Source organism: Streptomyces sp. NPDC039430, assembly GCF_055639435.1.
Map to the genome: position 1 here is coordinate 111301 of NZ_JBVKAK010000006.1, position 83162 is coordinate 194462.

At 71.3% G+C, this 83162-nt stretch carries 59 protein-coding genes and 1 pseudogene (1 of these 60 running past the window's edge); 31 read left to right on the forward strand and 29 right to left on the reverse strand.

Annotation, left to right across the window (positions count from 1 at the left end; translation table 11 throughout):
- Both ACZ7LS_RS17135 and ACZ7LS_RS17140 read left to right on the forward strand, forming a co-directional pair.
- Positions 1-234 carry the final stretch of an ABC transporter permease gene (locus ACZ7LS_RS17135; protein ID WP_382516099.1) on the forward strand. It extends 732 nt beyond the left edge of the window, so only the last 234 of its 966 coding nucleotides appear in the window; the start codon falls outside the window, past its left edge; its stop codon occupies positions 232-234.
- Between the two features lie 47 nt (positions 235-281).
- On the forward strand, positions 282-1262 hold the full coding sequence (locus ACZ7LS_RS17140; RefSeq protein ID WP_382665275.1) for an ABC transporter permease: 981 nt from the start codon (positions 282-284) through the stop codon (positions 1260-1262).
- A 100-nt stretch (positions 1263-1362) separates the two neighbouring features.
- On the opposite strand, the gene glgC is transcribed toward ACZ7LS_RS17140, so the two are convergent.
- The 3 genes from glgC to ACZ7LS_RS17155 form a co-directional block, all read right to left on the reverse strand.
- Complete coding sequence (gene glgC, locus ACZ7LS_RS17145; RefSeq protein WP_382516096.1) at positions 1363-2580, reverse strand: glucose-1-phosphate adenylyltransferase; 1218 nt, start codon at positions 2578-2580, stop codon at positions 1363-1365.
- Positions 2581-2645: 65 nt separating this feature from the next.
- Positions 2646-3818 (reverse strand): glycogen synthase, encoded by a 1173-nt coding sequence (glgA, locus tag ACZ7LS_RS17150; RefSeq protein ID WP_382516094.1) that lies wholly within the window; start codon positions 3816-3818, stop codon positions 2646-2648.
- Between the two features lie 43 nt (positions 3819-3861).
- Positions 3862-4608, reverse strand: coding sequence for a (2Fe-2S)-binding protein (locus tag ACZ7LS_RS17155; RefSeq protein ID WP_385133493.1), 747 nt, complete (start codon positions 4606-4608; stop codon positions 3862-3864).
- A gap of 118 nt (positions 4609-4726) precedes the next feature.
- Between ACZ7LS_RS17155 and ACZ7LS_RS17160 the strand changes: the two genes are divergently transcribed.
- Complete coding sequence (locus ACZ7LS_RS17160; protein ID WP_382872064.1) at positions 4727-5770, forward strand: DMT family transporter; 1044 nt, start codon at positions 4727-4729, stop codon at positions 5768-5770.
- On the opposite strand, the gene ACZ7LS_RS17165 is transcribed toward ACZ7LS_RS17160, so the two are convergent.
- Positions 5651-6985: a peptidoglycan DD-metalloendopeptidase family protein gene (locus tag ACZ7LS_RS17165; RefSeq protein ID WP_385133490.1), complete on the reverse strand. Its 1335-nt coding sequence runs from the start codon at positions 6983-6985 to the stop codon at positions 5651-5653. The two genes, ACZ7LS_RS17160 and ACZ7LS_RS17165, sit on opposite strands and share 120 nt — an antisense overlap.
- Positions 6986-7225: 240 nt before the next feature.
- On the opposite strand from ACZ7LS_RS17165, the gene ACZ7LS_RS17170 reads away from it, so the two are divergent.
- Positions 7226-9793 carry a glycoside hydrolase family 3 C-terminal domain-containing protein gene (locus ACZ7LS_RS17170; protein WP_385133488.1) on the forward strand — a complete coding sequence of 856 codons (2568 nt, stop codon included), beginning with the start codon at positions 7226-7228 and terminating at the stop codon, positions 9791-9793.
- 16 nt (positions 9794-9809) lie between these two features.
- Entirely contained in the window at positions 9810-10949 is a 1140-nt protein-coding gene (locus tag ACZ7LS_RS17175) for a LacI family DNA-binding transcriptional regulator (RefSeq protein WP_382516081.1), read from the forward strand.
- Positions 10950-11001: 52 nt separating this feature from the next.
- Here ACZ7LS_RS17175 and ACZ7LS_RS17180 read toward each other — a convergent pair whose 3' ends face one another.
- A complete protein-coding gene (locus tag ACZ7LS_RS17180) occupies positions 11002-12414 on the reverse strand; it encodes an ROK family transcriptional regulator (protein ID WP_382665176.1) in 1413 nt (470 codons plus the stop codon).
- Between the two features lie 142 nt (positions 12415-12556).
- On the opposite strand from ACZ7LS_RS17180, the gene ACZ7LS_RS17185 reads away from it, so the two are divergent.
- The 4 genes from ACZ7LS_RS17185 to ACZ7LS_RS17200 are packed head-to-tail and all read left to right on the forward strand — an operon-like array spanning position 12557 to position 17126.
- Positions 12557-13867 carry an ABC transporter substrate-binding protein gene (locus ACZ7LS_RS17185; protein ID WP_382516077.1) on the forward strand — a complete coding sequence of 437 codons (1311 nt, stop codon included), beginning with the start codon at positions 12557-12559 and terminating at the stop codon, positions 13865-13867.
- 10 nt (positions 13868-13877) lie between these two features.
- Positions 13878-14891, forward strand: coding sequence for a carbohydrate ABC transporter permease (locus ACZ7LS_RS17190; RefSeq protein WP_382665178.1), 1014 nt, complete (start codon positions 13878-13880; stop codon positions 14889-14891).
- Positions 14884-15750, forward strand: coding sequence for a carbohydrate ABC transporter permease (locus ACZ7LS_RS17195; RefSeq protein ID WP_382516071.1), 867 nt, complete (start codon positions 14884-14886; stop codon positions 15748-15750). The genes ACZ7LS_RS17190 and ACZ7LS_RS17195 overlap by 8 nt, the downstream gene beginning before the upstream one ends.
- Before the next feature lie 20 nt (positions 15751-15770).
- On the forward strand, positions 15771-17126 hold the full coding sequence (locus tag ACZ7LS_RS17200) for a GH1 family beta-glucosidase (RefSeq protein ID WP_385133482.1): 1356 nt from the start codon (positions 15771-15773) through the stop codon (positions 17124-17126).
- A gap of 87 nt (positions 17127-17213) precedes the next feature.
- Here the strand turns inward: ACZ7LS_RS17200 and ACZ7LS_RS17205 are convergent, their stop codons facing one another.
- The 8 genes from ACZ7LS_RS17205 to ACZ7LS_RS17240 all read right to left on the reverse strand — a co-directional run bounded on the left by ACZ7LS_RS17205 (position 17214) and on the right by ACZ7LS_RS17240 (position 26607).
- Positions 17214-18158, reverse strand: a complete 945-nt coding sequence (locus ACZ7LS_RS17205; protein WP_385136162.1) for a PfkB family carbohydrate kinase — start codon at positions 18156-18158, stop codon at positions 17214-17216.
- Positions 18155-19144 carry a zinc-dependent alcohol dehydrogenase family protein gene (locus ACZ7LS_RS17210; RefSeq protein ID WP_382516062.1) on the reverse strand — a complete coding sequence of 330 codons (990 nt, stop codon included), beginning with the start codon at positions 19142-19144 and terminating at the stop codon, positions 18155-18157. Before ACZ7LS_RS17210 ends, ACZ7LS_RS17205 begins: the two co-directional genes overlap by 4 nt.
- Positions 19144-20043, reverse strand: coding sequence for a carbohydrate ABC transporter permease (locus ACZ7LS_RS17215; RefSeq protein WP_382516059.1), 900 nt, complete (start codon positions 20041-20043; stop codon positions 19144-19146). The genes ACZ7LS_RS17210 and ACZ7LS_RS17215 overlap by 1 nt, the downstream gene beginning before the upstream one ends.
- Positions 20040-21023 (reverse strand): carbohydrate ABC transporter permease, encoded by a 984-nt coding sequence (locus tag ACZ7LS_RS17220; RefSeq protein ID WP_385136165.1) that lies wholly within the window; start codon positions 21021-21023, stop codon positions 20040-20042. The genes ACZ7LS_RS17215 and ACZ7LS_RS17220 overlap by 4 nt, the downstream gene beginning before the upstream one ends.
- Positions 21020-22381, reverse strand: a complete 1362-nt coding sequence (locus ACZ7LS_RS17225; RefSeq protein WP_385136168.1) for an ABC transporter substrate-binding protein — start codon at positions 22379-22381, stop codon at positions 21020-21022. The genes ACZ7LS_RS17220 and ACZ7LS_RS17225 overlap by 4 nt, the downstream gene beginning before the upstream one ends.
- Before the next feature lie 117 nt (positions 22382-22498).
- Complete coding sequence (locus tag ACZ7LS_RS17230) at positions 22499-23260, reverse strand: DeoR/GlpR family DNA-binding transcription regulator (RefSeq protein WP_030349305.1); 762 nt, start codon at positions 23258-23260, stop codon at positions 22499-22501.
- A 342-nt stretch (positions 23261-23602) separates the two neighbouring features.
- Positions 23603-25372 (reverse strand): discoidin domain-containing protein, encoded by a 1770-nt coding sequence (locus ACZ7LS_RS17235; protein ID WP_385136172.1) that lies wholly within the window; start codon positions 25370-25372, stop codon positions 23603-23605.
- Positions 25373-25485: 113 nt separating this feature from the next.
- Positions 25486-26607, reverse strand: a complete 1122-nt coding sequence (locus tag ACZ7LS_RS17240; protein ID WP_382665183.1) for a DUF1996 domain-containing protein — start codon at positions 26605-26607, stop codon at positions 25486-25488.
- A gap of 284 nt (positions 26608-26891) precedes the next feature.
- Here ACZ7LS_RS17240 and gndA point away from each other — a divergent pair, with 284 nt between their 5' ends.
- A complete protein-coding gene (gene gndA / locus ACZ7LS_RS17245) occupies positions 26892-28331 on the forward strand; it encodes an NADP-dependent phosphogluconate dehydrogenase (RefSeq protein ID WP_382516044.1) in 1440 nt (479 codons plus the stop codon).
- A gap of 350 nt (positions 28332-28681) precedes the next feature.
- On the opposite strand, the gene ACZ7LS_RS17250 is transcribed toward gndA, so the two are convergent.
- From ACZ7LS_RS17250 to ACZ7LS_RS17260, 3 genes are all read right to left on the reverse strand, one after another.
- Positions 28682-29311 (reverse strand): aspartate/glutamate racemase family protein, encoded by a 630-nt coding sequence (locus ACZ7LS_RS17250; RefSeq protein WP_382516041.1) that lies wholly within the window; start codon positions 29309-29311, stop codon positions 28682-28684.
- A 42-nt stretch (positions 29312-29353) separates the two neighbouring features.
- On the reverse strand, positions 29354-29698 hold the full coding sequence (locus ACZ7LS_RS17255; protein WP_382516038.1) for a GNAT family N-acetyltransferase: 345 nt from the start codon (positions 29696-29698) through the stop codon (positions 29354-29356).
- Between the two features lie 346 nt (positions 29699-30044).
- Positions 30045-30596 (reverse strand): DoxX family protein, encoded by a 552-nt coding sequence (locus ACZ7LS_RS17260; protein WP_382665184.1) that lies wholly within the window; start codon positions 30594-30596, stop codon positions 30045-30047.
- Positions 30597-30833: 237 nt separating this feature from the next.
- Between ACZ7LS_RS17260 and ACZ7LS_RS17265 the strand changes: the two genes are divergently transcribed.
- Both ACZ7LS_RS17265 and ACZ7LS_RS17270 read left to right on the forward strand, forming a co-directional pair.
- The gene (locus ACZ7LS_RS17265) at positions 30834-31844 is read left to right on the forward strand and encodes an SPFH domain-containing protein (protein ID WP_385136177.1); all 1011 of its coding nucleotides are present in this window, start codon (positions 30834-30836) and stop codon (positions 31842-31844) included.
- On the forward strand, positions 31841-32740 hold the full coding sequence (locus ACZ7LS_RS17270; protein ID WP_385136180.1) for an NAD(+)/NADH kinase: 900 nt from the start codon (positions 31841-31843) through the stop codon (positions 32738-32740). Before ACZ7LS_RS17265 ends, ACZ7LS_RS17270 begins: the two co-directional genes overlap by 4 nt.
- 126 nt (positions 32741-32866) lie before the next feature.
- Here ACZ7LS_RS17270 and ACZ7LS_RS17275 read toward each other — a convergent pair whose 3' ends face one another.
- A complete protein-coding gene (locus ACZ7LS_RS17275; protein ID WP_385136183.1) occupies positions 32867-34126 on the reverse strand; it encodes an SGNH/GDSL hydrolase family protein in 1260 nt (419 codons plus the stop codon).
- A gap of 190 nt (positions 34127-34316) precedes the next feature.
- Here ACZ7LS_RS17275 and ACZ7LS_RS17280 point away from each other — a divergent pair, with 190 nt between their 5' ends.
- A complete protein-coding gene (locus tag ACZ7LS_RS17280) occupies positions 34317-34952 on the forward strand; it encodes an endonuclease (protein ID WP_385136186.1) in 636 nt (211 codons plus the stop codon).
- A gap of 148 nt (positions 34953-35100) precedes the next feature.
- Here the strand turns inward: ACZ7LS_RS17280 and ACZ7LS_RS17285 are convergent, their stop codons facing one another.
- The 3 genes from ACZ7LS_RS17285 to ACZ7LS_RS17295 form a co-directional block, all read right to left on the reverse strand.
- Positions 35101-35328, reverse strand: coding sequence for an antitoxin (locus ACZ7LS_RS17285; RefSeq protein ID WP_382516022.1), 228 nt, complete (start codon positions 35326-35328; stop codon positions 35101-35103).
- Between the two features lie 80 nt (positions 35329-35408).
- Positions 35409-36911 carry a glycoside hydrolase family 76 protein gene (locus ACZ7LS_RS17290; RefSeq protein WP_385136189.1) on the reverse strand — a complete coding sequence of 501 codons (1503 nt, stop codon included), beginning with the start codon at positions 36909-36911 and terminating at the stop codon, positions 35409-35411.
- Between the two features lie 198 nt (positions 36912-37109).
- A complete protein-coding gene (locus ACZ7LS_RS17295) occupies positions 37110-39533 on the reverse strand; it encodes an MMPL family transporter (RefSeq protein ID WP_385136192.1) in 2424 nt (807 codons plus the stop codon).
- 350 nt (positions 39534-39883) lie between these two features.
- Between ACZ7LS_RS17295 and ACZ7LS_RS17300 the strand changes: the two genes are divergently transcribed.
- Positions 39884-40402, forward strand: a complete 519-nt coding sequence (locus ACZ7LS_RS17300) for a lytic polysaccharide monooxygenase auxiliary activity family 9 protein (RefSeq protein ID WP_385136195.1) — start codon at positions 39884-39886, stop codon at positions 40400-40402.
- Between the two features lie 139 nt (positions 40403-40541).
- Positions 40542-41276, forward strand: a complete 735-nt coding sequence (locus ACZ7LS_RS17305; protein WP_382516010.1) for a chitinase — start codon at positions 40542-40544, stop codon at positions 41274-41276.
- Positions 41277-41411: 135 nt separating this feature from the next.
- On the opposite strand, the gene yicI is transcribed toward ACZ7LS_RS17305, so the two are convergent.
- Complete coding sequence (gene yicI, locus ACZ7LS_RS17310) at positions 41412-43808, reverse strand: alpha-xylosidase (protein WP_385136198.1); 2397 nt, start codon at positions 43806-43808, stop codon at positions 41412-41414.
- Between the two features lie 282 nt (positions 43809-44090).
- A complete protein-coding gene (locus ACZ7LS_RS17315; protein WP_382665193.1) occupies positions 44091-44459 on the reverse strand; it encodes a winged helix-turn-helix transcriptional regulator in 369 nt (122 codons plus the stop codon).
- Positions 44460-44619: 160 nt separating this feature from the next.
- Between ACZ7LS_RS17315 and ACZ7LS_RS17320 the strand changes: the two genes are divergently transcribed.
- Positions 44620-45399, forward strand: a complete 780-nt coding sequence (locus ACZ7LS_RS17320) for an SDR family oxidoreductase (protein ID WP_382516002.1) — start codon at positions 44620-44622, stop codon at positions 45397-45399.
- A 36-nt stretch (positions 45400-45435) separates the two neighbouring features.
- Here ACZ7LS_RS17320 and ACZ7LS_RS17325 read toward each other — a convergent pair whose 3' ends face one another.
- Positions 45436-46518: a LacI family DNA-binding transcriptional regulator gene (locus tag ACZ7LS_RS17325; RefSeq protein ID WP_382516000.1), complete on the reverse strand. Its 1083-nt coding sequence runs from the start codon at positions 46516-46518 to the stop codon at positions 45436-45438.
- 223 nt (positions 46519-46741) lie between these two features.
- On the opposite strand from ACZ7LS_RS17325, the gene pgm reads away from it, so the two are divergent.
- Positions 46742-48382, forward strand: a complete 1641-nt coding sequence (gene pgm / locus ACZ7LS_RS17330) for a phosphoglucomutase (alpha-D-glucose-1,6-bisphosphate-dependent) (RefSeq protein WP_385136202.1) — start codon at positions 46742-46744, stop codon at positions 48380-48382.
- A 163-nt stretch (positions 48383-48545) separates the two neighbouring features.
- Here pgm and ACZ7LS_RS17335 read toward each other — a convergent pair whose 3' ends face one another.
- On the reverse strand, positions 48546-50954 hold the full coding sequence (locus tag ACZ7LS_RS17335; RefSeq protein ID WP_382515994.1) for a SpoIIE family protein phosphatase: 2409 nt from the start codon (positions 50952-50954) through the stop codon (positions 48546-48548).
- 161 nt (positions 50955-51115) lie between these two features.
- Complete coding sequence (locus ACZ7LS_RS17340) at positions 51116-51784, reverse strand: TetR/AcrR family transcriptional regulator (RefSeq protein WP_385136205.1); 669 nt, start codon at positions 51782-51784, stop codon at positions 51116-51118.
- 145 nt (positions 51785-51929) lie between these two features.
- Between ACZ7LS_RS17340 and ACZ7LS_RS17345 the strand changes: the two genes are divergently transcribed.
- The 3 genes from ACZ7LS_RS17345 to ACZ7LS_RS17355 all read left to right on the forward strand — a co-directional run bounded on the left by ACZ7LS_RS17345 (position 51930) and on the right by ACZ7LS_RS17355 (position 55955).
- Positions 51930-53393 carry a DHA2 family efflux MFS transporter permease subunit gene (locus ACZ7LS_RS17345; protein WP_385136208.1) on the forward strand — a complete coding sequence of 488 codons (1464 nt, stop codon included), beginning with the start codon at positions 51930-51932 and terminating at the stop codon, positions 53391-53393.
- 152 nt (positions 53394-53545) lie between these two features.
- Positions 53546-54823, forward strand: coding sequence for an ATP-binding protein (locus tag ACZ7LS_RS17350; protein ID WP_385136225.1), 1278 nt, complete (start codon positions 53546-53548; stop codon positions 54821-54823).
- Between the two features lie 193 nt (positions 54824-55016).
- The gene (locus ACZ7LS_RS17355) at positions 55017-55955 is read left to right on the forward strand and encodes a LysR family transcriptional regulator (protein WP_382515986.1); all 939 of its coding nucleotides are present in this window, start codon (positions 55017-55019) and stop codon (positions 55953-55955) included.
- Positions 55956-56160: 205 nt separating this feature from the next.
- Here the strand turns inward: ACZ7LS_RS17355 and ACZ7LS_RS17360 are convergent, their stop codons facing one another.
- A complete protein-coding gene (locus tag ACZ7LS_RS17360) occupies positions 56161-57753 on the reverse strand; it encodes a FadD7 family fatty acid--CoA ligase (protein ID WP_382665197.1) in 1593 nt (530 codons plus the stop codon).
- Positions 57754-58030: 277 nt separating this feature from the next.
- Between ACZ7LS_RS17360 and oxc the strand changes: the two genes are divergently transcribed.
- Together oxc and frc are read left to right on the forward strand one after the other, a co-directional pair.
- A complete protein-coding gene (oxc, locus tag ACZ7LS_RS17365; RefSeq protein WP_382515981.1) occupies positions 58031-59782 on the forward strand; it encodes an oxalyl-CoA decarboxylase in 1752 nt (583 codons plus the stop codon).
- A 72-nt stretch (positions 59783-59854) separates the two neighbouring features.
- The gene (gene frc / locus ACZ7LS_RS17370) at positions 59855-61111 is read left to right on the forward strand and encodes a formyl-CoA transferase (protein ID WP_382515979.1); all 1257 of its coding nucleotides are present in this window, start codon (positions 59855-59857) and stop codon (positions 61109-61111) included.
- Between the two features lie 131 nt (positions 61112-61242).
- Here frc and ACZ7LS_RS17375 read toward each other — a convergent pair whose 3' ends face one another.
- Together ACZ7LS_RS17375 and ACZ7LS_RS17380 are read right to left on the reverse strand one after the other, a co-directional pair.
- Positions 61243-63063 carry a glycoside hydrolase family 99 protein gene (locus ACZ7LS_RS17375; protein WP_385136213.1) on the reverse strand — a complete coding sequence of 607 codons (1821 nt, stop codon included), beginning with the start codon at positions 63061-63063 and terminating at the stop codon, positions 61243-61245.
- 96 nt (positions 63064-63159) lie between these two features.
- Complete coding sequence (locus ACZ7LS_RS17380; protein ID WP_385136216.1) at positions 63160-65424, reverse strand: ROK family protein; 2265 nt, start codon at positions 65422-65424, stop codon at positions 63160-63162.
- Between the two features lie 278 nt (positions 65425-65702).
- On the opposite strand from ACZ7LS_RS17380, the gene ACZ7LS_RS17385 reads away from it, so the two are divergent.
- The 4 genes and pseudogenes from ACZ7LS_RS17385 to ACZ7LS_RS17400 all read left to right on the forward strand — a co-directional run.
- Positions 65703-66608: an ABC transporter permease gene (locus tag ACZ7LS_RS17385; protein WP_382515970.1), complete on the forward strand. Its 906-nt coding sequence runs from the start codon at positions 65703-65705 to the stop codon at positions 66606-66608.
- Positions 66605-67585 carry a carbohydrate ABC transporter permease gene (locus ACZ7LS_RS17390; protein ID WP_385136219.1) on the forward strand — a complete coding sequence of 327 codons (981 nt, stop codon included), beginning with the start codon at positions 66605-66607 and terminating at the stop codon, positions 67583-67585. Before ACZ7LS_RS17385 ends, ACZ7LS_RS17390 begins: the two co-directional genes overlap by 4 nt.
- 55 nt (positions 67586-67640) lie before the next feature.
- Positions 67641-69257 (forward strand): extracellular solute-binding protein, encoded by a 1617-nt coding sequence (locus tag ACZ7LS_RS17395; RefSeq protein WP_382515964.1) that lies wholly within the window; start codon positions 67641-67643, stop codon positions 69255-69257.
- Positions 69257-70285: pseudogene (locus ACZ7LS_RS17400) on the forward strand (DUF2264 domain-containing protein); the annotation flags it as partial. The gene ACZ7LS_RS17395 and the pseudogene ACZ7LS_RS17400, both read left to right, overlap by 1 nt.
- Here the strand turns inward: ACZ7LS_RS17400 and ACZ7LS_RS17405 are convergent.
- Complete coding sequence (locus tag ACZ7LS_RS17405) at positions 70243-71283, reverse strand: IgG-binding virulence factor TspB family protein (RefSeq protein WP_385136228.1); 1041 nt, start codon at positions 71281-71283, stop codon at positions 70243-70245. The pseudogene ACZ7LS_RS17400 and the gene ACZ7LS_RS17405 sit on opposite strands and share 43 nt — an antisense overlap.
- A 110-nt stretch (positions 71284-71393) precedes the next feature.
- Between ACZ7LS_RS17405 and ACZ7LS_RS17410 the strand changes: the two genes are divergently transcribed.
- The 5 genes from ACZ7LS_RS17410 (at position 71394) to ACZ7LS_RS17430 (ending at position 82997) form a co-directional block, all read left to right on the forward strand.
- Positions 71394-74555, forward strand: a complete 3162-nt coding sequence (locus tag ACZ7LS_RS17410) for an alpha-mannosidase (protein WP_385136222.1) — start codon at positions 71394-71396, stop codon at positions 74553-74555.
- Between the two features lie 148 nt (positions 74556-74703).
- Entirely contained in the window at positions 74704-77634 is a 2931-nt protein-coding gene (locus ACZ7LS_RS17415; protein ID WP_385137409.1) for a glycoside hydrolase family 2 TIM barrel-domain containing protein, read from the forward strand.
- A 70-nt stretch (positions 77635-77704) separates the two neighbouring features.
- Positions 77705-78739: an alpha/beta hydrolase gene (locus tag ACZ7LS_RS17420; protein ID WP_385137407.1), complete on the forward strand. Its 1035-nt coding sequence runs from the start codon at positions 77705-77707 to the stop codon at positions 78737-78739.
- Between the two features lie 141 nt (positions 78740-78880).
- Positions 78881-80002, forward strand: coding sequence for a DNA alkylation repair protein (locus tag ACZ7LS_RS17425; protein WP_385137405.1), 1122 nt, complete (start codon positions 78881-78883; stop codon positions 80000-80002).
- Between the two features lie 139 nt (positions 80003-80141).
- Positions 80142-82997, forward strand: coding sequence for a glycosyl hydrolase family 95 catalytic domain-containing protein (locus ACZ7LS_RS17430; RefSeq protein WP_385137403.1), 2856 nt, complete (start codon positions 80142-80144; stop codon positions 82995-82997).
- The last annotated feature ends 165 nt before the right edge of the window (positions 82998-83162 follow it).

An 83162-nucleotide genomic window follows, 5' to 3' on the forward strand; every position in this document is an offset into this window, starting at 1 on the left:
ACGTCGCTCGGCACGCTGATGGAGCTGTCCGCGATCACCGCGGTGGTGGTGGGCGGTACGCCGCTGAGCGGGGGCCGGATCAGGATCGGCGGCACGGTGGCGGGCGCCGTACTGATCCAGTTGCTGACCGCCACGCTCATCAAGCACGATCTGCCGCCGTCCTGGACGCAGATCGCCCAGGCCGTGGTGATCGTGCTCGCGGTCTACGCGGCACGGGAACGGGGGAAGCGGTGACCACTGTGCGGACCGGGACCGGACCCAGGGAGCGGGGACTCCCTCCACTGGAGGAGGAACCGCTCGGCGCGAGCCGGGCCGAACGGCTCAGCGCGCTCGCCCAGCAGCACGGCGCGCTCGTCACCCTCGTCCTGGTGGCCGTCGCCGCCTCGATCGGCTTCGACACCTTCCTGACGGGCGACAACCTGGAGAACATGGCGGTCTCCTCGGCCTTCCTCGCCGTCGTCGCCCTCGGCATGACCTTCGTCATCATCACCGGCGGGATCGATCTCTCGGTGGGCTCACTGTTCGCGCTCGGCGGGGTGCTCGCCGCGTGGGGCTCGCAGTACGGCACGGCGGTCGCGCTGCTTCTGCCGCTCGCGGTGTGCGGACTGATCGGACTGGTCAACGGGTTGCTGATCGCACGGGCCCGGCTCGCGCCGTTCATCGTGACCCTGGCGGCGATGCTGCTGGCGCGCGGTGTCCTGCTGTCGGTCACCGACGAGGGCTCGAAGACCTATCTGGTGGACGAGCACTCCTTCTTCGCCCGCCTCGGCCAGGACAAGCTGCTCGGGATCGGCCTGCCGGTATGGATCACCGCGGCACTCTTCGTGCTGGGCGCGATCGCACTGCGCCGGAGCCGCTTCGGACAGTATGTGTACGCGGTGGGCGGCAACGAGGACGCGGCGGCGCTTATGGGCGCGCCGGTGGCCCGTACGAAGATCGCCGTCTACGCCCTCTCCGGTCTCTGCGCGGGCCTGGCCGGCGCGCTCAACGCGGCCTGGCTGGTGTCGGGCGTGACCATTCTCGGTGCGGGAATGGAGCTGGAGGCGATCTCCGCCGTCGTCATCGGCGGCACGCTGCTGACCGGCGGCTTCGGCTTCATCAGCGGTTCGCTCGTCGGCGTACTGCTGCTGAAGGTCATCCAGAACGTGATCAACCAGATCGGCTCGCTCGACTCCGCGTACCAGCAGGTGGTCAGCGGGGCGTTCCTCGCGGTGGTGGTGATCGCGCAGACCTGGCTGGGCCGCAGACGCCGGATGCTGTGACGCGACCGGCGAGCGGGAAGGAGGCGCGTCCGGTCTCCGCTCACCGGGGCGCGGGCGCGTCCGGCCTCCTCCCGCGGGGCCACGGGACGGGCGGCGGGCGTCAGGCGACCGTCTGCCCCTTGCCCAGCGCGATGATCCCGTTCCTGGAGACCGTGTACAGCTCCCGGTCGCGGTCCGGGTTGACGCCGATCGTCGCGCCGGGTGGTACGTCCACGTTCTTGTCGAGGATCGCGCCGCGCACCACCGCCCCACGCCCCACCCGTACGTTGTGGTGCAGCACGGACCCCTGCACCACCGCGCCCTCCGCCACCACCACGCCCGGGGAGAGCACGGAGCGGGTGACCTGGCCCCGGATGACGCAGCCGGGGCCGACGACGGACTCGCTCGCGATGCCGCCCGACACGAAGCGCGCGGGCGGGAGCTGGCCGGAGTGCGTGTAGATGGGCCAGCGGCGGTTGTCGAGGTCGAAGGCGGGGTGCTGCGAGATCAGGTCCATGTGCGCGTCGTAGTACGAGTCGAGCGTGCCCACGTCCCGCCAGTAGCCGTGCTCGCGCGGTGATTCGCCCGGTACGTGGTTGCCCTGGAAGTCATAGACCTGCGCCATGCCCCGCTCGGTGAGCATGGGCAGGATAGAACCGCCCATGTCGTGTACGGAGTTCTCGTCCTCGGCGTCCCGGTGCAGCGCGTCGACCAGGACCTTCGTGGTGAAGAGGTAGTTGCCCATCGAGGCGAACACCCGCTCCGGGTCGCCCGGCAGGCCGGGCGGGTCGGCCGGCTTCTCCAGGAAGCCCCGCACCTGCGTGCCGTCCGCCGCGGGCGTGATGACGCCGAAGGACGCGGCCTCGGCGCGCGGCACCCTGATGCCGGCGACGGTGACGCCCGCGCCGTTCTCGATGTGCTGCCCGAGCATCTGCCGCGGGTCCATCCGGTACACATGGTCGGCGCCGAACACCGCTATGTAGTCCGGCTGTTCGTCGTGGACGAGGTTGAGGGACTGGAGGATCGCGTCGGCGCTGCCCAGATACCAGCGCGGTCCGAGCCGCTGCTGGGCGGGGACCGGGGTCACATAGTTGCCGAGGAGGCTGGACATCCGCCAGGTGGTGCTGACATGGCGGTCCAGGGAGTGCGACTTGTACTGCGTGAGCACGCAGATGCGCAGGATGTCGGCGTTCACGAGATTCGAGAGGACGAAGTCGACGAGGCGGTACGTACCGCCGAAGGTCACCGCGGGTTTGGCCCGGTCGGCGGTGAGCGGCAGCAGGCGCTTGCCCTCACCGCCCGCCAGTACGATCCCGAGCACCGAAGGTCCACCGCGCATGGCCGCTCCCTTTGTCCGGACCTGCTGGGTATCTGTATCTGTGCCTGTTCCCCACGTGGCCGTGGTTACCGCGACGTGAGCAGTTCCTCGTACACCGCGTACGTACGGCGGGCCACCTGGTCCCAGCCGAACTCCCGTACCGCGCGCCGCCGGCCCGCGGCTCCCATCCGGGCCGCCGACTCCGGATCGTCGAGCACGCGGTTGAGCGCTTCGGTGAGCCCCGACTCGAAGGCTTCCGGATGGCGTTCGTCGTACGGCACGAGCAGGCCCGTACCCCCGTCGTCCACGACCTCGGGGATTCCGCCGACCGCCGAGGCGACCACGGCCGTCCCGCACGCCATCGCCTCCAGATTGACGATCCCGAGCGGCTCGTACACCGAGGGACAGGCGAACACCGCCGCGTGGGTGAGGAGTTGGATCACCTCGGGGCGCGGCAGCATCTCGGGGATCCAGTGCACACCGTCGCGTGTCCGGCCCAGCTCCTCGACCAGCTCACGGAACTCCGCGCCGATCTCGGGGGTGTCCGGGGCGCCCGCGCACAGCACGAGCTGGGCGCCGGGGTCCAGGGCGCGGGCGGCGCGCAGCAGATGCGGGACGCCCTTCTGGCGGGTGATACGGCCGACGAAGAGCACGAAGGGGCGGTCCGGGTCGATGCCGATCCGGTCCAGTACGGCGGTCCCCGGGTCCGGGCGGTAGAGGCGGGTGTCGATGCCGTTGTGGACGACCCGCACCCTGTCCGGGTCGAGCGAGGGATAGCAGGCGAGGATGTCGTCACGCATGCCCCGGGAGACGGCGATGACGGCGTCCGCGCCCTCGACGGCCGTGCGCTCGGCCCAGCTGGAGAGGGCGTAACCGCCACCGAGCTGCTCGGCCTTCCAGGGGCGCAGCGGCTCCAGGGAGTGCGCGGTCATCACATGCGGGATGCCGTACAGCAGCTTGGCGACATGGCCGGCGAGATTGGCGTACCAGGTGTGGGAGTGGACCAGTTCGCGGCCCTCCAGGGCGGCGGCCATCGCCAGGTCCACCGAGAAGGTGCGCAGCGCGTCATTGGCTCCGTCGAGTCCCGCGGCGGCCCGGTGGCGTACCACCCCGGCCGCGCCTTCCGTGCCGTCGCCGCCCCAGCAGTGCACCTCCAGCTCGGTCAGGGAGCGCAGCTCGCGTGCCAGGAACTCCACATGGACGCCGGCACCGCCGTAGACATCCGGCGGATACTCGCGGGTGAGCAGTCCGAGTCTCACGCCATCCCCCCGTCCTCGCCCGGCGATCGCAGCCCTGTCATGGTCACCCGGAAACCGCCGGCGCGGAAGACCGCCGGGGCGGCCGGTCGAAGACGCAGTCCCCGCACAGCCCGCCCGACGGGCACCGGTAGTGAAGGCAGCAGCTGCGCCGGCGGAACGATCCGGCCACCGGACCGCCCGTGGCGCGCAGGTCGGGGTGGGCGAACAGCTCCGCGGCCAGCGTCCCGGCCCGTGCCGCCGCCTCCGGCCTGCCGTTCCCCTCCGCCCAGACGGTCAGTTCCCGTACGGCTCCGGCCAGCGCGGAGCCCGCGTTGCCCCACAGCAGCCGGGGCGAGATCCGGCCGTCACGCCGCAGTGCCTCGGCGAGCGGGACGAGATGGCCGTACTGCACCACCTCGCGCACGGCCTCGGCGGTGCCGGGCAGCGCGCGCGGACCGGTCAGCAGGAGGTCGTCCGGAGAGGTCCGGTCCGGGTCCCAGTGGAGGCGGCGCGGGTCCAGATCGGGGACCGCGTCCGCGAGTACGGCGCAGCCGAGCGCGATCGACCAGAGCCGGGCGGCGAGGCCGAGCTGCGCCACGGAGGCGCCGATCCTGCGCTCGGGGGCGCGCAGCCGGGCGGTGACCTTGTCGACGCGGGCGGTGAGCGGGGCGGTGTCGCCCTCGTACACCCGGGCCAGTGGCACCTGGCCGGCGGTGGGTGTTCCCGTGCGCAGGGCGAAGAATCCGCCGACGGCGGCGACCCGCGCCAGGGCCGCCGGCCCTGTCAGGTCCGTACCGTCCGCCCGGTCCATATCCCGCCATCCCCTCCGTAGGACTACATCCCGCCCCACTGTGTACTACGAGAGCAGTACGCCGAAATGACCTCTCCAGGACGACGCCGAGACCACGCCGACAGGAGATCGTTGGCGCATGAGTGCACTCGCGCTGTCCGTGCTGCTGTCGCTGGTCTCGGCGGTCGCCTACGCCGCCGGGGCGATTCTCCAGGAACGCGTCGCGACGGACACCCCCGACCGGCCGTACGCCCCCCTGCACCACGGGGTCTGGTGGGCCGCGATGGCGCTGAACGGCCTGGGCGCGGTGCTGCATGTGGTCGCGCTGGCGTACGGGCCGCTCAGTCTGGTCCAGCCGCTCGGTGCGCTCACGATCGTCTTCGCGCTGCCCATGGCGGCGCTCCTCGTCGGGCGCAGGGCCGGGCACACCGCCTGGCGGGGCGCGGTCATGGCGTCCGTGGGGCTGGCCGGACTGCTGGCGCTGACGGACGGCACCGACTCGCGGTCGCTGGACGGTGTGGAACGGCTGGTGCTGGCGGCCGCGACCTTCGGAGCCGTGGGGCTGCTCTTCCTGGTCGCGCAGTCGGTGGGCCGCCCGGTCGTACGGAGCATGCTGCTGGCGGGCGCGGCCGGTGCCGCGTTCGGCATCGGGTCGGTCTTCACCAAGACCGTCGCCGTGGACTGGACCTCGGACGCACCGACCGTACAGGCGCCGAGCCTGGTGGTGATCGCGGTCCTCGCGGTCTGCGGAACGCTGCTCTCGCAGGCCGCCTACCGGGGCGCCGGGCTGACCGCGCCGCTGGCCACGGTGACCGTCGTCAATCCGGTGGTGGCGGCGGCCGTGGGACTCACGCTGTTCGGGGAGCAGTTCAGGTACGGCGTGCTCGGTACGGTCCTGGCGCTCGGCTCCGGTGTGGTCGCGGCGGGCGGGCTGATCCTGCTCACCACGGAGCGGCTCGCCGCACAGACGCGGGAGGCACGGCGGCACGCGGGGCGGGGCGAGGGGGCGTCGGCGGCCCGGCCGCCGTCATGGGACCGGAGGCCGGACGACACCGACGCCCTGTCAGATCCTGACGCCGAGCGCCCGCAGGTAGGCGAGGGGGTCGATGTCGGAGCCGTACCCCGGCCCCGTACGCATCTCGAAGTGGAGATGCGGTCCGGTGCTGTTACCGGTGGACCCTGACCGCGCGATCCGCTGGCCGCTGCCGACCTGCTGGCCCTCGCGCACATTGAGCGCGGAAAGATGCGCGTACTGGCTGTACTTGCCGTCTCCGTGCCGGATGACGACCTGATAGCCGTACGAACCCTCCCAGCCCGCCGAAACCACACGCCCGGCGGCGACGGCCTTCACCGAGGTGCCGGTGGGGACCGGGAAGTCGACTCCCGTGTGATAGCCGCTGGCCCAGGAGCCGGACTGGCGGTACGGGGTGCCGGTGGAGGCGGAGACCGGGGCCGTGGCGCCGGCCGTCCTGGGCTTCTCGGCGCGGACGGGCGTCTTGGCCTGCTCGCGCTTCTCCGTCTCCTTCGGCTTCTCCGCCTGCTTCCGCTTCTCGGTCTGCTGGGGCTTCTCGGCCTGCTGGGGCTTCTGCGCCTCCTGCTTCGCCGGGGCGGCGGGCCTGGGCTGGGCGACGGGCTTCGCCGACTGCTTCGGCTTCTCGGCCGGGGCGGGCTTCGCCTCGGGCTGTGCCGGGGCGCTGCCCTTCGGCGGCGCCTGGACATGCAGGACGAGCTTCTGGCCCGGGAAGATCAGATCGGGGTCGCTGCCGATGAGCCGGCGGTTCTCCTCGTACAGCCGCTGCCAGCCGCCCTTGACCGACTCGTCGACGGCGATCTCGGAGAGCGAGTCGCCACGGGCGACGGTGTAGCCCTCGCGCTGCGTCGGCACGGAGGTGGGCGACGCCTTCTCACGCGCGACGGGCGCGCTCTGCGCGCGAATCGGGCCGCTGGTCTTCTGGGTCGCCGTGCGGGGCGCGTTCGAGGCGTCGCGGGCCCGGTCGGGAGAGATGTCCGGCGCGTCGCCGCCCCGGGTCAGTCCCGCGCGGACCGAGCAGGCGGGCCAGGCGCCGGGGCCCTGCCCCTTGAGCACCTTCTCCGCGACGGCGATCTGCTGGTCCTTGGTCGCGAGGTCGGCGCGCGGGGCGTAGCTCCCGCCGCCGTACGCCTCCCAGGTCGACTGGGTGAACTGGAGCCCGCCGTAATAGCCGTTATCGGTGTTGATCTGCCAGTTGTTGGTCGACTCGCAGGCCGCGACCTTCTCCCAGACATCGACCGAGGCCGCGTGCGCCGTGCCCACCGCGATGAACGGCAGCGCCATCCCCGCGCCGCCGGCCGTGACAGTCAGGGACGCGCGGTTGATACGGCTCGGCTGGTATCGGCGGTGCCGACCGGTTGCGGCCATGGCTGGGCTCCCCCACTGGCTGTAGGACACGTCACAAGCGGCCAACTTAGAGGCTCGGCACAGACCATGACAAGGCCTCGACTACACCCCGGCCGTCCCTGAGCACCCAGCGTGCCACCCCGGACCCGGCCGCGTCTCAAGGAGCCGCGTATTGGCGGCCGTTGACAGGGCCGCCGGAGTCCGGGGAATCTGTGCGAGGGGAGCAGGAGAGCGCTCTCCCGTCGTACGGAGGGGGCAGGCATGGGCGGGACGGGCACGGGCGGGGCCGGCGGGGACGACGGCGGCGGGAACGGAGCCGGTACGGACAGGGCGGGCCTGACCGACGAGGAGATCGGCCATCTGCTGGAGAAGCTGGATCTCGGTCAGAAGGTGCGTCTGCTGACAGGCGCGAGCACCTGGCGCACCCACGCCGAACCGGCCATCGGGCTGCGGGCGCTCACCTTCTCCGACGGGCCCGCGGGGGTACGGGGAGACGCCTGGGACGAACGGGACACCTCGCTCGTCCTGCCCTCCCCCACCGCGCTCGCCGCAGCCTGGGACGACGGACTGGTCGCGGAGCTGGGCGGCCTGCTCGCCGCCGAGGCCCGGCGCAAGGGCGTGGACGTCCTGCTGGCGCCCACCCTCAATCTGCACCGGTCACCGCTGGGCGGACGGCACTTCGAGTGCTTCTCCGAGGACCCGCTGCTGACGGGGCGCACCGGCGCCGCGCTCATCCGCGGCGTCCAGGCCGGCGGAGTCGCGGCCACCGCCAAGCACTTCGTCGCCAACGACGCGGAGACCGACCGGCTCACCGTGGATGTGCGCGTGGACGAACAGACGCTGCGCGAGGTCTATCTCGCTCCCTTCGAGGCCGCCGTGGAGGCCGGTGTCCGGGCGGTGATGTCCGCGTACAACCAGGTCAATGGCGTCACGATGGCGGCGGCGCCGCTGCTGGAGCGACCGCTCAAGAGCGAGTGGGGCTTCGCCGGGCCGGTGGTCTCCGACTGGGGCGCGGTGCGCTCCCTGCTCGACACGGCCCGCGCCGCGCAGGACCTGGCGATGCCCGGCCCCGACGGTCCGTGGGCCGACGGGCTGCGCGCCGCCGTGGAGCGGGGGCTCGTTCCCGGGGAACGGATCGACGACAAGGTGCGGCGGCTGCTGCGGCTGGCCGACCGGGTGGGCGCCCTGGGGCCGCGGCCCGCGAAGCCCCCGTCCGTCGCGCCGGGGGCTCCTTCGCGTGCGCTGCTGCGCCGGGCGGTCGCCGCGGGCGCCGTCCTGCTGCGCAACGAAGGGGAGTTGCTGCCCCTGGACCCCGCGCGGCTGCGCTCCGTCGCGGTCATCGGGGCACATGCCGCCGCGGTACGGATCCAGGGCGGCGGCAGCGCCGAGGTGTTCCCCGCCTCACTGGTCTCCCCGCTGGACGGTATCCGCGCGGCTCTGGACGCGACCGCCGAGGTGGCGTACGCCCCCGGCCTTCCCCCGGGCGCGCTGCCCCGGCCGCTGGACCCCGTACGGGCCGACGGGCTGTCCACCCGCGATCCGGCCAGTGGTGAACCGGGCGTGCTGGTACGGCTGCTGGACGCGGACGGTGCCGAACTCCACGCGGAGCACCGGCTGTCGGGACGGATCGTGGAACCGGCCAGGGTGGCGGGCGCGGAGACCGTCGAGATCCGGGCCCTGATCCGGCCCCGTCAGGGCGGCGATTGGACGCTCGCGGTCGGCGGCTGGGGACCGCTGTCCCTCTCCGTCGCGGGCCGGACCCTGCTGTCCGGCGCCTTCCCGCCGGACTCGGACGATCCGACCCGGGTCCATGTCGCCCCGCCGTACCGGTCCGTGCGTACCGCGCTGGCCGCCGGCGAGGAGGTGGAGGTGGTCGTGGAGCGCGGACTCGCGCCCGGTACCGGTGTGGCGACGATCCTGGCCGCCGCCCCGCCGCCGGGCGACGCCGCGACGGCGCTCGCCACGGCCGTCGCCTCGGCCCGGGACGCGGACGTCGCCGTGGTCGTCGTGGGTACCACCGAGGAGAGCGAGTCGGAGGGCCGCGACCGTGACACACTCGCGCTGCCGGACGGCCAGGACGAGTTGGTACGGGCCGTCGTCCGCGCCAATCCCCGTACGGTCGTGATCCTGAACGCGGGCGGCCCCGTGGCGCTCCCCTGGCGCGCGGAGGTGCCCGCGCTGCTGCTCGCCTGGTTCCCGGGGCAGGAGGCCGGGGACGGGCTGGCCGACGTACTGTTCGGCCGCGCCGAGCCGGGGGGCCGGCTGCCCACCACCTGGGCGGCGGCCGAGGAGGACGTGCCCGTCCTGCGCACCCGCCCGGAAGGGGGCCGGCTCCCCTACACCGAGGGCCCGTACATCGGCTACCGCGCCTGGCTGCGCTCGGGGACCTCTCCCGCCCACTGGTTCGGCCACGGCCTGGGCTACACCGAGTGGACGTACGGGGCGATGGAGGCACCGGACGAGGTGATCGCGGGCGAGCCCTTCGACGTACGGGTACGGCTGCGCAACACGGGCCGCGGGCGGGGCCGCGAGGTGGTCCAGCTCTATCTGGCCGGGCCCCCGTCCGCAGGGGAGCCGGGGGTTCGGCGGCTCGCCGGCTACGCGGCGGTCGTCGCGGACCCGGGCGAGGACGTCGTCGCGGTGGTACGGGTGGCGGGCCGGGCGACGGAGCGCTGGTCGGCGGAGCGTCACCGCCGGGAGCCCGTACCGGGCGAACTGCTGCTGAGCGGCGGCCGGTCGGCCGGAGACCTGCCGCTCAGCACGGTGATCACGGCGTCCGCGCCGCCGGAGCGCACGGCGGGGACGGCCACGGAGAGCGCTCTCCGCTGATGCTATAAATGGGGGCATGACGGAAGACCCGAGACCGGCCGGTTCACCCACGCTGGAGGATGTGGCGCGAGCGGCCGGCGTCTCCCGCGCCACGGTCTCACGGGTCGTCAACGGAGTCCGCAATGTCGACCCGGTGATACAGGAGTCGGTACGGCAGGCGGTGGCCGCGACCGGCTACACCCCCAACCGCGCGGCCCGTTCGCTGGTCACCCGTCGTACGGACGCGATCGCCCTGGTGGTCTCGGGCGCGGGAGACGATCCGTCTCCGCGGGACGAGGCCACCGGCCCGTACCGCGCCGGACCGGCGGGCGCCGCGGGCGGCGCGCGGCACGGCGACGAGCCCGATGGCGGGGCCGGATCCTCCTTCACCGCCCAGGTCTTCGCCGACCCGTTCTTCGGCCGGGTGGTGACGGGGATCGTCAGCTACCTGCGCCCGCGCGGGATGTATCCGGTCCTGATGTTCGCCGAGACCTCGCGCGCCCGCGACGAGGTCGTCTCGTATCTCCGTCAGGGCAGCGCCGACGGCGCCCTCGTCGTGTCGACGCATGCCGACGATCCGCTGCCGGCCCTGATCACGGACGCCGGGCTGCCCGCCGTTCTGTACGCGCGCCCCTCCCGGCCCACCCGCATCAGCTATGTCGATCTCGCCCACCAGGACGGCGCGCGACTGGCCGCCGAACATCTGCTGGCGCGCGGCTGCCGCCGGATCGCCACGATCACCGGTCCGCTGGACGTGCCCGCCGGGCAGGACAGGCTGGCGGGTTTCCGCGACACGATGGCGCGCGCGGGGCAGCCGTACGTCCCCCTGGCCGAGGGCCGGTTCACCCAGGAGAGCGGTGAGGCGGCCATGGCCCGGCTGCTGGCCGAACACCCCGATCTGGACGGGGTGTTCGCGGCGAACGACCTGATGGCGGTGGGTGCCTGCCATGTCCTGCGGGAGCACGGCAGGCGGGTGCCCGAGGACGTGGCGGTGATCGGGTTCGACGACAGCAGCGCGGCCGTCGCGTGCAGGCCGCCGCTGACCACCGTCAGGCAGCCGGTGGAGGAGATGACGGCGGAGATGGCCCGGCTGCTGCTCGACCGGCTGGCCGGGCCGGACCGTGCGGTGACGTCGGTGATCTTCGAACCGTCGCTGGTGGTACGCGGATCGGCCTGAGGTTCCGCGTACAGCCCCCGCCGGACCCGGTTCCGGATCGGGGCCGCACCCGTCAGGGAAGCTCCCCCGGTGTGGCGGACGTCGCGGAGGAAGCGGGCGACGAGGAAGAAGCGGGCGCGGAAGCGGGCACCGGGGCGGACGGCGCCGGGGCGCGCCGCCAGCGCTGTTGTGCCGCCACCCCGCCCGGCTCCGCCGGCCCCGCCTGACCGGGAACGCTCGGGCGGCTCCCGCCCCGTGCGAGGAACGCGGCGAGCGGCAGCGTGGCCGCGCCGACCGTGACCGCGTCAGGACCCAGTTCGCCCAGCTCGATCGTGGTGCGCGCCGCCGCGTGGCCGAGCGCGTACTGCTCCGCGTGGCGCCGGATCGCGGGCAGCAGGCGCGGCCCGATGAGCAGCCCGGCCCAGCCGCCGAGCAGGATCCGCTCGGGCAGGAACAGATTGATCAGATCGCCGACGGCCGCGCCCAGGCATTCGGCGGTGTCGTCCAGGAGCGAGACGGCCAGCGGGTCGGGCGGGGGGCCTCCGGGCCCGGGGAAGGCCGCGACCAGCAGGGCGGCGAGCGCGGTCTCGTCGTCCGCGTCCTCGGGGAGCGAGCCGCCCGCCTCGTACCAGCGTTCGCGCAGCGCCTCCGCTCCGGCGTACGCCTCCAGACAGCCGATGGAGCCGCAGCGGCAGCGGCGGCCGCGCATCCGCACGGTGGTGTGGCCCCATTCGAGGGCGCTGCCCCGGCCGCTCTCCTCGATCAGGGCGCCGCCGTGGATGACGCTCGCGCCGATGCCGGAGCCGATGAGCGCGATGGCGGCGGTGCCCGCTCCCCGGCCGCCGCCGAACCACATCTCGGCCTGGCCGAGGGTCTTGGCGCCGTTGTCGATGAACAGCGGCACTTCGGAGGGCACGTCGAGGACGGCGCGGAGCAGCTTCTCGAAGGGCACCGCGTGCCAGCCGATGGTGGGGCCGTGGACCGTGGCTCCGGCCGGCCCGCCGCGCTCGATGATGCCGGGGACTCCGATGCCGATACCGAGGAGCCGTTCCGGGTCGGCCCCGGCGTCGCGCAGCACATCGGCGACACCGATACGGATGTGGTTCACGATGCGTTCGACGTCGTAGCCGTGCCGGGCGGGGCCCAGCAGCCGGTCGGTGCGGGCGAGTTCGGTGAGCGACAGATCGAACAGCTCGACGCGGACCCTGGTCTCCCCCAGGTCGATGCCGATGAGCAGGCCGCCGCCGGGGGCGACCCGCAGCAGGGTCCGGGGACGGCCGCCGTCGGAATCGACGACGCCGGCTTCTTCCAGGAGGCCCTCGGCGGCCAGTTCCGCAACGACGTTGCTGATGGAACCTGAACTCAGTCCGGTGGCGGGTCCGAGCTCCTGGCGGCTCAGCGGACCGTCGAAATACAACCGTTGCACAACCCGGGCACGGTTCCCCCGGCGCAGGTCACGCACCGTCCGTCTGTTGCGTTCTGCCATGTTGCTCCTTCCGTGGACGCAACATACCCCGGTCACAGGCCTTGACGCGACCTTCTCTCACCTCTTAAATCACGTCATAAATTAAGTCATGGAGGCCGTTCGACTCTCGAACGCAGCCATCCCCGGAAAGGGGCCACCTCTCATGCGCAAAGTCAGAGCCGCAGCAGCCATCGCCCTCGCCAGTACCCTCACCGCCGTCGCCGGTTGCGGCGGAGGCTCCTCGTCCGACGGCGGCAGCAACGAGTCACCGAAGACCCTCACCTACTGGGCGTCCAACCAGGGGCCCAGCATCGAGGCGGACAAGAAGATACTCACCCCCGAACTGAAGAAGTTCGAGAAGGAAACCGGGATCAAGGTCAAGCTGGAAGTGGTCCCCTGGGCCGACCTGCTCAACCGGATCCTCGCCGCCACCACCTCGGGACAGGGCCCCGACGTGCTGAACATCGGCAACACCTGGTCGGCCTCGCTCCAGGCCACCGGCGCGCTGCTGCCCTGGGACCAGAAGAACTTCGACGCGATCGGCGGCCGGGACCGGTTCGTCGACTCGGCGGTCGCCTCGGCCGGCGCGGAGGGCCAGGACCCCTCCGCCGTGCCGCTGTACTCGCTGGCGTACGCGCTCTACTACAACAAGAAGATGTTCGCCGACGCCGGGATCTCGCAGCCCCCGGCCACCTGGGACCAGTTGATCGCCGACGGCAAGAAGATCTCCAAGGACGGCAAGTGGGCGCTCGGCGCCGAGGGCTCCAACCTCTCGAACAACATCCACCAGGTCTTCGCCCTCGGTAAGCAGCACGGAGCCGACTTCTTCGACAAGGACGGCAAGGCGACGTTCACCTCCGACGGCGCCGTCGCCGCCGTGAAGCAGTACGTCGACTTCATGGCCAAGGACAAGATCATCGCTCCGGGCAACGCGGAGTACGCCCAGAACCAGTCCCTCCAGGACTTCGCCAAGGGCAAGACGGCCATGGTCCTGTGGCAGGCCGCGGCCTCGACCTTCGCCTCCCAGGGCATGAAGCCCGAGGACTGGGGCGTGGCGCCCGTTCCCGTCGCCTCCGGCGCCCCCGGCACCGGCCAGAACATCAACTCCATGGTCGCCGGCATCAACATCGCGGTGTTCAACAACACCAAGAACATCGACGGCGCAAAGAAGTTCGTGAAGTTCATGACGAGCGACGCCGAGCAGACGCTGCTGAACAAGACCTACGGCTCGGTCCCGCCCGTCAAGGCCGCGCAGCAGGACCCGGCGTTCTCCGCCTCTGACGTGAAGGTCCTGCGCGACACGCTGGCCACCAGCGCCGCGCCGCTCCCCCAGGTCGCGAACGAGTCGCAGTTCGAGACGACCGTCGGTACGGCCGTCAAGGGGCTGTTCGCCGACGCCGCGGCGGGCAAGCCGGTGACCACCGAATCCGTCAAGGCCGCCCTGACCAAGGCCCAGCAGCAGATGACGCAGTGAGGCTCTCCCCATGACCGCCACCGTGACACCCAGCAGTGGGCACAAGGCGGGCGATACGGAGAAGACGGACGGTGGGGGTGTGCGCGGACGACGTCGTCTTCCGCGCATCCCCGACCGGATCCGTCAGGGCGGTCTGCCCTACCTCCTGCTGCTGCCCGCCGTCGTGCTCGAACTGCTCATCCACATCATCCCGATGGTGATCGGGATCTGGGTGAGCTTCCGGCAGCTCACCCAGTTCTTCATCCGGAACTGGGGCAACTCCCCCTTCGCCGGTCTCGACAACTACAAGATCGCCATCGATTTCGACGCCCCGATCGGTCAGGCGCTGCTCCACTCCTTCCTGGTGACCTGCGCCTTCACCGTGCTCTCGGTCGGGCTGTCCTGGCTGTTCGGTGTGACGGCGGCGATCATGCTCCAGGAGAACTTCCGCGGCCGGAGCATTCTGCGGACGATCTTCCTCGTCCCGTACGCCCTGCCCGTGTACGCGGCGGTGATCACCTGGGCGTTCATGTTCCAGCACGACAACGGCATCATCAATCACATCCTGCACGACCAGCTCGGCCTCACCGACAAGCCGTCGTTCTGGCTGATCGGCAACAACAGCTTCATCGCGCTGGTCGTCGTCTCGCTCTGGAAGTCCTGGCCCTTCGCGTTCCTGATGCTGATGGCCGCTCTCCAGAACATCCCGCGTGATCTCTACGAGGCCGCCTCCATCGACGGAGCGGGCATCTGGCAGCAGATCCGCAAGATCACGCTGCCGTCGCTGCGCCCGGTCAACCAGGTGCTGGTGCTGGTGCTGTTCCTGTGGACGTTCAACGACTTCAACACGCCGTATGTGCTGTTCGGCAAGTCGGCGCCGGAAGCGGCGGATCTGATCTCGATCCATATCTACCAGTCGTCGTTCGTCACCTGGAACTTCGGTTCCGGCTCCGCGATGTCCGTCCTGCTGCTGCTCTTCCTGCTGCTGGTCACGGCGGTCTATCTGTTCGTCACCTCCCGGGGAAGGAGGGGCTCGGATGCCTAGCTCCCGGCCCAGGTCTCCCATCGCACCGCCGCGGTCGTTCATCTGGACACGCCGTGTCGTGCTGACGGTGCTGGCGGCCTTCGCGCTGCTGCCCGTCTATGTGATGGTCAGCAGCTCGCTCAAGCCGCTCCAGGACGTCGCCGGCAAGTTCCAGTGGTTCCCGACGAACCTGACGATCCGCCCGTACTTCGACATCTGGAAGACCGTCCCGCTCGCCAAGTACTTCGTGAACTCGCTGATCGTGGCGGGCTCGGCGACCGTGCTGTCCGTGGTGATCGCGGTGTTCGCCGCGTACGCGGTGAGCCGCTACCGCTTCCGCGGCAAGCGTGTCTTCACCGTCACGGTGCTCTCCACCCAGATGTTCCCCGGCATCCTCTTCCTGCTCCCGCTGTTCCTGATCTTCGTCAACATCGGGAACAGCACGGGTGTCGAGCTCTACGGCTCGCGCGGCGGTCTGATCCTCACCTATCTCACGTTCTCGCTGCCGTTCTCGATCTGGATGCTGATCGGCTACTTCGACTCCATCCCGAGGGAACTGGACGAGGCCGCCATGGTGGACGGCTGCGGACCGATCCGCGCCCTGTTCCGGGTGGTGGTGCCCGCCGCGGTCCCCGGGATCGTCGCCGTCGCGGTCTACGCGTTCATGACGGCGTGGGGCGAAGTCCTCTTCGCCTCCGTCATGACCAACGACACCACCAGGACGCTCGCCGTCGGTCTCCAGGGCTACGCCACCCAGAACGACGTCTACTGGAACCAGATCATGGCGGCTTCGCTGGTCGTCAGCGTGCCGGTGGTCGTCGGGTTCCTTCTTCTCCAGCGCTACCTCGTCGCCGGCCTGACCGCGGGCGCCGTGAAGTGACCCCTCCAGAAAGGCAGTCCGTGAACGACCTCAACGCCCTTCCCCACGATTTCACCTGGGGCGTCGCCACCGCCGCGTACCAGATCGAGGGAGCCGTGGCCGAGGACGGCCGTGCCCCCTCCATCTGGGACACGTTCTCGCACACCCCGGGCACGATCGACAACGACGACAACGGCGATGTGGCCTGTGACCACTACCACCGGGTCCCCGAGGACATCGGGCTGATGAAGCGGCTCGGCGTGGACGCGTACCGCTTCTCGCTCGCCTGGCCGCGGATCGTCCCCGGCGGCGACGGACCGGTGAACAGGGCCGGCCTGGACTTCTACGACCGGCTGGTGGACGGCCTGCTGGAGGCCGGCATCACGCCGTTCGCCACGCTCTACCACTGGGATCTGCCGCAGGCGCTCCAGGACCGGGGCGGCTGGCCGGTACGGGACACCGCCGAGCACTTCGCACGGTACGCGTCCGTCGTCGCCGAGCGGCTGGGCGACCGGGTCAAGGACTGGGCGACCCTCAACGAGCCGCTGTGCTCGTCCTGGATCGGGCATCTCGAAGGCACGATGGCGCCGGGGATCACCGATCTCACCGCGGCCGTACGCACCTCGTTCCATCTCCACCTCGGACACGGCCTGGCGGTGCAGGCGCTCCGCGCGGCGTCCTCGGACGCCCGGGTCGGTATCGTCAACAACCTCAGCCCCATCGAGCCTGCCAGCGACAGCGAGGCCGACCGCGCGGCGGCGGTACGGGCCGACGGCCACACCAACCGCTGGTGGCTCGACCCGATCCACGGCCGCGGCTATCCGCAGGACATGCTGGAGCTGTACGGCGTGGAGCTGCCCGCGCGCCCCGGCGATCTGGAGACCATCGCGGCGCCGCTGGACTGGCTGGGGCTGAACTACTACTTCCGCCAGATCGTGCGGGACGACCCGACCGGGGCCGCCCCGTTCGCCAAGCAGGTCGACGTACCGGACGCGCGCCACACCCATATGGGCTGGGAGGTGCACGCCGACGGTCTGGAGCAGCTGCTGCTGCGGCTCACCGAGGAGTACGGCGCGCGCCGTGTCTATGTCACCGAGAACGGCGCGGCGTTCCCCGACACCGTCGCGGCGGACGGCACGGTCGACGACCCCGAGCGGGCCCGGTATCTGGAGGAGCATCTGGCCGCCTGCGCGCGGGCGGTGGCGAAGGGCGCCCCGCTCGCCGGGTACTTCGCCTGGTCGCTGATGGACAACTTCGAGTGGGCGTACGGCTACGACAAGCGGTTCGGTCTGGTCCATGTGGACTACGAGACGCAGCGGCGCACCATCAAGGGCAGCGGCCACCGCTACGCGGACATCATCCGCGCGGCGAACGCCCGGGGCCGCGAGGCCGCCTGACCCCGGACACCCAGCGGCGAAGGCCGGAGCCGCCACCCCTTACCGACGGGGTGGCGGCTCCGGCCGTTACGGACGTACCCGGAGAGGTCAGCCGAGGTCGTCGTCGGGCAGCGAGGGTTCCGTACCGGTCTGGGCGCAGACCGAGGCCGCCACCCGGGACGCGAGGACGAGCATCTCCTCCACCCGTTCGCGCGGCAGCCCGGCCACCCCGCCCTCGCGGTGGGCGCCGCCGGCGCTCAGCCAGGTGAGGACGCCCGCCATGAAAGCGTCGCCGGCGCCGATGGTGTTGACCACCTCGACGGGCACCGCGGGCACGGAGACCGGTTCCGCGGAGCCCGCGTAGGCCGTGCTGCCCCGGGCGCCGCGGGTGAGGATCACGAGCCGGCCCTCCCCCGCCAGCCGCCGGCAGGTCTCGTCGGGGTCGGTGTCCGGCCACAGGCGCGCGAGATCCTCGTCGCTCGCCTTGACGACATGCGCCAGCGCGCACAGCTCACGCAGCCGCCGTACGCTCAGCTCCGGGTCGATGGTCCGGTCCTCGCGCACATTGGGGTCGACCACCAGCAGGGACCGTTCGGCGCCCGCGCGCGCGGTGGCCGCGACCGCCCCGGCCGCCGGTTCGACGACCGCCGCGACCCCGCCCACGTACACCGCGGCGAACCGGTCCACCACCGCGGAGTGGTCGGGCAGCCGGAAGGTCGCGGTGTCCTGGAGATGGAAGTGGTAGCTCGTGCCGTCCGGGCCCGGGTCGGCGACCGCGAGCGTCGTGGGCAGCTCCGAGCGCGCGCACAGGCCCAGTTCCGTACCGGCCGAGACGAGCCGCCGTTCGATCATCCGGGCGAAGCCGTCGCCGCCGAGGGCGCCGGCGAACCAGCTGGGCGTGCCGAGCCTGGCCAGCCCCGCGGCGACATTGGCGGGCGCGCCGCCGGGCTGGGCCCGGTTGAGCTCCGGCTCGTCGGGGACCGGTACGAGGTCGATCAGCGCCTCACCCATCACCAGGACGGCGCCGGAGCCGGCCTCAGGCCCCTCACTCACGGCTGGACCACGATCTTGCGGCCCTGGCCCGCCTTGAACCGGTCGATCGCCTGCGGGTACTGCTCCAGCGGCAGCCGGTCGCTGATGAAGACCGCGGGGTCGAGGACACCGGTGGCGAAGAGCGCGGCGGCCCGCTCGTAGCTGTGCAGCACCGCCATGGAGCCGGTGATCGTGATCTCCTTGTTGTAGATGCGGTACGGCTCGATGACCGCGGTCGTCGCGTAGTCGGCGACGCCGAACTGGAGGAACGTACCGCCCTTGGCGACCCGGCCCAGGCCGTCCTGGATGGCGCCCGCGCTGCCGGTGGCGTCGATCACGACATCCCAGCCGTCCGGCCGGTCGAACTCCTCCGCCGAGGCGCCGGTGCGCGAGCAGCCGAGCTTGCCTGCGGTCGCCAGCCGCTCCGGGTTGATGTCCAGGACATCGACCCCGGCGGCGCCGGTGCGCTTGGCCAGCTCCAGCATCATCAGGCCCATGGTGCCGGACCCGTAGATCAGCACATCGGCGCCGAGGGTGGAGCGGAGCACGTCATAGCCGCGGACCGCGCAGGACAGCGGCTCGATCAGCGCCGCGTCCTTCACATCGATGTGGTCGGGCAGCTTGACGCAGTTGGCCACCGGCGCGACGGCGAACTCGGCCGCCCCACCGGGCTTGCTGACGCCGATCGCGTTCCACCGGTCGCACAGATTGCCCCGGCCGGAGCGGCAGTACCGGCATTCGTTGCAGTACAGCGACGGGTCGACAGCGACCTTGTCACCCACGGACAGTTCGGTGACCTCGGAGCCGATCTCCACGATCTCCCCGGCGAACTCATGGCCGGGCACGATGGGCAGGGTGGGCGCGAACTCACCCTGGAGAATGTGCAGATCGGTACCGCAGATCCCGCACGCGGCGACGGCGACAACCACATCCCGGGGGCCGGGGGTGGGGTCGGGAACCGTCGTGACGGAGACCTTGCCGACGGCTTCGACGATCGCTGCCCTCATTACTTAACAGCTCCAAGAGAAAGGCCCTGGACCAACTTGTCCTGGGCGGCGAAACCTGCGGCGAGAACCGGCAGGGACACAACGACGGACGCGGCGCACAGCTGGGCGAGGAAGAGCCCCTGGCTGGTGACGAAGCCCGTCAGGAATACGGGTGCGGTCTGAGCCGTCACACCGGTGAGCACTCTGGCGAAGAGCAGCTCGTTCCAGCTGAAGATGAAGCAGATCAGCGAGGTCGCCGCGATACCGGGCGCGGCCACCGGCGCCACCACCCGCATCAGCACCGTGGGCAGCCGGGCGCCGTCCACCTGTGCGGCCTCGATGATGGAGACCGGCACATCCGCGAGGAAGGACTGCATCATCCACACCGCGATCGGCAGATTCATCGAGGTGTAGAGGATGACGAGCAGCCAGATGTTGTCCAGCATGCCGACGTTCTTGGCGAAGAGGTACACCGGCAGCAGTCCGGCGACGACGGGCAGCATCTTCGTGGAGAGGAAGAAGAACATGACGTCCGTCCACTTCTCCACCCGCTTGATGGAGAGCGCGTACGCCGCCGGAAGCGCGAGCACCAGCACGAACAGCGTGGAGAACAGCGACGCCGTCAGGGAGTTGATCAGCGGCGGCCAGGGGCTGGCGCCGCCTCCCTCGCCGAAGAACACCCGGTAGCTGTCGAGTGTGAGCGGCGCGCCGATGGACGGCGGGTTGGTCGCCGCGTCCGTCTCCGAGTGGAAGGAGGTCAGCAGCATCCACAGCGCCGGCAGACAGAAGGCGATGCCGACGATCCAGGCCAGCAGCCCGAGTCCGGCGGAGCGCCGCCTGGCCCGCCGGGCGGCGGGGGCGTACTTGTCGACGCGGGGTCGGGACGCCGCGGTGGCGTTCGGTACGGAGAGTGTGCTCATGCCCGGTTCGCCTCCTCACTGAAGAGGGACGAGACGACGCGCAGGGCGAAGGTCGCGATCACGATGGTGCCGATCACGACGACGACTCCGGCGGCCGAGGCCAGTCCGTACTCGTGAGCCTGGTAGAAGGTCTGGTAGATGGTGTACGGGAGGTTCGCGGTGCCGAGCCCGCCCGAGGTGAGCGTGAACACGGCGTCGAAGTTCTGCACGATGTAGATCGACCCGAGCAGGACGCCCAGTTCCAGATAGCGGCGCAGATGCGGCACCGTCAGGAAGCGGAACATCTGCCAGCCGGTCGCGCCGTCCAGCTTCGCGGCCTCCATGATCTCGGTGGGCCTGCTCTGCAGTCCGGCGAGCAGGATGAGCATCATGAACGGCGTCCACTGCCAGATCAGGGATGCCTCGACCGCCAGCAGCGGCATGTCGGAGATCCAGTCGGGCTGGGCGGGGTCGGCGACTCCGAAGAGTCCGGTGAACCACGCCCACCCGCCGTTCAGCAGGCCGTACTCGGGGTTGTAGAGCACGTGCTTCCACAGCAGCGCGGCCGACACGGGCACCAGCAGGAACGGCGTGATGAGCAGCGTACGGACGAAGCCGCGTCCGATGAACTTACGGTCGAGCAGCAGGGCCAGCAGCAGTCCGAGGACCACACTGACGATCACCACGGTCGCGGTGAGCAGCACGGTGGTGAAGACCGACTCGCGCAGACTGGCGTCGGTGAAGACGGAACCGTAGTTGGAGAGCCCGGCGAAGCTGCGGTCGTCGGGGGCGAGCGAGTTCCAGTCGAAGAGTGAGATCACCAGCGTCGCCACGAACGGCAACTGGGTGACCGCGATCAGGAAGATCAGGGCGGGCAGCAACGGGGCACGGGTGGCCCAGGCGCGGGCCCGGCCCGAGGCCCCCCGGCCGGCGCGCCCGGGCGCCGAGGGGCGCTTGGCACCGGCCGGGGAGAGTGGGGGGGTGCTGACGGAGGTACTCACTTCTGGTCCTTGCCTACCTTCTCGGCGAGCGCCTGCGAGTTCTTGAGCGCCTCGGCGACCGACTTCTTGCCGGCGATGGCCGCGCTGATCTCCTGCGAGACCTTGGTGCCGAGGTCCGTGAACTCGGGGATGTCGACGAACTGGATGCCGACCGTCGGACGCGGCTGGGTGCCCGGGTCACGCGGGTTGGCGTTGGCGATGGCCTGCTTGGTGACATCGGCGAAGGCCGCCGCCTCCTTCAGGTAGTCCGGGTTGGCGTACGTGGAGGCGCGCTTGCCGGCGGGCACGTTGGACCAGCCGATCTTCTCGCCGACGAGGTTCTCGTACTCCTTGCTGGACGCCCAGGAGATGAACTTCCACGCGTTCTCGGTCTTGGTGGACGCCTTCTGCATGCCCCAGGCCCAGGTGTACAGCCAGCCGGAGCTCTCCGTCTTGTCGACCGGCGCGGGTACGTAGCCGATCTTGCCCTTGACGGGGGATCCCTTGGCCTCCAGCGAGCCGGCGCCGGCGGTGGCGTCGTACCACATGGCCGACTTGCCCTGCGTCATGTTGTTCAGGCACTCGGCGTAGCCGGCCTGGGGCGCGCCCGCCTCACCGTGCTTGCGCACCAGGTCGACATAGAACTGGGTGGCCTTGGTGAACTCCGGGGAGGTGAGCTGCGCCTCCCAGTCCTTGGTGAACCAGGTGCCGCCCATGGTGTTGACGACGGTGGTGAGCGGGGCGATGACCTCGCCCCAGCCGGGCAGCCCGCGCAGACAGATGCCCTTCATGCCCGCCTCCGCGCCGTCCGCCTTGGCGGCGAGGTCGGCGACCTGCTGCCAGGTGGGCTTCGCGGGCATCGTCAGGTTCTTCGCCTCGAAGACGTCCTTGCGGTACATCAGGAAGGACGACTCGCCGTAGAAGGGCTGGCCGTAGAGCTTGCCGTCCTCCGCGGTGAGGGACTCCTGGAGGGGCTTGAGGATGTCGCCCTGGTCGAACGCCTTGTCCTTGGCGGTGTACTCGTCGAGCGAGTGCAGCCAGCCGTTCTTCGCGAAGAACGGCACCTCGAAGTTGCTGATGGTGGCGACGTCGTACTGGCCGGCCTGGTTGGAGAAGTCCTGGGTGATCTTGTCGCGGACGTCGTTCTCCGGGAGCACCGTGAAGTTGACCTTGATCCCGGTGTCCTTGGTGAAGTTGTCCGCGGTGAGCTTCTGCAACTCGACCATCTGCGGGTTGTTCACCATGAGCACGTTGAGGGTGTCACCCCCGCCGGACGAAGAGGCGCCGCCCGCGCCGCTGCACCCCGCGAGAAGGGCCACCAGGGCCGCGCTCGCACCCACACGCACGCGGAGGTCGCGTCGTCGTTGCTGGAGGGGCATGAGATTTCTCCTGATCATCGTTATGAGAGGGGTTTCGGGACGGCTCTGCCCCGCCTCCGGACCGGGGAACGGACCGATGGAAGAGGGCGGAATGAAGAGGGGGTGATGCCTGCTGGTTCAGACGCGGATGACCTGCGGGCCCAGCAGTGAGTAGCGCTGCGCCTCGGCCGACGGCAGACCCGCGTCCGTCACGATCGACTCGAAGTCGCCGACCTCCGCGAAGCGGCAGAAGCTGACGGCGCCGAACTTGGTGTGGATCCCCGCGAAGACCCGGCGGCGGGCGCTGCGCATCGCCTGGGCCTTCACCTCGCTGACGGCCGGATCGGGGGTGGTGAGGCCGTACTCGCGGGAGATGCCGTTCGCTCCGACGTACGCCAGGTCGATGACGAAGTCGGAGAGCATTCTGGTGGTCCAGTGATCGACCGTGGCCATGGTGGAGCCGCGTACCCGCCCGCCGAGCAGCAGTACGGCGATCTTCTCGGCCTCGGCGAGCGCGGTCGCCACGGCGAGGGAGGCGGTGACGACGGTCAGCTGCCGGTCCCGCGGCAGCGCCTCGGCGACGAGCTGAGGGGTGAAACCCTCGTCGACGAAGACCGTTTCCGCGTCTCCCAGGAGATCCGCGGCGGCCGCCGCGATCCGTGACTTCTGGGGTACGAGCCGGGTGGTCCGTACCGCGAGAGTCGTTTCGAAGCCGGCGCTCTCCACCGGGTAGGCCCCGCCGTGGGTACGCCGTACCAGTCCATGACCTTCCAGGGCGTGCAGATCACGCCGGACGGTCTCCTTCGCCACCCGGAGTTTCGTGGCCAGTGCGCTGACTTCCACTGACCCGTCACGCCGGGCGATCTCAAGAATTTCTCTTCGTCGTTCGTCGGTGTCCACGGTGACACACTTCCCTGCTTTGCTGCGGCTCAGCACCCGTTCGGGCTCATGGGTCGTTTGTACAAGCAAGGGACCCGCTGCGACCAGCTTCTTCGCTGCACCGACTGTGTCCGTTCATGCCCGTTTCGTCAAGAAGCTTTGCGCTGGTCATCACGGGTAGCAAGGTCGGTGTTGCACGGATCACTGCCCGAATGAGGCTCCGCCCGTGCCCGATCGCTGCCCGACGCGGTCGATTTTTTACCCGCGAGCGGCGCCCGTATACGCAAAACCGCCCGCTAAACATTTCGCGGCGGGCCACGGGAGTCCCGTGGCCCGCCGCGAGGTTCCGCGAGGTCGGCGTCGTCAGCCGAACACCCCGAACTCATAGAGCGAGTAGCCCCAAGGGGTGCCCCGTACGGTCGAGTTGACCCGCACATAGCGGGCGTTCCCGGCGACGTCGTGGTCATCGATCCCGCCGTCGCCGTCCGTGACGGTCCTCAGCGTGGCCCAGTCCTGACCGTTGTCGGAGGTCTGGAGGGTGTAGCCCTTGGCGTACGCGGCTTCCCAGGCCAGCTGGACGTGCCGGAACGCCGTTGTGCGCCCGAGGTCGACCTGGATCCACTGCGGGTCGCTCCAGTCGCTGGCCCAGCGGGTGTCGAACGAGCCGTCGACGGCGTTGCCCGCGGGGCAGGGGCAGCCGGTGCCGCCCGGCTGGGACGAGGAGGCCGTGGCCGGCCTGCCCTGGGCGAGATTGGTCCCGTCGACCGGCGGCGGCACCACCTTGAAGGACTTCGTCTCGATACCGACATTGCCCTTGCCGTCGGACACCTTGACATAGACCTTCCACACCCCGAGCCGGCCGGGCGCGGTCACCTTGAAGGTGCCGTTGCCCGCGTCGGTGAACCGGGTGTCCGTCAACTGGCCCGAGTTGTCGAGGTACTTGCTGCCCAGCAGCAGCTGGTACGTGAGCGGGTCGCCGTCCGGGTCCGAGACCGACGTCCGTACGGTGAACTCCCGGCCGGCCGGGACCGAGGCGGCGCCGTCGACCGCCATCGAGGAGATCACCGGCGGGGTGTTGTCGGCGGAGGTGCTGCCCCCGTAGGCCCGCTTCACCGCGTAGTACGAGAGCCGCTTCTGGCCCGCGGGGAGCAGATTGAACCAGACGCCGCCGAAGTCGTACTCGGTACCGTAGTGGAAGAGCGTCGCGCCGAGCGCCACGCCCTGATGACCGGTGATACAGCCCCACGCCTTGGTGTAGCCGCCGGCCTTGGCGGTGTCGGCGGGCTCGTCGGGCACACCGTTGGCGTCGTCGGGGACTTCCCACTCACCGGCGGGACCGCCCTCGGTGACGATATAGGGCTTGGTGTAACCGCCGTCCTCCCAGGTCTTGCGGATGTTGCAGACATCGCCGTAGGAGTTCACCGCGTACAGATCGAGGTCGGGCGCGTTGCGCTGGTAGTACGGCCAGGCGCCGGTCCAGGCGTCCGTCGAGGTCACGGGGTGATTGGGGTCGACCGCGTGGATCTTCTTCGCGATCTCGTTGACGAAAGAGGTGTAGGCGTCGCGCTGCCGCTCCAGCGCGGTACCGCCGTAGCAGTTCTGGAGTCCGAGGACGGACTCGTTGCCGACGTTCCACATCAGGACGCCGGGGTGGTCCTTGTAGGTCTCCACCCACCGGGGGAACTCCGCGAGCATGTTGTTCTTGTAGGTGGTGTCCGTCAGGTAGTCGACACAGCCGCCGCTGCCGGGACCGCCGCCGGGCTGAAGCCAGAAGCCGGCGATGACCTTGACTCCATTGGCCGCCGCCGTGTCGAGCAGCGGTTTGCTGGTGGCGTCGGTGCCCCAGGTGCGTACAGTGTTGGCGCCCATCGATTTCACGTCGGGCATGTACCGCGCGGCGTCGGCCACCGCGGGACCCCAGGTCAGGCCCTTGACCTGATAGGGCGCTCCGTCGACGGTCAGCTGCCAGGAGCCCTGTGATCCGGTGACCTTGACGACGCTGCCCGCGGCGTGCGCGGCGGGGGCGGGGAGGGCCACCGCGCAGGCGGCGAAGAGCGCGGCGACGGCGAGCGGGGCGAACCGGCGGGCTCGGCCGGCCGGCCTGTGTACGGCGTGTACGGCGGGTGGGTGCATGAGGTGGTGTCTCCTCGGGATGTGGGGGGCGGGTGCGGGTGCGGCGTGGGAACGGACGCGGGAGAGCGCTCTCCCCAGTGGGTGCGCGGCACCCACCGGGGAGAGCGCACCGGTCAGGGCAGTTCGTAGTCCGCGTCGAGCGCGGCCCCCGCCTCGGGATGGGTCTGGTCGTAGCCGCGGGCGTCACACTGGAGTCCGCCCACGACGCAGTGCTGGACCAGCGCGTTCAGCGTCGCGTCGTCCCACGCGTTGAAGAAGTCGTAGTGGAACGAGTGCCCCGTACCACTGGCCAGCCTGACCTGCGACATATCGCCGTTGACGGGCCAGGCCATCTTGAACTCGACCATCGGCAGAGCCACCGGATGCGAGGCGGGGCAGACGTCCTGGTTGGCGCCCTGCGCGACCGGATAGGCCATATGGCTCTGGTGGTTCGGGGTGTCCAGATACTTTCCGTCCCAGCAACTCGGGGCCTGGAAGCGGAGGTTGAGCTGAACGTCCCGGGCCGTCGGGCAGGACGCCGGGATCTCGGTGTTGTTGTACTGCTCCCCGCACTCCCAGCCCTCCACCCAGCCCGGGTGGTTGCGGAATTCCGCGGCCGACTGCGTCGGGCTGCCGACGACGAAGCGCAGCCCCTTGGGGAACGGCCGCACCGTGCGGTAGTCGGTGACGCCCGACTTGTAGTAGATGGTCTGCGGACCGACCGGCCGGACCGCCGTGTCCCCCTTGAACAGGGTCGGCATCCAGTACGCGGATTTGTCGCCCGGCGCCTTGCACGCCGTGCCGCCGCCGCTCAGCGAGGCCGTGGTGCTGTTCGCGTCGGTCGTGGTGTTGCCCATGAACGTGTGGTCGTGCGACTTGCCGGGCTGGCCGGGGTACACGATCGGGTCATCCGGCCTGGTGTGCGTGACCGAGCAGTTCGCCTGGAACTCGTGGAAGTAGCGGTGCGGGGGGATCTGGGTGGACGGCTCCACGCCGGTCACGGGCGGGTTCGCCGGTATGTAGCCGTCCCCGTCGGGATCATCGCCCGACGGTACGGGGGCGGCGGGGGCCATCTTGTGCCCGGCGTGGGCGGCCGTCGCCGCCTGTCCCGCCGCGGCCGGCCGGTCGGCCGCGCGCGGGGTGGTGCCGGCGTTGGCGGTGTCCGGAATCGCGGACAACCCGAAAGCCACCAGAGCCAGTGCGGTGGCGACGAGTAACGCGGACATCAGGGCGGTGGTGCGGAGTCTGTCGGCCATGCGGACCTCCATGCCGCTTGGAATCACTGCGGGAGAGCGCTCTCCAAGGCCGTGTCAGTGTTACGCCGCCGCTGAATGGGTGTCAATACTCCGCGAACGATCCCGGGAGCGGCCCTTGTTGCCGCTCACGCACCGGACACGGCACGATGCGACAAGCCCGGAATGCGGAAGCACCCGGGCGGCTTGACGATTGGTGAACGACCGTCTGCGGCGGTGCGTATCCCTCCCCGGCGGGACGTACTGGCGCGGCACGGCACATCCGACGGATATCCAGGAGCGCACGCATGAGTGGTACTGCCCAGATCGGCGTCACGGGGCTCGCGGTGATGGGCCGCAACCTCGCCCGTAACTTCGCCCGCAACGGCTTCACCGTCGCCGTGCACAACCGCACCGCGTCGAAGACACGGGCCCTGGTGGACGAGTTCGGTGACGAGGGCACCTTCGTCGCCGCCGAGTCCGCGGCGGACTTCGTCGCGGCGCTGGAGCGGCCGAGGCGTCTGGTCATCATGGTGAAGGCCGGCGAACCGACGGACGCCGTGATCGAGGAGTTCGCCCCGCTGCTGGAGGAGGGCGACGTCATCATCGACGGCGGCAACGCCCACTTCGCGGACACCCGGCGCCGGGAGCGGGAACTGCGCGAACGCGGCATCCACTTCGTGGGTGTGGGCATCTCGGGCGGTGAGGAGGGCGCGCTGCACGGGCCGAGCATCATGCCGGGCGGATCCGCCGAGTCGTACGCGTCGCTCGGCCCGCTGCTGGAGCGGATCGCCGCGAAGGCCCCCGACGGCGCGCCGTGCGTGGCCCATATCGGCCCCGACGGCGCGGGCCACTTCGTGAAGATGGTGCACAACGGCATCGAGTACGCCGATATGCAGCTGATCGCCGAGGCGTACCACCTGCTGCGGTCCGTGGCCGGCTACTCCCCCGCGAAGATCGCGGAGACCTTCCGGTCGTGGAACACCGGCCGGCTCGACTCGTATCTGATCGAGATCACGGCGGAGGTGCTCGCCCACACGGACGAGGCGACCGGCAAGCCGTTCGTGGACATCGTGACCGACCAGGCCGAGCAGAAGGGCACCGGCCGCTGGACGGTGCAGATCGCCCTCGACCTGGGCGTTCCGGTGTCCGGCATCGCCGAGGCGGTCTTCGCCCGCTCGCTGTCGGGACACGCCGCGCTGCGCGAGGCGTCCCGCACGCTGCCCGGCCCGACGACGGCTCCGCTCGGCGAGGCCGACGCGGCGCGCTTCGCGGACCAGGTCGAGCAGGCGCTGTACGCGTCGAAGATCGTGTCGTACACCCAGGGCTTCCACCAGATCCAGGCGGGCAGCGAGGAGTACGGCTGGGACATCGACCTTGGTTCGGTGGCCGCGATCTGGCGGGCGGGCTGCATCATCCGCGCCGCGTTCCTCGACCGGATCCGCGCGGCGTTCGACACGCAGCCGGACCTGCCGAGCCTGCTGTCCGACAAGCAGTTCGCCGAGGAGATCGGCGCGGCGCAGGACGACTGGCGCGCGGTGGTCGCCGCGGCCGTGCACCAGGGTGTGCCGACGCCGGGGTTCGCGGCGGCGCTCTCGTACTACGACGCGCTGCGCGCCGAGCGGCTGCCCGCCGCGCTCACGCAGGGGCAGCGCGACTTCTTCGGCGCGCACACCTACCGGCGCACGGACCGCGAGGGCTCGTTCCACACGCTCTGGGGCGGCGACCGCTCCGAGGTCAGGGCCTAGGTCCAGGGCGGGGGATTGCTCTTCCGCGAACCCAGTGGCCCTGGTGAGGGCTCCGGCTCCGGTACGGGGTCGGGGCCCGGCGGGTGCGGTACGGGGTCGGGCTCGGGGATGGGCGCGGGGCTCGGCGGCGAGGGGACGGGCTCCGGTGCCGGGCCGGGCCCCGGCACCGGCCCCGGTGGGCCCGGCGGCGGGGTGGGCGCCGGCGGTACGGGATCGGGGAAGGGGCTGGTCATGCCGGACCTCCAGAAGTGCGGGCGTCGTGCGTTCCCAATGTCTCCCGGAGCGCGTGCCCACGCTCGCCGGATCCACGCGTACCCCGGCGCATCCGATCGCAGTTGCCCGCGCCCGGGTCAGATGGCGACGGCGGCGGCAGCGGCGGCGTTGAGCCCCGGACGCGGGCTGGAGAACACCGGGATGCCACTCGCGGCGCGCTCGGCGGCGTCGGCCATCGACGCCTGGGCGAGCACGATCACATCCGCTTCGGTGACGGCGTCGACGGCGGCGGCCACCGCGTTCAGATAGCCGTCGCGGTCACCGGCCTCGAAGCGCTCCCACGCGCCTTCGACCAGTACCGTACGGATCTCGATGCGCCGCTCCCCCGCTTCCTGCCGGATCAGCGCCGCCGTCGCGTCCAGGGTGCTGTCCAGCGCGGCGACCACCACGACCCGGTCGGCCGCCGCGGCGGCCACGGCCATCGGCCGGTCGACCCGCAGGACGGGCACGCCGACGGCCGGGGCGGCCCGCTCGGCGACCTCACCGATGGTCGAGCAGGTGCACAGCGCGGCGGTCGCCCCCTCGGCGACGGCGCCGGCGAGCACCGACGCGACTTCGGCGGCGACGGCTTCCGGGCCCTCGGCCCTGGCCCGGCTGAGCAGGGACTCGTCCACGAGATGACGCAGGACGAGCCCTGGGTGGTCGGCGTCCCGCAGGGCGTCGAAGACCGGGATGTGAACCGGTGAAGTGTGCAGCAGCGCCAGCATGATCGCGATGCTAGACGGCCTTCGGCCCCGTGTCGCGCGCGCCTACCAGCGCCGCGGCGAGGCTTCCAGCTGCTCCCGCGCGGCACTGACCGTCCCGGCCGGGGCCTCGGGCGCCTCGTCGGGATGGCGCTGCGCCCATCTGGCCGCGTACGAGCACAGCGGTACGACGGGCACGCCCTCGCGGGCCGCCATCGCGTAGAACTCCCGCACCAGCGTCCCCGCGATGCCCTTGCCCTCGTGCCCCTCCTCCACGACGGTGTGCACCGCGACCAGCCCGGCGGGTGGGCCGGCCAGCGGGAAGTAGGCGATGACGCCGACCGCCTCGCCGTCCTCGTACGCCTCGAAGCGGCCCCCCGGCCGGTTGTCGCGGATGTTGAGATCTGCCATGGCGTGGTTCAGCCTCCCTGGTCGGACCGACGAGGGGGAGGACGACGGACGGGCGCCGGCGCGGTGGTCCGCGGGGCGCGCGATCCCCGGTGCGCGCGCACGCGGACATCCCCCCGGCCGGGCTCCATCAACCGAGTGTCGGAGCGCCGCGCGCACCGCTCGTCCGCCCCACCTCACAAAGCCCCACCAGCCTACGCTCAGACGGTCGCCACCAGCAGCTCGTCCCCGTTCGTCGTCCGCGGACCGTCCGTCCTGCCCGCGAAGCACCGCTGGTTGAGCGTGGCCGCCGATACGTGCCGGACGCCGGTGAATCCGGCGGCGCGGGCCAGTGCCAGGCCATGCCGCGTCAGCCCTCCGCCGGGGCGGCGTCCGCGCTGCCGGCCCGCTGATCGGCCGCCAGTGCCGCGGCGCGCCTTTTGATGATCACGATCGCCGCCGCCGCGCTGGTCGCGAAGGCGACCGGGATCATCCAGGGCCGGTCGAGAGCGTGGCAGGTGACGCGGTCGAGAGAGTAGCGGCCCGCGCCCATGAGACCGATGGAGGCCGCGGTCCAGCCGAGGACGGCCGGGTATTCGAAGCCGCCCGACTGGGCGAAGAATCCGTTGGGGGCGTGCACCGATGTGGCTCCGGCCATGCCGCCCGCCGCCGCGGCCCCGGCCGCCGGGGCGGCCAGACCGAGTGCCAGCAGCGCGCCGCCGCCGGCCTCGGCGAGCCCGGAGGCGATCGCGCAGGGTCTGCCCGGCCGGAAGCCCATCGCCTCGAACGCCTGGGCCGTCGCCTCGATCCCGTCTCCGCCGAACCAGCCGAACAGTTTCTGGGTGCCGTGCGCGGCGAGCACCGCGCCGGTGCCCAGTCGCAGGGCGAGCAGGCCGAGATCGCTTCGGCTGTGGCAGGTCATGGCGGGCTCCATGGGGTGGGGGCGGGCGGTTCGCGACGGTACGACTCCACTCTCCGCGGCACGGCGGACCAGGGTGCGGCGTTGATGGGCCGTATGGGGACCTGGCCCAGCCGGGGGGCGGACCTGGCCCGGCCGAGGGCCTGTCCCACCCCTCCGCTCTCGTCACCTTGACGATAAACGGTCGACTCGATACCGTCTCGATATCGTCTTGCTGACGAAAAAGAGGGGGTACCTTCCATGGCCGACATCACCCGGCGCCTCGGATGGCGTCATCTGCGCTCCGCCCCGACCGCCCACGTACGCCACCACCGGCGCGGCCGGCTCGTCCACGACGGTCCCGGACTGAGCTTCTGGTGTCGGGCGTTGACCGCCGCGCTCTCCGAAGTACCCGTGGACGACCGCGAGTTGGCCATGGCCTTTCACGCGCGTACCGCCGATTTCCAGGACGTCACCGTGCAGTCCACCGTGACGTACCGGATCAGCGAACCGGCCACCGCCGCCGCCCGGCTGGACTTCTCCATCGATCCGGACACCGGCGCCTGGCGCGGCGCTCCGCTGGAGCAGCTCGCCACCCTGCTGACCGAGACCGCGCAGCAGCACGCCCTCGATGTGCTGGCCCGCACACCGCTGTCGGCGGCGCTGGCGGACGGCGTCGCGGCCGTACGGGAGCGGATCTCCGAGGGGCTCGCGGCGGAGCCCAGGCTGCCCGCGACCGGTATCGAGGTGGTGGCCGTACGGGTCGTCGCGATCCGGCCCGAGCCGGAGGTGGAGCGCGCGCTGCGCACCCCCGCACGCGAGCAGATCCAGCAGGAGGCGGACCGGGCCACCTATGAGCGCCGGGCCGTGGCCGTGGAGCGCGAGCGGGCCATCGCCGAGAACGAACTCGCCAGCCGGATCGAACTGGCCCGCAGAGAAGAGCGGTTGGTCGAGCAGCACGGCACCAACGCCCGCCGCGAGGCGGAGGAGAGCGCGGCGGCCGACGCCGTACGCGCGGAGGCCGAGGCGCTGCGCACCGTACGGCTCGCGAAGGCCGGGGCCGAGGCGGCGCGGGAGACCGGTGAGGCGCGGGCCCGGGCCCAGTCCGCCTGGCTCAGGGTGCACGCGGAGACGGACGCCGCCACGCTGCACGCGCTGGCCGCCACCCGGCTCGCCGAGAACCTGCCGCACATCGAGAGCGTCACCCTCTCCCCCGACGTGCTCACCGGGCTGCTGGCCAGGCTGGGCCGGCCGGGCGAGGAGCGGGAATGAGTCTGGCGCCACGCGCCGTGCTGGTGTACCGCACCAGCGAGTACGAGGAGCTGCTCAGCCGGCACGGCACCCATGGCCAGGCCGCCTTCGTCCTCTCCTCGCGCGGCCGGTCGGTCGAGGAGGTGGCGGACCGGCATCACCGGGCGCGGCGGGCGCTCGCCGAGGTGGCGGCCGCGGTGCCGCTGCGATGGCGGCAGGCGCGGGTGGAGCGCGCGGACCTGGACCGGTTCCTCTTCGCTCCCGAGGACGTGGTGGTCGTGGTGGGCCAGGACGGGCTGGTCGCCAACGCGGCCAAGTATCTGGCGGGCCAGCCGGTGGTGGGGATCGACCCGGACCCCGGCCGGGGCCTCGGTGTGCTGGTGCGCCATCGCGCGGCCGATGCCCCGGGGCTGCTGCGCGCGGCGGAGGCCGGCGGGGGCACCATCGACGAGCTGACCATGGTGGAAGCGGTCGCCGACGACACCCAACGGCTGCTCGCGCTCAACGAGATCTATCTTGGCCGGCCGGACCACCAGACCGCGCGTTACCGTCTGGGACCGGACGACGAGAGCGCCCCCGCCGAGGCCCAGGCGTCGTCCGGGGTGCTGGTGGGCACCGGCACGGGCGCCACCGGCTGGCTGCGGTCCGTACGGCGGGAACGCGGCAGCGCACTGCCGGTTCCGGGCCCCGCCGATCCCCAACTGGTCTGGTACGTAAGGGAGGCGTGGCCCTCCCCCACCACCGGCACCGCGCTGGTGGAAGGGGTGCTCGACCGGGCGGAACGGCTCAGGCTCACCGTCGAGTCCGACCGGCTCGTGGCCTTCGGCGACGGTATGGAGAGCGACGCCCTGGAGCTGACATGGGGTCAGACGGTGCGGCTCGGCAGATCGGCCACGGCGCTGCGGCTGCTCGGCTGAACCACTCTGATGACGACCCGTCACATCTCTTGCGATGTCGGGACTTTGAGCCTCCACGCCCTCGTACCGGCCCGGGGGCAGAGGCCGTTACGCGCCTCCGCCCCCTCGTACCGCGACAGCCGTGTCCTATCGGCCGCAGCGCAGACCGCGCACGTCGACGGCGTCGCTCATGACCTTCATCCCCGCGTCGTTCGGGTGCAGATGGTCCCCGCTGTCGTACGCGGGCAGGATCTTCGACGGGGCCGCCGGGTCCTTGACCGCGGCGTCGAAGTCCGCGACGCCGTCGAACGCGCCGCTCTCCCGGATGAAGGTGTTGACCGCCTGGCGGACCGCTTCGCCGCCCGCGTTCCACTCGCCCCAGCCCTGGTAGGGCATGACGGTCGCGCCCACCACGCAGGCACCGGCCGCGTGGGTTCGGGCGATGATCTCCCGGTATCCGGCGATGACTTGGGCGGCCGTGGGCGCCGGGTTCGCCTTGATGTCGTTGACGCCTTCGAGCAGGATGACCGTGCGCAGCCCGCTCTGTGACAATACGTCCCGGTCGAGCCGCTTCAGCGCGCTCTCGCCCGCGCCGTCGGAGAGGACCTTGTTGCCCGAGATCCCCTCGTTGGCCACGCCCTTGAGGGAGGTGCGGCGATCGCTCTGGAGCCGGCCCGCGAGGAAGTCGGGCCAGCGGCGGTTGGCGTCGGAGGTGGAGATGGCGCCGTCCGTGATCGAGTCGCCGAGCGCGACGACGGCCCCGGTGCCCCTCGGGGCGTCGACCACGACCGCGTCGAGGTAGTAGCGGAAGCCCGTCTGCTGGGTGAAGGCCGAGGCGGTGTCCTCGGCAGCGTGGTCACCGCCGGGGGCGATGTAGGAGGTCTGGAGCCCCATCCGGTGGCCGGTGGCGGTTCCGGCCGCGCTCCGCACGTACACGCTGATGGCCAGATCGGACTGCGGCCGTACCGCGCCGGGCAGCGGGTCGCTGTATACGGAACCGCCCGGCGGGACGGTTACCGAGGCGGCGCCGCGGAAGGACAGCGCGCGGTTGCTGCCGGGCACCAGAGCCGCGCCCGAGGCCCGTACCCCCACGTAGGCGCGCCCGAAGGTCACCGGCTGCTCGCCGAAGGCGTTCGACAGCCGGATCCGCAGCGCGCTGCCGCCCGCGCTGGTGTGGACGACGACCCGGTGGGTGCGCGCGGGTACGGCGGCGTCGAGCCGGTCCGCGCTCGCCGCCCAGGTGACGACGGGGGTGGTGGCGGCGGAGGCGGCTGCCGGTGCGGCGGCGGAGACGGCGGGGGCGGGAAGGGCGGAGGACGCGGTCGGGACCGCGAGGACCGAACAGAGAGCGAGAACGGCAACGGCGACCGAGCGCCGGACGCGTCGGGGTAACTGCGGTCTGTTCATTACGGGGTGATCCCTCTCGTAGCGGAAGTCGTGCCCATGTCATTCATGGCACGGACGGAAAGCGCTTCCGGTTCGATCCTCCGGCGCATGCGTCCGATACCTGACCGCGTCACAATGGAAACGGCCACTGAACGACGCCGTGGGCACGGTCGCACCGCCCCGGCGTCCCGCCGGACGGAGGAGGTGCGTCGTGCCGACAGCCAGCACCCGTGAGGCCGTACGGGACCTGCTCGACACCCATGGCCGGACCTACGCCGACGAGGCGGGCATCCATCTGCGGAACACCCCGCAGCCGCTGTACCAATTGCTCGTGCTCTCCTGTCTGCTGAGCGCGCGGATCCGCAGTGGGACCGCCGTCGCGGCCTCCCGCGCGCTCTCGCACGCCGGGCTGCGCGACGCGCGCCGGATGGCGCACGCCACCTGGCAGCAGCGGGTGGACGCGCTGGGCGAGGGGGGCTACCGCCGCTACGACGAGCGCACCGCGACACAGCTCGGCGTGGGCGCCGAGATGCTGCTCGAAGGGTACGGAGGGGATCTGCGCCGGCTCCGCGAGGCCGCGGGCGGCGACATCGCCACCCTGCGGTCGCTGCTCCGGCAGGTCCCCGGCCTCGGCCCCGTCGGTGTGGACATCTTCCTGCGCGAGGTCCAGGGCGTCTGGCCCGAGGTCGCCCCGTACCTGGACGCGAAGGCCCTCCAGGGAGCGCACAGGCGCGGACTGCCGGACGAACCCAAGGCACTGGCGCGACTGGCCGGTGACACCGATCCGGCCCTCTTCGCGGCGGCGATGGTACGGGCCGCGCTGGAGCGGAAGCAGCAGCGGGGCTGAGCCGCAGGACCCGCGGAAGCGCGTCCTGGCCGGGCAGGTCCGGGGACATCACACCACTGACCGACGGTGTGCGGGACCGTCGGTCAGTGGTGTGAGCGTCAGTGGTGTGATCCGCGCCTGTCTGTCGACCCCGCCGGCGGCCCGACCGTCACCCGTGCGGGGGCCTGTCGTCCCTCGGGGGCTGCGTGCCCAGCTGCTCATCGAGCTTCCTCTGGGCGATGTCGACCTGATCCCTGTACTTGTCGCCGGTCTTCCGGTCGAACGCGTCGCCCGCCTTCTCCACCCCTTGGTGCGCCTGGTCCTCATGGCCCTTCAAGAGGCTCTTCAGCTTGTCGAGCATCGACATGTTCGGCTCCTCGCTCGGAACGGTGGTCACGTCCACCATCACCGCTGCCGGGCGATCCCGCATCCGCAGCGGCCGGCCGCGGACCGCCTCGGAGCCTCGTCCGCCGCGCCTCAGGGAGCGGCGTTGAGCAGGTCGAGCGCGCTGTGCTGGCGGGCGCCGTCAGCCCGGTCGAGCGGACCGCTCCATCGCAGCCCGTACTGGTCGAGCGGAGTACGGTCCCGGGCGTACGCGGTGTCGGCCTGCTTCCTCAGATACGCCGTGTAGGGATGGTCGGCGAGCGTGGCGTTGAGCTTGCCGAGCCCGCGCACATGAGCCCCCTTGAAGGAGGGCCCGTCCGCCCCGCAGTCCCCGCCCTCGCAGGGATCGCGCAGGATGCCGTCCGCGGTGTGCAGGGACGGGGTGGCCGTCGCCGCGTCGGCCAGCTGCCGTGCGGTGGTGAGGAGTTGGCCGTCCTGGGTGGCGCGGTGCAGCTCGGTGAGCGCGCCCAGCAGCACGCCCTGGTTGTACGACCAGACGGTGCCGTTGTTGTTGCGGCAGGTACCGAGATCGATCCCGTCGTTCATCAGCCGCGAGCCGTTGATCATCCCGGTCCCCTGGAACCATGACCAGCCGGCGCGGGCCCGGCCCAGATAGGCCGTGTCGCCCGGGATCCGGTTGTGGAGCGCCGCGTTGAGCTGGATGTAGAGGGAGTTGGCGATGGCGTTCTTGTAGGTCCTGGCCGTACTCCACCACACACCGCCTCCGCAGGTGCCGTCCCAGTACGCGGCCATGTGGTCGGCGTCCGCGCGTGCGGTGTTCAGATAGCGGCTGTCGCCGGTCAGGTCGTACGCGGCGACCCAGGCCAGCCCCCACCATCCGGTGTCGTCGATGTAGTCGTTGCGGAACTGGCCGTCCGCCGCGCCCAGCTGACGTTCGTAGGTGTTGGCGATGGCGTACCGGTAGCTGGGCATGCCGGTGACCCGGATGTTGTCGATGACGGCCGTGAGCGCGTTGGCGGAGTTCCACCAGCCGGTGGTGTCGAACAGACCGGTGCCGTTGTTGTAGAACTGCATCTGCGCGGTGGCCGCGGCCGTACGCCGGTCGTACGCGTTCCAGGTCGTACGCGCCCATGGCGTGCACGCGATCTCCGTGCGGTCGCCGGCCTTGCCGCAGGCGCGCAGGGCGCCGACGCCACGGTTGTTCCAGTCGTCCACGTTGTACATCAGGGTGCGCCAGCCGCGCTGCCCGGTGGGCACGGCGGTGGCACCGAGGCGGCTGCCGGAGCCCCAGGTGCGCCCGCCGTCGAAGGACCGGTCGAGCCAGACCTCGTCACCCGGGCCGCCGTTGCCGATCGAGGCCCAGCCCATCGCGTCGTGGTCGTCGAAGTGCAGGGCGATGGCCCGCGAGAAGAGTGTGGTGGTGACGGGCGTACGGTCCTCCGGCGCGAGCGCGGGGTCGCGGGCGTCGCAGAACGCGTTGCAGATGACGGCCGAGGGAGCGAGGGGAGCGGCAGGGGCCGGCGTGGCCGCGGGGGCGGCGGGAACGACCGCGGCGGCGGCCGGCGTGGCCGCGACGGCTTGGGGCGCCGCCACCACGAGCGTGCTCACCACGAGCGCGGTGACGGTCGGGGCCATCAGCTGACGTATCCGGTGACACATTCGGGCTGACAACGTTGTCCACATGGGCCACTCCGTGGTCGGCGACGCGGGCGAGGGCAGACGGGGCAGAGCGTTCCCGGAACGTACGACCGTGACGCGCTCACGTCAATGAGCCAGGCGGGTCAATGAGCCCGGCGGGTAGTTGAGCCAGGCGGGCCGATGAGCGCGCGCGGGTCAATGCGGCGGGCCCTGGACTCCGGCCCCCGGACGCCCGCCGGACACACTCCGGCGGTACGGCGTCGCCTCCTCGCCCTCCCTGTCCAGCCGGGGCAGGATCCGGTCCAGCCACCGGGGCAGCCACCAGGCGCTGCTGCCGAGCAGCGTCATCACCGCGGGCACGAGCAGCAGCCGGACGATCGTGGCGTCGATGAGGACGCTCACCGCCAGACCGAGCCCCAGCATCTTCACGACGATGTTGTCGCTCAGGATGAACGCGGCGAAGACGCTGACCATGATGAGCGCGGCGCAGCTGATCACCCGCGCCGTGATCTCCAGACCGAGCGCCACACTTCCCCTGCTCTCATGGGTACGCAGCCATGACTCCTGGACGCGCGCGAGCAGGAACACCTCGTAGTCCATGCTCAGCCCGAAGACGATGGCGAACATCATCATCGGCACATAGCTCTCGATCGGCACCGTCCCCGAGATGCCCAACGAGGGCCCGCCCCAGCCCCATTGGAAGACGGCGACCACCACACCGTACGACGCGGCGATCGACAGGAGATTGAGCACGGCGGCCTTGAGAGCCACCAGCAGGCCGCGGAACACGATCAGGATGATGAGGAACGCCAGGGCGACGACGACGCCGATGATGAGCGGGAGCCGGGCGGTGATGAGATCGAGGAAGTCCTCCATGGCCGCGGTCGTGCCCGTCACATACGTCGTGGCGCCGGTGCCCGACACGGCCCCCGGCAAGACGTCGCTCTTGAGGTGGTGGAAGAGCGTGGTGGTCCCGGCCGACTGCGGCGAGCCGCTGGGGATGGCCGTGGCTGTCAGCAACTGACCGTCGGCGCTGGGCTGGAGAGGGGTGATACTGGCCGCGTCCGGGACATCGGTGAGTGCCTTGCCGAGCCGGGACGCCAGCGCGGGGCGCTCGGCCGCCGGCACCGCGCTCTGGTCGACGACGAGGATGAACGGCCCGTTGGCGCCCGGTCCGAAGCCCGCCGTGATCAGGTCGTAGGCGCGCCGGTCGGTGAAGCCGGTGGGGTCGGCGCCGTCGTCGATGTGTCCGAGGCGGATGGAGAACAGCGGGATCGCGAGCACGCCCACCGCCACCAGTCCGGCGAGCAGGAACCACCAGGGGCGGCGTTCCACCCGCCGCGCGTACCGGTGCCAGCCGTCGTGCGCCTCCCCGCCGGCCGGCTCCGAGCGTCCCGCGCTCTTCGTCCGTCCCTCGTGCTCCCCGCGCTCCCCGCGCCCCCCGCCCTCCTCGTGCTTCACGCGTTCCTCGTGGTCCCCGCGCTCCTCGTGCTTCACGCCGTCCGGGGCCGGTGCCGGTTCGCCCTCCGCGACCGGCCGGCGGACCCAGTAGCGGTCGATTCGGCGCCCGGCGAGTCCGAGGAGGGCGGGCACCAGCGTGATGGCGCCGACGACGGCCGTGACGACGGTGACGGCTGCGGCGACGCCCAGCTTTCCGATGAAGCTGACCTGCGACACATACAGCCCGGCGAGAGCGACGATGACGGTGCAGCCCGAGACGATGACGGCACGGCCGCTGGTGGAGACCGCCCGGCCGGCCGCCGCCACCGGGTCGGCCCCGTCCATGAGCCGCTGCCGGTGACGGGTGATCAGAAACAGCGCGTAGTCGATCCCGACGCCCAGACCGATCATGGTGGCCAGGGTCGGCGAGACGCTCGCGAAGGTGGTGGCCGCGGCGATCAGGCCCAGGCAGCTCACCCCGACGATGACCCCGACCAGCGCGGTGACCAGCGGAATCGCGGCGGCGAGGATACTGCCGAAGCCGATCAGCAGGACGATCACCGCCACCGCGAATCCGATGGCCTCGCTGGTCAGATCGGCGGGGACGGGCCGGGCCAGTTCACCGAGCAGCCCCCCGTACTCGACCTGCACACCGGCGGCACGGAGCGGCTCGACCGCCGCGTCGACCCCGCGGAGGTACGCGCTCCCGAACGAGGTGGGGTTGGCGTTGAACTGGATGCCGATGTAGCCGGTCCTGCCGTCGGGAGCCAGCGCCCCGGCGGGCGGCGCGGCGGGCCCCGAGGACAGCGGGCTCGTGACGGACAGGACGTGCGGGAGCGTCCTGAGCGAGCCGACCGCCTGGTCGATCGGGCTCCGGACACCGCTCAGCGGGCGCCGCGCGTCGTACAGCACCACCTGGGCGCCGATGCCGCCCGCCCCCGGGACATGCCGGCCGAGCACCCGCGCGCCGTCGTCCGACTGCGTACCGGGAAGCGAGAAGTTGTCGGAGTAGGTGCCGCCGAACGCGCTGTTGAGTCCGTACAGCCCGCCGAGCGCGATGAGCCAGAGCGCGATGACGGTGATGAAGTGCCGGGCGCACCACTCCCCCAGCCGCCGTAGCCGGCCGGCTCTGATCCGTCGTCCGGGGTCCTTCACTTCCGTACCGCTCTGCGAAGTCATGCGTCCCCCCAGAGGGCGTGAACATCGGCGAAACCTGGCAAATGCAGGCATTTTATACGTCTCGTCAGAAATATCACCGTTCTTGGCTTTTGCCCGGCGCGCCCCGCCTCCCAGCCGCCTCAACTGACCTTTCTCGCAACCCTCTTGACGGGGGCACGTCGACCTGTATGGTCTAGTCCAAGTGGTCGAGACCTTTCCGGATGCAACGTCAATCGCACCGTGTCCGCGGACGGAATCCACCACCGCCCTTCGCGCCTCTTGGCCCCACACTCGAGAGGCCGGCCCGCCGTTTCCGGATTCCCCCACGAACCCGGTGGCCGTGCGGGAAGACCTGAAGTGAAGGAGACCCCATGCACACGAAAAGGAAACTGGCCGCCGTACTCGGAGCCGTCGTCGCTCCGGTTCTCGCCGTGAGCCTTCCCGCGAGTTCCGCGAGCGCCCATGGATATATCTCCACGCCGCCGAGCCGGCAGGCGCAGTGCGCCGCGGGAACCGTCAGCTGCGGTGACATCAAGTATGAGCCGCAGAGCGTGGAAGGGCCCAAGGGGCTCACCAGTTGCAGCGGCGGGAACTCGCGGTTCTCCGATCTCGACGACGACTCCAAGGGCTGGACCGTCACTCCCGTCGGCAACAGCACGTCGTTCCAGTGGAAGCTGACCGCGCGTCATTCCACCAGCACCTGGCAGTACTTCGCGAGCGGGCAGAAGATAGCCGAGTTCAACGACAATGGCGCGCAGCCCGGCGCGACCGTGACGCATCAGGTGAACTTCGGCGGCCTGTCCGGGAAGCAGAAGGTACTGGCGGTCTGGAATGTCGCCGACACCACGAACGCCTTCTACGCCTGCATCGATGTGAACGTCGGCGGCTGAGCGAAGCTCCCCGTACCCCGGGCGAGCCCCTGACACCCCACTCGGGGCTCGCCCGTGTCCGCCGACCGTCCCACCACCCCCCACCACATACGCATGGGCCGCCACGCGTTCGGCGGCCGGATCAGAGAGTGAGTCACTCATGCGTCAGCGCCTCATCGGGCTGCTCACCGCGACGGCCGCGGCCGCCGCGCTCTCCCTGCTCTCCCTCGCGCCCTCCTCCGTGGCGCAGCCGGCCCAGACCCAGCGGGCGGCGGCCGATTTCGTCGTCAGCGAGGGCCAGTTCAACCAGATGTTCCCGAACCGGAATCCGTTCTACACGTACAGCGGTCTGACCGCCGCGCTGAGCGCCTATCCGGGCTTCGCCGGTACGGGAAGCGACACCGTGCGGAAGCAGGAAGCCGCGGCGTTCCTGGCGAATGTCAGCCACGAGACCGGTGGCCTGGTCCATATCGTGGAGCAGAACACCGCGAATTATCCGCACTATTGCGACGCGTCGCAGCCCTATGGCTGCCCGGCCGGAAACGACAAGTACTACGGGCGCGGACCGATTCAGCTCAGCTGGAACTTCAACTACAAGGCCGCGGGTGACGCGCTCGGCATCGATCTGCTGAACAACCCGGATCTCGTACAGAACGACTCGGCCGTGGCGTGGAAGACCGGGCTCTGGTACTGGAACACCCAGAGCGGTCCCGGAACCATGACGCCGCACAACGCGATGGTGAATGGCGCCGGATTCGGCGAGACCATTCGCAGCATCAACGGCAGTATCGAATGCAATGGCGGAAACCCCGGCCAGGTGCAGAGCCGTATCAACAACTACACGAGCTTCACTCAGATTCTCGGAGTGGGCACAGGCGGCAATCTCAGTTGCTGACGCAGACACGGACAGGCCCCGCTGAACGTACCGGGCGGGGCCCGTCGGGGGCGGTGTCGCCGGCTCATGGCCGGTGGCACCGCCCCGCGTCGCGCCGGCCGCGCCCGGTTCCCGGCGCGCGGCCCGCCCCGGGACTCACCCGGGCTGGTACCGGACCGCCAGCCGGCGGGTGCCCGCCGGGCAGTGATGGCGCGCGCCGAGCGGATCGGGGACCGCGTCGCCGGAGGCGGCGGCCCCCACGAGCAGTACGTTCCAGGGCAGCTCGCTCTCCGTCTCGACGACGACCTCGGCGCCGGAGCGCCGGACGGTGAAGACCGCCGCGTCGCCGGAGCCGTCTTGGGTGGGGACGGCGGTGACGGTCTCCGACGTACCGCCCACCAGACCCGGTCCGCCCACCACAGGGCGAGGTCCGTCCGCCACACCTGGTCCGCTCCCCGCGCCCGGTCCGTCCATCGCCGCGTACACGCACAGCGTCACGCCGTCCGCCCACGCGTACTCCGGCCCCTCGTCCACCGCGCCCAACGGAATCACCGCGCCGGGCCTCGCCAGCAGCGGCAGGGTGTCGAAGCCATGCGTCTCGCGCCGCCAGCCGGGGCCCGTCACCCGCGCGCCGGTGAGGACGTGGGTCCATGTGCCCGCCGGTACGTAGTACTCGACCGTGCCGTCCTCGGTGAAGACCGGTGCCACGAGCAGATCGTCGCCGAGCATGTACTGCCGGTCCAGCGCGCGGCAGGCGGGGTCGTCGGGGAATTCCAGCAGCATGGCGCGCATCACCGGCGTACCGGTGTCCCTGGCCTGGACCGCGGCACGGTACAGGTAGGGCATCAGCCGGTGCTTGAGCCGGGTGAAGGCGCGGGTGACGGCGACGGCCTCCTCGCCGTAGTCCCACGGCACCCGGTACGACTTGCTGCCGTGCAGCCGGCTGTGCGAGGACAGCAGTCCGAACTGCACCCAGCGCTTGAAGAGCGCGGGCGTCGGGGTGCCCTCGAACCCGCCGATGTCATGGCTCCAGAAGCCGAAGCCGGACAGCCCCAGCGACAGTCCCCCGCGCAGCGACTCGGCCATCGCCTCGAAGGTCGACTCGCAGTCGCCGCCCCAGTGCACCGGCAGCCGCTGTCCGCCCGCGGTCGCGGAGCGCGCGAAGACGACGGCCTCGCCCTCGCCGCGCTCTTCGCGCAGCAGCCCGAAGACGGTCTCGTTGTACAGCTGTGTGTAGTAGTTGTGCATACGCTCCGGATCCGCGCCGTCGTACCACACCACATCGGTGGGGACGCGTTCGCCGAAGTCGGTCTTGAAGCAGTCCACCCCCTGGCCGAGCAGGAGCCGCAGCTTCCCCGCGTACCAGTCGCGGGCGGCCGGACTCGTGAAGTCGGCCAGCGCCATGCCGGGCTGCCAGTTGTCCCACTGCCAGACGGAGCCGTCGGGCCTCTTCAGCAGATGGTTCCCGGCCATCCCCTCCGCGAACAGCGGGGACTTCTGGGCGATATAGGGATTGATCCAGACGCAGACGCGCAGTCCGCGTTCCTTGAGGCGGGCGAGCATCCCCTCGGGATCGGGGAAGACCTCCGGGTCCCAGACGAAGTCGCTCCACTGGTACTCGCGCATCCAGAAGCAGTCGAAGTGGAAGACGCTGAGCGGGATCCCGGAGTCGGCCATCCCCCGGACGAAGCGGTGCACCGTCGCCTCGTCGTACGAGGTGGTGAAGGAGGTGGACAGCCACAGGCCGAACGACCAGGCCGGGGGCAGCGCGGGACGGCCGGTGAGCGCGGTGTAGCGGGCGAGGACGTCCCGGGGAGCCGGGCCGTGGACGACGAAGAACTCCAGGGTCTGGTCCTCGACGCTGAACTGGACCTGTCCGACGGCCTCCGAGCCCAGCTCGTACGACACCCGGCCGGGGTGGTTGACGAAGACGCCGTAGCCGCGGTCGCTGAGATGGAACGGGACGTTCTTGTACGCCTGCTCGCTGCTGGTGCCGCCGTCCGCCTGCCACATGTCGGCGCTCTGGCCGTTCCTGGTGAACGGGGTGAACCGCTCACCGAGCCCGTACACGCCCTCGCCGACGCCCAGCGACAGCTGCGCGAGCATGAAGTGCCGGTCCTCGGCGTCGGTCGCGAAACCGGTGCCGCGTCGGCCGATCGAGGTCAGGACCTCCCCGCCGGCGGTGAACTTTAGCTGCCAGGGCGCGGCGGTGTCGGTCCGCAGGGAGAGTTCACCGGAGACGAGCTCGATCGCCGAGCCCTCTCTGACGACCTTGGCCGGCGGGCCGTCCTGCCCGGACGCGAGCGCGAACTCCGGGCGCCGTCCGCCCCCTCCGCCGTGGTGGGTGCAGCGGACGCCGATCACACCCTCCGCGGGGGACCAGCACTCGACGGTCAGGAGCGGGCCGTTGAGTGTGTCGCCGCGGTGGGTGACCCGGGTGACGGGCGCGTAGAGCGTGAACCGGTCGTCGGCGACCACGGCGTCGGCCACGGAGACCGCGTAGTGGGCGGTGACACCGGCGCGCAGCTGCCAGTGACCGTCGGTGAACTTCATCAGTGATCCTGCTCCTGCTCTTGCTCTTGGGTCCGGGCGGCGGGCTCTTGGGTCCGGGCGGCGGGAGGTGCGGCGGGGGCGAGGTGTGCGGCGGAGGTGGGCCGCGTCGCGCGGTCGAATCGATTCGATGGTCCGATGCGGCGATGCTAGGCGCTCGCCGAAAAGGCGACAAGGGCGCCGCCGGCCGCGCGACCGCTGAGGTGACGCCCCGTCAACTACGGGACCGTGCGGCCGGCCGCGCCCTGTCTGCCGTGTTTCACCGGGGTCCGGCCCCGGTGCCGTTCAGCCGTCCAGTCCCTCGCGGGTGGACGCGCGCGCGGGGGTCGCGTGGCGCTCACCCCATACGCGCAGTTCGGTGAGGACGGGGAAGAGGTCCCGGCCGACGCCGGTGAGCAGGTACTCGTCCCGCGGCGGGCGGTCGCAGTACCGGCGGCGTTCGATGATCCCCACCTCCTCAAGCCCGCGCAGCCGCAGTGCGAGGGTCTCCCGCGGGGCGCCGGTATTGGCCTGGATCTCCTTGAACCTGTGGACGCCGAAAGCCAGCTCCCGGACAACGAGCAGGCTCCAGCGCTCCCCGACGACTCTGAGCGCGTCGGCGATGGGACAGTCGCGCGGCGCCACCGGCTTCGTCGATTCGAATTTCTGACTCACTCTGGTACTGTAACGCGTGACAGTAGATTCGAAAATCGAACTAACGTGGCGGGGGGTGTCCGCGGCAGCGGCTCTCGTCACCCCGCACTCCACGGAAGCCGGGCGATCGGCCGCGCCGGGCGCCACCGCTTCCGCCGCGCCACCCAGACAGGAGACCGACATGACGTCCGTTCTCATCACCGGCGCCTCCAGGGGCATCGGCCGGGCCATCGCGACCGAGCTCGCCGCGCGCGGCCACAGGGTCGTCGCCACTGCCCGCCGGCCGGAAGACCTCGACGATCTCCCCGTCGACCGGCGTCTGCGCCTCGACGTCACCGATCAGAAGAGTGTCGACGAGGCCCTCCGTGACTCCGGGGAGATCGACGTGCTCGTCAGCAACGCCGGCGCGACGATCCGCGCGCCCCTGGAGAACGTGCCCGTCTCCGAGGTGGAAGCCCTCTTCCAGCTCAACACCTTCGGCCCCCTGCGGCTGGTGCAGGGCGTGCTGCCCGCCATGCGCGAACGAGGCGCGGGCCGGCTGGTCTTCGTCTCCAGCGTCCAGGGCCGGCTCGTCGTGCCGATCATCGGGCCCTACGCCGCCAGTAAGTGGGCGCTGGAGGCGTTCGCCGAGACGCTGGCCGTCGAGGCGGGCCACTTCGGCGTCAAGGTGAGCATCCTCCAGCCGGGCTCCGTCTCCTCCGGCGGGGCCGGGCGCGCCAAGTCCTTCTTCGGGGAGAACGACCCCTACACGCCTCTGTTCGAACAGTTCGGCCCTCTGCGCGGCACGTCCGTCTTCGAGACCATCACCCCCGAGGAAGTGGCCGCCGCGGTCGCCGACACGATCGAACAGCCCGATCCCCCGCTGCGCGTACCGGTGGGAGCCCCCGCCAGGACCGCCCTGGAGGCCCGCAAGGCGGCACCGGAGGACGCTCCGTTCGTGCCGGTCACGCTGGACTGGTAGCCGTATCGCCGACCCGCGTCCCGGACGCTCAGCGGGCTACTGGTCCCGATGCCTGGGCGAGCCGAGGGGGTCCGTGCCCGGCAGCAGGACCGGACGTATCAGCAGCTGGCCCACGGACGCGGCGAGCAGCCGCGTACTGGCCTCCGCGCCCCGTTCGGTGGCCTCGCGCAACGCCGTCGCGGCGGCCACGGCGAGCCGGGTGACCTCGGTGGCGAGCGTCTCGACGGGCAGCTCGATCCGGGGCAGCCGGTGGCTCGACGGATCGCCGGGCAGGGTGCCGATCAGCACGACGGTGAGGTCCTCGGGCACCCGGAGACCGGCCGCGTTCATGGACGTCAGGATGTGGTGGTGCGCCGAGGGATGCTGCACGATCAGCGCGGTCGGCCGCTTCCCTGCTCCCCGGTCCGCGCGGTCCCCGAGCAGCGCGCCGAGCCGATGGGCCAGTCTGCCCGGGTCGTTGAGCGAATGGACGACCGTGACGGCGGCGCCGGTGGTACGCGCGCCCCGGCGGGCGCCCGCGATCCCTCGTAGCGCGTAACTGCGCCGGGCCCTGACCTCCGGTTCGCCGGGCGCCAGGTACACCAGCTCGCGGTGGCCCGCCGCGGCCAGCTCACCCACCGCGAGGGCCGCCGCCTCCTCCCAGTCCAGATCGGTCCACGGGAGGGCGTCCTCGTCGGCGGGCCGCCCGATGAGCGCCGCGGGGAAGGCCAGTTCCCGTACGACGTCGATCCGCGCGTCCTCCATGTCGACGGCCATCAGCACCGCGGCGTCTGCGAGACCGCTGAGCGCCACCCTGCGCAGCCCGCCGGCCTTGTCCTGGGACGTGCTCAACAGGAGGTCGTAGCCGAGTGCGTTGGCGGCGTCGCTGACGTCGATGGCGAACCGGCCGTCCACGGAGTCCTGGAGCCCTGCCGCGCGGGGCAGCGCCAGGGCCAGCACCTGCGTACGGCTGCTGCGCAGCGTCCGCGCGCTGGCCCGGGGGTGGTAGCCGAGGGCGTCCACGGCCTCCCGCACCCGCCGGCGCGTCTCCTCGGAGATGCTGCGGGAGCCGTTGAAGACATACGAGACGGTGCTCGGCGCGACCCCGGCCCGGCGGGCGACGTCCCTGATGGTAGCCATCCTCGACCCCTTCGACGGTGTGGGTACGACGCCGGAGAGGATCCGGGGAACGTGCGGCGGCCGCCGTTCGCCATCGTATCGAACAGCCCTGTGGCGCCCGGGAACTCGGGTCGTCCCGGCCGCACCGGGCGGGCGTGCGGCGGGGCGTCCGTCTGGCATGGCGGCCACCCGGGAAGATGAACCTACGAGCGGATCGTCACAACCCAGATGGAGGAGTGCGCAGATGGCACACGAACGAGCGGGACAGCAGGCGCGGCCGGAGGATCTGATCGATGTCGCCCGGCTGGTCACCGCGTACTACGCGCTGCGTCCCGACCCGCGGGAACCGGGCCAGCGCGTGGCGTTCGGGACCTCCGGGCACCGCGGGTCGTCGCTGGCCACCGCGTTCAACGAGGACCACATCGCGGCGACCAGCCAGGCGATCTGTGAGTACCGGGCCCGGCAGGACACCGACGGGCCGCTCTTCCTCGGCGCCGACACCCACGCGCTCTCCGAGCCGGCCCGGGTGACCGCCGTCGAGGTGTTCGCCGCGAACGACGTGACCGTGCTGATCGACTCCGCCGACGGCTACACCCCCACGCCCGCCGTGTCGCACGCCATCCTCACCCATAACCGCGGCCGTTCCTCCGGTCCGGCGGACGGTGTGGTCGTCACGCCGTCCCACAACCCGCCCGCCGACGGCGGGTTCAAGTACAACCCGCCCAACGGCGGCCCGGCCGGCTCCGACGCGACCAACTGGATCCAGGACCGGGCCAACGAGATCATCGCGGGCGGTCTGAAGGACGTACGGCGACTGCCCTATGCGCGCGCGCTGGCCGCGCCCACCACCGGGCGCTACGACTTCCTCGGCACGTATGTGGCGGATCTGCCGGCCGTGCTCGATCTGGACGCGGTGCGTGCCGCGGGCGTACGCATCGGCGCGGACCCGCTGGGCGGCGCGTCGGTGGCGTACTGGGGCCGGATCGCCGAGGAGCACCGGCTCGATCTGACCGTGGTCAATCCGCTGACCGACCCCACCTGGCGGTTCATGACGCTGGACTGGGACGGCAGGATCCGGATGGACTGCTCGTCGCCGTACGCCATGGCCTCGCTGATCGACCGGCGCGACGCGTACCAGATCGCCACCGGCAATGACGCCGACTCCGACCGGCACGGCATCGTCACCCCGGACGCCGGGCTGATGAACCCCAATCACTATCTCGCCGCCGCCATCGCCTATCTCTACGCGCACCGTGAGCGGTGGCCCGCGGGGGCGGGCATCGGCAAGACGCTCGTCTCGTCCGGGATGATCGACCGGGTCGCCGCGGACCTCGGCCGTCAGCTGGTCGAAGTGCCCGTCGGTTTCAAGTGGTTCGTGGACGGGCTGATCGGCGGCTCGCTCGGCTTCGGCGGCGAGGAGTCGGCCGGGGCGTCCTTCCTGCGCCGCGACGGCTCGGTGTGGACCACCGACAAGGACGGCATCATCCTGGCCCTCCTGGCCTCCGAGATCCTCGCGGTCACCGGCAGGACGCCCTCCGAGCACTACGCGACGCTGACCGGCCGCTTCGGCGAGCCCGCCTACGCCCGTATCGACGCCCCGGCCACCCCGGCGGAGAAGGCGGTCCTGGCCCGGCTCTCGCCCGAGCAGGTCACGGCCGACACCCTCGCCGGGGAGCGGGTCACGGCGGTGCTCACCGAGGCGCCCGGCAATGGCGCGCCCATCGGCGGCATCAAGGTGACGACGGAGAACGCCTGGTTCGCCGCGCGCCCCTCGGGCACCGAGGACGTCTACAAGATCTACGCCGAGTCCTTCCAGGGGCCCGACCACCTCGGCCGGGTGCAGGAGGAGGCCAGGAGCGTCGTCTCGGCGGCGCTGGAAGGCTGACGCCGGCGGACCGGGAGCCGGTACGGACGCCGCGTCCGCCGTACGGGGACGGACGGCACGTCCCCGATGCGCGGACCGGTACGCGCCGCACGCGTGCGGTACGTCCGGTACGGGGCGGGTCCGTGCCGGTTCCCGGGCGGGCGCGCTCCGGCTCCGCCGCCGGTCACCCCGTGGGAAGCGCCATTTCCGCCCAGATGGCCTTGCCGCTCGGAATCTGGCGGGTGCCCCAGCGGTCGGTGAGCTGGGCGACCAGCAGCAGGCCGCGGCCGCCCTCGTCGTAGACCCGGGCCCGGCGCAGATGCGGCGCCGTGGTGCTGGTGTCGGAGACCTCGCAGGTGAGCGCGCGGTCACGGATCAGCCGCAGCTGGACCGGGCCCGCGCCGTGCAGGATGGCGTTGGTGAACAGCTCGCTGACCACCAGCTCGGTGGTGAAGCTCAGCTCTTCCAGCCCCCAGGCGACGAGTTGGCTGATCGCGTGGTCGCGGGCGTCGGCGACCAGCGCGGGCTCCGCGGGCAGGTTCCAGGTGACCACCTGGCTGGCGTCGAGGACGTGGGTGCGGGCGACGAGCAGGGCCACATCGTCCACGGGGCGCGGCGAGAGCAGCGTACGGAGCACGGTGTCGCAGGTGGTCTCCAGCGAGGGCGAGGGATGGGTCAGGATCTCGCACAGCCCGTTGACGCCGGCGGTGATGTCATGCGTGCGGTCCTCGATCAGACCGTCGGTGTACAGGACGAGCGTGCTGCCCTCCGGGATCTCGAACCCGGCCGATTCGAAAGGCAGATCGCCCAGGCCCAGGGGTGGGCCGCTGGGCAGTTCGAGCAGGCTGACCGTGCCGTCGGGGGTGGCCAGGGCGGGCGGCGGATGGCCGGCCCTGGCGGCGCAGAGGCGGCGGGAGACCGGGTCGTACACCGCGTACAGACAGCTGGCGCCGATGTCCGCGTCGGTGACCGGATCACTGCTCTCCGAGGCGAGCCGGCCCACCACGTCGTCGAGATGGGTGAGGAGTTCGTCCGGGGGCAGATCGATGTCCGCGAGGGTACGGACGGCCGTGCGCAGCCGTCCCATGGTGGCGGAGGCGTGGATGCCGTGTCCGACGACATCGCCGACGACGAGTGCCACCCGGGAGCCGGAGAGCGGGATGACGTCGAACCAGTCGCCGCCCACGCCGTACTGGGAGTCGGCGGGCAGATAGCGGGTGGCGACCTCGACGGCCGACTGCGGGGACAGCCCGCGCGGCAGCAGGCTGCGCTGAAGGGTCTCGGCGGTGCCGCGCTCGCGGGTGTAGCGGCGGGCGTTGTCGATACTGACGGCGGCGCGGCCCACCAGCTGCTGGGCGAGGGTCAGATCGTCCTCGGCGAAGGTCGTCGCGCGCAGCCGGCGGGAGAAGAGGGCCACGCCCAGGGTGCTTCCACGGGCGACCAGCGGCGCCGCGACCAGCGAGTGGACGCGGAGGTCGGGCAGCCCGTCCCGCGCGCGCTCGGCCATCCAGGCGCGGTAGTCGGGGTCCCACGGGCCGGTGAGCACGGCCCGGCCGGTGGCCAGGCAGCGGGCGGGCGGCGACGCCTCCGGGTAGCGCGCGGCCTCTCCGACACGGAGTGCGGCCTCCGGAGCCTCCCGTCCGTGGGCGGACTCGTGCGCGACCCTGCGCATCGGGACCACGCCGGAGAGGGGGCCGGGGGCGGGCTCGTCCCCGCGCAGCACCGAGTCGAGCAGATCGACGCTGATGAAGTCCGCGAACCGGGGCACGGGCGTACTGGCAAGCTCCTCCGCGGTGCGCGTCACGTCCAGGGTGGTGCCGATCCGCATGCCGGCCTCGTTCAGCAGGGCGAGGCCCTCGCGGGCCCAGTACTCCTCGCTGATCTCGAATCCGGTGAGCACGACGGCGGTCACATGGCCGTCCCGGTCCTTGAGCGGGGCGAGGGAGAGCGCCCAGGCGCGATCACGTTTGTCGATCGACGCCCGGTGGAACGTCCGGGCGTCCACCGGCTCGCCCGTGCGCAGCACCGTCCGCAGCGCCCGCACGACCTCGGCGTTGGTATGGCTCTCGGGCAGGAAGCCGGTCCCCCGCGCCCGCATGTCGTCCTCCGTGCGGCCGATGACCCGGCACAGTTCCTCGTTGGCGTGCAGCAGCCGCAGGTCCGTGCCGTAGATCGCGATCGGCACCCCGGACTCGGTGAACGCCTGCCGCATCAGGGCCTCTTCGTGACCGGGGTCCGGTGACGCCACGGCGGCGGCCAGCAGCCAGCGGGTGCTCTCCTCGCCGGTGCGCAGCGGGAACGCGAGCAGCTGCACCTCGCGTCGGCCGCCGTCCCGGTGGCGCGCCGTCACCCTGCCGCTCCACGGCTCCCCGCCGGCCAGCGCCCGGCGGGCGGAGTCGGGCGGATCGGCCGAGAGCAGCGCCCCGGCCGCGTGGCCCACGGTTTCGGCGGCCCGGAAACCAAGCAGCGCCTCGGCGCCGGGGCTCCACCGCGCGATCACACCCTTCGCGTCGACCGCAGCCGTGGCCCACCCCCCGCCCATCGGGGACGCGTCCCATGCTTCCCCGGAGACCACGCCGCGCGCGTCATCCATATGCCCACTCTCCCCGTCGGGCCGCTGCCCTTCAGGTGCTCGGACGACCGGGGCCCTCCGCGGACCGTGAAACAAGATGACGACTTCGCCCAGACAGGCCCCTTTGGTCGATATTTACCCCATGTGGCCCGTCAGAACACCGCGCGCTGTCTCCGAAGGGACTACGGAGCGTCCACGGCGCGGGGAGCGTAGGCGCGCAGGAACGTATCGACCGCGGCCCGCGCCACGGTGCGCAGCTCGGCGTCGGACACCTCGCGGGTGCCCAGCCGCGTGCGCAGCTCCAGCGGGCCCGTGAGCAGCGCGAGGAACTGTTCGGCCGCCAGGTCGGGGTCGCCGGTGCCCAGCCGCCCGGAGAGCGCGAAACGCGCCAGGCGGTCGGCGAGCGCGTCGTGGAGGCGCTGTGCGCCCTCGCGCTGGACGGTCTCCAACAGGTCGGGGAACCGGGCCGCTTCGGCGTTCAGCAGCCGGCGCAGCGCCCGGGACTCCGGGTCGCAGTGGTTCTTCAGGATGCGGTGACCGGTTTCCTCCAGCAGCGGGCGCATATCCCCGTCGGGCTCCCGCAGCCGGTCGAGCGCGGCGAGCCCCGCGCCGCTCGTACGGCCGACGGCGGCCAGCATCGCCTCGCGGAACAGCGTCTCCTTGTCCCCGAAGTGGTTGTAGATGGTCGGCTTGGCCACGCCCGCCTCGGCGGCGATCTCCCGTACGCAGGACTGTCCGTACCCCTCGCGGGCGAACGTCCTGAACGCGGCTTCGAGGATGGCCTGCCGCTTGTCGACGCGCCCGCGCGGCGCCTCACGCCCGCCCGCGTCCGAGGTCCTGACTCCGTTCACCCCGTCATCGTACCGGGTCGCAGCAGTACATGAACCGATCGGTTCAATCTTCTGGTCTGGCTGGTTGCCACTGGACTGGGCAGGTCGTTATGTTGAACCGCATGGTTCAAAAATATTGGCTATTCACTCTCAATGGAGCGGGAAAGTGACGTCTCACGTCGAAGATGACCGTCCCGACCGCCTCGATCCCGGACTGTTACGGCTCATCGGGGTGACTCTGCTGGGCGGGATCATGGGGATCCTCGACAGCACGATGGTCACGGTCGCGGCCGATACCCTCGCCGGCGAGTTCAACACCTCGCTGAGCGCCGTCAGTTGGGCGACGACCGGCTATCTGCTCGCGCTCACGGTCACCATCCCCGTCACGAGCTGGGCGGTCGGCCGGTTCGGCGTCAGAAGGCTCTGGCTGTTCGGACTGGCGCTGTTCCTCGTCGGCTCGCTCGCCTCCGCGCTCGCCTGGAACGTGGGGAGTCTGGTCGCCTTCCGGGTCGTCCAGGGGGTCGGCGCCGGTGTCGTCGACCCGCTGGTCCTGGTGATCCTGGCGCGAGCGGCGGGCCCCGGCCGGGCGGGGCGCGTGATGGGCATGATGGGCGTGGTCCTGTCGCTCGGGCCGGTGCTCGGTCCCGTACTGGGCGGGGTCGTGCTCGAATCCATGGACTGGCGCTCGATGTTCTTCATCAACCTGCCCATCGGGATCCTGGCGGTCGCGCTCGCCCTGCGGGTGATCCCGGCCGGACCGCCCGTCGCGCGCGGGTCCGGGCCTCGGCTCGACATCGTCGGCGCCCTGCTGATGGCTCCCGGGTTCGCGGCGGTCCTGTTCGCCCTCACGGAGGCGGGCGAGCGCGCCCGGTTCACGGCTCCCTCCGTGCTCATCCCCCTGGTCCTCGGCGCCGTGCTCCTCGTCGGGTACGTGATCCACGCGCTGCGAGTCCGCCGTACCGAACCGCTGATCGACATCCGGCTGTTCGCCGGCCGCGGTTTCGCCGCGAGCGTGACCGTGCAGGGACTCGTCGGACTGGCCACGTTCGCGGTCCTGTTCACCCTGCCGCTCTCCTACCAGGTGTCGCACGGGCACGGCGCCCGCGCGGCCGGGCTGCTGGTCGCGCCGCTGGGTCTCGGATCGGCGCTCGCCATGCCTCTGGCCGGACGCCTGAGCGACCGGCTGGGAGCGCGCGGACTGGTACGAGCCGGTGCGGTCGTGGCGGCGCTCGCCGCGTACGGTCTCACCCGTATCGGCGCGGACGGCGGTGAAGTGTGGTCGGTGCTCGCCGCGTTCACCGTCGGCCTGGGCCTGGGCTGCGTCGGCGCGCCGACCATGGGGTCGCTGTACCGGACGCTGCCGCAGGAGAAGGTGCCACAGGGCAGTTCCGTCGTCTACAACTTCAACCAGCTGGGCGGAGCGCTCGGGGTCGCCTGCGTCGCCTTGATCCTGGCGGCCGCCGGCGGTGACGCCGCGGCCGACGGCGGCGCCGGGACCGGTGGGTTCCAGGGCGCCTACTGGTTCGTGTGCGCGGTCACCCTGGTCATGCTGGCCGCCTCTCCGCTGCTGCCCGGCCGCCCCGGTGCCACGACCGCGCCGCAGGCCGCCGCCTCGTCCGCCGACGCCTGAGCCGCGGGGCGCGGCGCGGCCACGCGTCCCGTTCGCCGGGTGCCCGCCCTGCGCGGACAATGAGGACGGTCAGGACCATGGCTGCCGTCCGGCAGCACATGACCGGGGTCGCCCCCGAGGCGTGCGGCGGCCCGCCGGCGAGGTGGCGGATGATGCCGACGTGGCGACTGCGTGACTTCCACGACGACGATCTGGACAACGCGATCCAGATCTGGGACCAGGACCGGCAGGACGACGCGCCGCCCGTCTTCCCCGTTTCCGAGGTCATGGCGGCGGCCAGGACCGGTGAGCCCGCCGTGGTCGCCGTGGTCGGCGACGACCTGGTGGGGATGGCGGTGGCGCGGACCCAGGGCGAGCGGGCCTGGATCACACTGGTGGCGCTCGCCGCGGCGTGGCGTCACCGCGGGATCGGCAGCGCCCTCATCGCCGAGCTGGAGCGGCGCCTGCGCGTCCACGGGGTACGCCGGATCGGCGCGCTCCTCGCCCCGGGCGCCACCGGGGACACCGCGCTGCTGAACTCCGGCTACCGGACGCGCGAGGGGCTCGTCTTCTACGAGAAGGTCGAGCACCTCGGCGCGGGTGACGCGGGGCTGCTCACCGAACTTGGCGGGAGGGTGATGCCGCAGGGGCTCTGGGACGCCCTCGCCGGAATGGCGCGGGAGAAGGAGACGATCGAGCGGCGGATCGTACTGCCCCTGACCGAGCCCGCTCTGGCCGACCGGTACGGGGTGACGCCGCCGAAGGCGGTCATCCTCTTCGGACCGCCGGGCACCGGCAAGACCACCTTCGCCAAGGCCGTCGCCTCCCGGCTGGACTGGCCGTTCGTGGAACTCTTCCCCTCCCGGCTCGCGGCGGCCGGTGCGGGGGGCCTGGCCACCTCGCTGCGGGAGGCCTTCGCCGATCTGGCCGAGCTGGAGACCGTACTGCTGTTCATCGACGAGGTCGAGGAGATCGCCGCCGCCCGCTCCGGTCTGGCCGTCGATCCCGGGCACGGGGTCACCAACGAGCTGCTGAAGCTGATCCCCGGCTTCCGTGACCACGACGACCGGCTGCTGATCTGCGCCACCAACTCCGTCCGGTCCCTCGATCCGGCGTTTCTGCGCCCCGGCCGGTTCGACTACGTCATCCCCGTCGGTCCGCCCGATCCGGTCGCCCGGGAGGCGATCTGGCGGCGCTATCTCGGCCCCGCCGGCGAGAAGGTGGACCTGGGGCGGCTGGTCGCGGCCAGCGAGATGTTCACCCCCGCCGACATCGAGTTCGCCGCCCGCAAGGGCGCCCACGCCGCGTTCGAACGGGAGATAGTCGACCGCCGGGGCGCGCCGGCCAGTACGGACGACTATCTGGCGGCCATCGCCGAGACCCGGCCCACCCTCACCGATCAGGCGCTCACCGCGTTCCGGGAGGACATCGAGCGCCATGTACGGATGTGATGGGGCCGGCGCCCGCCGGCGACGCCCGTACGCCGCCGACAGCGGTTTCCGCGGCATCCGGAGATGACGAGTTGGCCGGTCATTGAACGGTTGATAAGTAGGATGAGTGAAGGCGTCGCCGGAGCCGGAGAGGTCGCGGCCCGGTGCCGTCACGATCCGCGGGCAGGGATCCACGGGCAGGGAGGAGTCGCCGATGCTGTTCCGGCAGCTGGAGTATTTCGTGGCCGTGGCCAGGGAGAGGCACTTCGCGCGGGCCGCGGAGTCCTGCTACGTGTCACAGCCGGCGCTCTCGGCGGCCATCGCCAAGCTGGAACGGGAACTGAACGTCACACTGATCAACCGGGGGCACAACTACGAGGGCCTCACCCCGGAGGGCGAACGGCTCGTCGTGTGGGCCAAGCGGATCCTCGCGGAACAGGACGCGTTCAAGGCCGAGGTGGCCGCCGTGCAGTCGGGCATCACCGGCACGCTGCGGCTGGGGACGGAGCCCACGGCGTCGACGACCCTGTCACTGCCCGTGGCCGCCTTCTGCGGCGCGCACCCGCTGGCGAAGGTGCAGGTGCGCTCCCGGCTGTCGGCGAAAACACTCCTGCGCCAGCTGCGCGAATTCGAACTGGACGCCGCGATCTCGCACTTCGCGCCCGAGGACGGGGAGAGCCTTCAGGTCGTGCCGCTGTACCAGGAGCGGTACGTACTGCTCGCGTCGGGCGACCAGCTGATGCCCCAGACCCACACCATGACCTGGGCGGAGGCGGCGCAGCTGCCACTCGCGCTGCTGACACCCGACATGAGGATCCGTCAGCTGATCGACAGTGTGTTCGCGGAGAGCGGGGTCGTGGTGACCCCGCAGGTGGAGACGGACTCGGTGGCCTCGCTGTACGCGCATGTGGGGGTCGGCGAGTGGGCGAGCATCGTGCCGCACACGTGGCTGCGCGCGATGCCGGTGATCGGCAGGACACGGGCCGTCCGCCTGGTCGCCCCGGACGCCAGGGCGCAGGTCTCGGTCGCGATCCACGCGGCGACGCCCGGTTCGATCGCCGCGCGGGCGTTCGTGAACGCGGCGACGGGTCTGTCGCTGGACGCGTTCTTCGACCAGCCGCTGCCGACCGAGCCGGAGCACCACGTCCGGTAGCCCGACCACGTCCGGCAGTCCGACGACATGCGGTGGTCCGGCCACAACCGGCAGTCCGACGACATGCGGTGGTCCGGCCACAACCGGCAGTCCGACGACATGCGGTGGTCCGGCCACAACCGACCAGGACGGGCCGGGCAGTGTCCGCACAGATCCCGGGTCCCGGACGGTGCCCGGACGGATCCGGGGCCGGCGCCCCGCGCCGTCAGTGCGCGTACCGGCCCGCCACCGCCCGCCGGTCGAGCCCGCCCTTGGCGGTGTGCGGAAGCGCGGCCACGACATCGAGCCGGTCCGGTACCTCCACGCCGGAGAGACGGTCGCGGCAGTAGCGCAGGATCTGCTCGGAGCCGAGGTTCTCGCCCTCGCGTACGACCACGGCGGCGCCGACCCGCTGCCCGTCATGCGCGTCGGGGATCGGGAAGACGGCCGCCTCGGCGACGCCGGGGCACCCGGCGAGGACGTCCTCGACGTGCTCGGAGGAGATCTTCTCGCCGCCGCGGTTGATGAGGTTCTTGATGTGCCCGGTGAGGAACAGATAGCCGTCCGCGTCCAGGGTGCCCAGGTCACCGGTGCGGAACCACCCGTCGGTGAAGGCGCGCGCCGTCTCGGCCGGGTCGCCGAGATAGCCGCGGGCGACGGTGGGGCCGTGCACCCACACCTCGCCCTGGGTGCCGGACGGGCAGGTGCGTCCGTGCGGGTCGACGACACGAAGCCGCGCTCCGGTCGAAGAGCCGACGGAGCCCTGCTTCAGATAACCACGGTCCGGCAGCGGCTCGCTGGTCGTCTGGTGGGTGGACTCGGTCATACCGTACGCGGACAGCAGCGGCGCGCCGAACGTGCGCTCCAGCGCCCGCTGCGTGGCCGTGTTCAGGGGCGCGCTGCAACTGCGGACGAACTTCAGGGGCGCGGCCCGCGGGCCCGGGTACTCGGCCGCCGACCGGTCGAGGAGGATCTCGTGGATGGTCGGGACCGCGGTGAACCAGCTGGCGGACACGGCCCGTACGTCGTCCCAGAACGTGTGCGCCGTGAAGCGTCCCCGCTCGGGCAGCAGCACGCATCCGCCGCTGGCGAGGGAGGCGAGGAGCGCGGCGAAGAGCCCGTGACCGTGGAAGAAGGGCATCACGGCGACCGTCGCGTCGCCGGGGCCCAGTTCGTAGGTGGCGCAGATGTCCCGTACGGACGCGGCCACGTTGAGGTGGGTCAGCGGCACCATCTTGGGCCGCCCGGTGGTGCCCGCGGTGAACAGCACGAGCGCGTCGCGGTCGGAGAGTTCGCGCGCCGCGCCCCGCGCGGGCGGCGGCGCGCCCGCGCCGGTGTCGAGCGCGGCCGTCGCCGTCCCGGCGTGGGAGATGTCCACGCGCAGGGGCCAGACGGGGACCCCGGCCGGGGCGGCGGGCTCGGTGCCGGCCGCGGCCGGGCCGAGGAGGACCGCCCGCGCCCCCAGCGCCTCGAACCGGTCGGTCAGCTGTGCCGGGGGCAGCGCGGGATCGACCGGGGCGACCACCAGTCCGGCCCGTGCGGCGCCCAGCAACGCGACGACGAACTCAGCGGTGTTGGCGGAGACGAGGCCGACCACGTCACCGCGGCGCAGCCCCGCGCGGCCGAGCCGGACGGCGAGGTCACCGGCCAGGGCGGCGAGACCGCCGTAGGACAGCGGTACGCGGTCCCCGCTGACGACGAGCGCCCGGGAGCGGGGACGGTCGCGCGCGTGCCGGTCGAGGAGATCGATGAGGCCGGTGAGCGCCGGCGGCCGGTACGGGCCCGCGTCGCGCACCGATGCCTCGGTCGGAACGGCCATGTGCACACCTCCTCGCACCAGGTCCGATGAAGCTGTCGTCTGCGAGCTTGCGCGGGCGCGCGGCGGGCGTCCAATACCCGCTGGTGAACAACCGATAGCGAGGATCTATCAAGGGCTTCGCGGGGGGTGTCGGCACGGTGCTGACCTGCGGCGATCCTTGATCGATAAATGCTGTTTATCGGCTGGTCGCCGATAGGTCTTGGACGTGCGGATGCGTGCTGCGGAAGGTGGGACGAGAAGCCGATCAGGCATGACTGCCCAAGGAGGACCTCGGACCATGACCGCCCCTTCCGCACAGGAGAACGCGGCGACCGCCGACGCTCAGGCCGAGCTCACCGACGGGTATCACCTGGTCGTCGACGCGCTCAAGCTGAACGATGTGGACACCATCTACGGTTTGGTCGGTATCCCGATCACCGATCTGGCCCGCCTCGCGCAGGCGCAGGGCATCCGCTACATCGGCTTCCGTCACGAGAGCAACGCCGGCCACGCGGCGGCGGCGGCCGGATACCTCACGAAGCGGCCGGGCGTGGCGCTGACCGTGTCCGCGCCGGGCTTCCTCAACGGGCTGGTGGCGCTCGCGAACGCCACCACGAACTGTTTCCCGATGGTGCAGATATCGGGTTCGAGCGAGCGCCACCTCGTGGACCTGAAGCAGGGCGACTACGAGGAGATGGACCAGCTCGCCGCCGCGCAGCCGTTCGTCAAGGCCGCGTACCGCGTGAGCCGGGTGGAGGACATCGGCCGCGGTATCGCCCGCGCGCTGCGCACCGCCATCTCCGGCCGCCCCGGCGGCGTGTACCTCGACATCCCGGCCGCGGTGCTCGGCTCCATCATGGACAAGGAGAAGGGCGCGAGGACGCTGAGCCGTCTCGTCGACCCGGCGCCGCGCCAGCTGCCCGCGCCCGAGGCGGTGGACCGCGCGGTCGAGATCCTGGCGGGTGCGCGGCGGCCGCTGGTCGTGCTGGGCAAGGGCGCCGCGTACGCGCAGGCGGACGAGAAGATCCGGGACTTCATCGAGTCCACCGGCATTCCGTACGTGCCGATGTCGATGGCGAAGGGCCTGCTGCCCGACAACCACCCGCAGTCCGCGGCCACCGCCCGTTCGCTGGCGCTGAAGAAGGCCGATGTCGTCGTCCTCATGGGCGCGCGTCTGAACTGGCTGCTCAACCACGGCGAGGCTCCGCAGTGGAACCCCGACGCGAAGTTCATCCAAGTGGACATCGAGCCCAAGGAGCTGGACAGCAACCAGCCCATCGCGGCCCCGCTCGTCGGAGACATCGAGTCGGTGCTCGACGCGCTCGCCGAGCGGACCAAGCCCGGTCAGATCACGGCCCCCGCCGCCTGGCGCGAGGAGCTGGGAGCGCGCTCCGCGCAGAACGTCGCCAAGATGGCGGAGCGTCTCAAGGCCGACCCGCACCCGATGCAGTTCATGGGCGCGCTGAAGGCCGTACGTGATGTCCTGCACCAGAACCCGGAGGCCTACCTCGTCAACGAGGGCGCCAACGCGCTGGACATCGCCCGCAATGTGATCGACATGCATGTGCCGCGCCACCGCCTCGACAGCGGAACGTGGGGGGTCATGGGCATCGGCATGGGCTACGCGATCGCCGCGGCCGTCGAGAGCGGTCAGCCGGTGGTGGCCGTGGAGGGCGACAGCGCCTTCGGGTTCAGCGGCATGGAGCTGGAGACGATCTGCCGTTACCAACTCCCCGTGGTCACCGTCATCATGAACAACGGCGGCGTCTACCGCGGTGACGACGTCAACCCGCTGGAGAACGACCCGTCCCCGACGACCCTGATGCTCCAGGCGCGCCACGACAAGATGATCGAGGCGTTCGGCGGCAAGGGCTACCGCGCGACCACGCCCGCCGAGGTCACGGCGGCCCTCACCGAGGCGCTGGCCTCGGGCGGCCCGGCGCTCATCGACTGCGCGATCGACCCGTCGGCCGGCACCGAGAGCGGTCACATCGCGCATCTCAACCCGAAGGGCATCACCGTCGGCAACATCACGCCGGCGAAGAAGTGAGCGACCGGCTCACCGCACTCCCCCGCACACCACACCCTCCGTACCGAGATCATTCACGAGAAGGAAGCCACCATGAGTGACAAGCCGCTCGCCGGAATCAAGGTGATCGACTTCACCGGGGTCCAGGCCGGTCCCGCGTGTACCCAGATGCTCGCCTGGTTCGGCGCCGACGTCATCAAGGTCGAGCGCCCCCAGGGCGGCGACGTGACCCGCAATCAGCTGCGGGACATCCCCGACCTCGACGCGCTGTACTTCACCATGCTGAACAGCAACAAGCGCTCGCTGGCCATCAACACCAAGACCCCCGAGGGCAAGGAGGTCATGGAGAAGCTGATCCGCGAGTCGGACATCCTGGTCGAGAACTTCGCGCCGGGCGCCATGGACCGTATGGGTCTCAGCTGGGAGCACATCCACGAGCTGAACCCCCGTCTGATCTTCGGCTCGGTCAAGGGCTTCAACGACGAATCGTCGTGGAACGACCTGAAGGTCTACGAGAACGTCGCGCAGGCGGCCGGTGGCGCCGCGTCCACCACAGGTTTCTGGGACGGACCGCCGACCATCAGCGGTTCGGCCCTCGGTGACAGCAACACCGGTATGCACCTGCTGATCGGTCTGCTGACCGCGATCATCCAGCGCAACGCGACCGGTCTGGGCCAGAAGGTCTCGGTGTCCATGCAGGACGCCGTGCTCAACCTCACCCGGGTCAAGCTCCGTGACCAGCAGCGCCTGGAGAAGGTCGGCTACCTGGAGGAGTACCCCCAGTACCCGCACGGCGAGTTCGGCGACGCGGTGCCGCGCGGCGGCAACGCCGGCGGCGGCGGCCAGCCGGGCTGGATCCTGAAGTGCAAGGGCTGGGAGACCGACCCCAACGCCTACATCTACTTCACGATCCAGGAGCAGAACTGGAAGCGCACCGCTGAGGCCATCGGCCACCCCGAGTGGGTCGAGGACCCGGACTACACGACCGCCCGGGCCCGCCAGCCGCGCATCATGGAGATCTTCGGCGAGATCGAGAAGTGGCTGGCCGACAAGACCAAGTACGAGGCGGTCGACATCCTGCGCGAGTGGGAGGTGCCCTGCGCCCCCGTGCTCAGCATGAAGGAGCTGGCCGAGGACCCCGACATGCGCAGGAGCGGCACGATCGTCGAGGTCGAGCAGAAGGAGCGCGGCACGTACCTGACCATCGGCAGCCCGGTCAAGTTCTCCGGCTTCAAGCCCGACATCAAGGGCGCGCCGCTGCTCGGCGAGCACACGGACGAGGTGCTGGCGGACCTCGGCTACGACGCGAACGACATCCGCAAGCTGCACGACGGCAACGTCGTCGCCTGATGTCGCTTCGCATCGCCTGATGCGAACGGCCCGGGTGCCCCGCGTGCGATCCGCGCGCGGGGCACCCGTATGCGTTCAGCCGGTCAGTCCGGCAGCCGGTCAGTCCGGCAGCCGCTCGGCCCGTCAGCCGCTCAGCCGTTGAAGACCGTGAGGTCGTCGATGTACGCGTGGAAGCCGCCGGACGTCCCCTGGCGGTCGAAGCCCACCAGGATCTTGTCGATCGTCCTGCCCGCAAGCGCGGGACCGACATCGCTCTGGATCTTCGTCCAGGCGCCGGCACTGCCCTTCGGCGCCGCCGGATGCATATCGGTGCCGCCCGTCGTGGTCGCGGCACTGTCGCGCAGTGTGGAGCCGTCGGTCATCAGGAAGTCCACCGCGACGTTCCGTCCGCCCGCGTCCTTCGGCAGGAACTCGTACGACAGCTTCGTCGCCGCGGTCACCGGGATGTCCACGTCGAACGCCTGGAAGTACGCGTAGGCGTGCGCGGTCGTGGCGGTGCTGCCCTGGATCCGGAGCGCCGACTGCCCGAGCCGGTGGTCCTCACCGGTCACCACGCCGAGGACGGGCGAGCCGCTGCCGCCGGGACCGGTCACGTTCGACGTGCCGCCGGGCACCGGGGTGTCGGTCCAGGTCGGTATGGCGTCCGTGTCCTTCTCCACACTGGTACGGAAGAAGGTGGGGCCGGTCGTCAGCGGGATCGGTACCTGCGTGACCAGCGGGTCCTGGCCCGTGATCATGCGAGTCGCCTTGCCCGCGAGCCGCAGGTAGAAGTCCGAGGACACGTACTTCCCGTCCGAACTGGTCGTCTGAAAGTACTGGTTGGCCGGGATCATCGAGGAGTCCTCGGCGGCGGGCGCGATCGCGGTGCCCTCGTCGTACTCGTCGAACATCGCGATGAACGCCTGCGGGACTCCGGCCTTGCGGACGTTGGCGGCCTGCTGCCACAGGTAGTCGCCGTTCTTGCGCGGGATCTGGTTGCGCGGGGCGTCCTTCCAGTTGGACCAGGCGAAGCCGGGGTAGATGACGGGCTGGTAGTCCTGACCGGTCGCGTTGAGCGCGTCGCGGTCGGCCGTCAGCTGGGGGGTCGTGTCGGCCGTGCTGCCGACCATCCAGGGCGAGAGCATGTCGAACGACCGGTACACCGGGCCGAATCCGGGCTTGGCGTCCGTGTCGGTGCGCCAGCCGCGCGGCACACCGCCGATGACGTACAGGCCCTGGTCCTTGAACCAGTTCACGATGCGCTGGGCCTGCGCGGCGGTGCCCGGCCGGTTGAGGAAGCCGAAGCCCCACAGCTCGACGACGGGCTTGCCGCCCTCCTTGGCGTACGCCGGTGAGCCGGTGAGGCCGAGCGTGCCGGTGATGACGTCGGTCCAGTCGCGCGTGAGGACCTGCTCGACGTTGGCGTCGGTCAGTCCGCTGATGTCGTACTCGACGTAGAAGCCACGGCCGTACTTCTCCGCGGCGTCACGGGCCTTGGTGGCGATGGAGTTGCGGTTCACCGCTCCCGGCGCGGCGGGAGCGGCGATGTCGCTGCCGAAGCGCTGGAGGGCGGCGCCGTCGATGCCGTACTGCCGCATCCAGCTGAAGTGCTGGTCGACGACGGCGGTCGGGTAGGACGAGAACAGTGTGGGGCTCTGGCCATTGCCCAGCGGCGCGTACCCGGTGGTGTAGCGGGCCGAGGCCGGGTAGGCGCTCATGTCGGGATAGACCTCGAAGGACTGGTTGCCGGGCGAGGGCTGCGAACCGGCCCAGTGCCGCCAGGCGTTGAGCGGCGAGCCGTCACCGGGCGCGTTGAACCAGCCCTGGTAGCCGGCGTACACCCGGTTCTTCACGGTCGGGTTCGCTGCGGCGTGCGCCGTGGGGGTCAGGGCGGTCGCCGACCACCACAGGCCCGCCGTCAGGAGGGAGAGGACGAGGGTCAGTCTCAGGACGAGATTTCGGCGTCTGTGCATGAGGCACCCTTGGGTTGGGGGGAGGCGCCTATGTAAATCCATTGGATTGCCATACGTCAATGACTCTGACCCAGCCGTGCGTTGACGCTCCCCGGCTCAGCCGTGCGCCGACGCTCCCCGCGCCGAACGGCCGCGCGGGCTCAGACGGGGGGTGAAGGCCGAGTGGAACACACTGGACGCGGCGCCGACCTCCGCCGCCTGGTTCGGGCGTGACTGGGCGACATGCACATCGCGTACCCGCCGTGCGACCGGGAAGCGGTTGACGGCGGCGGAGATCTGGCCCAGATAGAGGTCGGCGACGGACGGCAGGACGGCCGGTCCGCCCACGACGAGCAGCTCCACGTCGAGGAGGTCGATGATGCCGACCGCTCCCAGGGCGACCGTCCTCGCCACGTTCTCCAGCACCGTGACGGCCCGGTCGTCACCACGCGCGGCCGCTTCGCAGACCCAGTCGTACGCGCCGTCGCCCCGCGGCACCATCAGGCCCGCCTCCCCGGCCTGTTCGACGACCGCCGACATCGGGGCGCACTCCGCGACCATGCGGGGGCCGCCCTCGTCGGTGAGCAACCCGGCTCTGATGGCGCAGAGTTCGCCCATCTCGCCCGCGTTGCCCGTCGTGCCTCGGTACACATCGCCGTTGAGGAAGGCACCGCTCCCGGCGCCGGCGCCGAGGTAGAGATAGACGAAGTCCCCCGCGCGGTCGGCCGCGCCCAGCCAGCGTTCACCGATCGCCGCGGCGGTCGCGTCCTTCTCCACGATCACCGCCGTGCCCAGCCGCTCGATCAGCTCCGCCTTGAGCTCCACCTGTTCCCAGCCGTCGAACAGCGGCGGGTCGAGGACGATCCCGGCGCGCGCGTCGACCGGCCCCGGCACGGCGACCCCCACCCCGAGCAGGGCCTCCGACGCCTGACGGGCCACCGCCGCGGACTCCAGGGCCAGCCGCGTCATGTGCTCAAGGCACCAGCCGGGGTCGCGCCGCTCGAACAGGTGCATCTGCCGACGGTCGAGGATGCCGCCGCACAGGTCGACGGCCACCACGCTGATCATCTCGGGGTCGAGATGGACCCCGATGGCGGACGCGGCGTCGGGCCTCAGCCGGAGCGGCACCCTCGGTTTGCCGGCGCCGGCCGACTGCCGGCCGTCCTCGGCGAGCAGCCCGGCGGTCAGCAGGTTGCGGGTGATCCGGGACACCGCCTGGGGCGTGAGTCCGGTCTGCTCGGCGATCTCGACCCGGCTGAGCGCCCCGGCCTCGCGGATGCTCTCGATGACCAGCTTCTCGTTGTACGAGCCGAGCGCGAGCTGGTTGAACGCGCGGGGGACGGGGCGGGGCGGGGTCCGCCCCGCGCGGGTCTCCGACCGCTGCCAGCTGAAGGCGGAGTCGTCCGGCGCGTCCGCGTACGCCCGCGCGGCCTCGGTCAGCGCGTGCAGAACCGGTCTGAACCGGCCCGGGAACTGGGCGAGTTCGGCGAGGGCGACCGTACAGGCGGTGGCGGACCAGCTCATGGTGGAGTCGGCCCGGTGCCAGTTGGCCTCGTGCGGAGCGTCGTGGTCCTGATGCCCGTCCGTGGTCGCGCGGTACGCCGCTTCGTCGCCCCAGGCGATGACGTGCAGCGTACGGCGGGGGTGGCGCGCGGCGGTGGTGGCGATCAGGGCTCCGGGGCCCTGGTCACGGGGCGCGGGGACGCCGCCCGGGGGCACCGCGTGGGCGTGGGCAGCGGTCGCGGACGGCCCGGCCCGCGGCGGTTCCGTGTCCCGTACGCGGTCGAGTTGCGCGGCGAGGGCGGCGTGGCGCGCGCGTCGCTCGTCGGCGTCGGTGGCCCGGCCGCGCTGCCCCTCCGCCGCGGGGGCCTCGCCGATGACCAGGACCGCCCTGTCGCCCCTCGCCCACACAGCGAGCAGTTCGGCCCGCGCGCAGGGCAGGGCGGGGTCGGCGGGCACGGTCGGCAGGCTGCCTTCGCCCGGTCCGACCTGCCACCGGCGCCATACCCCGGTCAGTGTGGTGTGCGAGATGCCGAGGCGGTCCGCGAGTGCGCGGGCCGACCAGGTACGGGCCGGGGCGGGCGGTCCCGCGAGCGTCGCGGCGACGACATCGGCCTCGTCGACCTGCGGCGGGCGGCCGCTGCGCGGGCGGTGCTCCAGACCCGCCAGTCCCTCTGCGGCGTACCGCTTGCGCCATGTGGTCACCGTGGGGCGGGAGATGCCCAGGGCCCGCGCGCTGCCGGAGACGCTGAGACCCGCCTCGGCGTCCAACACGATACGGGCGCGAACGGACCGCTCGGGACCGCCGCGGGCCCAGGCTCGCAGGGCCTCACGGTCCCGGTCACTGAGCACGGGCTTGCTCATCTCGTCCATGTCACGCATGGCGACATCCAAACACCCGCCCCCTCAACTGCAAAAGTACTAAGTTGCCAATTTCTGGAGCCCGCGACGAGCGTCCCGGGACACACCGTGCGTCGAGAAGCCGCAGCCAGAGGGCCGAAAAGAAACCGCTTCCTGCTGGTTGAGCTGCACCGTAAGAACGATCACCGGAGCGCTGCGCGAGAGATTTTTACGCGCACGAAGCATTGACGTAAGACAAACCAATGGATTGTCATGGTCGGCACGCCGCTCGCTCAACCCACCCTTGCGAAGGGCAGTCCATGTCCACACGGTCCGCACGTCGCGACCGGTCGCTGTTCTGGTTCACGGTGCCCGGCATCTTCGTGGTCCTGCTGTTCCACTATGTGCCGCTGCTCGGCAATGTGATCGCGTTCCAGGACTACCAGCCGTTCATCGGGATCTGGCACAGCGCCTGGACGGGGCTGGACAACTTCCGCGTCCTGGTCAACGGCGACGCCGCGTTCCTCCACGCGCTGAACAACACCGTTCAACTGCTGCTGATCCAGGTGGTGTTCGTCTTCCCCGCGCCCATCCTGCTCGCGCTGGCGCTCAACAGCCTGGTGAGCGAGCGGGTCAAGAAGGCCGTGCAGAACATCCTGTATCTGCCGCACTTCCTGTCGTGGGTGGTCGTCGTCGCCGTGTTCCAGCAGATGCTCGGCAACGGCGGTCTGCTCAATGTCTTCCTGCGCGCCCAGGAGCTGGGCACCTGGAACATCATCGGCGATCCCGAGCTGTTCAAGACGCTGCTCACGTCCCAGGTGATCTGGAAGGACACCGGCTGGGGCACGATCCTGTTCCTCGCGGCGCTCTCCCGCGTCGACAACAACCTCTACGAGGCGGCGGCGGTCGACGGCGCGGGCCGCTGGCGCCAGACCTGGCATGTGACCCTGCCGGCCCTGCGCGGGCTCGTGGTCCTGCTGCTCATCCTCCGGCTCGGTGACGCGCTCAGCGTCGGCTTCGAGCAGATCATCCTCCAGCAGACCGGTGTGGGGCTCGAATCCAGCGAGGTCCTCGACACCTACGTCTACAACAACGGTCTGCTGGCGGGCCAATGGGGCGTGTCAGCCGCTGTGGGCCTGGTCAAGGGCATGGTCGGGGTGGTCCTCGTACTCGGCGCGAACCGGCTCGCCCACTTCTTCGGCGAGGAAGGGATCTACCGCAAATGAACGCCGCACAGACCGCCACCACCGACCGGTCCGCCCCACCCGGCCGGGCCGTCACCAGCGCTCCGAAGACCCCGCGCCGCAAACGCGTCGACAGCGCGATCCCCGGTCGGACCCCCGCCTCGCCGCCCTGGCGTGCCGTCAAATCCCTGCTGCTGCTGATCTGCTGCCTGCTGGTCGCCGTCCCGTTCTTCTCCATCATCGCGACCTCGCTCGCCGACACCCAGCAGGTCAACGAGGCGGGCGGGTTCGTACTGTGGCCGGACCATCCCAGCTTCGACGCCTATCGCGCCATCCTCCAGGGCGGCCTGGTGTCACGGGCCCTGCTGGTGAGCGTCGGTGTCACGGCGGTCGGTACGGCGCTGAGCCTGCTGTCCAGCGTCACCCTCGCCTACGGGCTGAGCCGGCCGGGCTCCTTCGGCCACAAGCCCGTGCTCATGACCCTGTTGTTCTCGATGCTGTTCGCGCCCGGTGTGATCCCCAGCTATCTGCTGATCAAGCAGTTGCATCTGATCAACAGCTACTGGTCACTGATCCTGCCCACCATGGTCAGCGCGTTCAATGTGATCGTGCTGCGGTCGTTCTTCATGAGCATCCCCGGCGAACTCACCGATGCCGCCCGGATCGACGGCGCCAACGCGGCCCAGATCCTGCGCCGTGTCGTGGTGCCCCTCTCGCGTGCCGCGATCGCCGTGGTGGGCCTGTTCTACGCGGTGTCGTACTGGAACGCGTTCTTCAACGCGATGCTCTATATGAACGAGTCGGCGAAATGGCCCATGCAGCTCGTCCTGCGCACCTACGTCGTCAACAACTCGGCGATCGGCGCCGGCCAGGCATCGGCCGCGGGCTCGGTGCTGCCCCCCTCGCAGGCCCTCCAGGCGGCGATCCTCGTGCTCTCCATCGTCCCCATCGTGATCGTCTATCCCTTCCTGCAGCGCCATCTGACGAAGGGCGTGATGATCGGCGCCGTCAAGGGCTGACCCCGCGGGCCGCTGTCGCACTCGGCCCTTGATGTCAACAGAGGAGAGGCCTGACATGGGCTCGTATCTCACGCGCAGGAATCTGCTGCGCGGCTCGCTCGGCGCCGCCGCCGGGCTGGCCCTCGCCGGATGCGGTGACGGCGGGCCACCGCTCCCGCTCGCCGACAACGCGCGGGTCCGGCTGCCCGAGTACATCCCGTACCGAGGCGTCGCCGCGCCCCTTGCCGGTACTCCCGAGGGCGTACTCAACGGCTATCTGCATTATCCGGAGCGTCCCGCCCGCGCCTTCCCGGACGGCCCGCCGGCCAGGGGCCCGGACGTCTCGGTCATGACACTGATCTTCAATCCCGTGCCTCCTCCGCCCGACCGCAACACCTACTGGCGGGCCCTCGACGAGGGCCTGGGCACCGGGCTGTCGATGGAGATCGTCCCGGTCGGGGACTATCCCAACAAGTTCTCCGTGGTCATCGCGGGCGGTGACCTGCCCGACGCCATGGCGGTGCTGCCCTCCGCGACCCAGCGTCCCGCCATGTTCAACGCCCTCTTCCAGGACCTCTCCGAGCATCTGTCGGGCCCGGCGGTCCGCGAGTATCCGTACCTCGCCAACATCCCTTCGCAGTCCTGGCGTTCGACGGTCTACAACGGCGGCATCTACGGGCTGCCCATGCCGCGCGCCAACACCGGCTCGTTGATGTACTACCGGGCCGACCGGGTCAAGGCGAAGTCACTCGATCCGAACCCGGGCAGCTTCGCCGAGTTCAGGAAGCTGTGCGCGGATCTGTCCGAGCCGCGTCACAGCCGTTACGCGCTGGGCGACCCGATGACCACGCTCTACTTCATGATGGAGATGGTGGGCGGCCCCAACAAATGGCGCGAGGAGCGCGGGCGCTTCACCTCCTGGCTGGAGACCGAGGAGATCAAGCAGGCCCTGGACGCCGTACGCCGGCTGACCCGGGACCAACTGCTGCACCCCGACGCCTACACCGTCCTCGGCAAGTTCAAGGACTGGTTCGGCAGCGGCCAGATCGCGCTGCACTACGACGGCAACGCCGGCTGGAACGACTTCTACCGGCAGTACGCGCAGAACACGGAAGGCTTCGCGATCGACGGGATGCTCGCGCCCGGCTTCGACGGCGGGCCCGGCACCCACTGGGCCGGCGACGCCAGCTTCGCCACGCTCGTCTTCAAGAAGGCACCCCGCGCGCGCATCCGTCAACTGCTGCGCCTCTGCGACGCGTTGGCGGCGCCCTTCGGCACCGACGCCTACAAGCTGCGCAAGTACGGAGTCGAGGGCGTCAACCACACGCTCAAAGGACCCGACCCGCTGCTGACCCCGACCGGGACCGTCGAGACGTCCGTGCCGACGATCTTCGTCACGGACGCCCCGCAGTCGCTGTACTTCCCCGAGCGCCCGGAGGTCGTCCCGCAGCAGCACGCGTTCCAGAAGCGTGCCGTGGACATCCTGGTGAAGAACCCGTCCGAGGGGCTGTACTCCGAAACGGCCGTCACCTCCAGCGGCGGCCTCCAGAAGCGGATCGACGACGCCCTCAAGGGCATCATGCAGGGCCGGGATCCGCTGTCGTCGTGGGACGACACACTGCGGACCTGGCGCCGCGAGGGCGGCGACCGGATGCGGGCCGAATACGAGAAATACTGGGAGAGTCTCCACTGATGCCGCACTCCACACCCCCCACGGCCCCGGCCCCCTCCACCAGGGCGGACTGGGAACGGCTCGCCGACCGGCTCCTGCTCGCGGTCCGCCCGTACGCCTCGGAACGTCACGCGCTGATCGGACTGCCCGGTACGGCCAGTGTCAACGGCTCCTGGAGCGACGGCCTGGAGGGCTTCGCCCGTACCTTCCTGCTGGCCGCGTTCCGGCTGGCCGGCGCGCGCGGCCACGATCCGCACGGGCTCGCCGAGTGGTACGCGGCCGGGATCGTCGCGGGCGTCGACCCCGCGAGCGAGGAACGCTGGCCCACCTTCGCCGAGTCCAACCAGGCCAAGGTGGAGGCGGCTTCGATCGCCATCGCCCTGCACGAGACCAGGCCATGGATCTGGGACCGTCTGCCGGACCGTACACGGCATCAACTCCACGACTGGCTGGGCGACATGGCCGGGAACACGATGCCGGGGAACAACTGGATCTGGTTCCAGGCCATCACCGAGGCCTTCGCCCGCACCACGGGCGGCGCCTGGCGGGCCGGCGATCTCACCCGCACCATCGAACTCACCGAGGACTGGTACGCGGGCGACGGCTGGTACTCCGACGGGCTCTCCGGCGGCGCACACCGCAACTACGACCACTACAACGGCTGGGCCATGCACTTCTATCCGCTCTGGTTCTGCCGCATCCTCGGTGACCAGGCGCCGGACGGGCTCCTCGACCGCTACCGCGCCCGGCTGCGCCGCTTCCTGGACGATGCCCGGTACCTGGTGGGCGGCAACGGCTCGCCACTGATCCAGGGCCGCTCGCTGACGTACCGCTTCGCCGCGCTCGCGCCGGTGTGGACCGGCGCGCTCTTCGACGCGACGCCGCTGCCGCCCGGCCAGACACGCCGGCTGGCGAACCGGATGCTGGACCACTTCACCGGTCACGGGGCCATCGACGAGCGGGGGCTGCTGACACTGGGCTGGCACCGGCCGTTCCGTCCCGTCCTTCAGGTGTACTCGGGGCCCGCGTCTCCGTACTGGGCGAGCAAGGGGTTCGCGGGCCTGCTGCTGCCGGACGGCCATCCGGCGTGGACTGCCCCCGAGAGTCCGCTGCCCGTCGAGTCGGGCGACTTCGCCCGCACCCTGCGCGCACCGGGCTGGCTGGTGTCCGGAACCCGCGCCGACGGTGTCGTGCGCGTCGTCAACCACGGCAGCGACCACGCCGATCCGGCCCGGCCGCACTCCGATGATCCGCTGTACGCGCGGCTCGCCTTCTCGACGCATGCCGCGCCCGAGACTCCGTCGGATCCGCGCGGCGGGCCGGTGGATTCGTCGGTGGTGCTGCTCGACGCGGACGGGCGGGCCAGCCACCGGCGGCCGCTGGAGCGCGTCATGGCAGAGGGCCGCGTCGCCGTGTCGCGCAGCCGCGCGCACTGGCCCGAGGACGAGCGCTGGGACTGCTTCGGCGGCCCGGACACGGCGTACCGCCTCGGGCCGTGGATCACCGTCGCGTCCGTACTGCGCGGCACCGTGGAAGTCCGGCTGGTACGGGTGGACCCGGCGCCCGGGGACGACCCCGGGCCGTGGCGACTGCGGCTGGGGGGATGGGCCGTGGCCGAGGGCGAGGTGTACCCGCACAGCGGTCTGGTTCCGCTGCCCGTTTCCGACGAGAACCCCGAGTCCGCCGCCGGCTCCGGGTCCGAGTCCGGCTCCGGGTCCGAGTCCGGGTCCGGGTCCGGGTCCGAGTCCGGGTCCGGGTCGGTGCGTGATTCCCGGTCCGGCTCCGGCTCCCGGTCCGGCTCCGCGGCGGTCCCGGATTCAGGGTCCGGCTTCGACGAGACAGACGTGCACCACGGAACCGACACCAACGCCCTCGGCACCACGTCCGCGACCCCCACACTCTCCACCCCAGGCGATGTGGTCTTCGCACGGCCGTACGCCGCGGCCGTCCACCTCGGGGGCTCCGCTCTGTCCGAGGACCGGATACCGCGGGTCCGCCTCCGCCCCCGTACCACGGACGCCACCGGGACGACGGACGCGCACACCATCGTGGCGGACGTCCTGTGGCCCGATGGACAGCTCGACAGCGTTCCGCTCCCCGCCCCCGCCTCCCCACCCGTTCCCGCACAGCCGTCCACCGAGAAGGAACCCTCGTCCCATGCATGACGACCGCGTATCCACCGAGGACCGGATCGCCAAGTTCACGGCGGAGCGTCTGGCCCCCGCCCTCTACGGCCCGTCGCTGCCCCTGGAGTTGTCCGCCTGGCGGGTGCCGGGCGAGCCCGTACCCGTCGCCGAGGCCCTGACCGCCGCGTACGAACCCTTCAGCGTGGGCGAGGGGTGGGGCGGCCCGTGGGCGACCACCTGGCTGCGCGCCCGTGCCCGTATCCCCGCCGCCTGGGCGGGCCGCCGGGTGGAGGCGGTCTTCGACCTGGACTTCGATCTCACGAAGGGACCGGGCGGTCAGGCGGAGGGCTTCGTGCACGACGCGTCCGGCACTCCGGTCCAGGGCCTGCACCCCTACAACAGGTCGGTGCTGCTCACCGGTTCGGCCAACGGCGAGGAGCCGGTGGATCTGCTCATCGAGCTGGCCGCCAACCCGCCGATCAGCGGCAGCCGCGGCATCGGTACCCACTACGGCTCGAAGGAGACCGCGGGCACCGACACGCTCTACCGGCTGCTCGCCGCCGGGATCGCCGTCCGCGAGGAGGACGTGTGGCATCTCCTGCACGACATCGAGGTGCTGGACGAGCTGATGCGCGAGCTGCCGGCCGACTCGACGCGCCGTCATGAGATCCTGCGCGCCCTGGAGCGCGCCGTCGACGCCGTCGACCCCTGGGACGTCGCCGCCACGGCCGCCGCCGGACGCGCCGCGCTCTCCGATGTGCTGGCCCGGCCCGCGCACGCCTCCGCGCACACCATCAGCGCCGTCGGCCATGCCCATATCGACTCCGCCTGGCTGTGGCCGCTGCGCGAGACCGTCCGCAAGTGCGCCCGTACCTTCACCAACATCACCACCCTGGCCGAGGAGTACCCCGAGCTGGTCTTCGCCTGCTCCTCCGCGCAGCAGTACGCCTGGATGAAGGAGCAGCGCCCCGAGATCTTCGAGCGGATCAGGAAGGCGGTGGGCGACGGCACCTTCGTACCGGTCGGCGGCATGTGGGTGGAGGCCGACGGCAACCTCCCCGGCGGGGAGGCGCTGGCGCGTCAACTCGTCTACGGGCGGAGGTTCTTCGCGGCGGAGTTCGGTATCGAGCAGGACGGGGTGTGGCTGCCGGACTCCTTCGGCTACACCGCCGCGTATCCGCAGCTGGCCCGCCTCGCCGGGGCGCGCTGGTTCCTGACGCAGAAGCTGTCGTGGAACGCGACCAACCGGCTGCCGCATCACACCTTCGACTGGGAGGGCATCGACGGGACCCGTATCCTCACCCACTTCCCGCCCGTCGACACGTATAACGCCGAGCTGACGGGGCGTGAACTCGCCCATGCCGAGCGGAATTTCGCCGAGAAGGGGGCGGCCAGCCGGTCGCTCGCGCCGTTCGGCTTCGGCGACGGCGGCGGCGGTCCCACCCGCGGCATGCTGGAGAAGGCCCGCCGGCTGCGGGATCTGGAGGGCTCTCCGAAGGTGGAGATCACCCACCCGACGGACTTCTTCGAGACGGCCCGCGCGGAGTACCCGCGACGTCCTGTGTGGCGCGGCGAGCTGTATCTGGAGACACACCGCGGTACATACACCAGCCAGGCCCGTACCAAGCGGGGCAACCGGCGCTCCGAGCAGCTGCTGCGCGAGGCCGAACTGTGGGCCGCGACGGCCGCCGTGCACACGGGGGCGCCGTATCCCTACGAGGAGCTGGAGCAGTGGTGGCAGCAGGTGCTGCTGCACCAGTTCCACGACATCCTGCCCGGGTCGTCCATCGCGTGGGTGCACCGGCAGGCGGAGGAGACGTACGGCCGGATCCACGCGGGGCTGGAGGGGATCATCGACGGCGCGTTGTCGGCGCTGACAGCGGCCGGGGGCGACGGGAACACCGACGAGCCGCACAGTGTGTTCAACGCGGGCCCGCACGCGCGGAACGAGGTGCTCGTCCTGCCGGCCGGTGTGCCGGCACCGAGTGACGCGCAGCCGTTGAGCGACGGGCGGCACGCGGTCGCCGTCACCGCGCCCGCCCTGGGCGCGGGCACCCTGGCCGACGCGCCCCCCGTGCCCGTGACGGCGGAGGCGGTCGATGAGGGCGAAGACGCGGGTGAGGGCGCGGGCACGGCTGGGGGCGCGGGATTCGTCCTCGACAACGGCCTGCTGCGGGTACGGATCGACGGCGCCGGTCTCGTCCGGTCCGTACGGGACCTCGCCGCGGCGCGCGAGACCCTCGCCCCGGACCAGCCGGGCAACCTGCTCCAGCTGCACCACGACGACCCCAATCTCTGGAGCGCGTGGAACATCGACCACCACTACCGCAACACGGTGCGCGATCTCGACGAGGCCGACTCGGTCACGCTGACCGAGCGGGGTCCGCTGCTCGCGAGTGTCCGCGTGGAGCGGTCCTTCGGCGGCTCGCGGATCACGCAGGACCTCCAACTGGCCGCCGGAAGCCGACGGTTGGTGGTGCACACCGATATCGACTGGCAGGAGCGCGACGCCGTGCTCAAGGCGGCCTGGCCGCTGGACGTGCACGCCGAGCACGAGAGCGCGGAGATCCAGTTCGGGCATGTGCGGCGGCCCACGCACGAGAACACCAGCTGGGACGCGGCCCGCTTCGAGGTGTGGAACCACCGGTGGGTGCATGTCGGTGAGTACGGATTCGGCGCGGCCGTCCTCAACGACTCCACGTACGGGCATGACGTGCGCCGTCACACCCGTGAGGACGGCGGCACCACCACCACGCTGCGGCTCAGTCTGCTGCGCGCGCCGCACAGCCCGGACCCGGTGGCCGACCGCGGCCGGCACGCCTTCACCTACGCGCTGGAGGCGGGCGCCGATATCGGCGCGGCCGTCGCCGGGGGCTACGCGCTGCATCTGCCGCTGCGCCGCCGTCCGGGCGCGGCCACGGCCGCGCCTCTGGTCACGGTCGCCGACCCGGCCGTGGTCGTGGAGGCGGTCAAGCTCGCCGACGACCGCTCAGGCGATGTCGTCGTACGGCTCTACGAGTCCCGTGGCGGCGCCGCGACCACCACGCTCACCAGCGCCCGCGGGCTGCGGGCGGCCCACCTCGCGGACCTGCTGGAACAGGCGGAGTCCGAGCTGGAGGTCACCGCGGACGGTCATGGTGTCGGGCTTTCGCTGCGCCCGTTCCAGATCCTGACGGTACGGCTGAGGAGCTGACACGGCGGGGGGGGGGGGGGGGGGGGGGGGGGGGGGGGGGGAACCCCCCCCCCCCCCCCCCCCCCGCCCCGCCCCGCGTACGTACTCGTACTCGTACTCGTACCGACAAGATCGCATACCGGCCCGATCCTTCGAGGAGACGCCCGTCATGTCCCCCGCACTGCCCCGGCACCTCGACCCGGCCCCGCCGCCGGGCCCGCTGCCGGCCCGTGCCGCCTTCGCCGGCTCCTCCCCGTGCCTGAGCCTCAACGGCGACTGGCGCTTCCGGCTCGCCCCGGACCCGGCGCACGTTCCGGACGCGTTCTGGTCCGAGACGTTCGACGACACGGCCTGGGACCTGCTGCCGGTCCCGTCCCACTGGCAGCTGCACGGCTACGGCGCCCCCGTATACACCAACATCCGCTACCCGTTCCCCGTCGATCCCCCCTATGTCCCCCAGGAGAATCCGACCGGCTGCTACCGCTACGGCTTCCGCCCGCCCGAGCCCTGGCCCGACCCGGACCGGTCGGTGCTGCGCTTCGAAGGCGTCGACTCGTTCTTCACGGTGTGGCTGAACGGCACCGAGGTGGGTTCGGCGGGTGGCAGCCGCTTGCCGTCCGAGTTCGCCGTGGGGCATCTGCTGCGGCCGGGCACGGAGAACGTACTCGCCGTCCAGGTACACCAGTGGTCGGCGGGCTCCTATCTGGAGGATCAGGACACCTGGTGGCTGTCGGGCGTCTTCCGTGACGTGTCGTTGCACACGCGGCCCGCCGGCGCCGTCACCGACTACCGGGTGCACGCCGGCTACACGCCCGCGACGGGCGAGGGCGTCCTGTGCGTCGATGTCGACGCCGACACCGTGGACGCGCGTGTACGCGTACCCGAGCTCGGCGTGGACGTCCCCGCGGGAGAGCGCGTCACGCTCCCCCGGGTCGAGCCGTGGAGCGCCGAACTGCCGCGCCTGTACGAGGGATCGCTCACCGCGGCCGGGACCGTGGTGCCGTTGCGCATCGGTTTCCGTACGGTCCGGATCGACGGCCATGTCTTCACCGTGAACGGCAGGCCGGTGAAGCTCCACGGCGTCAACCGCCATGAGTTCCACCCTGACCGCGGCCGCGCGCTGACCGCGCGGGACATGCTCGACGATGTCGTCCTGATGAAGCGTCACCACATCAACGCGGTACGCACCAGCCACTATCCGCCGCATCCCTACTTCCTGGACCTGTGCGACGAGTACGGCCTGTACGTCATCGACGAATGCGACCTGGAGACCCACGGTTTCATCCTGGAGGCGGGCTGGCGCGGCAATCCCAGTGACGACCCGGCGTGGGAGGCGGCCTGTCTGGACCGCGCCCGGCGCATGGTGGAGCGCGACAAGAACCATCCGAGCGTGGTGATCTGGTCCCTGGGCAGCGAAGCGGGCAAGGGACGCAATCTGCACGCGATGCGCGCCTGGATCTCCGGGCGGGACGCGTCCCGCCCGGTCCACTACTCCGGCGATGCCGAGTGCAGCGACATCTACAGCCAGACCTATCGCGAACACGCGGGTGTGGAGCGCATCGGCACCGGCGGTGAGCACCCCGAGAAGCCCTATCTGATGTGCGAATACGCCCATGCCATGGGCAACGGACCCGGCGGACTCGCCGACTACCAGCGGCTGTTCGAGGCTCACGAGCGGCTGATGGGCGGACTGGTGTGGGAGTGGAACGACCAGTCCCTGCGGACCCGTGATCCCCGCGACGGCCAGGAGTTCTTCGGCTACGGCGGCGATTTCGGCGAGGAGATCCACGACGGCAACTACATCGCCGACGGACTGCTGCTCCCCGACCGCACCCCGACGCCGGGCCTGCTGGAACTCAAGGCGGTCTTCCAGCCGTTGCGCCTCACCATCGTCCCGCGATCGGGCACGGTCACCGTACGCAGTGTGCTGCGGTTCGCGGACACCTCCGGGCTGCGCTTTCTGTACGACGTGGTCACCGACGAGGGTGTGGTGGCCTCAGGACCGCTGGACGTCCCGGTGATCCCGGCCGGGGGCGAGGCGGCCTGCGCCCTGCCCGGCATCGCCCCCACCGGCCGTGAGACGTGGATCACGGTGCGGGCCGTCCTCGCGGCGGCGACCCGCTGGGCCCCGGCCGGGCACGAGGTCGCCTTCGGCCAGGCGCGCGTGGCCGAAGGCGCCCCGCCCCAGGAGCCGGAGGCGGCGGCGGTCCGGCACCCGCGGCGGACACCGGCGGCGGAGCGGCTCCCCACGGACCGGCTCCCGGCCGGCCAACTCGCCTTCGGTGAGGGAATCTTCGACGTCCACACCGGACGGCTCCGCTCGCTCGGCGGTACGGAGCTGGCGGGGCCCGTGCTCGACATCTGGCGGGCCATGACCGACAACGACCGTGAGCCCGGGGCGGAATCGCGCGGCTCCGAGGCCGCCCGTACCTGGCGTCAGCGCGGCCTGGACCGTATGCGCCATCGCATCGACCGGGTGTACGCCGACGGTGCGGCTCTCACCGTCCACAGCCGGCTCGCCCCCGCCTCGGAGCAGTTCGGGCTGGCCGCCACGTACCACTGGAGCACGGTGCCCGGTGGTCTGCGGCTGCGCCTGGCAGCGGCGCCCGACGGCCCGTGGCCCGAGGAGATGCCACTGCCGCGCTTCGGCGTGCGTCTGGCGCTGCCGGCCGCCTGGAGCCTGGTCCGGTGGTTCGGGCTGGGGCCCGGCGAGTCGTATCCCGACTCCCGCGCGGCGGTACGTGTCGGGCGCTGGGAGCACACCGTCGACGCGCTCCAGTTCCCGTACACGTTTCCGCAGGAGAACGGACACCGCAGTGAGGTGCGTTGGGCCGAGCTGACGCCGTCGGACGGGTCGGCCGGCGGAATCCGCTTCGAGGGCCGGCCACATCTCGGGTTCACGGCGCGCCACTGGACCACCCAGGACCTCGACGCGGCCCGGCACCCGCACGAACTCGTCGCCCGTGACCGCGTCCACGTCCATCTCGACCTCGCCCAGCACGGCCTGGGGTCCGCCTCCTGCGGGCCCGACACACTGCCGGCCCACCGGTTGACGGCGGCCCCCATGGACTTCACCGTGGTGCTGCGCGCGATTCCCTGACCACACCGGAACATGCTCACTGCTCCGCACGTCCACGTCCCGGAACGAGATGAGAGACGGAGAAGACACCATGTCCCAACCACCCCGCCCCGCACGCGACGTACCCCCCTCGCTCCCCCTCACCCGACGGCGTGCCGTCGCCGCGCTGGCCATCGCCGGCGTAGGCGCCGTCGCGTCGGGCTCCATGGCATCCGCGTCCTCCGCCACACCGCCCTCCGCCGCACCGTCCCCTTCCCGTCGCGGGCCGCGCCTCCTGGCGGCCGAGCGGATCAGCGCGCGCACGCTGAACCTGCGGATCGAGTCCCCCGCACTCGGCCGCACCGGCAACGTCAACGTGCTGCTGCCGCCCGGCTTCGACGACGCGCCCACCCGCCGGTGGCCCGTGCTGTATCTGCTGCACGGCTGCTGCGGAAGCCCCGGCTCGGCCGGCTGGGGCAACGCCGACGCCATCACGGCTCGGACCCCCGCCCTCATCGTGATCCCGGAGGGCGGACCCGCGGGCTTCTACGCCAACTGGTGGAACCAGGGCCGCTACGGGGCGCCCGCCTGGGAGACCTTCCACCTCACCGAGGTGCGCCAGATCCTGGAGCAGCGGGTGCGGGCCGGTGACCGGCGCGCCGTGGCCGGGCTGTCCATGGGCGGCCATGGCGCGCTGTACTACGCCGCGAAGCATCCGACGCTGTTCCGCGCGGCCGCGTCCTTCAGCGGCCTCGTCAACACGGCGCGGTACACGACCGGCATCCAGAACATCGTCAAGGGACAGGGCCTCAACCCGCTCGATCTGTGGGGCGATCCCACGGCCCAGGCGGGCCTCTGGCGCGAACACAACGCCTACGAGCTCATCTCCCGGCTGCCGCGCGGCTATCCCGTCTATGCCAGCAGCGGGAACGGCCTGCCCGGCCCGTTCGACCCCCCGGACCGTACGCCCGACAGTCTGGAGGCGACCCTCGACGTGATGGCCGGGGACTACATAGCCCGCGCGCGGTCCCACGGCCTGAACGTCACGGCCGACCGCTACGGCCCCGGCACGCACACCTGGCCCTACTGGGAACGCGCCCTCACACGTGCGCTCCCGATGCTCACGGCGGCCATCGGCGCGACGTGAGTGTGCCGCTTCCGCGGCCCAGGACCAGGACCAGGAGCATGACCAGGACCGAAGTTGTCCTGGTCTCGTCGTAACGTCTGAAGCGCGAGGAAGCCCCCGGATCCGGACCGATCCTGGCCGACACACGAAGGACGTACCGACATGCCCACCGCCGACGAACTGATCAGCGCGGCCACCGTCAGACAGCTGGCACGCGTGCTCGGCGCGACGACCGCGCCGGGCACGCGCGGGTCCACACGCTGGTCCGCCGTACGGGCGAGCGCCGAGACCCTCGGGCCACTCGGCCTGAGCCAACGGACCCGCGCCGTACGTGACGCGCTGGTCCAGGACCTCTCCGCTTCGTACCGGACCGCCGCGGACGTCTTCCGTGCCGCCCTGGCCGATCCGGAGTTCTCCGGCTGGATGATCTGGCCGGTCTCCGAAGCTGTGGCGGTGCTGGCCGTAGACGCGGACCGCGCCGCCGACTTCGAGGACGGCCTCGCTCTACTCGCCGCCCTGACACCCCGTCTGACCAGTGAATTCGCGCTGCGGACCTTCCTCAACGCGGACATCGGGAGAACGTTGCGGACCGTCGGCGCCTGGACCGCGTCCGACGACCCGTCGGTACGGCGACTGGCGAGCGAGGGCACCCGACCGCGACTGCCCTGGGCGAAGCAGGTACCGGAACTGCGCCTCCGGCCCTCCGTGACCGTGCCGATCCTCGACGCGCTGCACACCGACGCGGACGAAGTGGTCCGCAGATCCGTGGCCAACCACCTGAACGACATCTCCCGGCTCGACCCGGCCCTCGCGGTCTCCACAGCGCGCGGCTGGTCGGAGCGCGCCGCTGCCGCCTCCACGCCCGCCGTGGTCCGGCACGCGATGCGTACTCTCGTCAAGCAGGCCGATCCGGCAGCGCTCGGTCTGCTGGGATTCGCCCCGCCCCCCGACGACTTGGTCGTCACCGGGCCCACACTGCGCGGCACGAAGGTCACTGAGGACGACGCACTGGCGTTCGGCGTGCACCTCACCAACGAGGGGCCGCTGCCGGTCCGGCTGGCCGTCGACTACGTCGTCCATTACGTCAAGGCCAACGGCTCCACAGCGCCCCGCGTGTTCAAACTGACCACGCGGACCCTGGCCGCCGGCGAACGGCTCGTGCTGGAGCGCCGGCACTCCTTCCGCCCGATCACCACACGCCGGCACTACCCCGGCGAACACGCCCTGGAGATCCAGGTCAACGGACGCCGCTCCGGGAGGGCCACGTTCGTCGTCGACCTGTAGAGGCCGTCCGACAGCGACCGTCCGGCAGCGACCGTCCGGCAGCGACCGTCCGGCAGCGACCACCGGCCTGTGAGGACGCGCCACCCGCACCTGTACGACCCCAGCTCTCCCACCACCCCCTACTCAAAGGAGAGTACCGATGGGGCACGAGAGAACGACGCGGGCACGTTTCCGCGGTACTGGCCGTATACCGCGCCGCACGGGCCGCCGCTCAGGGCTGCTGGCGCTCGCCGTGGCGATACCCCTCGCCGTCCCCGGCGGCGCGCTCGCCGGACCCGCGGGCGCCGCGCCTGTCCGGGCGGCGGCGGGCGCACCGTCCCCGGCCGAGCAGTGGAACATCCTGCGGCCGAAGCTGGAGGGCATCAAGGGCACCTGGACGAACCAGAGTTACACCGGCTCGGTGTCACGCACGATGCCGGACACCGCCCTTCTCGGGAACGGCGACGTCGGAGTGACCTCCGGCGGCAGCACGGGCGTGAAGTCGTTCTACGTCTCCAAGGGCGACTTCTGGGCGGGGAACCCGACGACGAGGACCGCGCCCATCGGCGGTGTCACCCTCCAGAGCGCCACCGCGCCGGACAACGCCAACCTCGCGCTCGGCGCCACGGCGACCGCCAGCAGCACGACCGATGCCTTCGCCGCGTCCCGCGCGGTCAACGGGCAGTGGGGCAGCGGCTATGAGGGCTGGGTATCGGCCATCGGCAAGCCGCAGTGGATCGCTCTCGACCTGGGCTCCGTCAAGACGATCGCGCGCTTCGTGGTGCGCAACGACAACGCGGCGCGCCCCGGGAACGAGGCGTTCAACACGAAGAACCTGACGCTCCAGACCAGCGCGGACGGCGCCACCTGGAACACCGTCAACACGGTCACGGACAACACCGCCGACGTCATCGACCGGACCGTCACCGCCGTACAGACGCGGTACGTCAGGCTGCACATCACCGAGCCGACGCAGAACACCACACCCGACTCGACGAACAATCCGCGCGCCCGCGTCGGACAGATCGAGCTCTACGCGAGCGCGGGCGGTACGACGCCGCCCGCGCAGCCGTTCCGCGAGGAACAGCACATCGTCGACGGGTCGATCACCACGTCCGTGTCGATGGGCAACACCCCGCTGTCGATGAGGACATGGCTGGCCGCCGAGAAGAACGTCATGGTCACGTCGGTCACCTCGGCCGGCTCCCAGCCGGTGCGGCTCCAGGCGTCGACGTTCGCCGGCGCCATGGGCAGCCCCAACTCTCAGTACGGCAACTCATCGGGCGTCAACGGCCAGGTGATGTGGGCCGAGCGCGCCACACCGACGGGGCCGAACTGGGTGTCCCGCGCGGCCCTGGCCTCCACGGTGCTCGGAGCCACCGCCGTGCAGCCGCCCACCTCGTCCGGCCCCACGGCGAAGACCGTCTTCACCGTTCCCGCCGGCGGCACCGTGACGCTGGTGACGGCGGTCGCCGGCGGCGGCCGGAACCCGGCGGCTCCGCGCGACGACGCGGTGGCGCGGGTGCGGGCGGAGAACGCCGGTTCCATCGGAACGCTCGACGCCCAGCGGGTCGCCTGGTGGAAGGACTTCTGGATGCGGTCGGCCGTCAGTCTGAACGACACCGCGCTGGAGAGGTACTACTACCCCGCCCAGTACTTCATCGGCGCCTCCAGCCGCGCGGGCAGGACCGTTCCCGGCATCTTCGGGATCTGGACCACCACGGACGACCCGATGTGGGACGGTGACCTCCATCTCAACTACAACGCGCAGGCGCCCTTCTACGGGGTCTACTCCAGCAACCGCCCCGATCTCGCGCTGCCGTTCCACGAGGCGGTCCTCTCCTATGTGCCGGAGGCGCAGCGCCGGGCCCAGCAGGATCTGCGGCGGGTGCATCAGGACTACGTCGCCTCACGCTTCCCGAGCGGGGGCGTGCCCTCGGGTGTCCTGTTCCCGGTGGGTATCAGTCCGTTCGGATCGGCGAGCGGCTCGACCACGGACGACCAGTACCACCAGCAGGTCTCCAACTCCCTGTTCTCGGCGACGCAGTTCGTGGCGTACTACGAGTACACACAGGACGAGAACTGGCTGCGCACCAAGGGGTATCCGTTCCTGAGCCAGGTCGCGCGGTTCTTCGAGCACTGGCTGGAGCGGGACGCGGGCGGCACGTACGCGCTCTGGGGCGGTCCGCACGAGGGCACCTGGGGCAAGAACTCCTCGCCCGACCTCGGCATGCTCAAGCAGGTGCTCACCGCCGCCGTTTCCGGCAGCCGGAAGCTGAACGTCGACGCCGACCGCCGGGCGGTCTGGCAGAACATCCTCACCAACCTGCCCGCCCAGCCGACGACCACGCTCAACGGCAGGACGGTCTACTCGCTGGCGAGCGCCATGCGGGGCGCGGACACCCGGCTGATCCGGCCGGGCGACAACACCATCAACCTCGAATTCATCCAGCCCGCCGACCAGTTGGGGGTGAACTCCGACGCCGGCCGGCTCCAGGTCGCGCGCGACACCGTGACCGCGATGAACTCGTGGGGCCAGGAGAACAGCTTCCCGAAGATCTTCAACCAGGCCGCGCGGGTGGGCTATCCGGCGGATCAGCTCATCGACAGGTTCACATCGGTGATCTCGACGCGTACGGCGCCGAACCTGCGGATCACCGACCCGCACCACGGTATCGAGAAGTCGGGCGCGACCGAGGCGATCAACAGCATGCTGGTGCAGAGCGACGCGTCCGTCATCTCGCTCTTCCCCGTCTGGCCCGCGGCCAAGGACGCGAGCTTCTACCAGCTGCGCCAGAAGGGCGCGTTCGTGGTCTCCAGCGCGAAGGTGGCGGGCAAGGTCCCGTACGTGGACGTCCGGAGCGAGGCGGGCGGCACGCTCCGGCTGAAGAACCCGTGGTCGACGGCCTTCACGGTGACCGACGCGGCCGGCAACGCGGTGCCGTACACCACTCCGGGAGGTGTGATCACCATCGAGACGACAGCCGGCCAGACGTACCGCATGAACCCGGCCTGATACCCGGGGCGCCCGCACAAGGGCCGGAACACGGGGCCGGGCAAGCGGCCGCACCAGGGGCGGAGCAACAGGGGCGGCACACGGCGGGGGGGGGGGGGGGGGGGGGGGGGGGGGGGACCGGAGGCGCCTCCGGAGTCCTCCACGAACCCTTCTCCACACGCAGCG

Bases quoted from the DNA above. Each gene is read 5' to 3' on its own strand.
- ACZ7LS_RS17360 (WP_382665197.1), bottom strand. From the start codon at position 57,753: ATGGCCGTTCCGACCGAGGCATCGGTGCGCGACGCGGGCCCGTACCGG.
- ACZ7LS_RS17295 (WP_385136192.1), bottom strand. From the start codon at position 39,533: ATGACTTCGCAGAGCGGTACGGAAGTGAAGGACCCCGGACGACGGATC.
- ACZ7LS_RS17265 (WP_385136177.1), top strand. From the start codon at position 30,834: ATGGCCGACATCACCCGGCGCCTCGGATGGCGTCATCTGCGCTCCGCC.
- ACZ7LS_RS17155 (WP_385133493.1), bottom strand. From the start codon at position 4,608: ATGGACCGGGCGGACGGTACGGACCTGACAGGGCCGGCGGCCCTGGCG.
- ACZ7LS_RS17410 (WP_385136222.1), top strand. From the start codon at position 71,394: ATGCATGACGACCGCGTATCCACCGAGGACCGGATCGCCAAGTTCACG.
- ACZ7LS_RS17395 (WP_382515964.1), top strand. From the start codon at position 67,641: ATGGGCTCGTATCTCACGCGCAGGAATCTGCTGCGCGGCTCGCTCGGC.
- ACZ7LS_RS17240 (WP_382665183.1), bottom strand. From the start codon at position 26,607: ATGGCCGACAGACTCCGCACCACCGCCCTGATGTCCGCGTTACTCGTC.
- ACZ7LS_RS17355 (WP_382515986.1), top strand. From the start codon at position 55,017: ATGCTGTTCCGGCAGCTGGAGTATTTCGTGGCCGTGGCCAGGGAGAGG.
- ACZ7LS_RS17185 (WP_382516077.1), top strand. From the start codon at position 12,557: ATGCGCAAAGTCAGAGCCGCAGCAGCCATCGCCCTCGCCAGTACCCTC.
- ACZ7LS_RS17320 (WP_382516002.1), top strand. From the start codon at position 44,620: ATGACGTCCGTTCTCATCACCGGCGCCTCCAGGGGCATCGGCCGGGCC.
- ACZ7LS_RS17260 (WP_382665184.1), bottom strand. From the start codon at position 30,596: ATGACCTGCCACAGCCGAAGCGATCTCGGCCTGCTCGCCCTGCGACTG.
- ACZ7LS_RS17300 (WP_385136195.1), top strand. From the start codon at position 39,884: ATGCACACGAAAAGGAAACTGGCCGCCGTACTCGGAGCCGTCGTCGCT.
- ACZ7LS_RS17325 (WP_382516000.1), bottom strand. From the start codon at position 46,518: ATGGCTACCATCAGGGACGTCGCCCGCCGGGCCGGGGTCGCGCCGAGC.
- ACZ7LS_RS17275 (WP_385136183.1), bottom strand. From the start codon at position 34,126: ATGAACAGACCGCAGTTACCCCGACGCGTCCGGCGCTCGGTCGCCGTT.
- ACZ7LS_RS17165 (WP_385133490.1), bottom strand. From the start codon at position 6,985: ATGGCCGCAACCGGTCGGCACCGCCGATACCAGCCGAGCCGTATCAAC.
- ACZ7LS_RS17420 (WP_385137407.1), top strand. From the start codon at position 77,705: ATGTCCCAACCACCCCGCCCCGCACGCGACGTACCCCCCTCGCTCCCC.
- ACZ7LS_RS17430 (WP_385137403.1), top strand. From the start codon at position 80,142: ATGGGGCACGAGAGAACGACGCGGGCACGTTTCCGCGGTACTGGCCGT.
- ACZ7LS_RS17210 (WP_382516062.1), bottom strand. From the start codon at position 19,144: ATGAGGGCAGCGATCGTCGAAGCCGTCGGCAAGGTCTCCGTCACGACG.
- ACZ7LS_RS17290 (WP_385136189.1), bottom strand. From the start codon at position 36,911: ATGGCCCCGACCGTCACCGCGCTCGTGGTGAGCACGCTCGTGGTGGCG.
- ACZ7LS_RS17190 (WP_382665178.1), top strand. From the start codon at position 13,878: ATGACCGCCACCGTGACACCCAGCAGTGGGCACAAGGCGGGCGATACG.
- ACZ7LS_RS17170 (WP_385133488.1), top strand. From the start codon at position 7,226: ATGGGCGGGACGGGCACGGGCGGGGCCGGCGGGGACGACGGCGGCGGG.
- ACZ7LS_RS17375 (WP_385136213.1), bottom strand. From the start codon at position 63,063: ATGCACAGACGCCGAAATCTCGTCCTGAGACTGACCCTCGTCCTCTCC.
- ACZ7LS_RS17305 (WP_382516010.1), top strand. From the start codon at position 40,542: ATGCGTCAGCGCCTCATCGGGCTGCTCACCGCGACGGCCGCGGCCGCC.
- ACZ7LS_RS17195 (WP_382516071.1), top strand. From the start codon at position 14,884: ATGCCTAGCTCCCGGCCCAGGTCTCCCATCGCACCGCCGCGGTCGTTC.
- ACZ7LS_RS17225 (WP_385136168.1), bottom strand. From the start codon at position 22,381: ATGCCCCTCCAGCAACGACGACGCGACCTCCGCGTGCGTGTGGGTGCG.
- ACZ7LS_RS17255 (WP_382516038.1), bottom strand. From the start codon at position 29,698: ATGGCAGATCTCAACATCCGCGACAACCGGCCGGGGGGCCGCTTCGAG.
- ACZ7LS_RS17180 (WP_382665176.1), bottom strand. From the start codon at position 12,414: ATGGCAGAACGCAACAGACGGACGGTGCGTGACCTGCGCCGGGGGAAC.
- ACZ7LS_RS17415 (WP_385137409.1), top strand. From the start codon at position 74,704: ATGTCCCCCGCACTGCCCCGGCACCTCGACCCGGCCCCGCCGCCGGGC.
- ACZ7LS_RS17405 (WP_385136228.1), bottom strand. From the start codon at position 71,283: ATGGTGTGCGCGTCCGTCGTCCCGGTGGCGTCCGTGGTACGGGGGCGG.
- oxc (WP_382515981.1), top strand. From the start codon at position 58,031: ATGACCGCCCCTTCCGCACAGGAGAACGCGGCGACCGCCGACGCTCAG.
- ACZ7LS_RS17270 (WP_385136180.1), top strand. From the start codon at position 31,841: ATGAGTCTGGCGCCACGCGCCGTGCTGGTGTACCGCACCAGCGAGTAC.
- pgm (WP_385136202.1), top strand. From the start codon at position 46,742: ATGGCACACGAACGAGCGGGACAGCAGGCGCGGCCGGAGGATCTGATC.
- ACZ7LS_RS17335 (WP_382515994.1), bottom strand. From the start codon at position 50,954: ATGGATGACGCGCGCGGCGTGGTCTCCGGGGAAGCATGGGACGCGTCC.
- ACZ7LS_RS17235 (WP_385136172.1), bottom strand. From the start codon at position 25,372: ATGCACCCACCCGCCGTACACGCCGTACACAGGCCGGCCGGCCGAGCC.
- ACZ7LS_RS17250 (WP_382516041.1), bottom strand. From the start codon at position 29,311: ATGCTGGCGCTGCTGCACACTTCACCGGTTCACATCCCGGTCTTCGAC.
- yicI (WP_385136198.1), bottom strand. From the start codon at position 43,808: ATGAAGTTCACCGACGGTCACTGGCAGCTGCGCGCCGGTGTCACCGCC.
- ACZ7LS_RS17175 (WP_382516081.1), top strand. From the start codon at position 9,810: ATGACGGAAGACCCGAGACCGGCCGGTTCACCCACGCTGGAGGATGTG.
- frc (WP_382515979.1), top strand. From the start codon at position 59,855: ATGAGTGACAAGCCGCTCGCCGGAATCAAGGTGATCGACTTCACCGGG.
- ACZ7LS_RS17350 (WP_385136225.1), top strand. From the start codon at position 53,546: ATGCCGACGTGGCGACTGCGTGACTTCCACGACGACGATCTGGACAAC.
- ACZ7LS_RS17425 (WP_385137405.1), top strand. From the start codon at position 78,881: ATGCCCACCGCCGACGAACTGATCAGCGCGGCCACCGTCAGACAGCTG.
- ACZ7LS_RS17215 (WP_382516059.1), bottom strand. From the start codon at position 20,043: ATGAGCACACTCTCCGTACCGAACGCCACCGCGGCGTCCCGACCCCGC.
- ACZ7LS_RS17380 (WP_385136216.1), bottom strand. From the start codon at position 65,424: ATGCGTGACATGGACGAGATGAGCAAGCCCGTGCTCAGTGACCGGGAC.
- ACZ7LS_RS17385 (WP_382515970.1), top strand. From the start codon at position 65,703: ATGTCCACACGGTCCGCACGTCGCGACCGGTCGCTGTTCTGGTTCACG.
- gndA (WP_382516044.1), top strand. From the start codon at position 26,892: ATGAGTGGTACTGCCCAGATCGGCGTCACGGGGCTCGCGGTGATGGGC.
- ACZ7LS_RS17160 (WP_382872064.1), top strand. From the start codon at position 4,727: ATGAGTGCACTCGCGCTGTCCGTGCTGCTGTCGCTGGTCTCGGCGGTC.
- ACZ7LS_RS17390 (WP_385136219.1), top strand. From the start codon at position 66,605: ATGAACGCCGCACAGACCGCCACCACCGACCGGTCCGCCCCACCCGGC.
- glgC (WP_382516096.1), bottom strand. From the start codon at position 2,580: ATGCGCGGTGGACCTTCGGTGCTCGGGATCGTACTGGCGGGCGGTGAG.